This window comes from Clostridia bacterium (assembly GCA_017620395.1).
Classification (GTDB): Bacteria; Bacillota; Clostridia; order Oscillospirales; family RGIG8002; genus RGIG8002.
In genome coordinates this window covers 1-115,343 of record JAFZQJ010000026.1, presented here as the reverse complement: position 1 = coordinate 115,343, position 115,343 = coordinate 1, and the positions used below count along the sequence as shown (strand labels likewise).

The 115,343-nt window shown below is 57.1% G+C and carries 106 protein-coding genes, 4 tRNA genes and 2 rRNA genes (1 of these 112 running past the window's edge); 38 read left to right on the top strand and 74 right to left on the bottom strand.

Annotation, left to right across the window (positions count from 1 at the left end; all coding sequences use genetic code 11):
• From J5441_05625 to J5441_05560, 14 genes are all read right to left on the bottom strand, one after another.
• Window positions 1-376 carry the 5' portion of a hypothetical protein gene (locus J5441_05625; protein MBO4934626.1) on the bottom strand. Its footprint begins 230 nt before the window's first position, so the window shows 376 of its 606 coding nt (coding positions 1-376); it begins with the start codon at window positions 374-376; the stop codon falls past the left edge of the window.
• Window positions 377-480: 104 nt separating this feature from the next.
• Entirely contained in the window at window positions 481-1,167 is a 687-nt protein-coding gene (locus tag J5441_05620; protein MBO4934625.1) for a hypothetical protein, read from the bottom strand.
• Between the two features lie 36 nt (window positions 1,168-1,203).
• Window positions 1,204-1,809: an LPXTG cell wall anchor domain-containing protein gene (locus J5441_05615; GenBank protein MBO4934624.1), complete on the bottom strand. Its 606-nt coding sequence runs from the start codon at window positions 1,807-1,809 to the stop codon at window positions 1,204-1,206.
• Between the two features lie 35 nt (window positions 1,810-1,844).
• Window positions 1,845-2,399 carry a hypothetical protein gene (locus J5441_05610; GenBank protein MBO4934623.1) on the bottom strand — a complete coding sequence of 185 codons (555 nt, stop codon included), beginning with the start codon at window positions 2,397-2,399 and terminating at the stop codon, window positions 1,845-1,847.
• 182 nt (window positions 2,400-2,581) lie between these two features.
• The gene (locus J5441_05605; protein ID MBO4934622.1) at window positions 2,582-3,256 is read right to left on the bottom strand and encodes a hypothetical protein; all 675 of its coding nucleotides are present in this window, start codon (window positions 3,254-3,256) and stop codon (window positions 2,582-2,584) included.
• A gap of 104 nt (window positions 3,257-3,360) precedes the next feature.
• A complete protein-coding gene (locus J5441_05600) occupies window positions 3,361-4,197 on the bottom strand; it encodes a hypothetical protein (GenBank protein MBO4934621.1) in 837 nt (278 codons plus the stop codon).
• 38 nt (window positions 4,198-4,235) lie between these two features.
• On the bottom strand, window positions 4,236-4,895 hold the full coding sequence (locus J5441_05595) for a signal peptidase I (protein ID MBO4934620.1): 660 nt from the start codon (window positions 4,893-4,895) through the stop codon (window positions 4,236-4,238).
• Window positions 4,896-4,914: 19 nt separating this feature from the next.
• Window positions 4,915-6,105 (bottom strand): hypothetical protein, encoded by a 1,191-nt coding sequence (locus tag J5441_05590; GenBank protein MBO4934619.1) that lies wholly within the window; start codon window positions 6,103-6,105, stop codon window positions 4,915-4,917.
• A gap of 76 nt (window positions 6,106-6,181) precedes the next feature.
• Window positions 6,182-7,237, bottom strand: coding sequence for a signal peptidase I (locus J5441_05585; GenBank protein MBO4934618.1), 1,056 nt, complete (start codon window positions 7,235-7,237; stop codon window positions 6,182-6,184).
• 255 nt (window positions 7,238-7,492) lie between these two features.
• Window positions 7,493-8,314 (bottom strand): 1-acyl-sn-glycerol-3-phosphate acyltransferase, encoded by an 822-nt coding sequence (locus tag J5441_05580; GenBank protein ID MBO4934617.1) that lies wholly within the window; start codon window positions 8,312-8,314, stop codon window positions 7,493-7,495.
• A 163-nt stretch (window positions 8,315-8,477) separates the two neighbouring features.
• A complete protein-coding gene (locus J5441_05575; GenBank protein ID MBO4934616.1) occupies window positions 8,478-8,834 on the bottom strand; it encodes a zinc ribbon domain-containing protein in 357 nt (118 codons plus the stop codon).
• A gap of 66 nt (window positions 8,835-8,900) precedes the next feature.
• Window positions 8,901-9,605: a M23 family metallopeptidase gene (locus tag J5441_05570; protein ID MBO4934615.1), complete on the bottom strand. Its 705-nt coding sequence runs from the start codon at window positions 9,603-9,605 to the stop codon at window positions 8,901-8,903.
• Between the two features lie 78 nt (window positions 9,606-9,683).
• Window positions 9,684-9,773, bottom strand: a tRNA-Ser gene (locus J5441_05565).
• 43 nt (window positions 9,774-9,816) lie between these two features.
• A tRNA-Ser gene (locus J5441_05560) sits at window positions 9,817-9,903 on the bottom strand.
• Window positions 9,904-10,087: 184 nt separating this feature from the next.
• On the opposite strand from J5441_05560, the gene J5441_05555 reads away from it, so the two are divergent.
• Window positions 10,088-10,633 (top strand): QueT transporter family protein, encoded by a 546-nt coding sequence (locus tag J5441_05555; GenBank protein MBO4934614.1) that lies wholly within the window; start codon window positions 10,088-10,090, stop codon window positions 10,631-10,633.
• A 111-nt stretch (window positions 10,634-10,744) separates the two neighbouring features.
• Window positions 10,745-11,305, top strand: a complete 561-nt coding sequence (locus tag J5441_05550; protein MBO4934613.1) for a thymidine kinase — start codon at window positions 10,745-10,747, stop codon at window positions 11,303-11,305.
• A 105-nt stretch (window positions 11,306-11,410) separates the two neighbouring features.
• Here the strand turns inward: J5441_05550 and J5441_05545 are convergent, their stop codons facing one another.
• The 10 genes from J5441_05545 to J5441_05500 form a co-directional block, all read right to left on the bottom strand.
• A complete protein-coding gene (locus J5441_05545) occupies window positions 11,411-13,213 on the bottom strand; it encodes a M23 family metallopeptidase (GenBank protein ID MBO4934612.1) in 1,803 nt (600 codons plus the stop codon).
• Between the two features lie 236 nt (window positions 13,214-13,449).
• A complete protein-coding gene (locus J5441_05540; GenBank protein ID MBO4934611.1) occupies window positions 13,450-13,737 on the bottom strand; it encodes a hypothetical protein in 288 nt (95 codons plus the stop codon).
• 23 nt (window positions 13,738-13,760) lie between these two features.
• Entirely contained in the window at window positions 13,761-14,921 is a 1,161-nt protein-coding gene (locus tag J5441_05535; GenBank protein ID MBO4934610.1) for an amidohydrolase, read from the bottom strand.
• Between the two features lies 1 nt (window position 14,922).
• A complete protein-coding gene (locus J5441_05530; protein MBO4934609.1) occupies window positions 14,923-15,378 on the bottom strand; it encodes a S1 RNA-binding domain-containing protein in 456 nt (151 codons plus the stop codon).
• Window positions 15,379-15,403: 25 nt separating this feature from the next.
• Window positions 15,404-15,697, bottom strand: coding sequence for a septum formation initiator family protein (locus tag J5441_05525; GenBank protein ID MBO4934608.1), 294 nt, complete (start codon window positions 15,695-15,697; stop codon window positions 15,404-15,406).
• A 493-nt stretch (window positions 15,698-16,190) separates the two neighbouring features.
• A complete protein-coding gene (locus J5441_05520) occupies window positions 16,191-16,463 on the bottom strand; it encodes a sporulation protein YabP (GenBank protein ID MBO4934607.1) in 273 nt (90 codons plus the stop codon).
• An 87-nt stretch (window positions 16,464-16,550) separates the two neighbouring features.
• Window positions 16,551-16,796 carry an RNA-binding S4 domain-containing protein gene (locus J5441_05515; GenBank protein ID MBO4934606.1) on the bottom strand — a complete coding sequence of 82 codons (246 nt, stop codon included), beginning with the start codon at window positions 16,794-16,796 and terminating at the stop codon, window positions 16,551-16,553.
• A 63-nt stretch (window positions 16,797-16,859) separates the two neighbouring features.
• Window positions 16,860-17,132 carry an HU family DNA-binding protein gene (locus J5441_05510; GenBank protein ID MBO4934605.1) on the bottom strand — a complete coding sequence of 91 codons (273 nt, stop codon included), beginning with the start codon at window positions 17,130-17,132 and terminating at the stop codon, window positions 16,860-16,862.
• A gap of 70 nt (window positions 17,133-17,202) precedes the next feature.
• Window positions 17,203-17,913 carry a nucleoside triphosphate pyrophosphohydrolase gene (gene mazG, locus J5441_05505; protein MBO4934604.1) on the bottom strand — a complete coding sequence of 237 codons (711 nt, stop codon included), beginning with the start codon at window positions 17,911-17,913 and terminating at the stop codon, window positions 17,203-17,205.
• 12 nt (window positions 17,914-17,925) lie between these two features.
• Window positions 17,926-19,203, bottom strand: coding sequence for an amidohydrolase (locus tag J5441_05500; protein ID MBO4934603.1), 1,278 nt, complete (start codon window positions 19,201-19,203; stop codon window positions 17,926-17,928).
• A gap of 268 nt (window positions 19,204-19,471) precedes the next feature.
• On the opposite strand from J5441_05500, the gene asd reads away from it, so the two are divergent.
• From asd to J5441_05485, 3 genes are read left to right on the top strand one after another with little or no spacing between them, the layout of a single operon-like run.
• Window positions 19,472-20,551: an aspartate-semialdehyde dehydrogenase gene (gene asd / locus J5441_05495; GenBank protein ID MBO4934602.1), complete on the top strand. Its 1,080-nt coding sequence runs from the start codon at window positions 19,472-19,474 to the stop codon at window positions 20,549-20,551.
• Window positions 20,552-20,582: 31 nt separating this feature from the next.
• Window positions 20,583-21,482 (top strand): 4-hydroxy-tetrahydrodipicolinate synthase, encoded by a 900-nt coding sequence (locus J5441_05490; GenBank protein MBO4934601.1) that lies wholly within the window; start codon window positions 20,583-20,585, stop codon window positions 21,480-21,482.
• A 25-nt stretch (window positions 21,483-21,507) separates the two neighbouring features.
• Window positions 21,508-22,254 carry a 4-hydroxy-tetrahydrodipicolinate reductase gene (locus tag J5441_05485; protein MBO4934600.1) on the top strand — a complete coding sequence of 249 codons (747 nt, stop codon included), beginning with the start codon at window positions 21,508-21,510 and terminating at the stop codon, window positions 22,252-22,254.
• 135 nt (window positions 22,255-22,389) lie between these two features.
• On the opposite strand, the gene J5441_05480 is transcribed toward J5441_05485, so the two are convergent.
• The 11 genes from J5441_05480 to rplS form a co-directional block, all read right to left on the bottom strand.
• Window positions 22,390-22,893 carry a helix-turn-helix domain-containing protein gene (locus J5441_05480; protein MBO4934599.1) on the bottom strand — a complete coding sequence of 168 codons (504 nt, stop codon included), beginning with the start codon at window positions 22,891-22,893 and terminating at the stop codon, window positions 22,390-22,392.
• 335 nt (window positions 22,894-23,228) lie between these two features.
• On the bottom strand, window positions 23,229-23,687 hold the full coding sequence (nrdR, locus tag J5441_05475) for a transcriptional repressor NrdR (protein ID MBO4934598.1): 459 nt from the start codon (window positions 23,685-23,687) through the stop codon (window positions 23,229-23,231).
• 73 nt (window positions 23,688-23,760) lie between these two features.
• On the bottom strand, window positions 23,761-24,969 hold the full coding sequence (locus tag J5441_05470; GenBank protein MBO4934597.1) for a hypothetical protein: 1,209 nt from the start codon (window positions 24,967-24,969) through the stop codon (window positions 23,761-23,763).
• Entirely contained in the window at window positions 24,962-26,260 is a 1,299-nt protein-coding gene (gene secD, locus J5441_05465; protein MBO4934596.1) for a protein translocase subunit SecD, read from the bottom strand. Before secD ends, J5441_05470 begins: the two co-directional genes overlap by 8 nt.
• Before the next feature lie 150 nt (window positions 26,261-26,410).
• Entirely contained in the window at window positions 26,411-27,097 is a 687-nt protein-coding gene (locus J5441_05460) for a metallophosphoesterase (GenBank protein MBO4934595.1), read from the bottom strand.
• A 4-nt stretch (window positions 27,098-27,101) separates the two neighbouring features.
• On the bottom strand, window positions 27,102-28,577 hold the full coding sequence (locus J5441_05455) for a threonine synthase (GenBank protein ID MBO4934594.1): 1,476 nt from the start codon (window positions 28,575-28,577) through the stop codon (window positions 27,102-27,104).
• A gap of 46 nt (window positions 28,578-28,623) precedes the next feature.
• Window positions 28,624-29,016, bottom strand: a complete 393-nt coding sequence (locus J5441_05450) for a YraN family protein (protein ID MBO4934593.1) — start codon at window positions 29,014-29,016, stop codon at window positions 28,624-28,626.
• A gap of 3 nt (window positions 29,017-29,019) precedes the next feature.
• Window positions 29,020-29,631 (bottom strand): ribonuclease HII, encoded by a 612-nt coding sequence (locus J5441_05445; GenBank protein MBO4934592.1) that lies wholly within the window; start codon window positions 29,629-29,631, stop codon window positions 29,020-29,022.
• Window positions 29,621-30,487: a ribosome biogenesis GTPase YlqF gene (ylqF, locus tag J5441_05440; GenBank protein MBO4934591.1), complete on the bottom strand. Its 867-nt coding sequence runs from the start codon at window positions 30,485-30,487 to the stop codon at window positions 29,621-29,623. The genes J5441_05445 and ylqF overlap by 11 nt, the downstream gene beginning before the upstream one ends.
• Window positions 30,474-31,418, bottom strand: coding sequence for a signal peptidase I (lepB, locus tag J5441_05435; GenBank protein ID MBO4934590.1), 945 nt, complete (start codon window positions 31,416-31,418; stop codon window positions 30,474-30,476). The genes ylqF and lepB overlap by 14 nt, the downstream gene beginning before the upstream one ends.
• 54 nt (window positions 31,419-31,472) lie before the next feature.
• Window positions 31,473-31,817: a 50S ribosomal protein L19 gene (gene rplS / locus J5441_05430; GenBank protein ID MBO4934589.1), complete on the bottom strand. Its 345-nt coding sequence runs from the start codon at window positions 31,815-31,817 to the stop codon at window positions 31,473-31,475.
• 288 nt (window positions 31,818-32,105) lie between these two features.
• Here rplS and J5441_05425 point away from each other — a divergent pair, with 288 nt between their 5' ends.
• The 3 genes from J5441_05425 to J5441_05415 are packed head-to-tail and all read left to right on the top strand — an operon-like array spanning window position 32,106 to window position 35,812.
• Window positions 32,106-33,224 carry a hypothetical protein gene (locus J5441_05425; protein ID MBO4934588.1) on the top strand — a complete coding sequence of 373 codons (1,119 nt, stop codon included), beginning with the start codon at window positions 32,106-32,108 and terminating at the stop codon, window positions 33,222-33,224.
• 12 nt (window positions 33,225-33,236) lie between these two features.
• Entirely contained in the window at window positions 33,237-34,901 is a 1,665-nt protein-coding gene (locus J5441_05420; GenBank protein MBO4934587.1) for a DAK2 domain-containing protein, read from the top strand.
• Between the two features lie 11 nt (window positions 34,902-34,912).
• On the top strand, window positions 34,913-35,812 hold the full coding sequence (locus J5441_05415) for a DegV family protein (GenBank protein MBO4934586.1): 900 nt from the start codon (window positions 34,913-34,915) through the stop codon (window positions 35,810-35,812).
• Window positions 35,813-35,881: 69 nt separating this feature from the next.
• On the opposite strand, the gene J5441_05410 is transcribed toward J5441_05415, so the two are convergent.
• The 22 genes from J5441_05410 to J5441_05305 all read right to left on the bottom strand — a co-directional run bounded on the left by J5441_05410 (window position 35,882) and on the right by J5441_05305 (window position 61,317).
• Complete coding sequence (locus tag J5441_05410) at window positions 35,882-36,601, bottom strand: hypothetical protein (protein ID MBO4934585.1); 720 nt, start codon at window positions 36,599-36,601, stop codon at window positions 35,882-35,884.
• 38 nt (window positions 36,602-36,639) lie between these two features.
• Window positions 36,640-38,076, bottom strand: coding sequence for a M23 family metallopeptidase (locus J5441_05405; protein MBO4934584.1), 1,437 nt, complete (start codon window positions 38,074-38,076; stop codon window positions 36,640-36,642).
• A 405-nt stretch (window positions 38,077-38,481) separates the two neighbouring features.
• On the bottom strand, window positions 38,482-39,735 hold the full coding sequence (locus J5441_05400; GenBank protein MBO4934583.1) for a dockerin type I repeat-containing protein: 1,254 nt from the start codon (window positions 39,733-39,735) through the stop codon (window positions 38,482-38,484).
• Window positions 39,736-39,941: 206 nt separating this feature from the next.
• Window positions 39,942-40,766, bottom strand: a complete 825-nt coding sequence (locus J5441_05395) for a hypothetical protein (GenBank protein MBO4934582.1) — start codon at window positions 40,764-40,766, stop codon at window positions 39,942-39,944.
• A 167-nt stretch (window positions 40,767-40,933) separates the two neighbouring features.
• Window positions 40,934-41,557, bottom strand: a complete 624-nt coding sequence (locus J5441_05390; GenBank protein ID MBO4934581.1) for a DUF2344 domain-containing protein — start codon at window positions 41,555-41,557, stop codon at window positions 40,934-40,936.
• Window positions 41,544-43,388, bottom strand: a complete 1,845-nt coding sequence (locus J5441_05385; GenBank protein ID MBO4934580.1) for a TIGR03960 family B12-binding radical SAM protein — start codon at window positions 43,386-43,388, stop codon at window positions 41,544-41,546. The genes J5441_05390 and J5441_05385 overlap by 14 nt, the downstream gene beginning before the upstream one ends.
• A complete protein-coding gene (locus J5441_05380) occupies window positions 43,378-44,115 on the bottom strand; it encodes a hypothetical protein (protein MBO4934579.1) in 738 nt (245 codons plus the stop codon). Before J5441_05380 ends, J5441_05385 begins: the two co-directional genes overlap by 11 nt.
• Window positions 44,116-44,318: 203 nt before the next feature.
• Window positions 44,319-44,774 (bottom strand): GNAT family N-acetyltransferase, encoded by a 456-nt coding sequence (locus J5441_05375; protein ID MBO4934578.1) that lies wholly within the window; start codon window positions 44,772-44,774, stop codon window positions 44,319-44,321.
• Complete coding sequence (locus J5441_05370; GenBank protein ID MBO4934577.1) at window positions 44,771-45,589, bottom strand: SDR family NAD(P)-dependent oxidoreductase; 819 nt, start codon at window positions 45,587-45,589, stop codon at window positions 44,771-44,773. Before J5441_05370 ends, J5441_05375 begins: the two co-directional genes overlap by 4 nt.
• A gap of 90 nt (window positions 45,590-45,679) precedes the next feature.
• A complete protein-coding gene (locus tag J5441_05365) occupies window positions 45,680-46,846 on the bottom strand; it encodes an iron-containing alcohol dehydrogenase (GenBank protein ID MBO4934576.1) in 1,167 nt (388 codons plus the stop codon).
• Between the two features lie 72 nt (window positions 46,847-46,918).
• The gene (locus J5441_05360) at window positions 46,919-47,302 is read right to left on the bottom strand and encodes an acyl-CoA thioesterase (GenBank protein MBO4934575.1); all 384 of its coding nucleotides are present in this window, start codon (window positions 47,300-47,302) and stop codon (window positions 46,919-46,921) included.
• Window positions 47,303-47,311: 9 nt separating this feature from the next.
• Window positions 47,312-48,142, bottom strand: coding sequence for a 16S rRNA (cytidine(1402)-2'-O)-methyltransferase (gene rsmI, locus J5441_05355; GenBank protein ID MBO4934574.1), 831 nt, complete (start codon window positions 48,140-48,142; stop codon window positions 47,312-47,314).
• A gap of 4 nt (window positions 48,143-48,146) precedes the next feature.
• Window positions 48,147-48,857: a methyltransferase gene (locus tag J5441_05350; protein MBO4934573.1), complete on the bottom strand. Its 711-nt coding sequence runs from the start codon at window positions 48,855-48,857 to the stop codon at window positions 48,147-48,149.
• A gap of 147 nt (window positions 48,858-49,004) precedes the next feature.
• A complete protein-coding gene (locus tag J5441_05345) occupies window positions 49,005-49,175 on the bottom strand; it encodes a 4Fe-4S binding protein (GenBank protein MBO4934572.1) in 171 nt (56 codons plus the stop codon).
• 124 nt (window positions 49,176-49,299) lie between these two features.
• Window positions 49,300-50,160: a stage 0 sporulation family protein gene (locus J5441_05340; protein ID MBO4934571.1), complete on the bottom strand. Its 861-nt coding sequence runs from the start codon at window positions 50,158-50,160 to the stop codon at window positions 49,300-49,302.
• A gap of 29 nt (window positions 50,161-50,189) precedes the next feature.
• Window positions 50,190-51,188, bottom strand: coding sequence for a hypothetical protein (locus J5441_05335; GenBank protein ID MBO4934570.1), 999 nt, complete (start codon window positions 51,186-51,188; stop codon window positions 50,190-50,192).
• Between the two features lie 4 nt (window positions 51,189-51,192).
• Window positions 51,193-52,506, bottom strand: coding sequence for an aminotransferase class I/II-fold pyridoxal phosphate-dependent enzyme (locus J5441_05330; GenBank protein MBO4934569.1), 1,314 nt, complete (start codon window positions 52,504-52,506; stop codon window positions 51,193-51,195).
• Complete coding sequence (locus tag J5441_05325; protein ID MBO4934568.1) at window positions 52,499-53,593, bottom strand: alanine racemase; 1,095 nt, start codon at window positions 53,591-53,593, stop codon at window positions 52,499-52,501. The genes J5441_05330 and J5441_05325 overlap by 8 nt, the downstream gene beginning before the upstream one ends.
• A 20-nt stretch (window positions 53,594-53,613) precedes the next feature.
• Window positions 53,614-54,741, bottom strand: a complete 1,128-nt coding sequence (locus J5441_05320) for a peptidoglycan bridge formation glycyltransferase FemA/FemB family protein (GenBank protein MBO4934567.1) — start codon at window positions 54,739-54,741, stop codon at window positions 53,614-53,616.
• An 18-nt stretch (window positions 54,742-54,759) separates the two neighbouring features.
• Window positions 54,760-57,804: a fibronectin type III domain-containing protein gene (locus J5441_05315; GenBank protein MBO4934566.1), complete on the bottom strand. Its 3,045-nt coding sequence runs from the start codon at window positions 57,802-57,804 to the stop codon at window positions 54,760-54,762.
• A 4-nt stretch (window positions 57,805-57,808) separates the two neighbouring features.
• On the bottom strand, window positions 57,809-60,229 hold the full coding sequence (locus J5441_05310) for an N-acetylmuramoyl-L-alanine amidase (GenBank protein MBO4934565.1): 2,421 nt from the start codon (window positions 60,227-60,229) through the stop codon (window positions 57,809-57,811).
• Between the two features lie 65 nt (window positions 60,230-60,294).
• Window positions 60,295-61,317: a class I mannose-6-phosphate isomerase gene (locus tag J5441_05305; GenBank protein ID MBO4934564.1), complete on the bottom strand. Its 1,023-nt coding sequence runs from the start codon at window positions 61,315-61,317 to the stop codon at window positions 60,295-60,297.
• 119 nt (window positions 61,318-61,436) lie between these two features.
• Between J5441_05305 and J5441_05300 the strand changes: the two genes are divergently transcribed.
• The 11 genes from J5441_05300 (at window position 61,437) to J5441_05250 (ending at window position 72,190) form a co-directional block, all read left to right on the top strand.
• The gene (locus tag J5441_05300) at window positions 61,437-61,862 is read left to right on the top strand and encodes a hypothetical protein (GenBank protein ID MBO4934563.1); all 426 of its coding nucleotides are present in this window, start codon (window positions 61,437-61,439) and stop codon (window positions 61,860-61,862) included.
• 103 nt (window positions 61,863-61,965) lie between these two features.
• Entirely contained in the window at window positions 61,966-64,149 is a 2,184-nt protein-coding gene (locus J5441_05295) for a heavy metal translocating P-type ATPase (protein MBO4934562.1), read from the top strand.
• Window positions 64,150-64,176: 27 nt separating this feature from the next.
• The gene (locus tag J5441_05290; protein ID MBO4934561.1) at window positions 64,177-65,433 is read left to right on the top strand and encodes a histidine--tRNA ligase; all 1,257 of its coding nucleotides are present in this window, start codon (window positions 64,177-64,179) and stop codon (window positions 65,431-65,433) included.
• Window positions 65,434-65,527: 94 nt separating this feature from the next.
• Window positions 65,528-66,523, top strand: coding sequence for an ATP-binding cassette domain-containing protein (locus J5441_05285; protein MBO4934560.1), 996 nt, complete (start codon window positions 65,528-65,530; stop codon window positions 66,521-66,523).
• Window positions 66,523-67,242, top strand: coding sequence for an ABC transporter permease subunit (locus J5441_05280; GenBank protein ID MBO4934559.1), 720 nt, complete (start codon window positions 66,523-66,525; stop codon window positions 67,240-67,242). The genes J5441_05285 and J5441_05280 overlap by 1 nt, the downstream gene beginning before the upstream one ends.
• A 13-nt stretch (window positions 67,243-67,255) precedes the next feature.
• Window positions 67,256-68,872 (top strand): GldG family protein, encoded by a 1,617-nt coding sequence (locus J5441_05275; GenBank protein MBO4934558.1) that lies wholly within the window; start codon window positions 67,256-67,258, stop codon window positions 68,870-68,872.
• Window positions 68,869-70,263, top strand: a complete 1,395-nt coding sequence (locus tag J5441_05270) for a DUF4340 domain-containing protein (protein MBO4934557.1) — start codon at window positions 68,869-68,871, stop codon at window positions 70,261-70,263. The genes J5441_05275 and J5441_05270 overlap by 4 nt, the downstream gene beginning before the upstream one ends.
• Window positions 70,264-70,435: 172 nt before the next feature.
• Window positions 70,436-70,726 (top strand): hypothetical protein, encoded by a 291-nt coding sequence (locus J5441_05265; GenBank protein ID MBO4934556.1) that lies wholly within the window; start codon window positions 70,436-70,438, stop codon window positions 70,724-70,726.
• The gene (locus J5441_05260) at window positions 70,723-71,457 is read left to right on the top strand and encodes a class I SAM-dependent methyltransferase (GenBank protein ID MBO4934555.1); all 735 of its coding nucleotides are present in this window, start codon (window positions 70,723-70,725) and stop codon (window positions 71,455-71,457) included. The genes J5441_05265 and J5441_05260 overlap by 4 nt, the downstream gene beginning before the upstream one ends.
• A 4-nt stretch (window positions 71,458-71,461) precedes the next feature.
• Entirely contained in the window at window positions 71,462-71,926 is a 465-nt protein-coding gene (locus J5441_05255) for a GNAT family N-acetyltransferase (GenBank protein MBO4934554.1), read from the top strand.
• Window positions 71,927-72,040: 114 nt separating this feature from the next.
• The gene (locus J5441_05250) at window positions 72,041-72,190 is read left to right on the top strand and encodes a hypothetical protein (GenBank protein ID MBO4934553.1); all 150 of its coding nucleotides are present in this window, start codon (window positions 72,041-72,043) and stop codon (window positions 72,188-72,190) included.
• 1,738 nt (window positions 72,191-73,928) lie between these two features.
• Here J5441_05250 and J5441_05245 read toward each other — a convergent pair.
• Window positions 73,929-75,149 (bottom strand): patatin family protein, encoded by a 1,221-nt coding sequence (locus tag J5441_05245; GenBank protein MBO4934552.1) that lies wholly within the window; start codon window positions 75,147-75,149, stop codon window positions 73,929-73,931.
• A gap of 51 nt (window positions 75,150-75,200) precedes the next feature.
• Complete coding sequence (locus J5441_05240) at window positions 75,201-76,097, bottom strand: phosphatase PAP2 family protein (GenBank protein MBO4934551.1); 897 nt, start codon at window positions 76,095-76,097, stop codon at window positions 75,201-75,203.
• Between the two features lie 277 nt (window positions 76,098-76,374).
• On the opposite strand from J5441_05240, the gene J5441_05235 reads away from it, so the two are divergent.
• The 8 genes from J5441_05235 (at window position 76,375) to J5441_05200 (ending at window position 87,681) form a co-directional block, all read left to right on the top strand.
• Window positions 76,375-77,049 carry a LexA family transcriptional regulator gene (locus tag J5441_05235; protein MBO4934550.1) on the top strand — a complete coding sequence of 225 codons (675 nt, stop codon included), beginning with the start codon at window positions 76,375-76,377 and terminating at the stop codon, window positions 77,047-77,049.
• Between the two features lie 57 nt (window positions 77,050-77,106).
• Window positions 77,107-78,459, top strand: coding sequence for a glycine--tRNA ligase (locus J5441_05230; protein MBO4934549.1), 1,353 nt, complete (start codon window positions 77,107-77,109; stop codon window positions 78,457-78,459).
• A 127-nt stretch (window positions 78,460-78,586) separates the two neighbouring features.
• Entirely contained in the window at window positions 78,587-79,420 is an 834-nt protein-coding gene (locus J5441_05225; GenBank protein MBO4934548.1) for an ABC transporter permease, read from the top strand.
• A gap of 12 nt (window positions 79,421-79,432) precedes the next feature.
• Window positions 79,433-80,719, top strand: a complete 1,287-nt coding sequence (locus J5441_05220) for an ABC transporter ATP-binding protein (GenBank protein ID MBO4934547.1) — start codon at window positions 79,433-79,435, stop codon at window positions 80,717-80,719.
• Between the two features lie 52 nt (window positions 80,720-80,771).
• The gene (locus J5441_05215; protein MBO4934546.1) at window positions 80,772-84,221 is read left to right on the top strand and encodes a glycosyltransferase; all 3,450 of its coding nucleotides are present in this window, start codon (window positions 80,772-80,774) and stop codon (window positions 84,219-84,221) included.
• A gap of 1 nt (window position 84,222) precedes the next feature.
• Entirely contained in the window at window positions 84,223-85,635 is a 1,413-nt protein-coding gene (locus J5441_05210) for a glycosyltransferase (GenBank protein MBO4934545.1), read from the top strand.
• A gap of 104 nt (window positions 85,636-85,739) precedes the next feature.
• Window positions 85,740-86,423 carry a response regulator transcription factor gene (locus J5441_05205; GenBank protein ID MBO4934544.1) on the top strand — a complete coding sequence of 228 codons (684 nt, stop codon included), beginning with the start codon at window positions 85,740-85,742 and terminating at the stop codon, window positions 86,421-86,423.
• A complete protein-coding gene (locus J5441_05200; protein MBO4934543.1) occupies window positions 86,413-87,681 on the top strand; it encodes a HAMP domain-containing histidine kinase in 1,269 nt (422 codons plus the stop codon). The genes J5441_05205 and J5441_05200 overlap by 11 nt, the downstream gene beginning before the upstream one ends.
• A gap of 66 nt (window positions 87,682-87,747) precedes the next feature.
• On the opposite strand, the gene J5441_05195 is transcribed toward J5441_05200, so the two are convergent.
• From J5441_05195 to J5441_05180, 4 genes are read right to left on the bottom strand one after another with little or no spacing between them, the layout of a single operon-like run.
• The gene (locus tag J5441_05195; protein ID MBO4934542.1) at window positions 87,748-88,197 is read right to left on the bottom strand and encodes a GNAT family N-acetyltransferase; all 450 of its coding nucleotides are present in this window, start codon (window positions 88,195-88,197) and stop codon (window positions 87,748-87,750) included.
• 42 nt (window positions 88,198-88,239) lie between these two features.
• Entirely contained in the window at window positions 88,240-89,013 is a 774-nt protein-coding gene (locus J5441_05190) for a hypothetical protein (GenBank protein MBO4934541.1), read from the bottom strand.
• Complete coding sequence (locus J5441_05185; GenBank protein ID MBO4934540.1) at window positions 89,010-89,702, bottom strand: ABC transporter ATP-binding protein; 693 nt, start codon at window positions 89,700-89,702, stop codon at window positions 89,010-89,012. Before J5441_05185 ends, J5441_05190 begins: the two co-directional genes overlap by 4 nt.
• Window position 89,703: 1 nt before the next feature.
• Entirely contained in the window at window positions 89,704-90,060 is a 357-nt protein-coding gene (locus J5441_05180; protein MBO4934539.1) for a GntR family transcriptional regulator, read from the bottom strand.
• Between the two features lie 302 nt (window positions 90,061-90,362).
• On the opposite strand from J5441_05180, the gene J5441_05175 reads away from it, so the two are divergent.
• Window positions 90,363-92,081, top strand: coding sequence for a carbohydrate-binding domain-containing protein (locus tag J5441_05175; GenBank protein ID MBO4934538.1), 1,719 nt, complete (start codon window positions 90,363-90,365; stop codon window positions 92,079-92,081).
• 219 nt (window positions 92,082-92,300) lie between these two features.
• On the opposite strand, the gene J5441_05170 is transcribed toward J5441_05175, so the two are convergent.
• The 3 genes from J5441_05170 to J5441_05160 all read right to left on the bottom strand — a co-directional run bounded on the left by J5441_05170 (window position 92,301) and on the right by J5441_05160 (window position 95,852).
• Window positions 92,301-93,461, bottom strand: coding sequence for a phosphoglycerate dehydrogenase (locus J5441_05170; protein MBO4934537.1), 1,161 nt, complete (start codon window positions 93,459-93,461; stop codon window positions 92,301-92,303).
• Window positions 93,461-94,537 carry a 3-phosphoserine/phosphohydroxythreonine transaminase gene (gene serC, locus J5441_05165; protein ID MBO4934536.1) on the bottom strand — a complete coding sequence of 359 codons (1,077 nt, stop codon included), beginning with the start codon at window positions 94,535-94,537 and terminating at the stop codon, window positions 93,461-93,463. The genes J5441_05170 and serC overlap by 1 nt, the downstream gene beginning before the upstream one ends.
• Window positions 94,538-94,601: 64 nt before the next feature.
• On the bottom strand, window positions 94,602-95,852 hold the full coding sequence (locus J5441_05160) for a serine hydroxymethyltransferase (GenBank protein ID MBO4934535.1): 1,251 nt from the start codon (window positions 95,850-95,852) through the stop codon (window positions 94,602-94,604).
• Window positions 95,853-95,980: 128 nt separating this feature from the next.
• Here J5441_05160 and nth point away from each other — a divergent pair, with 128 nt between their 5' ends.
• Window positions 95,981-96,607, top strand: a complete 627-nt coding sequence (nth, locus tag J5441_05155) for an endonuclease III (GenBank protein ID MBO4934534.1) — start codon at window positions 95,981-95,983, stop codon at window positions 96,605-96,607.
• Window positions 96,608-96,674: 67 nt separating this feature from the next.
• On the opposite strand, the gene nrdG is transcribed toward nth, so the two are convergent.
• Window positions 96,675-97,187, bottom strand: a complete 513-nt coding sequence (gene nrdG, locus J5441_05150) for an anaerobic ribonucleoside-triphosphate reductase activating protein (protein MBO4934533.1) — start codon at window positions 97,185-97,187, stop codon at window positions 96,675-96,677.
• Window positions 97,188-97,343: 156 nt separating this feature from the next.
• On the opposite strand from nrdG, the gene J5441_05145 reads away from it, so the two are divergent.
• Both J5441_05145 and mgtE read left to right on the top strand, forming a co-directional pair.
• Complete coding sequence (locus tag J5441_05145; protein ID MBO4934532.1) at window positions 97,344-98,222, top strand: peptidylprolyl isomerase; 879 nt, start codon at window positions 97,344-97,346, stop codon at window positions 98,220-98,222.
• A gap of 112 nt (window positions 98,223-98,334) precedes the next feature.
• Window positions 98,335-99,729, top strand: coding sequence for a magnesium transporter (mgtE, locus tag J5441_05140; protein MBO4934531.1), 1,395 nt, complete (start codon window positions 98,335-98,337; stop codon window positions 99,727-99,729).
• A 77-nt stretch (window positions 99,730-99,806) separates the two neighbouring features.
• Here mgtE and J5441_05135 read toward each other — a convergent pair whose 3' ends face one another.
• A complete protein-coding gene (locus J5441_05135) occupies window positions 99,807-100,670 on the bottom strand; it encodes a UTP--glucose-1-phosphate uridylyltransferase (GenBank protein ID MBO4934530.1) in 864 nt (287 codons plus the stop codon).
• Between the two features lie 177 nt (window positions 100,671-100,847).
• Here J5441_05135 and J5441_05130 point away from each other — a divergent pair, with 177 nt between their 5' ends.
• From J5441_05130 to J5441_05100, 7 genes are all read left to right on the top strand, one after another.
• Window positions 100,848-102,362, top strand: coding sequence for a DUF853 family protein (locus tag J5441_05130; protein ID MBO4934529.1), 1,515 nt, complete (start codon window positions 100,848-100,850; stop codon window positions 102,360-102,362).
• 84 nt (window positions 102,363-102,446) lie between these two features.
• Complete coding sequence (locus J5441_05125) at window positions 102,447-103,571, top strand: cysteine desulfurase (GenBank protein MBO4934528.1); 1,125 nt, start codon at window positions 102,447-102,449, stop codon at window positions 103,569-103,571.
• Window positions 103,572-103,589: 18 nt separating this feature from the next.
• Window positions 103,590-104,759 (top strand): tRNA 4-thiouridine(8) synthase ThiI, encoded by a 1,170-nt coding sequence (gene thiI / locus J5441_05120; GenBank protein ID MBO4934527.1) that lies wholly within the window; start codon window positions 103,590-103,592, stop codon window positions 104,757-104,759.
• Window positions 104,760-104,770: 11 nt separating this feature from the next.
• Window positions 104,771-107,008 (top strand): competence/damage-inducible protein A, encoded by a 2,238-nt coding sequence (locus tag J5441_05115; GenBank protein ID MBO4934526.1) that lies wholly within the window; start codon window positions 104,771-104,773, stop codon window positions 107,006-107,008.
• Between the two features lie 33 nt (window positions 107,009-107,041).
• Window positions 107,042-107,416 (top strand): hypothetical protein, encoded by a 375-nt coding sequence (locus tag J5441_05110; GenBank protein ID MBO4934525.1) that lies wholly within the window; start codon window positions 107,042-107,044, stop codon window positions 107,414-107,416.
• 9 nt (window positions 107,417-107,425) lie between these two features.
• Window positions 107,426-108,286, top strand: coding sequence for a class B sortase (locus J5441_05105; protein MBO4934524.1), 861 nt, complete (start codon window positions 107,426-107,428; stop codon window positions 108,284-108,286).
• A 161-nt stretch (window positions 108,287-108,447) separates the two neighbouring features.
• Entirely contained in the window at window positions 108,448-109,854 is a 1,407-nt protein-coding gene (locus J5441_05100; protein MBO4934523.1) for an extracellular solute-binding protein, read from the top strand.
• Window positions 109,855-109,942: 88 nt separating this feature from the next.
• Here the strand turns inward: J5441_05100 and J5441_05095 are convergent, their stop codons facing one another.
• The 6 genes from J5441_05095 to J5441_05070 form a co-directional block, all read right to left on the bottom strand.
• Window positions 109,943-111,043, bottom strand: coding sequence for an SGNH/GDSL hydrolase family protein (locus J5441_05095; GenBank protein MBO4934522.1), 1,101 nt, complete (start codon window positions 111,041-111,043; stop codon window positions 109,943-109,945).
• 36 nt (window positions 111,044-111,079) lie between these two features.
• Complete coding sequence (locus J5441_05090) at window positions 111,080-114,487, bottom strand: alpha-N-acetylglucosaminidase C-terminal domain-containing protein (protein MBO4934521.1); 3,408 nt, start codon at window positions 114,485-114,487, stop codon at window positions 111,080-111,082.
• Between the two features lie 205 nt (window positions 114,488-114,692).
• Window positions 114,693-114,808, bottom strand: a 5S ribosomal RNA gene (gene rrf / locus J5441_05085).
• A 27-nt stretch (window positions 114,809-114,835) separates the two neighbouring features.
• Window positions 114,836-114,910 (bottom strand) — tRNA-Glu (locus J5441_05080).
• Between the two features lie 32 nt (window positions 114,911-114,942).
• Window positions 114,943-115,018: transfer RNA gene (locus tag J5441_05075), tRNA-Lys, on the bottom strand.
• Window positions 115,019-115,101: 83 nt separating this feature from the next.
• Window positions 115,102-115,343: ribosomal RNA gene (locus tag J5441_05070) — 23S ribosomal RNA — on the bottom strand; the annotation flags it as partial.

Below are 115,343 nucleotides of genomic sequence, written 5' to 3'. Positions count from 1 at the left end.
CAAGGACCGTTGTCGGAGCTTCTTTATCCTTGATTACGATTTTACAATATCCGGACGACGTTGCTGTTATTTCGGTTTTAATCTGTAGTCTTACCGAGTAACCCTCATCTTTATCCGCATCAGGAAGTATTGTAAACTCGTAAATATGAGGATCGGCAGCAGTCGCAGTAACGCTTTCCGTCGTTGTCGTCGAGTTTTCAGTCACCTGCTTCGTCGCCGTGATAGTCAGGTCATAAGTGGCGGTCGAGAACGTCTTCGTATTGGACTTCGCCGTATCCGAAAAGAACGCTCCGGCAGATATGGAGATGGCGCACAAGCATAGTAATATCAGGCATATTGACAGTGTCATTTTTTTGGTAAAAACCTTTTCAGACATTATCGCCTTTTCTCCTTTCAAAGCCACTTTTTAACGACGGTGCACGGCAGGCGCTGCGCAAAGAGGCGTTTTATCAAGATTCAAGCGCTCGGCGCTTGCGGTTATCAAAGCTGGTCGATGGTTCCCTTCTGCGAAGCGAGCACGGTCACGCCGAGGTTGACGGTCGGCTGAGTATCGCCGACGTAGTTGGCGACGTTGCCGACGTCCTCGGGCATATAGACGACAATGGCGGCGTACTTCGTTTCGTTGACGTCAAGGGACGCGCTGTTGCTGTTGTAATGATTGAGCTCTTCATAATCGTCCATATCCAGCGCCGCTATGTTGCGCGCATCCGGACGACCGCCGACCGCGTTCACCGCGGCGGTCAGATCGGTAAGGTTGTTGTCGACAAGAACACCGAACTTCAGATACGACGGAAGATGTATCACGTTGCCAAGCGAATTTCTGCCGTCGACCCAGCTGTTGGCCGTGACGGAAAGCTTGAAATCGACCGGGATGCTGCCGAGATTCTCGACTTTTATATAAACGACCTTTGTATATCCGGGCTCGTAAAGCGCCTGATCGTCGAACAAATCCGTAGTCGTCGGCAGGAGCTCTCTGAAATCGTAAGTCGGGTTGGGAACGAGGCTGTAATATGATACTCTGATATCGGCGACGCCGATGATGAACTGATTGCGAACGTCGGTCACGGTGTCCGTGAACCACGCCAGCGAGGCGCCGGCGCCGAGGAGGCTCCACAAAATAAGCAAAGCGATGCTTACGCAAAGAGCTGTCTTTGTCGCTTTCTTCATTCTAAGTTCCTCCCAAAAAATACTGTGTTAAACAAATTACTTCTTACGCTTGAAAACAACAAGCAGGATCGCTATGAGAACAAGCGCAGCGCCGCCCGCGATGAACGGCCACACCGGCAGCCCTTCGTCGCCCGTGTTCGGCTCTTCGACGGGGATCTCTTCGACTTTGAACTCCCAGTCTATGTAGCCGATGGCGCCCCTGAACTCGTTTCCGATAGTCGCCGGAACGTCGAGCTGAACGGTCAGATCGGTTTCGCCGCCGGAATGCAGCGTCCCGAGCAGAACCCAATCCGTGAGTCCGTCGGTCTGATCCGCAGGCGCGTCAAACAACGTCTTGTCGGAGCTCTCGATAACCTTCATGGAAAGCTGGGAAAGGAAGTCTTCGGTTCCCTCCTGCGCTCCGAGCGAACGCATATAGATCTTGACGTCGACCTTTTTATCCGCGGTGTTGCGGACGGTTATCTTCTGCGTGAGACTGTCACCCGGCATTACGTTTTTGAGATCCGGGAAAAGGTCCGTGGGCGAATACTCGCTGCCGGGCGCGAAGACGAACTCCTTAGCGTTGCCGTCGTAAACGACCTCGCCGTTATAGGCGAACGCGGGTACTGCGCCTGCAAGCAGGAGCGCGGCAACTATCAACATTGCAAAAAACTTCGCTGTTCTTTTCATCAGCCGCCTCAACTTTCTTCGGGCCAACCAACGGCCTCAAACGGAGTGTCGGCGTTGTTCTCGCTCTGTACGACGAAGGTCTTAACGGTGACGGTCAGGATGGAGCCTATCTGCTCCTTCGTGATCTTTTCGCCGACGACCTCGACCTCCTTGAACAGAGGCTCGGTCACGCCGTAGCCGGGAACTGCCTTGTTGTAATAGTAATATCCGTCTTCCATATACGTCCAGTTGACGGTGTCGGTCTCGATGGCGAGGCACTCCTCGGGCGTGAGCTCGACGTTGTCGGAGCCCTTGACAAGCTTGACTCTGACGTAGAACGGATGCTCGGATTTGTTAGCAACCTTGACGATCTTGCTTACGATATCGCCGGGCATGACGTATACGCCGCCCTCAGGGAAGTCGTCGCCGGTGGCGGTCGTTTCGATAACTTCCGACGGGATGTCGCCGAAGGTTATGACGTTACGCGCCGTACCCGTTACGGTGTAATACGCGACGGTGTCAAAGGACAGCAGGGACATTATTAACATCAGAAACGCAATAAAGCATAATTTTACTTTTGCCATACGCTTCCTCCTTAAAAACTGGGACAAATCTTTCCTGGCGGACAAAGGGTTTGAGTCTTCAAGCCCTTTGTTCGCCGCTCGAACTTTTGCGGATTCGAGCGGACTGAATCTCGAGATTAATTTTGTGTTTTGCTATTCAAAACGCATGTCATGCTACGTTAAGAAACACGGGGAAAAGTTGGTTACGCGCCCAGACGTGTGAACGCGTCCTTCGCGGCGAGCGCGACGGTGGCGTAATCGTCAGGATTGACGATGTTTCTCGTCTGGACAGCGTCAGCCTTGACCTTCAGGTCAAGAGAGACGACACCGCTGGCGGTGGTCATCTCGACGTCAGGAACGTTGAAGCCCTTGAACACGTCTTCGGTAGCCTCATCGGGAGCCAGAATCTTATTGTAGTAATAAGTGGCGGTAAGGCCGTCGGCGGAAACGCCGTCGAACACGAAGTTGGCGTCAACATCCTGGAGGTAGTCGTTCAGCTTGAAGTCAGGAACCATCGCGGCCCACGCGGCAGCGTCATCGGGAACCAGCGTTACGGTAATTCTGATGTATTCATCATAAGCGCCGGTGTTGACAGCCTTCGGCTCCTTCGACAGGAAGTCGCCGGGAAGTATGCCGTCATACTGGAGTCCGGTGGGATTGCCGTCGGTGTCTGTTATAACGGTCGGCACGACGTCGCTCGTGGTATCGTCAACAGACTCCTGCACTTCAACGGAGAAATCGGGGTCACCGTTCTGATCAGAGGACACGATGAACTTATTGACCTTCTCCTGCGAATCGCTGTACCACGCCAAAGTGCCTACCGACAGAATGGAGATGATAGCAACAATAGCTGCAACGACAAGAACCTTTTTCTTCATACAGTAGTCTTCTCCTTTCTTTGAAAATTATTTCAAAGGAGATTTTGTCGCTCACGTGTTACGACAAACAGGTTCTCCTCTAAAACCCGAATAAGTCCGGAACGTCAGTTCCAGAAGCCGTCAAAGTGCGCGGTCGCGTCGGCTGCGCTCATCGTGGAGAAATCGCCGAACGCGCTGTTGGTGGCGGCGGCGGCGTTCGCAAAGCCGCGGGCCTGTACGCCTTCGGTGGCGACGAGGACGTAGCTCTTGTATTCGGTCGGATTAACGGCGGGATCGGTGCCGGGGGTGCCGATGGCGAAATCATCGACGGGAACCTCGACAACCGCGGTGGCGCCGGGATAAGTCAGATGAGTCAGCTGCGTAACGCCGTTTGCATCAACCGCGGTCTTGCAGTCGGTCTTATAATCGAGATAGACGCCGTTGAGCAGAGCGGGAGTGGTCTCGCCGTCCGGAAGAATGGCGTTGTAGTAGTACGCGTAGACGTTATACTCGATGCCGTCTTTAGTGATGACCGCAACGGGATCCGCGGAAACGGCGGTCCAGTCGGTGCCGGCCTTGATATCGCGCTTAATGATACCCGCGTCGTCAAGCGCCTTCGGAACGGCTATGTAGGTGCGGACGTAAGCGTCTTCGCTGCCGACGTTCTCGACGGTGACGATCTTATCGCGGAAGTTCTCGTCGGTGGGCATTCCGTTGGCGTCTCTCGTGGTCGCGGACTCGCTGTCGGTGCCGAGAGTCGTATCGATGACGGGCATCAGGATGCTGTTGTCAACGAAGTCGTTGCCGTCTCTGTCCTTCTCATGCTGCTCGATGTCGACGCTGCCGAACACAAATACGTTCGCCTTCTCATCAGCGTCGCGGAAGAACGCGAGCGAAGAGCCGACCAGCGCGATGGCAACCAGCGCGACGATTGCGGATACAACGATTATCTTTTTTTTCATAGTTGATGCTCCTTTTCAAGAGAATACTATATTATTATTTATTGAAAGTTATCGTCGCCGTCCGGCTTCTCTTCAGCCGTGGGGACGTCTTCCACAATAACGTTCTGCCCCGTTTTCGCCTTTACCCTCTTCCCTATCATATCGGGCAGGAAGACGAGAATCAACAGCACCGCGCCGACGGTGACCGCTATGTAGGTTCCGGGCGGGTTCTGCACCCAGTCGGCAACATCACCGAGCAACGGAAGCTTGAACACAACTTTGCCGATTACGTTTTTGAAGTGACGCGGCTCAACATCCGGCGATGGGTTGGCATCACCTTTTGTGATAATCCGACTGTTCTCTACATCCATTCGCCAAACTCTATGGGTAGCGACTAACAAGTCGCCGCTCTTTTTCTTGGCTTCGTCTACATCATCTTCGGGTTTGTCCGGATCCATGACGAAACTAATTACATCGCCCTCTTTAATCTCTTGAGGAATATCTTCCACATCCACAGGCCTTACATAAATCAAATCGCCTTTTACATACTTCGGACTCATCGAATTTGATATGACATTATATGTTCTTAGTCCGATAACTTTTGCGCCCATAAGCAGAACAGCCGCGAGCACGACTATCGCCACAAGAACGATGGAGACGATATTCCAGACCTTGCGCCATGTACTGCGCGGGGCATTTGTGCTTTTATCTTTGCTCATATGCTCCTCCGGAAAGGCGTTAAGCGATAACTACCGTGATTATTCCGGTTTCGGGTACGCTGCCGGTATAACTGCCGGCTTTAGGATCGCCGCTGGTGTAAGATATGGTCGCGGCAACGCCGTCAACTTTGAGGTTCTTGACTGTTCCGCCGGTAACGGTACCGCCGTTGATAAGCTTGAAGAGCACAACGTCGTTGGTATCCGTAGCCGAAACACTGAAGTTTTTGATCGTCTTGTTATTGCCGTCGAAAGTTCCGGCAAAATCGCCTGTCAGCGGCCAGGCGGCGCCGTCGAGGTCGATTTCTTCCTCACAAGTCAGTTTGACGGTCTTGCCGGCGAAGTTATTTCCTTTGTTGACAGCGGTTGCGAATCTTGCGAAATCGGCGGCGTCCTTTATTTCATAATACTTGTTGTGATTCTCGTCTTCCTTTTCGTAAAGGAGCGTATCCGGGGCGAGCACGTAGGTAACCTTCGCCTTGTTAACACTCTCGATAGGAACGGCGCTGTTACCGGGAACGGAACCGAAGGAATCCTGAGTCCCGGACGCCTGAGTGGCAGTCAAAGCAAGTTCGATGTCGAACTCGGGCAACGGCATTCCGTCTTTAACGGTAGAGTTTTCGACGCCGGTTTCCGGCATATAAAGCGCGAGGAGAATGTAATTGGATTCGCCGGGTTCGATGAGATCGGAATTGTTGTTTATCAGCTCGAAGCCCGAGAAAGCATTCTTCTGCAAATTCTTGCAGGTCGCTTCAATACTGCCCAAAGCGGTCTGGGCGGCGGTCAGCTCGCTATATTTATACGTCGCCTGATAAGAGACCAGAGAATCGGAAAGCAGAAAACTGTTTCCCTGAGTGTTTATGCTGCCGTATTCGTTCATTACGTTCGCCTTGAACGCAAACTTGACGGGCATATCGCTGTTGTTGTAAATTTGTATAAGGCGGTGCGTTTCGGCACCGGGCTGCCAGGTAACGTCCTCAAAGACGTTGCCTTCGGCCGAAACGAACTCCGTGCCGTTATAGTAGTTCATCTGAATATCCAGACTGCCGGAAACGATCCTGTTCTTACCGCTCGTGACGCTGTCCGTCAGCCACGCGTAGGTCGTGCCGACAAGCATAGAGAAACACATAAAAGTAACGAACGCAGACAACAGCAGCACCTTCAGCGCCGCATTCTTACGCTTTTTCAGTTGTTGCTTTTCATTTCTGAACAAAGCCGTTGCCTCCTATCCATTCAATAACGCATTCGTATTATCGTCACGGATGCGCCGCATATACCGCTTCGGGTGATTATTCCGCTCCTTCGGAGCCGTCTTTCGGTTGATTGAGCTGCGCGTCGAGCTTGGCTTTGAGCTCCATCATTTCGCGCATCATACGCTCGGTCTCCGCCTTCTTCGCCTCAAGTTCCGCCTTTTCCGCCGCGAGCGGATCCTCGGCGGGAGCCTGTTCGGGCTGCGGCGCGGGAGCGGGTTTCGCTTCCGGCGCGGGTATTACCGCGGGCACGGGTTCGGGAGCCGCCGCGGGCTGCGGCGCTTCCTGAACGGGAGAAGCGGCCTGCTGCGGCGTCTGCTGACCGGAAAGCTGAGCCTTGAGCTCAAGCATTTCGCGCATCATCTTTTCGGTCTCCGCCTTCTGCGCGGCGAGTTCCGCCTTCTCGGCGTCGAGCTCGGCGTGCTGCTCCTTCTTGTAAACCCGGAACAGGCGGATGCTCTTAACGCCCTGAATGATTATAAGAATCACGAAGGGCACGAATATGCAGGTTATGTAACCGACGGTGGACTTCTGGAAGCTGAGGAAGGTGCCGAGCTTCGGGATCCTGCCGGCGTATTTGCCGAGGACGAAATCGGGCGTTACGATGGTTTCGTCGTCGGTATTCGTGTTGATACCGTAGGTGACGAAACCGAGGCTGCCCTCAGCGGTCTTGGTGATCCTTCTGATCTTATGGGTGACGACCTCGCCGAAGTTGTCGCCGTTCTGCGACTGGAAGGTGACTACGTCGCCCGGCTGAAGCTGGACGCAGTCCTCGGGGTCGAGATTCTTGCTGAAGATGAGGTCGCCGGCGTTGAAGTGGATGCCCGCTTTATCCTCGGCGGTGGTATCCTGCTCCGAGATGCTCATGGAGTCTGAAAGAACGATGAACATCTTGTATCCGAACAGTCCTCTGTCCCTGCGGTTGAAGGTCGTTGTCGAGATTATGGTGAATATCATCATAAACACGGCAAACACGACGACGATCCACGTGAAAACTCTCTTAACTATGTTAAAAACCTTTTTCACGGTCGATTCCTGCTCGACGGCGGTCTGTTCATCAACAGCGGTATTCACATTTTCTTTTTTCTGCCTCATTTGAACCTCCGAAACCCATCGCGGAAGGGGCTGACCCCATGCTGTATTTCGCCTTAAAACACAAAAAAACAAATGCGAAAATGCGCTTTATGAAGCCTTTTGCCGCATATGCGCACCAAAAGACAGCATAAAACTACATCAAATCATTAAAAGTATAGCTCATATTTTCCCATATGTCAAGAGAAAAATTATATTTTTTTCGCACTTCACGTCTTGTTTTCGCTATCCGGAACATCCTAAAAAGGTCGGAAAAAACTACCCGTCTACCGCTTCGGCACGCACCAGATCCGGTGAATCGACTTTTATATATCTGTAATTTTCATCGAGCGCGGAGCCGTATTCCTCCGCACGCGCGCGCATACACGCCTTGACGCGCGCGCAAAGCTCCGCGCGCGCCTCCCTTTCACCGAGTGAGGCGTCCGCATAAAACGGACCGTCGTATATCACAAAGCCCTTTGTGCGGCCGCCGCGTTTCTTTTTGTACACCGTAGTTTTGACGAAGCACGGCGCACCGAGCTTGACGGGAAATGAAAACGACACGTCGCCGAAGTCGCGGATCGCGTTATACTTCGGCCAGATATGCGCCTCGGGATAAATCACTATCGGACGCCCCTTCTCGTACAGCGTCCCCACGGCGGCGCCGAAGTCGGCGTAATTCCTGCGCGAAGACGGCGTCGGCAGCGCCCCGACGAAGCGGACGAGCGTGCGGATGCCTTTTATCGAGAGCGCGTCGGGGTTACAGACGACGTAGCACTGCCGCGGAAACGTCGCCACCGCGCCGGTGACGGCGTCGGAAAACGACGACGTGTGGTTGCCGTAGATGAAGTATCCCTTAGAGCGGTCTTCCCTGTTCTTCAGCACCTTTTGGTTCTTTCCGCGCATCGCGATCCCCGTCTTTTCACAAAGCGCGCAGATCCCGCGCACGAAAAAGTAGACCGGCGGCTTGAAAAAACGGAAAAGACGGCTCTTCGGCAGATATTCGTAGTCCGCGGGCAGCGGTTTGGTCTCTATTCCGTTGTTTGCGAAATCGTCGTTTCGTTCGTCATAGTAGTAAAAGTTACGTATTTTACGGCTCATTAAGCGGAAGCCCCCATATTGTTTTCGCGTATTTGCCCCGGCGGCATCTTGTGTACAATATTAGGTATTATAGCATATCGGACAAGAAAAATCAATACCGCCGGACGTATGTAAAAAAACGAGCGCCGCCCCGAAGGACGGCGCTCGCGGAAAAAGCGCGGTATCAGTGGTTGAGAGGCTTGCCGCAGCCGACGCAGAACTTCGCGTCGTCGCCGTTCTGTTTGCCGCAGTTCGGGCAGTAGAATCCCGCGCCGACGGCGAGCTCCGGCAGCTTCGCGCCGCAGTTGGTGCAGAACTTCATCTCAAGCGAACAGCCGGTCCCGCAGGAGGGGCAAATCTTCATATTCTTCGCCGCCTCGAGCGCGGCCTGAACGGCGGCGTCGTTTTTCGTCGCCTCGGCGAAGGCTTCCTGCGCGACCTTGTTGGTATAGGCGTCGACCTTCGGTTGCAGCGCCTTGCGTGCGCCGTAGGAAACGCCCTCCTCGACGGCGTCCTTGATGACCCACTTCAGAATGCTCATGTCACAACGTCCTTTCCGTTTAAGTGATACCGGTATTATACCACCTTTTGGCCGCGAGGTCAACGCCTACTTTACGCCGCCGGAGTAGCGGACGAAGCCGCATTTCTGCGCGTTCGTGCCGTTTACGCGGTAGACGACGAGGTAGACGCCGTCGATGATCCCGCGGCACTCGCAGCTTTCGTAAGGCGCGAGCGAGCCGATACGGCCGCGCCGCGCTTTGCAGTCCGCCGTCGTCTGATAAACGTATTCGACGGTGCTGCCGTTTTTCCACACTTTCACGAAGAAGCCCTCTTCCCTGTAGTCGTTGAAATCGATATAGTCGCTCGGGCGGACGCGGCGCGCCTCGAAGGCGGCGTACCAGTCCGCGCGGTCGCATTCGACGCCGCGCATATCCGCGACCTCGATATGCAGGTGACGGCCGGTGACGTTCCCTGTCGCGCCGGCGACGCCGATCAGCTCGCCCGCGGCGAGACGCTCCCCCGCCTTCACACACGGGAGCTTCGCGAGGTGGGCGCAGAGCACCCACAGGCCGTTATCGCATATATAGACGATATAGTTGCCGTAAGCGCCGTAGCCGCCCGCGTAGCCGCCCTTCTGCTTTTTCGCGATATATACCTCGCCGCCGGAAACGGCGTAGATATCCCAGTTCGATTCGGGCGCCTTGTCGACGGGAACGTAGTCCTCCCCGCCGTGGTACGCGCCGCCCGGGTAGTTCGGGTAGTCCGCCGTGCGCCTTACCGCGCAGGCGAACGGACTGCGGAGTTTTTTCATACTATCACCCCTCGCAGTATATGCGCGGGGCGCGGGAAAGGATAAAACAAAAGCACCCCGCGACGCGGGGTGCCATGCTGGCGGAGAAGAAGGGATTTGAACCCTTGCGCCCTGTTACAAGCCTACTCCCTTAGCAGGGGAGCCCCTTCACCACTTGGGTACTTCTCCATGGTGACGATAAACGCCTATGTAATTTCATTATGAGAGAAATTGGCGGAGAGAGAGGGATTCGAACCCTCGGCCCTTTCGGGTCACCGGTTTTCAAGACCGGCTCCTTAAACCGCTCGGACATCTCTCCGTAACGCAACAGATGAATGATAACATACCGCGCCGCCTTTGTCAAGAGATATTTTTTGTATTTCGGGCGGCGAAACTTTCGCTTGCAATTCGCGCGCGCCTGTGTTATAATCGCCCTCGGTGAGTTCGGAACCATCCTCACCCACGCCGCAAGGCCGAAAAAACAAAACTACGGAGTTAAAAAAATGAAAAACAAAAGTGTAAGGTACCTTGTGACCGCGGCGCTGACCGCCGCGCTTTACGCCGCGCTGACGATGGTGCTGTGGGAGATCTCGTCCGCGGGCATCCAGTTCCGCCTTTCCGAAGCGCTCTGCGTGCTGCCCGCGTTCACGCCCGCCGCCATCCCCGGACTGACGATCGGCTGCGCCGTCGCGAACATACTCGGCGGCACGTGGATCGACGTCGTTTTCGGCTCGCTGGCGACGCTGCTCGCCGCGATCGCGAGCTATTTCATCGGACGCGCCTTCAAGGTCGGGCAGACCGAGCGCGTCGCGCTCGGAGCGAAGCTGCTCGTGCCGCTGCCGCCCGTCGTCTTCAACGCGCTGATCATCCCCTTCGTGCTCTACTACGGCTACGGAGTGACCGCCGCCCTCGGCGCGACCTCGAAGTTCGCGGTGCTCGGGCTCCACGCGCTGACCGTCGGCGCCGGCGAAGCCGCCGTCTGCTATATCCTCGGCATCGCGCTCATGGTGCTGCTCAACCGCATCAACCGCAGAACCGAGCTGTTTTAACAGAAGCCCCTCAAAAAGGCGTCCCGACCGGGCGCCTTTTTTATTACGCAAATCCTCTTCCCTTTTCCGCTTCGGTGTGGTATAATGATGCAAAGAAACGGAGGCGCTTTTATGGCAAAGCTGTATTTCCGCTACGGAGCGATGGGCTCGAGCAAGACCGCGAACGCGATCATGGTGCAGTATAACTACGCCGAACGCGGACAGAACGCGCTCATGGTCAAGCCACGCGTGGACGACCGCGACGGCGAACACGTCGTCGTCTCGCGCTCCGGACTGCGCGCGGACTGCGTATATATGGAGGAGCTCGGCGGCGTGGACGTCAAAAAGTACGACGCCGTCATCGTCGACGAGGCGCAGTTTCTGACGAAGGCGCAGGTCGAGGAGCTGGTGCGCATCGTGGACGAGGAAAACGTCCCCGTCGTCGCTTACGGACTTCGCGCCGACTTCAAGGGCAACCTTTTCGAGGGCAGCCAATGGCTGCTCGCGTGGGCGGACTCCATCGAGGAGGTAAAAACGATATGCTGGTGCGGCAGGAAAGCCACCTGCAACGCACGTCTGCTGAACGGCAAGGTCACGAAGACCGGCGAACAGGTCGTCATCGGCGGCAACGAGAGCTATACCAGCCTCTGCCGCAAGCACTGGGCGAAAGGCCAGCTCGGGCCGGAAGACTGATCCCGCACGGCTGCGAAATACGGGGGATCCTTCGGGCTTCGCCCTCGGAATGACAGACATACGAAAACGGCTCCGCAAAACGCGGAGCCGTTTCATAATGCTGAATTATCCTATGCCGGGGTAGACGTGCTTGCCGTTGCGGCGGACCTCGAAGTGGAGGTGGTAGCCGTAGGCGCGTCCGGTCTGGCCGACCGCGGCGATGACCTGGCCCTTGTCGACCTTCTCGCCGACGTGGACGTAGAGCGCGCTGCAGTGACCGTAAAGCGTCTGTTCGCCGTTAGCATGATTTATGATGATATGGTATCCGTAGCCGCTGTTGCCGTAGGTGGCGACCGTGACGGTGCCGCCGTCAGCCGCCATTATCGGAGTGCCCTTCGGGCAGGCGATATCGACGCCGGTGTGGAACTCCCTGCCTCTGTATCCGTATTTGCTGGATACGTAGCCGCCGGATACCGGGCGCATGTAGTTGCCGGTGGATACTCCGCCGCCGCCTCCGGTCGACTTGGTGCCGACGAGGATCTTTTCGTCAACGACCTTCTTGATCGTCTTCTCGGAAACGATGACTTCTTCGGTCAGTTCGCCGTCGATATAAACGAAGTCGGAGACGATCTCCTTCAGTCCGTTCTCGCCCTTCTGCTCGACCTTGGTCGTGCCGGCGGCGAGGGTCTTCGTCCTGGTCTTGACGGTCTTGTATTTGATGGTTTTCTGGTAGGTCCTGCGGACGACGGTTTTGACTGAAAGCTTGCCGTCGTTCTTCGCGACGTTGATATCCGTGCCGACGACGAGCTCCTCGGGAAGGTCGGGGTTGAGTTCCTTCAGCGCGTCGACGGTGGTGTCGTTCATCATCGCGATATTCTCGAGCGTGTCGCCCGTCTGTATGCGGTAGCTCTTGTAGCCTTCGACGTCGCCGAGTATCGATTTCAGATCCTCTTCACTGCAGAGCAGTCCCGCCGGGTAAAGCCCGTAAACGGTCTCGATATCCTGAGTAAACGCGACGGTCGCGCCGGACTCGGTCTGCTTCGCCTGATACGGCGCAAGCACGGAGGCTATCACGTTATCGACCGTTTCCTTATCGCGGCAGACCGCCCACAGCTCGCCGTCAACGTAAAGCCCGTAGGCGTCAACTATGCTCGTGCCGGAGAATCGCAGGATCTTATCTATCATTTCGTAGGTCGTGTATATGTCCGAAGGAGAAGAGGTCGTGAACTCGTATTTGATGTCCAGACCGAGCTTGTATTCGCCGTTCGTGCCGAGCGAGACGCGCTCCTCGACCATGCGGACGGATTCGTCGAACTGATCTATGCTGCTGACCGCGCCGATGTTCTCACCGTTGACTATGACCGCAACGCTGTTCATCGCGTACGCGTTCGCCGCGTATATCGACGTGAACAGAACGATGCTGAATATCATCGCTACGGTTATTATGAAACGCGAATGCAGCTTCACGCTGTTCGCCGCCCACGCGAAGAAACCGCGCTCGGAAACGCGCTCCCCGACCGCCGTGAGCTTCCTTTTGGCAGCGGCGACCGTGCGTTTGCGCGATTCCTTAGAGAACATTCCGAAGAAGGTTTTGAAGTCCCTGCCGATCGCGGCGAAGAACTCGCGAACCTCGTTTTTGAACTTAGTGTCCTTGGTTTTCATCCTCGCGCAAAACGCCTTCACGGCGCCGATATCGTCGCCGAAATGGAGCCTGAACCAGGCGCCGGTCTTTTTGAATCCCCTGCCGCAGGCGGCAAAGAGCGATCCGAGACCGCGGCCGGTCTTCCTGAAAAGTCTCTTGAATCCGCGCTTCAGATTCTTGCCGAACGCGACGATACCGGTCGAGGTCTTTCTCCCAGAGGCGTGCGCAGGCGAATACCTGGCGGTGCGGACACGTTTATTATTATTTGCGTTGTTGTTATCGGGCACGATTATTCCACCTTTGTTTCCCGGCGGCGAACCGCCGTTTCCCGCAAACGGGTTTCGTACAATAATATTATACCCGTTTGTAACTTTTTTGCAATACTTTTGATACTTTTTCGGCAATGTGCACAAGATAACAACTTGATTTTCCCGAATTTATTGTGAATAATAACAATAAAAGTTACAAACCGTTTCCGATTTGTAACTTTTTTGTTACAATTTTGTGTAAGCTCCGGGGCCTGTCAAGCCGCCTCCGGATCGTTTTTCGCGCGGTCGAGCTTTCTGTTGCGGAAGTAGAGCGCTATATCCGCTCCGACCATGAGCAGATTCAGCACGTAGAACGCGAAAACGTAGGTGATGTTGCCTGCGATGATCTTCGCAACGATGCCGCAGACGTAGCCGAAGAAGATAAAGCACAGGAAAAGGAGGCTTTTCCCCTTCGCCGTACGGGCGCGGTAGGATTTGATTATAGACGTCGGCCACGATACGCCGAACAGAATTACCATTGCGGCTTCGAGTATTTCAGCCATTTGTTTTCACTTCCGAATAAAGATTATCTGACGCGTCTGCCGTCGACGCATACCATCACGGGCTTAGCGGCGACGGTCTCAAACGGGTCTTCGGCAAAGACCGACATATCCGCGTCAAGCCCTACGGCAAGCTTGCCGACGCGTGATTCGAGCCCCAGCGCCTTCGCGGGATTGACGGTGACGGCGCGGAACGCGTCGCGCTTGGAAAGACCGGCGCGCATCGCTATCTGCGCGGACGTCAGCAGGTGCTGGATCGGCACGACGTTGTGGTCGGTCGTTATCGAAACTCTGACTCCGGCGGCGGAAAGCTCGGCGGCGGTGGAATCCGACTTCGAGCTGAGCTCCGGCTTGCAGCGGTCGCTTATTATCGGCCCGACAAAAACGTCGATACCGCGTTCGGCAAGGCGCTTCGCTATGCACGCGGCGTCCGTGCCGTGGACTATCTTGAGGTTCAGCCCGAACTCGTCGGCTATGCGTATCGCGGTGAAGATGTCGTCGGCCCGGTGAGCGTGGAAATGCGCCGCGATCTCGCCCTTCAGAAGCGGGATAAGCGCCTCACACTTCATATCGAAGTCCGGCTCGTCCTCGTCGTCGTCGAGCGCAGCCTTCCGCTGCTTTTCCATATACTTCTTCGCCTTAAAAAGCGTTTCTCTGATTATCGAAGCGGTCGCCATACGCGTCATCGGAGCCTGCTTCTGACCGTTGTAGACGGTCTTCGGGTTTTCTCCCAGCGCGAATTTGATCGCGATCGGATTCCTGATGACCATATCGTCGACGCAGCTGCCGAAGGTCTTCATCACGAGCATCTGTCCTCCCACGGGATTCGCGCTGCCCATGCCGGTCACGACGGTCGTAACGCCGTAGTCGAGCGCTTCGGAAAAGCACCTGTCCATGGGGTTGACTCCGTCGATAGCACGGAGCTGCGGCGTGGCCGGATCGGTCTCCTCGTTCCCGTCCGCGCCCTCAAATCCGAGGGAATCCTCCCACATACCGAGGTGGGTGTGCGGATCTATGAATCCGGGCAGTAAAAAACCGCCGGCAGCGTCATAGACCTCACCGTCAAAGTGAGTAAGCGCCTCGGTCATCTTTCCTATCTCGCGGATCTTTCCCTCGCGGGTGGAAAGCCAGGCGTTCTCCATAACGTCGCCGTCGGGCATAAAAATCTTTGCGTTTTTTATAAGCATATTATCTTCTTCTCGAGTAACTCCCGTGCTTGACGTCTCTGCTGCGCTTGAAGTCGCTCATCTTCTCCTCGCTTTGTTTCTTGAACTTCGCCATCATTCCTTCGAAATCGGCGTTGTCGGTGATCTCGGGCGTCCAGCCGTCCCCGAAGACGGGAGGATTTTTCAGAGGCTCGCGCACCGGCGCGGGTTTCTCCTCGCGGCGCTTCGGCTGCTCCGGAGCGGACTCCGCAGCCTGCTTCATGGAAAGGCTGATCTTGCCCTTTTCGTCTATCGCAACAACCTTCACTCTTACGGTCTGCTTGTCCTTGACAAATTCGTTTATGTCCTTGACGTAAACGTTAGCCACCTCGGAAATGTGGACCATACCGGATTTGCCTTCCGGCAGTGCGACGAAAGCGCCGAAATTGGTTATTCCGGTCACTGTACCCTCATAAATGTCACCAACGCTTATTGGCATATAGTTGCTGCGCCCTCCTGCGGCATCACGGCAGATCCGTGTAGATGATCTCGTCCGGATAAACGTAATTGAGAGTCTCGCGCGCTATGCGCTCCACGTTCTCCTTCGTCGCGCCTTCCTGAAGCGTTATCTTCTTTTCCTCAATCTCCATCTCAATCGCGGCGTTTTCCTTTTCGATGTCAGCGAGGCGCGAACGCATCTGCGAGATGCCGATCTGCAGCTTGACTATCGTGTAGCAGACAAAGCACAGGAAAAGAACCACCGCTATTCTGAGCAGCGTCCCCTTGCCTTTTGCGCTTTTTTTCTTTCTCGAAGCCATCTGCGCTTTCTCCTGACAATCCTACGTTCAATTCTCCCGGATTTTATACTATTCGTTGTCATTTTAATACAACGCGCAAAAAATATCAAGGGTTTTGAGAAAAAAATTGCGGTTTTTTTCGAGATGTATAAGCACGGTGCGATGATACGCGAACGAACGAAGCCGCACGCTCTCGCCGCGAAGCGAAAGCAGACGGCAAAAACCCGTCTCGCGCACCTCCCCGACAGACGTCTGAACGTAAAGAATCCGGCCGCGGCGCATGCAAACCAAAGCAGACGCAGACTTCCGTCCGCGTAAGCGAGAAGCAGCATAAAAAAGCTCAAGGCGACGCAGACGCTCCAGGCGAGGTCGGCGGCGAAGAGCGCCTTTTTATTCGGTCTGACAGCGGAGATCCAGCCGTTGATCATCTCGAGCGCAAGCTCGGCCGCAGCTCCGAACGCGGCAATCCTCAGCATATTGAGCAGCACTGCGCCGGTATCGTCAAAAAAACGCATCAGCGGAAAATCTTTCTGAAAAAGCCCTTTTCGCCGACGCCGTCGGTATATTCGAGCGCTCTTACTGTCCCCTCTATCTCGGCGCCGCCGCCCGAAGTGTCGAGTCTGCCGAGCTTGAGACCACTGCCCGCTATAACGAGCCCTCCGAGCGAAGTTTTAAGCGCTATCCGGCCGTCGTCGTAGCTCACCACGTCCTCGACTCCCGTCAGCGTCACCTTTTTTCTGCCGACGACAGAAACATCGTGCCGTCTGTCCGCTGTGTTTTCCGCCATTCGCTCCCACTCCTCCGATGATTATGGGCGAAAAAATCCGCCGTCCCATACTATGAACGGCGGCGGCTCCTTATTCTGTTTTTCGCATCATTCTTCGATTATACGATACATCGACGGCGCGTCCGCCTTCGCGGCGGTCGGAGCGACGGAAAGTATCTCCGCCTTCACCTTGCCGGTGCCGAAGGAGACCTCTATCACGTCCCCGACGTTGACCTCGTGGGACGGCTTTACGCTTTTGCCGTTTATACTGACTCTGCCGCCGTCGCAGGCGGTGTTGGCGACCGTGCGGCGCTTGATGATGCGGCTGACTTTCAAAAACTTATCTACCCTCATACTGCCTCCGTGTGAAAAATGACCGGAGCGTACGCCCCGGTCATTTTCATTAAGAATCACTAATTATTTGACAGCGTCCTTCAGGGCTTTGCCGGCCTTGAAAGCGGGGACCTTGGAGGCCTTGATGGTGATCTCTTTGCCGCTCTGGGGATTTCTGCCCTTTCTGGCGGGGCGCTTCCTGACTTCGAAAGTGCCGAATCCGACAAACTGGACTTTGTCACCCTTCTTGAGGGCCTTCTTGATGCCGTCGAGAGTGGCGGCGAGGGCTTTCTCGGCCTTAGCCTTCGGCAGGTCGGCTTCCTTGGCAATGATTGCGATGAGTTCGGTCTTGGTCATGGTTTATTTCCTCCTTCAAAATTAACCGCTTCTGCGGTTCGTTGACCATATTCAAGGGCTTGTCCGGATATTATTCTCCGGTTCCCTTGTAAGATATGATATACCAATTTATGGCTTTTGTCAAGGTTTCTTCGGGCTCAATTTCAAATTTTTTTGCCAAAATAACAATATTTATCAGCATTTTGCCCATAATTCGCTCTTTTTCGGCCTGTTCCGCCTTCAAAAACCCGTCCAAAAGCGCAGACGTTTCGGCGCTGAGCTCCTCGGGAGTCCCGAGATCCGTTCCCGCCTTTTCCGCGCGCTTGACCACCTTGTAGGAACGCATCAGCGCCGGAAGAGACTTCGGCACGTCCTCAAGACGCTTTTTTCCGTCCGTCTGGCCCTTCGTGCGGATCTTGATGTCCTCCCAGTTTTCAAGCACTTTTTCGGGAGTGTCCGCGGAAACGTCGCCGAAAATATGCGGATGGCGGACGACGAGCTTTTCGCAGACCTCGGTGATGACGTCGTTTATATCGAAGCGGCCGGCCTCGCGCTCCATCTGCGCGTGGAAAAGCACCTGGAGCAGCACGTCACCGAGCTCCTCGCGGAGATTGGCGGTATCGTGATTATCGATCGCCTCGCACGCCTCGTAGGTCTCTTCGATGAAGTTCTTGCGAATGCTCTCGTGAGTCTGTGCGCGATCCCACGGGCAGCCGTTTTCACTGCGCAGCAGCGCCATTATGTCGACGAGATCCCGAAACTCATATCTGTCCTTGACAAGTCTTTTCGCTTCCTCGGTCATTATCGTTTCCTTCTATCTGTAAGTTTTATCGACGAGCTTCTCCATTTCGAAGATCGCCTCCTCGACGTCGAGAGTCTTGAACTCGCCATCTTTGTAAAGCACCTCGCCGTCCACCATCGTCAGCGCGACGTCGGCCGCGCGGGCGGACTGAACGATTGCGACGGTGGCGTTATAGGTCGGATGCATATGCGGCGCGTCCGTTCCGACGAGCGCGATATCGGCGCGCTTGCCGACCTCGAGGACGCCGGTATCCGCCCTGCCCTGCGCCTTCGCGCCGGCAGCGTTCGCGAGCGCGAACGCCTGCGAGGCCGGCAGCGCCTGCGGATCGCGGCGGAAGCCCTTGGCGCACAGCGACGCGAGATGGAGCTCGGTGAACATATCGGTGTTATTATTTGAAGAACAGCCGTCCGTTCCGAGGCAGACGTTTACTCCGGCGGCGAGCATATCGGTAACGCGGGCGACGCCGCTGCCGAGCTTCAGGTTGCTGGAGGGATTATGCGCGGCGGATGCGCCGTTCGCCGCCATGATCGCGATATCCCCGTCCGTCACCCAGACGCAGTGCGCCGCGAGAACCGGCGACCTGAAGCATCCGCACTTCTCGAGGAACGCCGTCGGCGTTAGACCGTGGCGCTCGATACACTCACGGTGCTCGGTTTCGGTCTCGGAAACGTGGACGTGAAGCACCGCGCTCTTTTCAAGCGCGTAATCCGCCATAGCGCGGCAAATCGCTTCGTTGTTGGTGTATTCGCTGTGCAGGCAGGCGTCGATTTTTATCCTGCCTTCACCCGCGCCGTCGAACTTGTCGAAAAGCTCCTCCGTCTCGCGGAAAGAAACGAGCTTCGACGCGTCCGTCTCGGCGAAGGCGGAAACGCCGCGTGAGATATTCGCCTTGATGCCGGTGTCGAGGGCGGCGGAAATGATCTCGTCGCAGAAATAGTACATATCGGAGAAGGACGTGGTTCCGCCCGCAAGCATCTCCGCGATCGCAACGCGGGACGCCCATTTCACGAGCTCGGGAGTCAGCTTGTCCTCCGCGGGAAATATCTTCTCAAAAAGCCACGGCTGGAGCGCCATATCCTCCGCGTATCCGCGGAAAAGCACCATCGGCAGATGCGCGTGAGCATTCACGAAGCCTGGAACCGCTATCGCGTTTCTGCCGTCTATTATCTCGTCGTACCCGGCAGGCTCAGCCGCGCCGATATAGTCGATGATCTTGCCGTCGACGCCGACGCATCCGCGCACCTCTCCGGATGGGGTTATCGCAGTTATGTTTTTGATGAGCTTTTTCATATTATCACCTTTCTCCGCAAACGCGGCAAAGCGGTATTCACGAATTATTATTATATCAAATCAGCGGCGGCTTTTCAAGTGGATTCTTATATTTTTATACAGGTACGCCGCAGCGAATAATTTTGCGGATAAAAGCGTAAAATTTTTCATTTTGCTATTGCCATTTTCTTATATTATGGTATACTACTATGATAGGTGTGGTAGTTTTTGCGCAAGCGGCATACTATGTAACAGCGCAGAACGCCGGCCGCGAAAGGACCTGATACACATGAAAAATTACAAAGTCGGAATAATCGGCGCGACCGGTATGGTCGGTCAGCGTTTCATCACCTTGCTCGACAAGCACCCGAATTTCGATATCGCGCTGCTCGCCGCCAGCTCCCGCTCCGCGGGAAAGCCCTACGGCGAACTGATGGAAGGGCGCTGGAAGCTTGCCTCCGCAATGCCGGAAAGCGTAAAGGATATGGTCGTGCTCGACGCGGAGCAGGATATAGACAAAATAGCCACGTCGGTCGACTTCGTTTTCTGCGCGGTCGATATGCCGAAGGCGGAGATACGCGAGCTCGAGAACAAATACGCCATGCGCGAATGCCCCGTCGTTTCCAACAACTCGGCGCACCGCCTGACGCCCGACGTTCCCATGCTCATCCCGGAGATCAACCCGCAGCACGCGGAGATAATACCCGTCCAGCGCGCGCGGCTCGGCACGAAGCGCGGCTTCGTCGCCGTCAAGCCGAACTGCTCTATCCAGGGCTACGTTCCGGCGCTGTCACCGCTGCGCAGGTTCGGGCTGAAATCCATCGCCGTCTGCACATATCAGGCGATAAGCGGCGCGGGCAAGACGTTCGCCACCTTCCCCGAGATCGCTGACAACGTGATCCCATATATCGGCGGCGAAGAGGAAAAAAGCGAAGTCGAGCCGCTGAAGATCTGGGGCAACATCGACGGCGGCGAGATAAAGCTCGCCTCCTCCCCCGTCATCACCGCGCAGTGCGTGCGCGTGCCCGTTTCAGACGGACACCTCGCGGCGGTCTTCGCTTCGTTTGAGAATCCTCCGTCCTTCGACGAGGTCAAGGAGATATGGAAGAACTTCAAGGGACGTCCGCAGGAGCTGAAGCTCCCCTCAGCTCCCGAGCAGTTCATCACCTATTTCGAAGAAGACAACCGCCCGCAGACCGCGCTCGACCGCGACATCTACGGCGGCATGGGCATAACCGTGGGACGTCTCCGCGAGGATAATCTTTTCGACATGAAGTTCGTTTCCCTCTCCCACAACACACTGAGAGGCGCCGCGGGCGGAGCCGTGCTGATGGCCGAGCTGCTCTGCGCCGAGGGCTACATCGACTGATACTGCAATTTTTACGAAAGGCAGAACAGATATGAAGAAGATCGTTTTTAAGGGCTCCGGCGTAGCCATTATTACCCCGTTCATCGACGGAGGCGCCATTGACTACCCCGCGCTCGAAAGAATACTGAATTACCAGATTGAGAACGGCACCGACGCAGTCATCATCTGCGGCACTACCGGCGAATCCTCGACGCTTACTGACGCCGAACACCGCAACGCCATCAGCTTCGCGGTGAAGACCGTCGCCGGCAGAATACCCGTCATCGCCGGAACCGGAAGCAACGACACGGCGTATTTCCTCGACCTTTCGCGCTACGCCGCGGAAGCCGGAGCGGACGCGCTGCTCGCCGTCACGCCTTACTACAACAAATGCTCGCAGGCCGGACTCGTCAAGCACTTCGAGTGCGTCGCGGACAGAGTGAATATCCCGATGATACTCTACAACGTCCCCTCCCGTACCGGAGTCAACATCCTGCCCGAGACCTGCGCGGAGCTCGCGAAACACCCGAACATCGTCGCGATAAAAGAAGCTTCCGGCAATATTTCGCAAATAATGCGCACCGCTTACCTCTGCGGCGACGACCTGCAGATCTATTCCGGCAACGACGACCAGATTGTGCCGATCCTCTCGCTCGGCGGCATAGGCGTAATTTCCGTCCTCGCCAACTGCCTGCCGCGTGAAACGCACGATATATGCCAATACTGGTTTGACGGCAAGCTGAAGGAATCCCTCGCGCTGCAGCTGAAGTTCCACCCGCTTATCGAAGCGCTCTTCTGCGACGTCAACCCCATCCCCGTCAAAGAAGCGATGAAGCTGCTCGGCTGGTGCGACGGCTCGCTCCGCATGCCGCTGACGAAGATCTCCGGCAAAAACGAGGAGCGCCTGCACAGCGAACTCGCGAGCGCTATGCCGGAGGCGCTTATCGTCTGACGGCAAACCGAAAAGGAAGTTTAAGATGAAGATTCTGATTTGCGGCGCCGCAGGCGCCATGGGCAGGGCGGTCGCCGCCGTCGCCCGCGAATACGGACACGAACCCGCAGCCGGCGTCGACAAGGTCGCTGCCGAGCTCGGTTTCCCCGTCTGCTCCGATATTTCGGAGGTCACTGGCAAGTTCGACTGTGTTATCGACTTCTCCCACCCCTCCCTGCTGAAGGGCATAATCGACTACGCCGTGAAAACGAAAACGCCCGCGGTCATCGCGACGACGGGCATTTCGGACGAGCAGATCGAATATATGCGTAAGGCTTCCGCGCAGGTGCCGGTATTCTTTTCATACAATATGTCCTTCGGCGTCAACCTGCTCGCCGGTCTTGCGAAGAAAGCGGCGTCGATACTCTACGATTCCTTTGATATCGAGATAGTCGAGATGCACCACAACCGCAAGCTCGACGCGCCCAGCGGCACCGCGATAATGCTCGCGGACGCGATCTCCGGCGCGCTGCCCGAAGAGCCCGTCTACGTCTACGACCGCCACTCCCGCAGGCAGAAGCGCGACAAGAAAGAGATAGGCATATCCTCCGTGCGCGGAGGCACGATAGTCGGCGACCACGAAGTCATATTCGCCGGCAAGGACGAGGTCGTCACGCTGAAGCATACGGCGCTTTCGCGCGACATCTTCGCCGTCGGCGCGGTCAAGGCCGCGCAGTTCATCTCCGCGAAGGAAAACGGCATGTATTCGATGGACGATCTGATCGGAGAATAATAATAACCGCGAAAAAACAAGTGTGCAGCAGAAAGCGAAAAACCGTGTTCGTTTTCGACTGCACACTTTTTGTTTATTATCGCCGTTACCGGCGGTTGACCGCGGCTCGCTCCCGCGCCAGCAATGAGTAAGACGTCATTTCGCCGAAGACTTTTCACGCGCTCTTGCACGCATTGATCTGAATACGTCCTGAAGCTCCGGCTTCTGCGCGAATTCATTAACAACTTTTTTCACGTCTTCTATCCCGCCGAAGCATTCCACGCGCAGACCGCCGTTTTTGAAAAAGAAACACACCCGCACGGAATAGCGTTCGTTACAGTCAAGCGCGGCGTCTATCATTTCATGAAGCAAAAGCTCGTCATATGTAGGCAGATAAAAGCTGACGAGCTGCATCGCGAACGGCGAATCGGATTCTATGAACCCGTCGGTAACAGCCGCCCTCTGCCTCTTTCGGGCGACGGATACGACGTCGGGGTGATTGAGCGTTTCCGCAAGCTCTTTGAAATCGAACTCCCTTTTCCCTTTAACGACTTTCCCTTTTATGACGCCGGCGTTCGTCAGCTTGCGCAGCGTGCGCGTCGAAATATTCGTCAGCAGCGCAACGTCGGAAAGCGTATATTTTCTTTCGGATCCTGCCATAACCGGCGCCCCCTTCATCATAATAACCCGCGTCCGTCTGCATTCGCCGCAAACGTTGCTTTCATACGATTATTTTATTATGCTGCCACCCGGTTGTCAACGTGAAATAATTTGTTTTTTTCACAGAACAAAACCGCTCCCGCCGGCTGGTAAGACAAGGCTCCGTGCCGGAGGCGGCATACGTATCCCCGCAAGTGCGCGTCTATACGGTTTCTCCGTAACTATCCATCCCGAAACGGCTTACGGTAAAAAGAACCGGCTTTTACTCACGGACATTACGTTGTAGAAAAAGTTTAACGGAGCAGGTTTCCCTGCTCCGTTTCGCTTGTGAAATATTATTCCTGTTCGCGTTTGAGCTGCTGAAGCTCCGCCATAAAGCTTTCCACGTCGCGGAACTCCTTATAGACCGAAGCGAATCGCACGTACGCTACCTCGTCTATATCACGCAGCTTTTCCAACGCAAGCTCGCCGATGCGTGAGGACTCCACCTCGCGCAGCAGCGAATTCTGCAGCGACGCCTCGATATCGAACACGGCGCGCTCGATGCGTTCGGTCGGCACGGCGCGCTTTCCGCACGCGATGAGCATCTGCCGCAGCAGCTTCTCCGCGCTGAACGGTTCGCGCGAACCGTCCTTTTTGATGACGATCAGCGGTATGCGCTCGATCGCCTCGTAAGTCGTGAAGCGTTCGCCGCATTTCAGGCACTCCCTGCGGCGGCGGATACGCTCGTTGTCATCGGTGGGACGGGAATCTATGACCTTACTTTCCTCATAGGCGCAGAAGGGGCATTTCATACCTTTCATTCAGGTTCCTCCGTCATCTTGATTATATGCAGACGGCTGACCGAAGCCAGCCGTCTGAGCGTTATTATTTCTGGAGCTTTACCCACAGCGGTCCGGAAATGAACAGCGTGGAAAGCGTGCCGGCGATGATGCCGACAAGCATCGGGAACGCGAAGCTGATGATGGATTCGATGTTGAACACGATTGACATTACGGCGACCGTGCCGATGGCGATGGAGGTCGTTATAGTCGTGTTGATCGTTCTCGTCAGCGTTTCGTTCATACTGTCGTTGACCAGCTTGACGTAGTCCACTCTGCCGCGGCCGAGCTTCGCCTTGTTCTCGCGGACGCGGTCATAGATGATTATCGTGTTGTTGATCGCGTAGCCGAGGATGGTCAGCATGACGGCGATGAAATTCTCGCTCAGGGAGCTGCCCATAATCACGAAGGTCGCGAACACGAAGGAGAGGGAAACAAGCAGCGAAACGATCGAGCAGAAACCCGCTCTCCAGCCGCCTATCTTGCGGAAGCGGATCGCTATGTAAATGAGCATCAGACCGACGGCGATGAGTACCGCGATGAGGCTCTTAATGAGGGTTTCTTTACCCATCGAAGCGGAGACGCTGTTGGAGCCCGCGTTGGTGAAGGTGACGTCGGGGTACGCCTTCTGGATGGCTTCTTTCAGCGCGGCTTCTTCTTCGACGTTGACGGCGTAGACGTCCGCCTCGGACTTGGCCGAAGCGGCGGCTTCGGCGGCTTCGGCGGTTTCACCGTCTTCGGCGCCGGTCGTGGTAACTTCGCCGTCTTCTGCACCGGTGGTCGTAACCTCGCCGTCTTCGGCGCCGGTGGTGGTGACTTCACCTTCGGCGGCGTCGAGTTCGTGATTCTCAACCTTTTCTCCGGCGTTGGTATCGCCGACGACCGGAGCATCGGCGATGGGGGTTTCCTCGCTGCTCGCGGCAGCGTCTTCTTCGCCCGCGGCCGCGGGTTCGTCTTTGACCTGCGTGCCGGCTCTGTTGGCAACGCTGATGGTTATCATTTTGTTGCCGGAGGAATCGGTGTTTTCCTGAACGGTAACGTCTCTGCCGAGCGTGCTTTCCGCAATGCTCTCGATGTTCTTGAGATCCACGGTGCCGCCGGTGTAACTGTATTTCAGCAGCGCGCCGCCGGTAAACTTGATGTCAACTCCGATGCCGCTGATGAACGCCATCGCAATAGTCGCAACGTAAACAACAGCTATACAAAGCACGAACCACTTGCTGTTTTTGCAGAAATCATAATATCTCTTACGCATTTTTCGCACCTCCGTAAAGGGTCACCTTGCGGAAGACCTTGAACTTGGAAATGCCTCTCAGCATCTGCCTGGAAGCGAAAACGCCCATCACGAAGTTCAGCAGAACGCCGACTCCGAGGGTGAAACCGAAGGACTTGATCGTGCCGCTGCCCATTATGTAAAGGATGAACGCGACGATGAACGTCGTTACGTTGCCGTCCAGAATGGAGCTCCACGCCTTCTTGTAGCCGGCTTCGATGGCGCCGTCGATGGTCCTGCCGGCGATAACCTCTTCCTTTATCCTCTCGGCGGTGATGACGTTGGCGTCAACGCCCATACCGACGGCGAGGATGATACCGGCAAGACCGGGCAAGGTAAGAGTCTGAGCCGCAAACACCGGAAGCACGAAGATGAATCCGTTGATCGCGAGGATGGTGCAGGAGACCTGACCTACAATCGAAATGATCGCGACGAGTCCGGGCACCTTGTATCTCCAGAGCATAAAGAGCGCGATAAGTCCGAGCGCGATGGCGGCCGAGAGAAGCATAACGTCAAGCGCGTCTTCGCCGAGCGTCGGGCTGATGGTGGAGTAGGTCTCGACCTTCATCGAGAAGGGCAGCGAACCGGCGTTGATCTTGTCCGCCAGCGCCTTGACCTCGGAATACTCCTTGAAGCTGCCGCTGATGGACGCTCTGCCGTTGGTTATCGCCTCGTTGACGACGGGCGAGGAAATCAGCTCGTCGTCGAGATAAATGCTGATCTGTTTGCCGACGTTGGCGCTCGTCGCGGTCGCGAACTTCGTCGAACCCTCGCTGTTAAGATCGAGGGAGACTATGTACTGGGCGTTCTGCTGGTCGTAACCCGCAGTCGCCTGGTTGACGTCCGCTCCGGTCAGAACGGTCTCGCCGCTGGGATCCTTGAAACTGAGCAGCGCGGTCTCGCCTATTTCCTTGATGGCGGTCTCCGGATCAAAGTTGGATTCGTCGGCCTTCCACGGGAAACGGACGATGATGCGGTCGGCGGAATAGTCCCCGATGACTTCGCTGTCGGAGATGCCCTTGTCGTCAAGACGCTGCTGCAATATGGTAATCGCACCGTCGATGTTTTCGTCCGTAACTTCTTCTGTCGTGTCAGGCTGGAAGGTGGCGTCCACGCCGCCGCGGATGTCTATTCCCCACCTGATCTTGCCCGCTCCGGAAATGCCGGACGACATATCACCGTAGTATCTGTACAAGCCGAAAAAGGCTACGTAAGTCAGAAACAGGATAGCCGCAAGCACGATAAAGAAGACGGGCTTTGCTTTTTGTCTCATTTGACTTCCCCTCCGAATAATTCGGTTTTACGCGCTCGGACGGCAATCCGTCGGGCGCGGTTTTTGACAGTATCACTTGATAACAGACTATCAAATATACATTATATAGTAGACGCGGGTGTTTGTCAATCGTTTTTTTGCCGTTTTTATTTATTCCGCCACCTTGACCGGACGAAAGTCCGCGCAGATACTCGAAACGAGCTTGTATTCCACGCCACCGTAAGAGAATCCGTCGCGGAACTCGCTGTCGCGAACGTGGATGTGCCCGAAGTAACAGCGGCGCACGCCGTATTTCGCAAGCAGGTCTGCGACCTCGACGCACGCGGTACCTGAAAAGACCGGCGGATAGTGCAGGAACGCGACGCGTTCCATTCCATCTTCCGCGGAAACGAGCGAAGCTTCGAGCCGCATCAACTCGCGGTTGAAGACTTTCTTATCAAGCTCCGTCGGCTGATTATAAAGCCAACCGCGCGTGCCGCACAGGCTGACGCCGGCTCGAACGTAAGAGTTGTTATGCAGGAACTTTATCGTTGTCAGGCCGTTTTCATCGAGGAATTCGGTCATCTTTTTGACCGTCGTCCACCAGTAGTCGTGGTTGCCCTTGACGAGCAGCTTTTCGCCCGGAAGTTCATCGATAAAGCGGAAGTCGGGCAGCGTCTGCGGCAGATCCATTCCCCAGGAAAAGTCGCCCGCGAGCACTACGGTATCGTCCGGTCCGACGGTCTCGAGCCAGTTCGACTTCAGGCGCTCCTCGTAGTTCTGCCAGCCGTTGAAGACGTTCATCGGCTTGTCGGTGCCGAATGAAAGGTGCAAATCGGCAATGGTGTATACCGCCATCCGTTCACCTCTGCTCAAGCACGACCGCCGCCATATCCCCGGGGCGGCAGACACCGGAAAAGCGCACCGCCTTACCCTTCAGCGCGGAAATGCGGGCGGGCGCGGGAACGCCGGTCTTCGCCTCGAGGCGCTCGATCAGCTCGAATGGCGCGCCTTCTGCGCTCTCCCCTATCGCGCCGAGCACGGCGGCGGGGAACTTATACGGCGAGGCGGTAGAGGCGATGACGCAGGGGCGTTCGTCGCCCGTCGCGGCGCGGTAGTCGCCGCAGACCTTTATGCCGACGGCAGTGTGGGTATCGGGCAGATAGCCGGTTTCCGCGAAGGTCTTTCCGATCGCCGCGGACGTCTCGGAGTCATTCGCGCAGGAGGCAAAGAAGAGTTCCGCCGCGCGTCGTTCCATCTCGTCCGTAACGCCGTAGCTTCCGGTTTCGGCAAGAGATTTCATAAAGCCGCGTACCGCTTCCGCGGAGCCGTCGGCCAGATAGCTGAGCAAGCGCTCGAGGTTCGATGAGATGAGTATATCCATCGACGGCGATTCGGTGGTGTAGAACTCGCGGTTCTTATCGTATTCGCCGGTGGCGAAGAAGTCGGTCAGCACGCGGTTTCTGTTGGAGGCGCAGACGAGTTTGTTTATCGGCGCGCCCATCATCTTCGCGTAGTATGCGGCGAGGATGTTGCCGAAGTTGCCGGTCGGCACGACGACGTTGAAGCCGCCGTCAAGCGCGGCGCCCTGCTTTTTCAGCTGCGCCCACGCGTGGACGTAGTAGACTATCTGCGGCACGAGGCGTCCCCAGTTTATCGAGTTCGCGCTGGAAAGGACTTCGCCGCGCGCGGCGAGTTTTTCCGCGATAGCCGGATCCGCGAAGATGCGCTTGACTCCGGTCTGAGCGTCGTCGAAGTTGCCGGCGATGCCGCTGACGCGGACGTTTTCGCCCTCCTGCGTCGTCATCTGAAGCTTCTGCATATCGCTGACGCCGTCGGCGGGATAGAAGACGGTTATCTTCGTGCCCTCGACGCCGCTGAAGCCCTCCAGAGCCGCCTTGCCGGTGTCGCCGGAAGTCGCAACGAGGATGTGCACGGTCTTGTCGAGCCCCGTCTTTTTCGCGGCGGCGGTGATGAAGTACGGCAGGATCTGCAGCGCGACGTCCTTGAATGCGGAGGTCGGCCCGTGCCAGAGCTCGAGCGCGTAGTCCGCGCCGGAAAGCTTCGTGAGCGGAACGACGTCCGGCGTATCGAAGGAGGCGTAGGCGGCGTTCACCATTTCCGCAAGCTCTGCTTCGGTGAAGTCCGTGAGGTACTTTTTCAGCACCGTCAGCGCGGTCTTCCCGTAATCGCATTCCATTATCGCGGCGACGTCTTCGCCGGTCAGACGCGGGATGCTCTCGGGTATGTAAAGTCCGCCGTCGGGAGCGATGCCGTTGACGATCGCTCTCGCGGAGGAGACGTATTCGCTTTCGTTTCTGGTGCTGCGGTATCTCATATTTTACCTCCGTAGGTACATTAAAAAGCGTAACGCGCCGCTGTAATCAGAATATTTCGTCCTCGCAGCTGAACGCGTTTTCGATGTGGTTGATTTTCAATAGTTTCGGCGGGAGCGACGAGTCGTCCAGCCACACCTCTATTACGTCGAAGCGCGGCTGAAGGCGTCGGCCGTCCCGCGCCAGAAAGAGCTTCGCGGCGGTGATGAGCTTGCGGCGTTTCGACTCAGTCACCCATTCGCGCGGCTCGCCTATCGCGTTTTTACCGCGGGCCTTCACCTCGGCGCAAACAAGCAGCTCCTTGTGTATCGCGATGAGGTCTATCTCGCCTCCGCGGACGCGGTAATCGCAGGCGATCAACTCGTAACCGCCCTTTTCGCGAAGCATACGCGCCGCGTATATTTCGCCCCATTTACCGTTCGACGCGGCTCGGGTGTACATGTGTCACGCCCTGCCCTTCAAAAAGGTTTTTCTGTGTATTTCCAGCACTCCGAAGCGGTCTATCGCGTCGTAATGCTGCTTCGTGCCGTAGCCCTTGTGCTGCGCGAAGCCGTATTCGGGGAACCTCGCGTCGTATTCGTACATCAGCCGGTCACGGCTGACCTTCGCGAGTATCGACGCCGCGGCGATCGACGCGCTGGTCGCGTCGCCCTTTATCACGAAACGCGCCGGTACCGAAAGCTTCGGAACGCGGTTGCCGTCGATAAGCGCGAGCTGCGGCTTTTCGGCGAGGGCTTCAACCGCGCGTTTCATCGCCAGCATCGCGGCGTTGAGTATGTTAATCTCGTCTATCTCTTTCTCGTCCGAAAACGCGACCGCCCACGCGAGCGCGGTTTCGGTTATAACGCCGAACAGCTCCTCGCGCTTCGGCTCTGATATCTTTTTGGAGTCGTTTACGCCCGGTATGCGGACTCCTTCGGGCAGAATGACCGCGGCGGCGCAGACCGGACCCGCGAGGGGGCCTCTTCCCGCTTCGTCGACGCCGCAGAGCAGCTCGACGCCCGCTTCGGCGCGGATCGCGGAATCGTATTCGAAAAGCGAAGAATTATCCTTCATCTGCAATCGTCCGTTCCCCGTCCGGCAGGTCGAGGGTGATCCTGCCGAGCTTTCCGCCCCTGAAATCGTCGAGCACGAGCTCGGACGCGCGGAGCGTGTCTATCTCCCCGCCCTTGACCATACAGCCGCGGCGGCGGCCGACCGCTTCGAGCATTTCGAAGCCGGCGGCGGCTTCCACTCCGTAGCGCGCACCGATGAAATCCGGATAGATGTCGCGCACGAACTCAAGCAGCTGCGCGGCAAGGCCTTCGGTATCGGTTATGCGGTCGGTTATCGCGCCGGTGAAGGCGAGCTTCGGGCCGCTTTCCGCATCGAGCTTCGGCCAGAGGATACCGGGGGTGTCCATGAGTTCGGTACCGTCCGCGAGAGTAATCCAACGGTTTTCGCGCGTTACGCCCGGGCGATCCTCCACCTTCGCCTTGCCGCTGCCGACGAGGCGGTTGATGAGGGAGGATTTTCCGACGTTCGGGATGCCCGCGACAAGGGCTCGAATCGCCATTCCACCCATGCCCTTCGCCGCTCTGGCGCTGATTTTGTCAGCGAGAAGCTCGCGCACGGCGGGCAGTACTTTATTTACCCCGCGTCCGCTTTTGCAGTCGCAGAAAACACACTTATAGCCTTGCTTCTTGTAATGCTCCGCCCACCTCGTCGAGAGGTCGGGGTCGGCAAGGTCGATCTTGTTGAAGACAAGGACGCGCGGCTTCGAGCGCGTTATGCGCTCCATATCCGGATTCTTGCTGCTGCGCGGAATACGCGCGTCAAGTATTTCTATAACTGCGTCGACGAGCGTCAGATCCTTCGCGATCTGCCGCTCGGTCTTGCGCATATGGCCGGGGTACCAGTTAATGTTCTCCATAAGGATCGTCAGTCGTCAGCAGTCCCATTTCGGACAGCGGGAATATCCTGAACAGCGCTCTGCCCACTATCGCGTTTTCGCTTATGCAGCCGAAGGAACGCGAATCAAGACTCTCGCCGCGGTTATCGCCCATAACGAAGACATAGCCGTTCGGCACGGTCAGCTTCGCCTGTCCGCCGCTGTGCGTTAAGGTCTGGAAGTTGATATAATCCTCTTTCAACTCCACGCCGTCGACGAGCACCTTCTGAACGCCGTTCTCGGAGCTTGTAACCTCGACGGTCTGTCCGCCGGTCGCGATAACGCGCTTAATAAGCGGCTTTGAATACTGTCTGCCATTGAAGAAGATAGTATCTTCGCTCGTGTCGAGAACGATGATGTCGCCGGTCTTCGGAGTATAGAAAAGATTGCTTATCACAACCCTGTCTGCGTCCTGCAGCGTCGGGACCATGGATCTGCCGTCAATACCGACTATGCGGAAGATGAAAGTGAACAGCAGAATGACAACCACGACAGCAAAGATTGCGGATTCCACCCACTCGAAAACGCCGGTGACGGTGTCCCTGCGCGGCTTCTTTTTGCCGTCGGACGCCGCGGCGACGGGAGGCAGATATTCCTCCGACTGCTCCGTGTGAGAAGAAACGTAAGCGGCTTCCTCCCGGGACGTTTCCGCGGCTTCCGGAACCGCTTCGCGGCGCACCGGTTCTTCCGGCGCCGTTTCATACGATACCGGCTCCGGCTCCGCGGGCTCCGGCTCCGCGGGCTCCGGCTCGGCGGGAGCGTATGAAGGCGCGGCGGATTCCTCGGCGGGCTTCGCCTGCGGCGCAGCCGGCTTCGCGGCCTCAGCTTCAATGTCGTTGAAGATGGGGTCGGACAGAACCCGTTTCATCGCTTCTTCGTAATCTCCGTATTTTTCTCTGTCGAAATCAGACATACGAAAACCTCTTGAAACATTGCAAAAAGGGGACTTGCGTCCCCTTCCCGTTGCTTATTTGAACGACTGCTTCGTCTTGGCCGCCTTACCGACTCTGTCGCGCAGATAATAAAGCTTGCTTCTGCGAACTTTACCCTTTCTCGTGACCTCGATCTTGGTGACCTTCGGGGAATGGAGAAGGAAGGTTCTCTCGACGCCGACGCCGTAGGTTACGCGTCTGACGGTGAAGGTCTCGGAAATGCCGCCGTTCTTGCGGGCGATCACGATACCCTCGAAAACCTGGATTCTCTCACGCGAGCCCTCTTTGATCAGAACGTGCACTCTGACGGTGTCGCCGATCGAAAACTGAGGGATCTCCTCTTTGAGCTGCTGCTCAGAAAGCATTTTTACATAGTCCATATTCATTCTTTCCCTTCCGGAAACTTCATTCTCCCATACTTCGGCGGCCGCTTTCGGCCGCGGGACAGCGGAAATTCCCTTTTATAACCGAGACATAATAACACACAATTCCGAATAAATCAAGTCTTTTTTTCGTTTTTTTGAAAAAAGTTTTCTCCGCCGTCAACGAATATATTATAACACACTTCCGACCGGAAACGACAAGGTTTTTATTTTGTATTGAATTTTTCATACTTCTGTGATAGAATTGACACATATATAAACTCTTTCAAAAAGGAGTGACTGAACGTGTTGGAAATCCGAGAGGTCAAAACCAAGAAGGAACAAAAGGATTTCGTCCGCTTCCCGCTGAAGCTGTACGAGGGCAACGAATACTTCGTGCCGATGCTTTACGGCGGGGAGTTTGATATTTTCAAGCCGGACTACCCTTTTAACAAGGTCTGCGACACCGTCTGCTATATCGCTTATGAGGACGGAAAGACCGTCGGGCGCATTCAGGGCATCATCCAGCGCGAAGCGAACGAAAAGTGGGATCAGAAGCGCGTCCGCTTCACCCGCTTCGACTCCGTCGACGACGAAAAAGTCTCCGGCGCGCTCTTCGCCGCCGTCGAAAAGTGGGCGAAGGACAAGGGCATGGAGGAGTTCGTCGGCCCGCTCGGCTACTCCGACCTTGAGCGCGAGGGGCTGCTGATCGAGGGCTTCGATCAGTTCCAGACCTTCGAAGAACAGTACAACTACCCCTATTATCAGAAGCTCATAGAGGCCTCCGGCTTCGAGAAGGACACCGACTGGCTCGAATGCCAGCTTTACAGTCCGACGGAAAGCCCGGAAAAGATCATCCGCGTCAGCAACCGCATGCTCGACAAGTACGGACTGCATCTCTATCAGGCCGACTCTATAAAGGAGCTCGTCGACGTGCACATCAACGGCATCTTCGACGTCATCGAAAAGACGTACGCCCGCCTTTACGGCACGATGCCGCTGAATCAGGAAATAGTCGACAACTACATAAAGGATTTCAAGCTTGTCGTCCGTCCGCACGACATAATGATGATAAAGGACAAGGAGAACCGCACAGTCGGCTTCTCGCTCATGTTCCCGTCCATCTCCGACGCGGTCAGGAAGTCGAAGGGGCATATCACTCTCCCCTTCCTCATCCGCTTCCTGCGCTCCAAAAAGCGCCCGAAGGTCATCGACCTCGGGCTTATCGGCATTCTGCCGGAGTATGAGTCAAAAGGCGTCGTCACCGCGATGATAGGTCTGCTTATCGACTTTTTGCAGAAGAGCGACCTGCACCACCTCGAGACGAACCTCATGCTCGAAGACAACCACCATATACTCAACCTCATGAAGCACTTTGACAGAGTGCAGAACAAGCGCAGGCGCTGCTTCAAAAAAACCATATAACGGACTGATTTGATGAACTATTACGACTTCAAGCTCGTTGACGGCTTTATGTTCGAGAAGTTCGCCGTCAGCGGAGCCGCAAAGCTCCAACAGAATATCAAGGAGATAAACGACCTCAACGTCTTCCCCATCCCCGACGGAGACACCGGCGACAATATGTTCCGCACGATCTCCGGCGGCATCAAGGAGATGGAAAAGGAGCCGGCGAACTCCGTCTGCAAAAAAGCGCGCGCTCTCGCGAGCGGTATGCTGCTCTCCGCTCGCGGAAACAGCGGTGTTATCCTTTCGCAGATATTCTACGGGATAAGCACCGGACTCGATGGCGTGGAGACGGCTTCGATAAACGACATCGCGAACGCCTTCATAAGCGGCTCGAAACGCGCTTACGAAACGGTCGTCACTCCCGTTGAAGGCACGATACTCACCGTCGCGCGCGAATCCGTCGACGATATTTTTCCGCTGATCAACGAGGAAACGACGCTCGGCGAATTCACCGATATGCTGGTCAAGCGCATGAACGCTTCGCTCGCCAACACGCCGGAGCTTCTGGACGTGCTGAAGGAGGCGGGCGTCATCGACAGCGGCGGCGCGGGGCTCTACCTCATCGCCGAAGGCGCTTATGAGGCCATCAAGGGCAACGACGTCGCGCTCGGCGAATCCGCGGCGGCCGCCCCCGCGAGCGTGGATATCTCCCTTTTCGGCAAAGACGACAAGTTCGAATTCGGCTACTGCACGGAGTTCATGCTGAGGCTGATGAGCGCGAAGTGCGACGTCGACGCCTTCGACGAGCAGGTTATAATAGACTACCTCTCCGCGATCGGCGACTCCATCGTCGCGTTCAAGGAAGGCTCCGCCGTCAAGGTGCACGTCCACACGATGACTCCGTCGAAGGCGCTGGAGTTCTGCCAGCAGTTCGGCGAATTCCTCACGGTCAAGATCGAGAACATGATGCTCCAGCACAACGAGCAGGAGCGCAGAAAGGCCGCCGAGCTGCCGCAGGCGCAGAAGAAGCGCATGAAATTCGCCACCTGCGTCGTTACGACGGGCAGCGGCATAATAGACATATTCAAGGAGCTCGGCGTCGACTTCATAATAGACGGCGGTCAGGGCAAGAACCCCTCGATAAAGGATTTCATCGACGCCTTCGATAAGATCAACGCCGACAACATCTACGTCTTCCCCAACAACTCCAACATCTTCATGGCCGCCGACCAGGCGGGACGGATCTACGACAAGTCCGCGATACACGTCGTCCCGTCGGTCAACCTCGGGCAGGCCTACGCCGCGCTCTCGATGCTCGACTACAGCTCCGGCGACGCGGAGGCGATAAAGCGGAACTTCATCGAGAATATGGACTACGCGCTGACCGGAATGGTCTGCCGCGCGATACGCAGCGTTGAATACAACGACGTTTCTGTCAAAAACAACGACTACATAGGCTTCACCAACAAAAAGATACTCTCCTCCTCCCCCGACAAGACGGAGGCGCTGATCTCTCTCTGCGACGCGCTCGGCATAGCCGAAAAGGACATCGCCACCGTCATCTACGGCGCCGACGCCGATGAAGCGGACAAGGAAAAGGTGCGCGAAGCGTTCGCGTCGCATTACTCCGGCAAAGAATTCTACGAAATAGACGGTATGCAGGAAGTCTACGACTTCATCATCATTCTTGAATAAGGAGAACGGACATGGAAAAATTTGCGATCTTTACAGACTCGAGCAGCAACCTGAGCAGCGAACAGCTCAAAGAATACGGCATTGCGGAATCGCTGCCTATGCACATCTACATCGACGGCGTCGAGCACGACGTCGACCGCGACTGGACCAACTTCGAGCCGAAAGAGTATTACGACATAGTCAGAAGCGGCGCGAAGTTCTCCTCCTCGCAGGTCTCCGCGGCGGAGTATGAGGCGGCGTTCCGTACGGCGCTCGAAGAAGGGCGCGACGTGCTCTCGCTCTCCTGCTGCAACGCGCTCTCCGGCTCCGTGCTTGAAAGCATCGCCGCGAAGGAAAAGCTGCAGAAGGAGTTCCCCGACAGGAAGATAATCTGCGTGGATACCTACAACTGCTGCTATTCGCTGGCGATGATGGTCATCGAAGCCGCCAAAAAGCGCGACGCGGGAATGAGCATCGAAGACGTGCATCAATGGGTGCTCGACAACAGAGAGCACTTCAACGAAGCCGGCACGGTCGATAACCTCTCCTATCTGCGCCGCGCCGGACGCATCAGCGCCTCCGCCGCCTTCTTCGGCGGGCTGCTGAGCGTCAAGCCGATGATCGTCTACGACGAGACCGGCCACAACGTCGCCGTCGAGAAAGTCAGAGGCAGAAAGGCCTCGCTGATAAGAAGCGCGGAATACGTGCGCGACTACGCCGACCTCGACGCGAACAACAACGTCTGCATCGCTCACGCCGACTGCGAGGAGGACGCGAAGGAGGTCGCGGACGCGATACAGAGCTTCTTCCCCGATAAGAAGATAAACTTCCACTTCGGCGTCGTCAATCAGGGCGTCGGCTCCTCCGTCGGCCCCGGCACGATAATCCTCGGCTTCTACGGCGACCCGAAGATCAGACAACTGAATAAATAAATACAATAAAACGCTAAACAACGCCCCGAGTCAGCTCGGGGCGTTGCCGTTTTATGATCTTTTACGGTATTACGGATAGCCGATACCGTCGCTATGATAGTAAATATAAACGGACTTAACTTTCAGATTGTCGTCGAAGTTGATGCATACCGTCGGCCACCAGCCGCAGCAGAGCAGTAAGGAGTAATTACCCTCGTCTTGAGTGAGCACGTCGTAATCGAGCAACTTCGCAAAGCCGGTCGTAAACTTATCCATCGGATCGCCGTACATAGCTTCTGATCGGTAGTCGCGCTCCTGCGGGAATTTTACTACTACGTCATAGAGCGAATCGCCGAGCTTTATCCCTCCGGGATACGTCAAATCGTCCCTTCTGAACTCCGCTACGTATAAGTCCGGATGGCTAAACGGCTCACCGTAAAGCGCGTCGATGAACGTAAACCGCATACCGTCATAGACGTATATCGTTTTTTCGTATTCACTGACATCGCCCACTTTAGTCACTTCTTTCGGCTCTCCGAATATCCGCACAAGATCCTCACGCATCGTTTTGTCGCTCAGCCCAAACAGATCGACGTCTTCGGATATCATCTTTCTCGCACCGGCGTTCGGCGTGACGGCGTTGAGCTCGGGGTATATTATAATATCGCTCGGACCTGGATCGGTATATTGCGACTCTTCATTCGACGATTCCGGAGGCGCGGAGCTGCTTACCGGCGCCGACGGCTTCCCGCAGGCGCAAAACAAAAACAGCATAACTGGGATAAAAAGAAACGCAACGATTCTTTTCATAAGCGGATTCTCCTTTTCGGGTAGATGAATCAACTGTATCAGGACGGACCCACAATAGTGCCAACGTATCCGCACACCGTACACCTATTACCCGCAGCATTCGGGACATGATAAGCGTATGCATACCCGGAGCATCCCAAAAAACTACAGGCGCCGCGATGATAAATAGGACTCCCATAGTTCGTCCATTGATTATCATTAACAGGCGCAAGGTGTTGTCCGTTATAGGTGTGCATAAACAGATAGGGTGATGCGGACGTAAGAACATCATTACCACATGGTTGCATAGAGGTTGCGATTTCAAAATGCACATGCTTGCCGTTGGCATACCCCACATCACCTTGCTTCCCTATTACGGCGCCTGCAGATACAGTAGCCGTGTTGTTGCCGCTGACAATCCTGTTTGTCATATGAGCGTATATCGCCGAGCCGTAACTGCTATGGGTAACTTTAACTGCACCGTTACTGGCATCGTTCGGAGGTATAGATGCCGTTCCGGGCGTTATCGAGTGGACGTTTGGAGTATTGTTTCCGTTAAAGGAGTACACCATATCGACGCCCTCGTGTGCGCCCTGATGACTTTCAGAGAAAGTGCCGTACAGATTGGTAAAATAATAAGTATCAGGATTAGGGTCTGGTGTGGACGACGCATAGATGGCGTAATAGGCGCTCAACACAGCGACTTCCTGATTCTGTCTGTGTCTGTAGATGTGGGTATAAGTCGTCCTCAAAAAAGAATCGGGGTTAAACTTATATCTTTGGAAGCTTGCGACAGTCTCGTAAAGAGAAGAGTCGTAGCGCGTCGGCTCAGCATCTTCTTTTTCGCTTTGCGGTACAGTTGCGTTCCGGTAATCGCTGTCGTTTGACACCGCTTGGGCGTAATCAAGCTTGAATAAATAGTACTTTTTCAGCGCGGAGCGCAGTACCGCGTCGTTTTCGGCGAGAATGCTTGCATCGTCCTCATAGCACTTGTGAAGGTAAATAAAATCATCAAGCGTTATACCGCGCCGCTCCAGTTCCTCAAGCGTTTTCTCATCAGGGGTAAGAGCCTTATGGGTTTGGGCATAACTATAGTTTTCATAATCCTTATAGGTCATTTCGTCGATCTGCTCTTTCGAGAGTTCGGGGAATAATATGCGCATATTTTCTTTAGACTGTGGCGTGAGCTTTTTTGAGCCGAGGAAGTCGAGCAGTTCGCTGAGCGTCATTTTTTTCGCTTCGTTCCGGCTCGCTCCGAACGTCACGGCCTCCTGAATTTCCACTTCGTCCAACGGTCTGTCGTCGCGAACGGCGAACAGATTTACGTTCGGTATTTCGATGCCGAGCGAAGCGGGAAGCCACTTTTCGTAACTGCGTATGTCCTTGAATTCCGCCTCCTGTGAATCAGGTAAGGCGAATGCGGGCGTTTGCGGTAATACCGCGATCGCTGCTATAAGCACCATAGCAATTGACAGTCTCAACAGTTTCGCTTTCATAGGTATGCCTCCTTTAATAATGTATTGTGGTTTCCCACAAACTTTATGATAAATAAAAATCGTCAATTTGTCAATAGTTTATTGTTATATCTTAATATTTTTGTTGAAAATCATAACACAACGCCGTCACGGACTTTGTTTATGAAACAATAAACTCCGAATAATAATAGGGCTTAACAAGTGATCGCGATAAAAAAGCGCACGCCCGCGGGCGTGCGCTTTTTTACTTGCTATTCATCTGAATACGCTGCCGTCGGCGGCGAAAAGCTGCCTGCGGACGCACCGGAAACCGGATAATTAACAAAAACGGCTCACGAAATTGTGAGCCGTTTTTAATATGTTTTACCACCATGCAGAAAAGGACTGCGCTGTCGGCGTTTTCGCTTAACAGCCCATCACCGCGGTTTATCCGAGCGAGCTTTGATCCGCCAGCTTCGCGGCTACGCGAAGTATCGCCAGCGCGTCGTTTACCTCGATTTTGCCGTTGCCGTCGATATCTCCGATCCGCAGATCTTCTTCAGTCGCCTCAACGAGCTTCGCGGCGATACGCAGCGCTTTCAGCGCGTCCGCGACGGTAATCTCATCGTCGCCGTCCATATCGCCCTTGACTCCGTCGCTCCATACCGCGGCGATGCCGAAGTTATAGTCCATAAACAGAACTTCACCGGGCAGATAGACCCTGCCGCCCATCATCCAGCAGACGAAATGCTTGCCCGAAGGCGCGGTGAAGCCGCATTCCGGGAACGCGAACGGACCTTCGCTGGCACGGTAAACTGATTCCATCGTTCCGCTGCCGCCGTTTGGATCGAACGTCGCGGCGTATTGCGCCTCCGCAACGGTCGGACGGACGACTGCGTCGTAGCCCTCGTAAACGGGTATCCCGGCGATGATCGTATCGCTTGCCGCGATCTCCTCGAAATAATCCGGGTATTCATATCTGTAATAACTCAGCTCGAAGCCGTCGGCAATCGCTTCCCCGACGGTTCTGCCGACCTGGGCAAATCCCACCGTGCCGTTCGTAGTGCTGCGCCTCATATTCTTTATTATGACATTCTCGACGCTCGAGTAATCGAACGCGGTACCATAATTGATAAAGGTCGCGTCCTTGATCACAATGGTTTGATTCTCGCCGTTGTCGCCGTCAACGTAGAAGGCGTCGCCCGCCGTGCCCGCGTTTTCGAACGTCACGCCGTTGACGTCTACCGTGAAGGGCTGGTTGTGCATAACTTCTGTGCTGTGGAAAGTGACCGCGTGGGCGGTCGTATCGGTCAGTATCTTTCCGGTGCCGACGGTGTCTGTCAGATGATACGTCGCGTTGCATGCATAGTTCCAGACCTTCAGAACGCATGAGCCGAGGTCGAGGACGTGGCCGTTCAGGTCGAGGATAAGATTATAATTGTCATACCCGTTCATCCAGACAAGCTGCTCACTGGAATCAAGCTCGACCTTGATATCGTCCTCCATGCGAATGACGACCGTGTAAGTTTCATTATCGTCGGTTTGCCAGAGCGCGTCGTGAAAGTCCTTCGAGCTTCTCACGCGCAGGACGGTGGCGCTCGCGTCGCCCGCGGACGCAGCCGGCGCCGCCGAAAGCGCCGCAAGCAGCATAGCCGCTGCTACCGCCACGGAAATCAGATTTTTGAAAATGTTTCTTTTCATTCTTTTTTCCTCCGTTGTTTTTATCTGCGCGAAATCGCGTCAAGCGGTCAGTATTACATATATATTTTATCACAGAATTGAAAATCGGTCAACCGATTTTTGAAAAACACCCGCCCTTACGCGCGCAAAAACGGCGCCTCCCCCGGATGAGGAAGGCGCACGGTATTTCGAACGGCTTTCGGCTTGCTTCGCACGGAACGGCGGCGTTACACCGTCAGTTCAAGTCCGTCGTATGAGGCGATAAAGCCCTCGCGTTCGGCGATCTTCGACATATCGCGGTAGAGGGTGCGGACGCCGTTATGCGAAAAGTGGTTGAGCACGAAAACGGCGCTTTCGTCCGCAATCCCAAGCGACTTCAGTCTGTCGCGCACCCTTTTGCAGCGACCGACGCACATATGTCCGTCGTATTCGATATCGTCAACGTCGCCGTCGTTGCAGTCGAGCGAAACGAGCGACAGCCGGACGTTCGACCGACCGAGGTAATCCCAGGTTTCCTCAGGGAAGGGGCCGGTGTCGTGCGCGTAGAGGATCGACTTGCCATCCTGCTCGAGCAGGTAGATATACGGATGAGGAATGCCGTGGCTCGCCTTCAGCGCGGTCACGCGCACGCCGCCCGCGTCGAACGGCGCGAACGGCGGCTCGAAACGGCAGACGAGCGCGCCCTTTGCGGCGGCGACGCTCTTTTCAAGCGCTTCGGCGACGTCTTCGCTGCCGTGCACGGTCAGCGGCGGCATTCCGTCGCGGTGTGTAAAGCCGGGGCTGACGTAGAAAAACTCCGGCACGCAGAAGTGGTCGCTGTGGACGTGGGTTATCAGGCAATGGAAAACGCGCGTCATATCCAGCCCGAAGCGTTGCGCGTTCGCGGCGGTGTCGCCGTTGAGATCGATGAGCAGCGTATCGTTGATAAGCGCCTGCGAACGCAGACGCAGTTCGCGGCCGCCCGCCTTCCGCGCTTCGCGGCAGGTCTCGCAGGTGCAGAACAGCGCCGGTATCGCCTCCGCGGCGGCGGTGCCGAGGTATTTGATCTTCATGTGGTTTTCTCCTTTTGAGTTTGAGCGCGGTAATGTCATTCCGAATGAAGTGAGGAATCCCCTGCCGGTTGCTGACGGTGTGAGATCCTTCGGTTCGCGCTTCGCGCTCTCTCAGGATGACACGAACACTATATACTGCGCGGCTGCGCAGGCGATCGAGATCGCCACTACCTGAACACGCTGCCGTCGGCGGCGAAAAGCTGCCTGCGGACGCAGCGGAAGTCTTCGATGCCAAAGCCGCCGTAGGTATTCAGCGCCTCGACGACGTGGCGCGGATTGAGGCAGCTCTCCCCCATCGGAAGCGTTATCTCGAGCGCGCCGTCCGCGCTTTCCGCGCTTATCAGCGCGTCGTGGACGTCGACGGTTATCTGTCCGCGCTTCGTCTTCTTCTCGATGACAAGCCCGCCGCGCGAAAGCGTTTCCGCCGCCTTGTCCGGATCCGCGTCAAAGCGCAGCGAATACTGCACGGAGGCGGCGTCGGAAAGGTCGGTCTCCGGCTCGTAGGCGTCGGTCACACGCAGCAGGTCGGGCAGCACGGCGCGGAGCCGCCGCGCGACCTCCGGGCAGGGCGTTTCGTCCGTCAGGCGCATATCGAACGCTTCGCACAGGCTCTCGTAGCCGAGCGAAAGCGGCGGCAGGAAGTTCATCTTTATATGCGGGTTGAAGCCCTCGGTGTAATACACGTTCAGGTCGGCGCGTCTGACGGCACGGGCGAAGGTGCGCACGAGGTCAAGATGGGAAACGAAACGCGCGTCGCCGGTCTTTTCGTATCTGACTCTAACGTTTCGCACAGTACCTTCCCCCTCCCAGCGACGCGGCGCCGCAGCCGAGGCATTTCTCGGCGCAGTTGGGCGAGGCGGCCGCCTGCTTCGCTTTTTCGTATTCGGATATGAAGAATCTGTCAGTTACGCCTATGTCTATATGCGACCACGGGAGCAGCTCGTCCGTACCGCGTTCGCGGCAGGCGTAGTCGTCGCCGTTTACGCCGCATTCGGCGAAAATCTCTTTCCAGAAATCGAGCGAGAAGTTCTCGCTCCAGCCCTCCAGATAGGCGCCGCGCTCGGCGGCGAGCGCCATCGCGGGAACGAGGCGGCGGTCGCCGCGGGCGAGCACCGCTTCGATATACGACGTATCCGCGTCGTGCGTGGAGAGCTTTATCTTGTTGGAACGGACGTGCTCGCGCAGGAGCTTCTGCTTGCGCGAGTGCTCCTCCGCGGTATCCTGCGGCACATATTGGAACGGAGTGAAGGGCTTGGGCACGAACGCCGCGACGGAGAGCGAAACGGAAACGCTCCTGCCCTTCTGCCTGCCCTCGCTCGCGTAGTAGGCGTCTACGACCTTCTGCGCGGTGTCGGCTATGGCGACGATATCCTCGTCGGTTTCAAACGGCAGGCCGAGCATAAAGTAGAGCTTGACGGAGGTGAAGCCGCCGCCGAACGCCGCGTTCACGGCGCGCATTATGTCCGCTTCGTGCACGTTTTTGTTTATCACGTTGCGCATGCGCTCGCTGCCCGCTTCGGGCGCGAGGGTAAGTCCGCTTTTACGGAGCTTCTGCACGCGCTTCATCAGCTCGATCGAGAAGTTGTCGACGCGCAGAGAAGGCAGCGCGAGGTTTATCCCCTTCGGCTCCGCCCACTCGTTGAGTCCGTCGACGAGGCCGCTCAATTCGGGGTAGTCGCTCGTGGAGAGCGAAAGCAGCGAGAGCTCGTCGTAGCCGGTGTTTTCGCAGAGCGTTTTCGCGGTGAAGTTGAGCGTCGCGGCGCTCTTGGTGCGGAAGGGGCGGTAGATGAACCCCGCCTGGCAGAAGCGGCAGCCGCGTATACAGCCGCGCTGCACCTCGACGGAGGCGCGGTCGTGGACGATCTCGCCGTAGGGCACGACGTAGCTCTCCGGATAGAACGCTTTGTCGAGGTCTTCGATGATGCGCTTTCTGATCCGCGCCGGCGCTTCCGGACGGTTAGGGGTTATCGATCTGATCTTCACGCCGTCGTATTCGACGTCGTAAAATGACGGGACGTATATGCCCTTTATTCCGGCGAAGCGGCGGAGCGTTTCGGCGCGGCCGCAGCCCTCGCGCTTGCAGGCGCGGATGAGCTCGAGCGTTTCGTCGCCGACCTCCTCCCCTTCTCCGAGCACGACGAGGTCGACGAAGTCGGCGATCGGCTCGCTGTTGTAAGAGCACGGGCCTCCGACGATGACGAGCGGGTCGTCTTCGCCGCGGTCGCGGGAGTAAAGCGGAATGCCCGCGAGCTTCAGCATCTGAAGCATCGTGGTGTAGGAAAGCTCGTATTGAAGCGAGAATCCGACGAGGTCGAAGGACGCGACGGGCAGCTTGTTCTCAAGCGAAAAAAGCGACGTATCCGTCTCGCGCATAAGCTCTATCATATCGCGGTCCGGCGCGAAAACGCGCTCGCAGCGAACGAAGTCGAGCCGGTTCGCCGCGGAATAGAGTATCTTCATACCGATATGCGACATGCCGACTTCGTAGAGGTCCGGGAAGCAGAACGCGTAGCTGACCTCGGTAGAAGCCGGATCTTTGATGACGGAATTGACCTCTCCGCCGCAGTAGCGGGAGGGCTTCTTTACTTCCGTCAGTCTTTTTTCGATATCGCTATAAGCCAAACTTCAACACCTCTCGGAACGAAGGTATGAACAGATACGCCAGCAGCAGTCCCAGGCCGAGCGCGGCGAGGGAGATGATGACCGCCGTCTGCTTTTTCGTTATCTTCTCCGTCTTCACCTCCGGCAGTCCGCCGATATGCGGAAGCGCGCGGAGCATCGCGGCGAGGAAGACGCAGAGCAGGAATATTTCAAGCGGCAGCAGGACTATGTTCTTGCCGACGCGGACGGTGACCGCCGCGGCGAACGAGCCCGCGCTTATGAAACCGTAGTGATAGTTCAGATACGTATTCAGCAGGACGTTGTAAAACACCGTGTCCGCCGCCTTCGTCAGCGCGACGCGGCCGACGGAGAGCCCCTTCTGCGGGAGCGTGCGGTGATAAAGCAGCGAGCCGAAAAGCAGCCCGCGGAACGCGAATGAGATCACGTAGCCGAGCAGGAAGCCGTTGCCCTTCATCAGCGTTTCAACGAGAAGCTGATCCATAACGCCGAGCAGCACCGTCGGAACGGGGCCGTACAGCGCGCCGCAGAGCGCGTAGATCAGGAACGAGAACTTGATCTGCAGCGCCTGCCCGAGCAGCGGTATCGTGAGCATTCCGAAGACGTAGCAGCACGCGAGCATGACCGCGAGCACGCAGACGGTCGGCAGCTTCGTCAGCTCCAGCGCCGACGCCTTCAGTACCTTGAACGGATTTACGAGCCGTTCGTTTACGGTTTTTGTTTCATTCATAACAATACCTCCCCCATACATTCTCGCAATGATATCGGGAAGATATTTCAGCCGATATTGACAGCGGGATGCGGCGCGGACACCGCGGAACGTTCCTTCGTCCGCCGGGCAACTCCCCGTCCCGACGGCACTTCACGCGTCCGCGCCTACTCTGTATGACGTGTTTATTCTATCACGGTTTTACCGTTAATGCAAGCGAAATATCAAAAGAGGCGGCATATCATATTAAGCGAATCCGGCGCGTCATCGTCGATATATCCGGAATCGGTGAAGCCGTGTTTTTCATAAAGGCGTATCGCCGCGAGATCGGCTTTTTTCACGCAGACCTCGACGTGATCGTAATGCCCTTCTTTTCGCAGCTCGTCCAGGATCAGCGCGAGCGCGGCGGAGCCGTAGCCCCTGCCCTGAAACTCCGCGCCTATCATGAACTGCTGCAGGTCGTATCCGAGCGGCTCGTCGGCGAACTCCCTGACGAGCGCGACGCCGACGACGGTTCCGTCGTTTTCGACCGCGAAAACCCTCGCGTTGCAGTCGCGGTAGACGTATCCTCTCGCGATAATGCCTATCGCGGGCGCGAGGTATTCCTTCTGGTCGTCTCTGACGGTCAGAGAAGCGACCTCGAGCCAGTTATCTTCGGTAACGCCGGTAAGTTTTATCAATTCGCAGCCCTCCGGGTTTCGATCTGTTCTTTCGTGAATTCCACGAGCGGCTCTATATCCCGCTTCGCTCTGCGGCAGGTGCGGTTCAGCTTCGGGTAGCCCCAGCCGCCGAATATCTTATTCGGCCCGACGACTCCGGCGTCGGGAACGTCGTGCGACAGTATCCACGCCGCCGCGAGCGACGACTTCTCCGCTGAGTTTATCGGCACGATCTTCGACAGCGCGTCCATCCCGCCGAGGAAGTGCGACGCGATCGGCGTCTTCGCGATTCCGGGGTGGACCATATAAACGCGGACGTTCGTATCCTTGTACTTCTCCGCGAGATAGCGCGAATAGCGCGCAAGGCAGAGCTTGGAACGCGCGTACGCGCCGCGGCTGTCGTCGAAGCGCGAAAGCTTCACGCGCGCGACCTTGTGGATGATCGAGATCGTGTTGATATACACGACCTCGCGCCCCGACGCCGCGAGCTTCGGAAGTATCTTTTCGCTCAGGTAATAAACGCCGATATAGTTCGTGCCCATCACCAGATCGAAGCCGTCCTTCGTCTTCTCGCCGCGGCGGTGGAAAAGCCCCGCGTTGTTGATGAAAACGTCAACGTCCGGCAGCTGCTCCGCAAAGGCGTCTATCGAAGCGAAATCCGCCATGTCGAGCCGCGTCACGCGGATATCCGCTTCGGGATAGTCCGCGAGCAGCTTTTCGCGCGCGTCCGACGCTTTTTCAAGATTCCTGCACGCCATAATCACGGACGCGCCGAGGTACGCCATCGTTTCGGCCGTCTTGAAGCCGACACCGCTGTTCGCGCCGGTTATCAGCACGGTCCTGCCCTCAAGGGAGCGGGCGCAGTTCTCTTTTATGTATTTCTTCGTTTTTTCCGAAAGAGCCGTAATTATACTCCCCTTTCAGCGTCAGAGGCACGCTCTGTATATCTCGACAATGTCTTCGTTCGTCAGCGCGACGAAGGCGTTTTTGAGGTAGCCGCCGAAATTCGCGTGCGCCGCCATCTCTTCAAAGTGCTCTTCGTCAATGTTCAGTTCGCGGAGCGTCATCGGGATGCCCGACTCTTTGAAGAAGCTCTCGAGCCTGTCGATTCCCGCGTTCGCGAGAGCAAGCTCATCCTCGCCGTCGAAGCCCCAGACGTTCTTTGCGAATCTGACGAACCTCCACGCGCAGGAGGGGTCCTTTTTCAGTATGAAACGCATCCAGCGCGGAGTCAGTATCGCGAGCCCGACGCCGTGGGTGATGTCGTAGAACGCGGAAAGCTCGTGCTCCATCGAGTGGCACGGCCAGCCGGTATCCTGCTTGCCGTACTCGGGAATGCCCGAGCAGGCGACGGACGCTATCGCCATCAGGTTGGCGCGCGCGGTGTAGTTATCCGGCTCCGCGAGCGCGACGGGAAGGTATTTTATCGCGGTCTTCAGCACGCCCTCCGCGATGCAGTCGGAAAGGTCGCTGTCCTCCGTGCGCGAGAAGTAGCCCTCGAAGATGTGGCTCATTATGTCGGCGGTTCCCGCGGCGGTCTGGTACTTCGACACCGAGAAGGTGTAGGTCGGGTCGCAGATTGACGCGGCGGGATAGGTATACATATTGCCGAGCTTCTCGTTCGTTTTAAGATTCGTGATGACTCCGCCGCCGTCGAACTCCGAGCCGGTGGCGCTGAGCGTGAGGATATCCACGAGCGGGAGCGCCTTCAGCACGCCGTGGCGCGAAGCGACCATCTGCCAGAGGTCGCCCTCGTAAAAGACGCCCGTCGCGATGGCTTTCGAGCAGTCGATAGTGCTGCCGCCGCCGACAGCGAGGATGACGTCGATATCGTTCTCCTTGCAGAGACGGACGCCCTCCTCGACCGATTCGATCCGCGGATTCGGCTCGATGCCGGCAAGCTCGGTCACGGTGAAGCCGCCGTCGCTGAGGATACGCATTACCTCGTCGTAAAGCCCGATCTTCTTGATCGAGCCGCCGCCGTAGGTAAGCAGGACTTTGCTGCCGAACTGACGGAGGATACCGTCGAGGCGGCTGATCTGCCCCTTGCCGAAGTAAAGCTTCGTGGGGATACTGTGGACGTAATTGAGCATGGTTGACCTCCTGTTATTCGCCGCGTCCGGACGCGGCCTCCGTTTGCTGCGCTTCGTAAATCGCGCGAAGCTTCACGACGCTTCCGGCGCCGCCTTTTTCAGCGACGTCACGCGCCCGCCGACGACGAAGCAGTTGCGCGACGTCGCCACGGTGCAGAGGCAGCCGGCCGTCAGGTTGTAAAACTCGTAGCCGAGCTCCATGACCGCGCCGGTGTATTTCAGGATCGTAACGCGGATCTCGACCTCGTCGCCGAACGTGACGGGGCGTTTGTAGTCGACGGAAATATTGACGATGGGCGACAGAATGCCGTTCTCCTCCGCCTCCTTGAAGCTGATCCCGAATTCCGCGACGGCCTCTATGCGCGCCTCTTCCATCCACTTGACGTAGTTGGAGTGGTGGACGACGCCCATTTTGTCGACTTCATGATAGTGCGCTTTACGTTTGTAAACGAGCATATATGTCTCCTATTCGCCGGCGCAGAGCTTGTACGCTTCGCCGCGCGAAAGCCCCGTGCGTTTAGCCGTCTCCTTAGCCGCGGCGCTGCGGCTCATTCCGGAGGCGAGCAGTTCGCGCATTACCGCTTCCGCGTCGGCAGAATCAGGCTCCGCCCGGTCCTTCGCGCCCTCGACGACGAGCACGAACTCGCCGCGCGGCGGGGTTTCTTCAAAGTAAGCGCACGCCTCCGAAAGCGTCGTGCGCACGGTTTCCTCGTGCAGCTTCGTCAGCTCGCGGCAGAGCGCGATACGGCGGTCGCCGAAGACGGCGAGCATATCCGCGAGGGTACGGCGGAGCTTATGCGGCGCCTCGTAAAACACGAGGGTGCGGCGGTCGTTTTTCACCTCGTCCAGATGCTCCCTGCGGCGCTTGGCGTTGACCGAGAGGAAGCCCTCGAAGGCGAACCTGCCCGTTTCAAGCCCGCTGACCGCGAGCGCGGAAATCACGGCGCTCGGCCCGGGGACAACGCGGACGGGAACGTCCTCTTTCACGCAGAGCGCGACGATTTCGCCGCCCGGATCGGAGATGAGCGGCATTCCCGCGTCGCTGACGAGGGCGCATATCTCCCCCGCCTTCAGCCGCTCGACGATCTCGCCTGAGCGGGTCGCTTCGTTGTGTTCGTAATAGCTGACGAGCGGCTTCTTCACGCCGACGCTGTTGAGCAGCTTCATCGTCACGCGGGTGTCCTCCGCCGCGATGAAATCGGCGTTCTCGAAAACCTCGACCGCGCGGGGCGAAAGGTCGGAAAGATTGCCTATCGGCGTTCCGACTATATAGAGCGTGCCTTTTTCAAAAACCATAGCTTCACTCTCCGTAGACGCGCGCCGCTTCCGCGGTGTACGCGCCGTTTTCGTAAAGTATGAACGGGCGCTCCTGCGCTTCGCCGGAGCCGCCCTTTACCGCCTGCGCGAGGAACGTTTTCGCCTTCGCGCCGCGCTCGTGCACGATAGGACGGATCAGCTTCGGGCAGAGGCAGTTTTCGCGCATAAGCGCGAGTATCTCGTCCCTGCGTTCGGCGCGGTGGACGATGAACAGACTGCCGCCGCCGCTAAGCAGAAACGCCGCCGCTTTCACGACGTCCGCGGCGGTGCAGAGCGTCTCGCGAACGGCTATCTCTGTCAGCCTGTCAGACGGCGCTTTGCCGCCGCCCGCCTTCATATACGGCGGGTTGACGGTGACGCAGTCGAAAGCCGCCTTTTCGAGCAGCTTGTCAACCCGTCCGACGTCGCCGTTTATCACGTTTATCCTGCCGCCGAAGCCGTTGACGGAAGCGTTTTTCGCTGCGGTTTCACAGGCGGTTCCGGATATTTCCACGGCGGCGAAGGATACCTCCGGTCTTCGTTTGCATACGAGCACGGGGATCACTCCGCTGCCGGAGCAGAGGTCGCAGAAACGGCTGCCTTCCCCGCGCTCCGCGGCGAAGGCGGCGAGCAGCACCGCGTCGGTGCCGCAGGGATATACCCCCTTCGGCTGAAAGAGCGTGTAACCGCCGCCGAGATCGACCGTTTCCTTCATAAACACCTCAAGGCCGGCCGCGCGGCCGGCAAATACCGTCTATATACAACAATAGGGCGCACGGCACAAAACAGACTCGGATATCTCCGTTTTCCGTTTCAGCCTCGCACCCTGTTGCGTACGATTTTTCAGCTCAAAGCGCGCAGATTACTGCTGCTTCGGGGCATCCACCGGGCACACGGACGCGCAAGCGCCGCACTCGATGCACTGTTCGGCGTCGATCACGTATCTGTCGTCGCCCATAGAAATGCAGGAATTGGGGCATTCAGCCTCGCAGGAACCGCAGGCGATGCACTCTTCACCGATAAAATAAGCCATTCATAACACCTCCGTTTGAGTAACATTTTAGCACATATTCTGAAATATGCAACACTTTTTTTCAAAAAACCGCCGAAAATCGCGGCGCAAAGGCGTCCGCGGCGCGTATTTCGCGCGCAAAAGGCTATTCGAGGTCCTTCAGGTCGTCCATTTCCTTCTTGTCGACCTTGATGTCGCCGTCCTTCAGAAGCTTGACTTCGTCGCGCTTGTAGCTTCTGACGCTCTCGGGCGCTTTCTCGAGCGTGACCTTCAGGTCGCCGCGGAGCAGCGAGACCTCGGTGACGGTGCCCTTCCCGTCCGGAGTTCTGACCTGCGCGCCGACCTTGGGAGTCATTTTCCAAAGCGAGCGGTATGCCTCCTCCTCGTATTTCAAGCAGCACATAAGGCGGCCGCAGGTGCCGGAGATCTTGCCGGGGTTGAGGCTCATGTTCTGCTCCTTCGCCATCTTGACGGAAACCGGCTTGAAATCGTCCAGGAACGCGCAGCAGCAGAAGGGTCTGCCGCAGATGCCGAGCCCGCCGATCATCTTCGCCTCGTCGCGCACGCCGATCTGGCGCAGCTCGATCCTCGTGCGGAAGGTCGCCGCGAGGTCTTTTACGAGCTCGCGGAAGTCGACTCTGCCGTCCGCGGTGAAGTAGAACAGTATCTTGCCGCGGTCGAAGGTGTATTCGACGTCGACAAGCTGCATTTCGAGCCCGTGCTCCGCGACCTTCTTCTCGCAGATACGGAGCGCTTCTTTTTCTTTTTCCTTGTTTTTCTCGTAGACCTCGTCGTCCGACTTCGTCGCCTTGCGTACGACGTTTTTCAGCGGAGAAACGATCTCGGAGTCGTCCAGCATCTTGTTGGCGAGGACGACGGAACCGTATTCAAGTCCGCGAGCGGTCTCGACGACGGCGTTTTCGCCCAGAGAAAGTTTAAGTCCGTTGGGGGCGAAATAGTACATATTTCCGCCTTCCTTGAACTTTATGCCTACTACTTCTGTCATAATATCACCTCTCGCTCACCGAGCGTTATTCATTTATTCTCACGGCGCGCCGCGGCGACCTTTACGGTCAGCTCGGTCACGGCCGCGTTGACGTTGACGAAGGCGGAAATATCGTTTTCCGCCGCCGTAACGTATTCGTACACGTTGATCAGCGTCTGATACCCCACCGCGGAAGCGGCCTTGCGCTCCGCCGCTTCGATAGGCAGCTTCGACGCGTCCGGCACGCCCGCCTTGACGCGCACCGTTTCCGCGACCGCCGCCGCGATCGCCGTCAGCAGACTGCGCGCTTTGTCGCGGCTGTCGGGAAGCGATGAGAAGGTCATCATCAGCGCGTATTCGTCGCCCGCGGCGAGCGCGCCCAGGAACTTCTCCGCCGCGGTTATGCCGGCGGCGAGTGTTTCGCCCTTCAGAAAGCTTTTCGCGGCTCCGACGAAGCCGCCGGAAAGGCGGATCGCCGTCTCTATCTTTGCGTCGTCGGCGCCCCTCACCTTGCCCAGCGCCGCCCTCGCGTCCGCTTCCGAAAGCGGCTCCATCGAGTAGCAGACGGCGCGGGAAACGAGCGTAGGCAGCAGGCCGTGGCGGTTATGCGTCAGCAGGAGGAAGTACACCCCCTCGGGCGGCTCCTCGGCAAGCTTCAGCAGGGCGTTCTGTCCCTGCGGAGTCACCGCCTCGGCGTCCTCGACGATATACACCTTGCATCTCGCGCTCGTGGGGTTGATATACACCTCTTCGCGAAGTGCGCGGATCTCGCTGACGCCGACGGTCTTGTTTTCGCTTTTCAGCGGAACGATGTAATGCACATCGACGTGTCCCGCCGCGGCGCGTTTGCAGTTGCCGCAGACGCCGCATGGGCGCGTTTCGCCATCGCACATCATCACGCGGCAGAAAAGCGACGCGAAGGTATGTCTGCCGGAGCCGTCCGGCCCCTCGATTATCCACGTGTGCGGCACGGCTCCCGCCGTCACCGCGGATGAAAACGCGGAAAGCAGCGCCTTATTCCCTTTCAGTTCAGTCAGATCAAACTGCATACCGCTATTCCTTTACCACGAGGATTCGTTTCATATTCAGCCCCTCCGGGAGCGTTTCGATATATTCGCCGGTTATCACCGCGGGAAGTCCGGGCGGGTAGACGCCGATGCATTCGGCGGCGATCCTGCCGGCGCTTTCTGCGGCGGGAACGCACTCGCATTCAGCTCGGAACGCGTCCGCGACGCTCATCGCCCTGCGGGGTATTATATCACGCCGCGCCGGCTTTGGCAATACCGCGTTTTTCCTTTCCGCGCCGATGAAAACTCCGGTCAGCCGCGAAAGCTCCTCCTCCGTGTTCATCGGGGAGAACATAAGCAGCGCGCCGCTTTCGTCAGCGAACTCCGGCACGCAGCCAAACTTATTCAGGCGGGCGGATATTTCCGCGCCGGAAAGGCCAGTGCTTCCGCCGGTCACGTAAAGGCGGCACGGCTCGCCGCGCGTTACGGAGTAACCGTAGTCTTCAATATCCTTTTTCAGCCGCCCGAGCCGCTCCGCGAGCGTGTTATACGCCTTTTCGCCCTCGTCCTTCGCCCAGCCGAGCGCCGCGGCGATCGAGAGCATTATCGGGTATGACGGACTTGACGAGCAGAAGCGCTTCATCAGTTTTTTGCCCTCCGCGGCGAGCGCGTGATCGGCAAAATGCAGCAGCGCGGAGCCGGTCATCGCCGGCATCGTTTTATGTATAGAATCGGTGACGATATCCGCGCCGCATTCAAGCGGGTGCCTGAACCCTTCGACGAAGCGAAGGTGCGCGCCGTGGGAATTGTCGACCAGCAAAAGCTTGTTATATTTGCGGCATATTTCCGCGAACGCAGCGACGTCCGCGACGTATCCGTAATAATCGACCGAGGTCAGGAACATGGCGGAAATGCCGCCGTCCGCCTTGAACGCCGCTTCGGCCGCTTCGGGAGAAACGACGCCCGCCGGCGTCGCGACACTCGGCTCGGGCGTGAGCAGCACCGCTTCCGCGCCGCAGAGTCCGACGGCGTTGAAAACGGAATAGTGACTGTTTCTCGGGATAAGCAGCTTGCCCTTCGCGGCTGCGATCGCGGTCATAACCTGTATGCAGGAGGTCGCGCCGAAGGGCGAGATCATCGTCGCGCCGCTGCCGAAAAGGCGCGAGGCGTCCGCTTCGAGCCGCGAGATCGCGCCGTCCGCCTCGAAAAGCTCGTCGGAAAACGGCAGCTCGGTCACGTCGAAGCCGTAAAGCTCGTACGGCAGAACGCCGTCCGGCCTTCTGCCCTTGTGACCGGGCATATGGAACGAGGCGAACGAGCCCTCCGCGTGTTCTCTTATCGCGCGTTCAAGCTCAGACATACGTTCTCTCCACGCCGGCGGGAACGAACAGCGGGTTCGCGCTGAAGCGCACTACGTCGCCGACCTCGCATTCAACGTCTGTCACGTCGAGCGCGAGGCAGTGCTGCGAGATCTTGCCAACGACGGGGACCTTTTTGCCGTTCACCCGGCCGAAGATCCTGTCGTCGTCAAACGCTCTGAAAAGCCCTTTTACGGCGTCCTTCAGCTTTGAAATGCGCTTCCTGCCGTAAGGCAGTTTGCCCTCGGCGAGCCCGTCGGACATACCGATATGCAGCAGCGCGAGCTTGGTCTTGCGCTTTGTCTTGAACTGCCGGCTGTAACCGACGTATTGACCTTTTTCGATGAGTTTCACCTCGGCGACGTCGCATTCGAGGCTGCCGATCTTCGTCAGACCCGCGTCGAAGCCGGCGGGCATCCTGCCGATCAGGCCGGAGCCGATGCGCACCGCGTCGTAGCGCGTTTCGGGGTATTTCACCGCCGCGCAGGAATTCGCAGCGTGGACGAGCAGCTTCGTGCCGATATTCTTTGAGAAAAACTTAACGGCGTTCTCGAAGCGTTCGTTTTGAAGCTCCGTGAAAAGCGGCTTTTGTGCGTGGCTCTCGGTGAACTGCGTGAAAATTCCGGTAACGTTGACGTAGCGCAGCGATGGAAGCATATTCGCGGCGCGCTCGTATTCGAAGTCGCGCAGACCGGAATGGCTGAATCCGGTGTCTATGAGCAGATGCACCTTCACCTTTTTGCCGGCTTTGTCGCCCGCCTCGTTGATGAGCTTGAGCGAAAGCATACTGCCGGCGGCAAGCGTCGCGCCGGTGGCGACCGCGCGTTCGATATCCGAGCGCAGATCGCTGGACGAAAGCAGGATAAGCTCCGCTTCGCATCCGTAGTTGGAAAGCAGCTCCGCCTCCCCCACTCTGCTGACGGCGATGCGCTTCGCGCCGAGCTCGACGTATATGCCCGCCGCCTGAAGCAGACCGAGCCCGTAGGCGTTCGACTTCAGCACGGGTATGACCTCAACGCCGCACGTTTCGCGCAGTTTGAGGTAGTTTCTTATAAGGGCGTCCTTTTCGACGATAAGTCTCGCTCCCATTTCTGCTCCTTCCGGCGGGATCACTCCGCCTTTTCGGCTTCGCCGTCCGTCTTTGCTTCTTTATGCTGCGGCGCGGGCACGTGGTGGCGCTTATCCTTCGTCTTCGCGAGGAAGCGGCGCTTGCGCATATGCTTGAATGTGCGCGTACCGAACTCGGTAAAGGTGTATCCGAAGCGCTTGAACACCGCGTCGATCTCGCCTACAAACTCGACCAGCTCGCCGTTGAAGCCACGCTTGAATCTGTAAAGTCCGTAAAGCGGGTTGCTCTCGTCCATATCGCCAGAGACGCCTCGGAAATCGTAGACGGAAACGCCGCTCTCGATCGCCCAGCGGATCATATCCCACTGCAGCAGGTAGTTCGGCATCCTGTTGCGTTCCTTGTTGGAGGAGGCGCCGTAGAGATACCAGACCTTGTCAGCGTATCTTATCGCGAGCGTGCCGGCGATCATTTCGCCGTTGTAGTAGGCGGCGTAAAGGCGGGCGTCTTCGCCGAGCGACTTAAGCAGCCGCTCGAAGTATTCCTTTGAGCGGCAGATGAAGCCGTCGCGCTCGCCGGTCACCGTCATCAGCGCGTGGAACTGCGCAATCGCTTCGGGATCGCCGTTGACAACGCGCGTTTCCACTCCGTTTTTGATGGCGACGCGCACGTTATAGCGCGTTTTTGAGGTGAAGTTCGCCATGACCTCGTCTTCCGTCTTGCCTTTGATATCCATGCGGTAGACGAAGCGCGGCTGGGTGGTCTCGAAGTTCTTGCCGCCCTTGACCTTCAGCTTCATTGATTCGAGCGCCTTTTTGAAGGGCTCGTAATCGGCGCGAATGTCGGGGTCCATACGCAGGCAGACGCTGCGATGCCGCTTCGCGAGGCTGCGCGCACCGTTGACTATATCGGCGAATGCTGCGGAATCGTCTTCGTCGAAGATCGGACCGCGCGGCGCGTACATAAGCGTATACGGCGTCATGGGTATCTTGCGCACGAGGATGGATATCCCTCCGCGTATGCTTCCGTCGCCATTGCGTGTGACGACGACCTCGCGCTTCCAGTCGTTTTTCAGCGCAGCCCATTCGGCGGACTGCATAAAGTGTCCGCGCGGGTGGTTTCTGTTGAACTGCTCGAATTCAGCGTAATTCTCCGGTTTGAGTATTTCCATTACGTTTATCTCCCTTTGTCAGTCGCTCAGGCCGATAGCCGCGCGGAGTATCTGAAGCGCGTCGGCGACCGTTATTTCGCCGTCGCCGTCCGCGTCGCCCGCCGCAATATCCAGCGTGTCTGCGGTAACGAGATTCGCCGCTATGCGAAGGGCCATGAGCGCGTCGCCGACGGTCACGTTTCCGTCGTTGTTCATATCAAAGCGCGTGTATTCGCGCACGGTTATCGGGTAAGAAACGCTCGTTTCGTTTCCGTCCGAGTCAACAGCAGTGTAAAGCACGGTGTAGACGCCGTATTTATCGAAAGCCACCGAGCCGCCGACAAGGACGTCGAGGCCGTCCGGATCGATAACGCCGACCGTGACGGCGATCGCCCCGTCCGGTTCGTCGTTCGCCGTTGCGGAAGGAGGCGTGAGAACGCTTCCGAAAAGCGCTTTCTTCGGCAGACTGCCGTTTACCGTAAGCACCGGCGGAATCGCTGCTATTAGAGCGGCGATTGCCGCTTCAGCGGCTTCAAGCGTCGCGAGATGCGAGGCGAGACGATCGCGAAGCTCAGGGGCGAGCGCGTCGTATTCCTCCCTGACAGCGCCGATTTCGCCGGCATCCGCGAGCGTTATATTCTCGACCGCGGGAAGCGCGGTTATGCGCGCGATGATGCGCTCAATGCACGCGCCCGAGAAAAGATCGAGCGACGTTCCGCAGTAATTCAGCCGCAGCTTGCTGCCGGATATGCTTACCGTCGCCATCCCCTGAGCAGCGGATGCGAGGTTGATATAAGCCGGTTCCGCGCCGGTGAAGTATCCGACGCCGTCGAGCGTCAGCGTCTCGCTCCCGGTTTCACAAGAAACGGCGGCTGAGCCGGAGCTGAACACCGCGTTTACGCCGTACTGCTCCGCTATCGGGCAGAGCTGCGCGGCAAGCGGCGAAGCCGACGCGTCGCCGGTGAGCGGCGCGTTAAGCAGCATGAATTTCCAGTCGTATTCGTCCGCACCAAGCGTTCTTGTCAGCCACGAGAGCTGCCTGGAATTCAGCTTACCCTCCGCATCGACGTCGTTTGAATTGAGCACGACGAACAGCGCGTTTTTATAAACGAATGAATAGTAGACGCCGGTTGCATGACCGGCTCCGGACTGCTCGGATAGATTGTATTTCGTCCACCAGACGCCGCTGTCCGACGGACCGGCAGCCGGTACGGTACGAACGTTTTCGAACACGCAGGACATCGCGGAGAAATAGCTCTTCCACGCCGCTTCGCCCGCGGCTTCGGAACCGGTCGTCATCACGAACGCCGGCGCAACGCTCCAATACGCCGCGTTCCATGCGGAACGCACGTCGCTTTCACTGCCTCCGGGCGCGACCGCCGCGAAGGCGAAGGTATCGTCCGCGGCCGCGGTCTCAAAAACACAGGGGTGCGACCAGACGCCCTGATTCTTGTCGCCGTACCGCATCCAGTATTTCGTACCGGGCTTCAGGCTGCTTATACGCAGCTTGTGTATATACTTGCCGGTCTCTTCGCTGAAGGTCGTGCTGCCGGTGTAATTCTTTGTTTCGTTCGAGCTGAAGTCGGGGTAAATGTTCCCGTACGGCAAGAGCTGCACGTGTGTTTTCATATCCCCCGCAGACTGCCACGTCAGCGAAACGCGGGTAGCGGTATCGCCTCCGAACGCCGCGTTGAACTGTTCAAGCAGCGATGAGTTATCGACGGAAACGCTGAACGAGCGCGTGGGCGAATATGAGTTGTAAAGGTCGGCGGTGCCGAGAATATACCAGCCGAGCGACGAAGTTATGTTGCCGGTGTAAACGACCGCGGCGGTGCTGTTTTTCAGGCCCGTCTGCGTTTCGCCTATCTGAGAATTGAAGCGAACGCTCGGCACGAACGACGTCGTTTTCAGATACTTCACGGCGCTGTCGGAAATAACGCGGAAGCGAAGCTTCAGCACGCCTTCGGAAGCGTAATCCGCAATGTTCACGCCGTTCTTACCGAGGTTGAAGTTCACTTCTCCGTTGAAGCTCGTTTTCGTTTTGAAATGCTCCCACTCTCCGGAAACGCCGTTGTAAATGCTCATTTCTATCCTGTTGCCGACAGCGGTCTCGCCGGTATAATCGGCGCAGACCTTGCCGGTCTTGCCGGAAACGTCGATGGCGAAGGTTTGATACAGTTCCCCTCCGGCCGCCGTCTCGGTCAGGAAGCCGCCGTCGCGCTCGGCTCCGACCGGACGTTCGCCCGCGGGCGTTTCGGCTGAAATGTCGCCGTGCGTCACGTTTTCACTCGCCGACGCTTTCAGTATCTCTGCGAGACAGAACTTCGCGCTGTAACGCGTGAACGAACCGGTCAGCTTCGCGGAAATGCGCATGCCGCCGTCTGTTTCCGCTACTCTGATATCCGAATATGAAGGCGCAGGCTTGCGCACCTCAAAGCGCAGACTGCTCGTCGCGCTGTTGCCGGCGTTATCCGTCAGCGTGTAACTCATATTGTGGTAGCCGCCGGTGATGAAGTCGTATTCGACCTCGTAAGGCGGCGTAATGCTCCGCCCGTCGAGCACGGCGGTAACGGATGCGACTCCGCAGCCGTCGTCGGTCGGGTTGAATGTTATATCGAAGGTCTGTCCGTCGCTCAGAACGATGATGTCGTCGGGGTAAACCTCCATATCGTACGCGGTGTATTTGCGGCCGAGCGCGTCGATCGCCTGCCAGCTTCTGATATAAGGCGCGGTGTTGTCGAAAAGCACTGCCTTCTCCGCAATCTGAACGCCTCCGACGGAGAAAGCAAGCGTCTTTGCCCCGTCCGCAAAGGCGGTCGTATCGACGGTAAAAGAGCGGCGGTAGTATCCGCCGGACTGTGTTACCGCGCCGCCGGCGACGGCGGATCCGTCAAGCGAAAGCGCCATTTCTCCCGCCGAACGCGACCACGTCTCGACAGTCAGCGTTCCGCCTGCGTAGTCGGTTTCCGCGATGCTCCAGCCGTTCTCCTCCCCTTCCGCTGCGGCGGGCAGCGTGAAGCACCCGGCGCACAGCAGCAGGGATATAATCAGAGATAGTGCTTTTTTGAAGACAGAGCTTTTCATATCATCACCTGAAATACTCGACAACTGCGTTCGCTACTGCGTTCGCCAATTTGTCGGTGTTGCCGGACGCCTTGAGCCACGCGGCGTCGCCGCTGTTTGAAAGGAATCCGCACTCAAGCAGTATCGACATAAAGTCGTGATTGCGGTAGACGAAGACGTTATGATACTTGCCGCCGCGGTTTTTCATCCCGCTGACGTCGTGCATCGCGTCGCTCACCTTCTGCGCCAGCGCCTGGTTGAAGCCGTAGAAATACAGCGCCTCGGTGCCGTTGGCGGAGGTGTTTTCGTAGTAGTTATGATGTACGCTTATGAGCAAATCGGGATCGTAGGAAGAGATCAGCTCGAGACGGTGCACGCGCTCGGTGTCTTTGTTCACACGCACTCCGTCCGAGAAATAAAACTGTTCCGCACGGGTTATATATACCGTCGCGCCGAGCGCCTGAAGCTTCGTGCGCAGCGCGAGAGCGACCTTGACGTTTTCCTCGGCCTCGCTCAGTCCGTTGCCGCTCGCGCCGGTGTCGTAACCGCCGTGTCCCGCGTCGAGGCATATGACCGCGCCGTCAAGGCGACCGTTCGACGTGTTCAGCGGGTTATGGAAGCGCAGAACGAGGTTGCCGCTCGCGTCATAGTAAGAGTTGAAGCCGCAGAACATACCTTTGCGCCTCAGCGTGAAGGTGTACGTCACCGCCCCGTCCGCCTCCGTAACCGAAGCGGCGGAGAAAAGCGGATTCGCGTCCGTACTTACGGCGGGAGCGCCCGCGGCGTCGGTAAATGTCACACTGACTGAGGCGAAGTTCGAGCAGTAGGCGTCTGTCGCGGCAGTGTCTCCGGAGTAGAGCCCGTGAACGACGAACTTGAACGGGGTCTTCTGAGTCGCCCCGACCGTGAAATATGTGAATCTGCCGTCGGATTTCAACTCGGCGGCGAGAAGCTCGTTCGTGAGGATGCTGACGCCGTTCTTTACTTGCGAATCCTTCTGATATACGCGGTGTCCCCCGCGCAGAGTGAAATAACTCAGCGAATTGTCGCTCGCGCATATAGATTCGCCGGTTATGTAATCAGTCGTTCCCTTCGGCAGCCAGAAGAATTGCGGATAGCTCGTGTCGCTGTCGTTCGGAACAGGCTTGAAGGTCTCGTTCCTCACGTTTATCAGCGTCGCCGCTCTGCCGGTCGGATAGCCGATCTGCGGAACAATGTCAAGTTTAGCGGCTTCACGAAGGACTGTAAGAGCGTCTGAAACCGTGACTCTGCAGTCTCGATCGACGTCCGAAAGGACGAATTGCGCCCCGAACACCTCTGTGAGTCCGGCAGCCCTGCGAAGCACGGCCAACGCGTCGTTTACGGTGATCTTGCCGTCGCAGTCGATATCTCCGTACCTAACCTGCGGAAGCGCCGCGACCGCACGGGTTTCGCGCTTCATGCAATGCAGGCAGACACGGGTTTCTTCGCCGGCGGCAGTGTACGTCGCCGGAACGGTCATGCGCCATTCGGTCCATATATGCTGCGTCGTCGGCGGGATCTCAACGGTTTCCTTCCCTCCGCAGGTCGCGCAGACGCGTTCCTTGCTGCCGGGGGTTTCCTCGCCGGCGGGAACGGTCACCGTCCACTCTCCCCAGTCGTGTCCGAGCGCGGGGAGGATCTCATGCTTGGTTTCGCCGCAGTCTTCGCCGTGCGCGGTCTTCGTGAGCGCCTTGGTGTACGCCGTAACGATCGAACCGCCGTAGTCGGGATCGCTCGTCCAGTCGTTCGTTCCGAGTTCCTTCCACGAAGGCTTGCTGCCGTGCTCCATATAGTAGAAGCGCGGATCGACGATCACTTCCCCTTCCGGAAGCGCGTCGGCGGTCGCGTAAGCGTAAATGTGCTGGATATGCGCGGTAACGCCCAGCTCCGCGGTCGCGAAACGGCAGAGGCTGGCTTCGTCGCCGAGCTTGCCGGTAATGCCGAGTCCGCAGAAGTTGTTATCCGTCGGCACGGCGTAAAGTCCCTCAGGACGCGGCTCGTATACGCGCACCCAGCCGCCTTCGCCGTCCGGCGCGAGGTAGCTCTGCGGGCGGTTGAACTTGAACCAGCCGGTTTCCTTTATCGCCTGCAGGTACGCAAGGTCGCCGCGAAGGTGATACTTCGCGCCGATAGTCAGGTAGTAGTTTATGAGCTCCTCTATCGTGCAGGTCAGGCGCATATTCGGGATCTGCGGCTCGGAATAGGCGTAAAGGTCCTCCGCGGTCAACACGATGTCGCCCAGGATCATAAGCGGGTCCTCGACGACGAAGCCGCCGGCGCAGACGTAGTCGACGTAGCCGTCCTCGGTGCAGGTCGGATCGACGCGCGCGGTTTCGACGAAGTTATGATACGCCGAAACCGTCGCCGCCGGTATCAGCGCCGCAGCGAACGCGAATATCAAAACGAACGATACAAGCTTTTTCATACGCTTTCCTTTACTTTTCTGCATTTCGCCCGCTTGCGCGGGGTTCGCGGCCGGACAGCCGGCCGTTATTTAATGACTCCGTCGATCTGTTCCGAGGTGAAGCCGGCGGCTTCGAGCCGCGCGCGCTCCTCCGCGAGATCGGGAACGTATGATCTGATGTAGGTTATTTCGCCGGTGACTGCGTATCCGCCGAAGCCCGCCGGCATAATGAAGCTGTCGCCCGCCTTCGCGGCGCTGCCGGCGATCCCGCCTTCGCCCTCGAGGACGGTAAAGATGTTGAAGCTTCCGCCGCCGCATTCAAACTTCGCTTTTCCGCTGACGCTCACGCGTTCGGCGGCGAAGTAGCGGCACATCGCGAGCACGGAGATCTCCGCGTCCCCGGCCGCGTATTCAAGCGGAGTCGTGTACTCCTTCCCCTTGCTGGAGGCAACGTCGGATACCTTCACGCCCTTCTCTATGTGAAGCTGGCGCGGGTTGCCGTTTTTGTCGACTCTGTTCCAGTCGAAAAGTCTGTAAGTCGTATCGGAGTTCTGCTGTATCTCCGCGATGAGCAGGCCGTCGCATATCGCGTGGACTCTGCCGGCGGGGATGAAGAAGACGTCGCCCTTGCGCGCGTCGACGAAGTTGAGCAGCTCGTTGAGGCGGCCTTCCTTTATCGCTTCCGCGTACTCCTCGCGGGTAACGTCGCGGTCGAAGCCGTAGATGAGCTTAGCGCCGGGCGCGGCGTCGAGTATGTACCACATCTCCGTTTTGCCCAGCTCGCCCTGCTCGAGCTCCGCGGCGTAGGCGTCGTCGGGATGCACCTGCACGGAGAGCTTGTCGTTGGCGTCGATGAACTTTATAAGCAGCGGGAACTTTTCCGCACCCGCGTTGAGCGAGCCCATTCCGTCCATATCGGAAAGAGCCTCGGTTATTTTCATTCCGTCGTATTTGCCGCCGTCGACGAGGGAGCAGCCGTTCTTATGCTCGGCGGCCTCCCAGCTTTCGCCGGTGCGGTCTGAGGGGATGGGCTTGCCGTAGATCGTTCCGAGCTTGCCGCCGCCCCATATCATTTCCTTGAAAACGGGTTTGAGTTTAAGAAGTTCCATTTAATCATTCCTTTCTGATTTTATATTATACTACATAATATCGGTTTCGTCAACGATTGTTTTAATCTTTTGCGCTTCCGCATAGTATTTTTTATAAAGTCCGAAAGGTGTGGTTTTTTATGGCAAAAAGGTTAAACGGAACCGTCAAATACGCGGCGCTTTTCATCGTCGTGTTTCTCATCGCGCTGCTGTTTTTCGCGCTGATTTTCGGGATAATCTTCCCAACGAAAGCGCTCGCGGAGGGGCCGGTTTCCCCCTACTATTCGGCAAGACGCGAAGAGGGCGGAAAAGCCGCCGTTTCGGCGGATGAGCCGGAGTTTTCTCAAATAATCGCCGTCTGTTCGAAGATGACCGCCGCCGAAAAAATGCGGCTCTATTCCCTCTTCTCTTCAAAGGTAACGGATGCAGAGCTTGAGGAGCTTATCGCGATGGCGTCCGACGGAGTCAGCGACGAGGAGCGCGCGTACTTCAACTCGCTCGCGGCGGAACGGCTGACCGCCGAAGAGATCGGCGAGCTCCGTTCGGTTTACGAGAAGTACGCATAATGGCAGAATTTTCATAATTACAGTTGAAATTTGCGTTTTTTCGGTTATAATATATGTGTAAAAAACTGCGGCTTCGGCCGATTTCCCCGGAGGACAAACGCATATGACCGAAAAATTCAACGTTACCGGAATGCACTGCGCGGCATGTCAGGCCGCAGTAGAACGCGCGGTCAAACGGCTTGACGGCGTTTCCTCCGCCGACGTCAACCTGCTCGGCGCATCGATGGTCGTCGAATACGACGAAAACGCGCTCTCGGAAAAGGATATCCGCGCCGCCGTCAAAGCCGCCGGATACAAAGCCGAAAAGGCGGACGGCAAGCCGCGCCCGAAAAACGACGAGGCGAAAACGCTCGGCAGGTGCTTCCTGCTCTCGCTGGCGTTCCTCGTTCCGCTGATGGCACTTATGATACTGCACATGGCGGGCGTAAAGTTGCCCGACTTCATGACGCACAAGGTCGTCGGGTGGGTCCAGCTCGCGCTGACAGTTCCCATAATGATCGTCAACCGCAGGTTTTTCATCGGCGGCGGCAAGTCGCTCTTCCGCGGCGCGCCGAATATGGACACGCTTATCGCGGTCGGTTCCGCAGCGTCGTTCCTTTACAGCTTGTATTCCCTGCTGACCGGCGGAGAGCATTTCTACTTTGACTCCGCCGCGATGATACTTACGCTTATAACGCTCGGCAAATATCTGGAGGCACGTTCCAAGCGCGTCACCGGCGACGCGCTCGACGCGCTCGAGGATATGGCTCCGAAAACGGCGATCGTCGTACGCGACGGAGCAGAAACCGAGATACCCGCGGACGAACTGCGCGTCGGAGACGTTGTAGCGCTGAAGCCGGGGATGTCCGCGCCCGTCGACGGAACGGTCGTCGAAGGGAGCTCGTATCTCGATCAGTCGGCGGTCACGGGCGAAAGCGAATACGTATTCAAGCAGGCGGGCGACGCGATAATCTCCGCCTCCGTCAACCACGGCGGATACCTGCGCTTCCGCGCCGACAAGGTCGGCGAGGACACGTCGTTTTCCCGCATAGTCAGGCTCGTTTCCGAAGCCGCGGCGTCAAAGGCGCCGATACAGCGGCTCGCAGATAAGATCGCCGGCGTTTTCGTGCCCGTGGTGATGGGCGTCGCCGCGCTCACCTTCGCGATATGGATGCTCGTCGGCGGCGGATTTGAATCCGCGCTGCTTCACGCGGTATCCGTGCTCGTCATTTCCTGCCCCTGCGCGCTCGGGCTCGCCGCCCCCGTCGCCGTTATGGTCGGCACCGGCAGAGGCGCGCAGCTCTCGATACTCTACGGCTCCGCCGAAATCCTCGAACGCACCGGCAAGATAACCGCCGTCGCGCTGGACAAGACCGGCACCGTCACCGGCGGCAGACCGGAGGTCACGGACGTGGTCTCCTTCACGGACGTCGACCCGCTCCCCGCGGCCGCCGCGCTCGAGAAGCTTTCGGAGCATCCGATCGCTTCCGCTGTCTGCGCTTACGCCGAAGGGCTCGAGCTGCCGGAGGTATCCGACTTCGAGAGCTTCACCGGCAGGGGCGTTTCCGGCGTAGTCGAAGGCGCGCGCTGCCTCGCCGGCAACGCCGCGCTGATGGAGGAAAACGGAGTAGATATTTCCCACGCCGCCGAAAAAGCGGAGGCGCTGAAAGCCGAAGGCAAGACGGTCATCTACTTCGCCGCGGACGGCGCGCTCGCCGCGCTGATCGCCGCCGCCGATTCGATACGCCCCACCTCCGCGGACGCGGTGGCGGAGCTGAAGAGCGAAGGTATAAAAGTGCTTATGCTCACGGGGGACAACCCCAACACCGCCGCCGTCATCGCCGCGAAAGCGGGAATCGACGACGTGCGCGCCGGACTGATGCCGGAGGACAAGGAGGCGGCGCTGACCGCCCTGCGCGAAAGCGGAGAAATCACAGCGATGGCCGGCGACGGCATCAATGACGCGCCCGCACTCGCGAAGGCGGATATAGGCATTTCGATGGGCGCGGGAACGGATATCGCGCTGCGCTCCTCCGATATAGTGCTGCTCCGCGACGACCTCGCGGACCTGCCGACCGCGATACGCCTCAGCCGCGCGGTACTCCGCAACATCAAGCAGAACTTCTTCTGGGCGCTCTTCTACAACGCCCTGTGCATACCGCTCGCCGCCGGAGCATTCTCCTCTCTGCTCGGCTGGGAGCTTTCCCCCGTCTGGGCCGCCGCCGCGATGAGCGTAAGCTCGCTCTTCGTCGTCGGCAACTCGCTCCGACTGCGCTTTTTCAAGCCGAACGCGAAAAAAGAAAAATAACTTTTACATAAAGAAAGGTGAAACACGATGGCGCTTATCACCACCGCTCCCAGAGGGACGCAGGACCTGCTTCCCGAAAACAGCTTCAAAAATCAATGGCTCGAAAGCACGCTCGCGAAGACGGCGGCTGATTTCGGCTTCTCCGAGATACGCTTCCCCACCTTCGAGCACACCGAGCTTTTCAACCGCTCCGTCGGCGACACGACGGACATCGTTCAGAAGGAGATGTATACCTTCGAGGACAAGGGCGGCAGAAGCATCACGCTGCGCCCGGAGGGTACCGCCAGCGCGGTGCGCCTCCTGCTCGAAAACGGCCTCGACAAGGGACTTCTGCCCGTCAAGGCGTATTACCTCATCCCCTGCTTCCGTTATGAGAAGCCGCAGGCCGGCCGTCTGCGCGAGTTCCACCAGTTCGGCGTCGAGTTCTTCGGCGCGGCGACCCCGAAGGCGGACTGCGAGATAATCACGCTCGCCGACGAGTGCATCCGCCGCCTCGGCGTGAAGGGCGTTTCGCTTTTCATCAACTCCATCGGCTGCCCGGAATGCCGCGCCGAATACAGAAAAGCGCTCGTCGAATACTTCAAAAAGCGCGAGGACAAGCTCTGCAAGCTCTGCCGCGAACGCCTGAACGTCAACCCGCTCCGCGTGCTCGACTGCAAGGATCCCGACTGCGACGGCGACGTTGAGAACGCGCCGAAGATCACCGACTACCTCTGCGGCGACTGCCGCGAGCACTTCGAGCAGGTCAAGACGCTGCTGACCGAAAGCGGCGTAGACTTCACCGTAAATCCCCGCATCGTGCGCGGGCTCGACTATTACAACGGCATCGTCTTCGAGTTCATTTCAAGCGACATCGGCGCGCAGGGCACCGTCTGCGGCGGAGGCCGCTACGACGGGCTCGCCGCGCAAATGGGCGGCTCCCCGATATGCGGACTCGGCTTCGGCATGGGGCTGGAGCGCATGATGCTCCTGCTCGAGAAGCAGGGGCTCTTCCCCGAAGCCGCCGAGGGCTGCCGCGTCTTCATCGGCTCGATGGGCGAAAAGGCGGAGAAGGAAGCCTTCCGCATCGCGCTCGCGCTGCGCCGCGAGGGCGTCGCCGCCGAATACGACTCCGTCGGCAGAAGCGTCAAGGCGCAGATGAAATACGCCGACAAGATACGCGCCGGATACACCGTCGTGCTCGGCGACTCCGAGCTCGAAAGCGGCGTCTGCCGCGTCAAGCGCATGAGCGACGGCGAAACGCGGGAAATCAAAATCTCCGACCTCGTCGGGTTTTTTCGCTGATCTCTCACCCGGTATTAACGGATATTTCACCATTACGCGATAAGATAATTCAAGAAGCGGCTTGCCGCATTCTTCCGAAAGGACTGAAGTCCGCTTGATCACGGTAACCAATCTGACAAAGAAATACGGCAAAAAAGCCGCCGTGGACAACATCTCGTTCACGGTCAACGAAGGCGAGATCGTCGGCTTCCTCGGCCCGAACGGCGCGGGAAAGACCACGACGATGAACATTCTGACGGGGTATCTTTCGATGTCCTCCGGCAGCGCCTCCGTCGGCGGCTTCGACATACTCGAGAATCCCAACGAGGTCAAAAAGCTCGTCGGGTATCTCCCCGAGCATCCGCCGCTCTACTCCGATATGACGGTGGACGCTTATTTGAAGTTCGTCTTCAAGCTCAAGAAATGCAAGGACCTCGATATGAAGTCCCACGTCGCCGAGATATGCGACGTCGTGAAGCTCTCCGACGTCCGCGGCCGCATAATCGGGCATCTCTCGAAGGGGTATCAGCAGCGCGTCGGACTGGCGCAGGCGCTCATCGGCAATCCGCCGGTGCTCATCCTCGACGAGCCGACCGTCGGGCTCGACCCGCGGCAGATAATCGAAATACGCGACCTCATCAAAGACCTCGGCAAACAGCGCACCGTCATACTCAGCTCGCACATTCTCCCCGAAGTGCAGGCGGTATGCGGACGCATAATCGTCATCAACCGCGGGCGGCTCGTCGCCGACGACTCCGCCGAAAACCTCACCCGCAACGCCGGCGGCAAGCCCGCCTACTCCGTCACTATCGACGGCGCTGAGGGACAGGTCATCGCCGCGCTGCGCGGCATCGCCGGAGTCACCTCCGTCAAGCGCGTCGCGGAGAAGGAAAAGGGCACCTTCGAGTACCTCGTGGAAGCGGAAAAGGATACCGATATCCGCAAGGCGATATTCAACGTCTGTGTTTCGCTCGGCACTCCGCTTATCGAAACCCACCCCGTCGCTTCGTCGCTCGAGGACGTATTCATAAGCCTCACCGGAGGCTCCCGCAGAGCGCCGGGCGGAAAGGCGAAGCGCTCCGTCAAAAAGAGAGAGGAGGCCGATCTCTGATGCTTACGATTTTCAAGCGTGAGTTCAAGACCTATTTCACCTCCGTCATCGGCTACGTTTTCTTCACGCTCTTCATGATCTTCTACGGCGTGTTCTTTTACGTCTCCATCATGGGCGGCGAGAAAAGCGGAGTCGTCTCGAGCGGTATGTCGAACTTTTTCGGCTTCATCTACTTCGTGCTCGTGCTGCTCGTTCCGGTGCTGACCATGCGCCTTTTGAGCGAGGAACGCAAGCAGAAGACCGATCAGCTGCTGCTCACCTCCCCCGTCGGACTCGGGCAGATAGTCATGGGCAAGTTCTTCTCCGCCTTCGCGATATATTCCATCGCCGTCGGAACGACCGCGTTTTTCGCTATAGTCATCGCGGCGTTTGGCAGGCTCAACTTCGTCGAGTATATCGGAATGGTGGTCGGGATACTCCTTATCGGCGCGGCACTCATCGCCGTCGGCGAATTCATCTCCGCTCTGACGGAAAGCCAGGTGGTCGCGGCGTTCGCGACCTTCGGCGCGATAGTGCTGACCTTCGTGCCGGTGCTGCTTTCCTCGATAGTTTCGAGCCCCGTGCTGAAAACGCTGCTGGGGCTTGTTTCGCTGCACACGCGCTACGTCGATTTCACAAGCGGCATTTTCGACATAAGCAACATTCTGTTTTATATAAGCTTCACCGCCGTTTTCCTTTTCCTCACCGTGAGGGTGATGGAACGGCGCAGATGGTCTTAAGGGAGGCGCGGATATGAACGGCAATCTCAACGGCGCCCCCAAGGGCGGCATTCAGGAAACGCCGAAGAAGCGTTTCTTCTCCAACCCGCGCTTCAAGCACGGCTCGCTCGCGACGGCGATAACCGCGGTCGTCATAATCGTGATAGTCCTGTTCAACGTCGCGGTAACTCTCATCGGCGAACGCGTAGACCTGCGCTTCGATATCACGGCGAACCGCCTCTTCTCGCTTACCGACGAGGCGAAGGCGTACTTCGACTCCGTGGAAGGCGACGTAACGATAACGGTGCTTTCGTCGGAAAACAAGATGCGTGACTTTTCACTCTTTTCGGACGCCGGCGCAAACGCCGCCGCATTCTACGAGGCGCCCATACGCCGCCTGCCGGAGATACTCTCCGAGATAGCGAAAAACGAACATATCACAGTCAAATACGTCGATATGGACGCCAACCCCAACTACCTCAACAAATACGATATGATCTCGCAGCCTTCGCCGCCCGAGATGTATATGCTTGTTGAAAGCTCCAAACGGCATAAGCTCGTCGATCTGACCGAATTCATCAACACGGATTTCAACGAAACGACGAGCTATAAGACCGACTCGGAATCGTTCACCTACTACTACTTCACCGAGCAGCCGCTCATCAACGCCGTCGGATACGTTCTGCGCGACGAGGTCGTCTCCGTCGCCGTCGTGAACGGACACGGCGAGCGCACCGAGGACGAGAGCAACCTCGCCTCCATCAGCGGCATATTTGAGAATAACGGCTTAAACGTTGAGGTCATCGACTTCGCGAAGGACGCGATTCCGCAGAGCGCGAAATTCCTCGCCGTCGTCGCTCCGCAGCGCGACTTCTCGCAGGCGGAAATAACCAAGCTCGACGAGTTCCTGCAGAACGGCAAGGACTACGGCCGCAACCTGCTCTATTTCGACGGCGGCACCGCCGACCTGCCGAATCTTTACGAATACCTCGAGCTCAACTGGGGTGTGAGGATTGATCCGAACTCCCGCGTTTACGATCAGGATAACTGCATTAGTGGTCTTCCGTTCTGTGTCATAACAGAATACGACTCCGACAGCGATATAACTAAAGAACTCAATAATGCGAGAGTTAAAACGATAATTCAGAGTCCGGAGCCGATCGAGGTGCTCTGGGAGGAGCGCGATATCCGTACGGTGACGACGCTGATGAGCACCTACGACACGTCCTTTAAGCGCGCCGCCTCCGAAACGCCTGATACCGAATCCGCGGCGGCGATAAAGAAGGGTGACGACGACATCACCGACAAATTCGCAGTTATGACGCTGACGCGCAAGCGCAACACCAACCTCCCGATAGAAGAATCCTCCGGCGTACTCGTAACGAGTGATGGTTTTATCGACTTCTACTTTAATTCCATCAAGGCTGGCGTATCCAACACCTACGGCAACGGCACGCTGATCACCGCGATCCTCGAATCGATGCAGGAAAAATCCGATCCCGTTACGATAGTCAAAAAGGATCTCGCCACCGAGGTAATCGATCTGACTAACAATCAGGTCAGGATCTTCGCGCTGGTATTCTCCATACTCTTCCCCGCCGTTATCATCGGCGTGGGTACGTTCGTTTTCGTCAAGAGGAAGAACCTGTGAGCAAGAACAAACGTCTGCTTTTAATACTGCTTGCGATCGCCGCGGTCCTCGCCGCGGGCGTCGCCGTCATACTCCTCACCGCGCCGGCGGAAACCGTTTCCTCCGACGAGCCGAGCGAGACGGCGCTCATCTACTCCGTCACCCGCGACGAATTCGTAAGCGCATCCGTGAGCAACGAAGCCGGCGGCTTCACTCTTGTGAAAACCGCGGACGGCTACACCGTTAAGGAGGACGAGGGCTTCGAAACGAACGCGTACTCGACAAGCTGGGTCGGCGACAAGCTGCTCGCGCCGAACGCTTCGCGCACGGTCGCTTCGCCCGGGGCGCTCTCGGAATACGGGCTCGACTCCCCCGCCGCGACCTGCCGCGTGGAGCTCGCGGACGGCACGGCGAAGACGCTGCTGCTCGGCAACGAAGCTCCCTCCGGCGGACGCTATATGTCCCTTCAGGGCGAGGACGGCGTTTATATCGTCACCCACAACCTGCCGCTTTATCTGACGCGCTCGGCGGCATCCTACGTCGAGACCGACGTTATCCCCTCCAAAGACGACTTCCCCGAAGGAACGGATACAAACGTCAAATACGTCTTCATCGGCGGCAAAAAACGCGCCGAGAACATCGAGATAATCATGGATCCTAACTACGTCAGCGACGAAACGGCGTCGACGCCTTACGTCATGACGCAGCCGATAGATTACCCCGTCAACTCCACGACGACGGGCGACCTTGTGACCTACGCTTCGGGAATGAGTTTCACGGAATGCGTCGAGATACGCCCGACTCCCGAACGCGTCGCGTTTTACGGCCTCGACGATCCCGATTACACGCTCGTTTTCCGCTTCGCTGACAAGGAAGTGCGTATCGGCTTCGCCGACGCGGGCGAGTTCTGCTACGCGAAGATGGACGGATTCGACGCGGTATTCACCGCCTATCCGACCTACACCTCATTCCTCTCCAACCCCGCGGACACGTATATGTCGCGCCTGACCTTCACAAAGCCGCTCTCCGCGCTCTCCGGACTCACCGTGAACTACGCGGGCGGCGCCCACGTTTTCAAAGTCGACCGCGACGGCGGCGGAATAATCCCCTCCTGCGGCGGTCTGAAGCTCGACGCGGATAACTTCAAGCTCTTCTACGAGAACCTGATAATGACGCTCTCAGAGGGACGCCTGGATTCCGTTCCGGCCGCGCCCGCGGCGCTGACGCTCACCTATTCCTTCAACGACGGAAGCGCAGACGTCAAGGTCGAGTTCGTACCGGTCGACAATATGCGATACGCCTACCTCATCGACGGCGAAGGCGTCTTCTTCGTGCTCAAGTCGCAGGTCGACGCGATAATCTCAGACGCCGCGCTCGTCGCGCAGAACAAGCCGATCAAGAGCACCATTTGACAATGCTTTTTTAAGTATTTTTCGTCTTTCGTTAAGGTTTGAAAAATATCGCAAAAAAGTGTTTACTTTTATGCTTTTTAGTGTTAAAATGCGTATGTGAGAGCGTACGCATTTTTTCGTGCGCTCCGCTATTATATAGAAAGGACGCGCGGATAATCCGCGCCGCAACGAAATGGTTAACAAGACCGCAGATTCCCAGGCGGACAGCCTGTTTGACGCAATACTCTCTCTGAAAACCCGCGAGGAATGCTACGTATTTTTCGACGACGTATGCACCGAAAACGAGATCAACACGATGGCGCAGCGCTTCGCCGTCGCGCGGCTGCTGCTCAAGGGCGGCGTCTACGCCGACATAGTCGAGAAGACGAGGGCTTCGACCGCCACCGTCAGCCGCGTCAAGCGCTGTCTGAAATACGGCAGCGGCGGCTACAAGCTCGGCGCCGACAGATTGGAGCAAAAATGAGCGGATACGGCAGCTTTTCCGCCGTCTACGACCGGCTGATGAGCGACTTCGACTACGCCGGCGCGGCGGGATACCTCGTTAAGCTCGCGAAAAAGCACGGCAGTCCGATGCTCAAGCCGCTCGACCTCGCCTGCGGAAGCGGGCGGCTCGCGGCGGAGCTCGTTAAGCTCGGCTTCGATCCCGTCTGCGCGGACGGCTCGCCCGAGATGCTTTCGCTCGCGAAGGAGCGCCTGCCCGCCGATACGCTCCTGCTCTGCCAGGACATGACCGAGCTCGACCTGAACGACACCGTCGACGTCTGCTTCAGCACGATGGACAGCGTCAACTATATCACGACGAAAACCGCGCTGAAGGCGGCGTTCAAGCGGCTCGCAATCTTCACCGACAAGGGCGGCGTTTTCATCTTCGACGCCGACGGCGAACGCAAGTTCACCGACGAGCTCGCAGACGGGACGTACACCTACGACCTCGACGACCTCTACCTCGTCTGGAACACCGGGTATTCGCCCCGCACGCGCAAGGCGAGGTACGAGCTGACCTGGTTCGAGCGCGACGGCGGCGCGTGGCGCCGCTTCGACGAGGAGCAGGAGCAGCGCTGCTGGACGCGCGAGGAGCTCGTTTCAACGCTCGAGGAGTGCGGTTTCGCGCCCGAGGCGGAGTACGACGCCTACACCCTTTCGCCGCCGAAGGCGGACAGCCGACGCATCCACTACGTTTTCAAAAAGGTTTAACGCAATGCTTATCAGACCCGTTGAAAAACGCGATATACCGCGCATACACGAGCTGCTCGGGCAGATACTGCGCCTGCACGCGGAGCTGCGTCCGGACGTCTTCCGCGCCGACCGCGAGAAGTTCGACGCGGCCGAGCTGGAGGCGCTGCTGACGCGCCCCGACCGCCCCTCCTTCGCCGCCGAAGAGGACGGCGTCTGCGTCGGCTACGCGCTCTGCGAGATACGGCAGCCCGCCGCGCCGCAGATGCTTCCGCGCAAAGCGCTCTACCTCGACGACCTCTGCGTCGATTCCGCCTTCCGCGGACGCGGGATCGGCGGCGCGCTGATCGCCTTCGTACGCGAATACGCGGCCGAGATCGGCGCTGATTCGCTCGAGCTGAACGTCTGGGAGGCCAACGCCGACGCGAAGGCGTTTTATGAAAAACTCGGCTTCAAAACGCAGTGCAGACACATGGAGCTGAAGCTGTAACGGCAATTTCAAAAAAGAATAAAAAACGCGGTCGCTGTCCTGTTTATCGGACAGCGGCCGTTTTATAATACGGTCGTAAAGCGGAAGAAAACTCCGCGGAAAGAGGTGGTGAAAATGGAGGAGGATATTGACGAACTGTTTGACGACAGCGGCCTCGGCGACGTCGATTTCAGCGAAATGCTGCTCGCGCTGCTCGCCGCGGAAGAGCAGGATTTTACCGATCCCGAGCCCGATTACGACTACGAAGGAGGAGAAGACGAATGAGCGTCTGGCTGGCGGCTATCGTTTTGTGTCCGGTATTCATTTCCGTCGCAAAACTGATGGAATACCAAAACAGAGCGTGATACCACGCTCTGTTTTTTTCATGCACTTTTTCCGTCGTTTCTTCGGCAGATTTCCGCACTTTTTCTAAATCCGCCGTATTTTCTTTAGAAAACCCTTGACTTTTCGCGCCTTTTCTGGTATTGTTTCCGTAGAAAGTCTGATCAACCATCGCTTCGGGCGTCGTGACGGCTGTGTTCTCAGCTGTCGTCGCTGCGGCGGAAGCAGCAGCAATGGCGGAAGACTTTCTTTTTATATACATTGTTTGCAGTGAAAGCCGGCCGCGCGCGAAGAGTTCAAGTTTTTTTCGTTTTCGGTGTTGACTTTCCCGTCGGTATCGGTTATACTTTTTACATAAGAGATACCGTTTCCATTTAGGGAGTAAGTCGGAGTGACGCTCCCAACACCGTTAGATCGGTGTGCGGTAGCTCTTATTCTTTTTGTTATGTCGTAAATATGGTAGGTACCGTCATTTTGCGCCCGTTCGGGTATATTCCGCGCTTTTTCCGGCGTATTGTCGGCAGATTTCCGCACTTTTTCTAAATCCGCCGTATTTACTTTGGAAAGCCCTTGACTTTTCGTGCCTTTTGTGGTACGATTCTCATAGAAAGTCTGACTTACCTGCGTCTTGGACGTAGAGGGTGCTATATTATTAGTGCTCGAGGCTGTGGCATTCGCAACAGCAGGGGTTGTAGCGGACTTTCTTTTTATATACATTGTTTGCAGTGAAAGCCGGCCGCACGCGAAGATTTCAAGCTTTTTTCGCTTTCGGTATTGACTTTTCTACCTTTATCGGTTATACTATCGACCGTAGAGGCACTGTTTCTCCGGCGGTCAGTCGTAACGACCCCGTCGTCAGCTATATGCTGCGCAGTGTCTCTTTTACTTTTGCCCGCGTTTCTTTCGGTATTGACTTTCCTGCCGCTGTCGGTTATAATAATACCTGTAGAGGCATTCTCCGTTGGCGACAAGCCTGGGTTGCTCGCAACCCCGCCCGCCCTTTCAGAGATGTCTCTATTACTTTCTCCGCGTTTTTTCTTTCGGTATTGACTTTTTCCGCTGGTATCGGTTATAATAATACCCGTAGAGGTACTCACTGTTGGCGACAAGTGTGAGTTGTTTTCAACCACGCCCGCCCTTTCAGGAGTATCTCTATAACTTTTCCCGCGTTTTTTTCTTTCGGTATTGACTTTTCCGCCTTTTTCGGTTATACTATCAACCGTAGAGATACCGTTCTTCAGGCGGCCAGTCGTAATGACCCCGTCTGCGGCGTAAGGCCGCGCGGTGTCTCTTATACTTTTACCCGCGTTTTTTCGGTATTGACTTTTCCGACGTTATCGGTTATACTATCAACCGTAGAGATACCGTTCTTCAGGGAGTAAGTCGGGTTGACGCTCCCGCCGGCGTAAGGCCGGGCGGTGTCTCTTTTACTTTTACCCGCGTTTCTTTGGTATTGACTTTCCCTGCGGTATCGGTTATAATAATACCCGTAGAGGCATTCTCCGTTGGCGACAAGCCCAGGTCATTTCGGACCAAGCCCGCCGTTTCAGAGGTGTCTCTATTGTCAAGAATCCTGATCGGTACTGCTTAACGGGGATTATACCTTATTAACGGACAGCCGATAGGGTTCTTTTTTACGCACAAAACGCCCGCACAAGCGGGCGTTTTATGTTAAACGTTATTATTCCATAAAGTATTCACTGTCTTTCGGCCAATTATACGAGGTTATGCATTGGCTGACTTCCCATGTTGTCCTACTCGGCGCGCTCTCTATATACGAAGCGTTGACCTCCGTCAGATCTATCTCAAACTCATTGTCGCACATAACGAAACCCCAAGTCTTTATATTGCTCAGCTCTACTCTGTACGGGTAAACGTCCATATCGACCTTCATATTCTCCGATACAGGTGACTTATCAGTGATCGGACACACTCGTTTGATCGGAGAAGACGGAGCTTCAAATTCGTCTCCGGTTATCATAACCGTTAAATAATCGCCGTTGATATTGATTTCAAGAATATCCCCTTCCCTGCAAAACCTCAAATCGTTCAGAAACGCTTTCAGCTCCGTAAGCCGGCGGAGCGCTTCCGCCCTGCCGATTTGATAAACGCGCTCAAGCTCGTCCGGGTCCTTCTCCGTGCGGCCTATCTTCAGCGGCTCGGGAGGGCGGATAACGAGGGCGGCGCCGGCTCGTTCGCGTTCGTCGATCTCGTCCATCTGTCCGTTATACATCAGGTGGCGGTCCGCCATCGCCTCGACGAGCTTCGGGTATTTGCGGAGCTTGCGTCTGACGAGCGGCAGCGCCCTGCTTTTCTTTTTGCGGTAGCCCTTCGGCTGAGTCAGAATTATGACGTTCCGGTTATAGCCGAGCGACTCCATGAAGCGATACGGCACGGCGTCGACGATACCGCCGTCGAGCAGCTCGCGGCCGTCGATCTCCACGACGCGTGAAACGAGCGGCATCGACGCGGAGGCGCGCATCCACTCGAAATCGGCTTCGCCGCCGTCCGAGCACTTGTGATATACCGCTTCGCCGGTGTTTATATCCGTCGCGCCGACGTAAAAGTCCATCGGGTCCGCGGCGAAGGTCTCGCGGTCGAAAACGTCAAGCTCCAGCGGGAGCTCGCGGTAGCAGAAGTCCACGCCGTAAAGGTCGCCCGTTTTGCGCAGCGAACGCAGACTGCAGTAGCGCGGATCTTTGCAGTACGCTTTGTTATACCTTATCGCCCTGCCGATCTGGCGCGACTTGTAGTTGCAGCCGAACGCCGCACCCGCGGAAATGCCCGCGGCGGCTTCGAAGTCTATTCCGTTTTCCATCATCACGTCGATGACGCCGCAGGTGAACATCCCGCGCATCGCGCCGCCCTCCATGACGAGAGCGGTCTTCGCTTTTTCTTCCATAGCCGTTCCCTTTGCTTAAATCCCCGCGCACAAGACGCGGGGATCGTTTCATTATATCAGTCTGAACATTTTGAAGGCCAGCGGCGCGGCGGTCGCCATCGCGAATCCGCCGACAAGCGCTACCGGTATCAGCATAAGGTATTTGTCCGCTCCGAGCAGCCACAGCGGCAGGAAGACCACGCCCGCGCAGAGCCCGACGGCGATAAGTCCCACCGGCAGGCGCAGAACGCGCATCCACCACTTTATGTCCCCGGTGGAGAACTCGATATATTTATTTTCCGTCAGCATCCCGAGACAGCCGCCCCAGAGCAGCGCGAGCAGCGCGGCGGTGATAAGCAGCTGCTTTCTCTCCACTCCGAAAAAGTTCAAAAACATAAGCGCGGAGGCGACTATCGGGATCGCGATGAAAGTCTTTTTCTTATTGATCTTCACGCAGATATGCACGACCGCACTGACGCAGAATCCGACGGCGAGCCCGGCGAGTACGTCCGTCGGCCAGTGCATTCCGAAGTACAGACGCGACACGCCGACCAGCACGGGGATCAGCAGAAGCGGCCAGTATTTTTTAAGACCTTTCCTGTAAGCGATACCGGAAATAAGCGAGGCAGACGCCTGCGAGTGTCCGCTCGGGAAGGATTCGGCGAGATATTCGCCGTCGTGCAGCTGCGAGTCGTAAATGTAATCGTATTTACCCCTGCGCAGCTCGTTCTCGTGAGTCGCGACCGGACGCGCTCTCGCGATTATTCCCTTCAGCAGAGAATTAACGTAGCAGCCGGAGAAAACGTCGAGCGCAATTTCCTCACCCGTCGCCTTGTCAAAGCACCAATAAATAATCGGAACAAAAGCCGCGACCACGGCAGTTCCGCCTATTGTTGAGAAAACTCCGAAGAAGAAGTCGAAAAAATCGCTGCCTATCTTCTGAATAAACTGCAGAATATCAAGCTCCATCACATACCTCCGGTATAAAAAGCCGCAAACGGCGCGTATTTCTTATAAAATAACCGATTGTTTGTCAAACAGACGCTTTTACGTTGACAATTCGACGGTTTTTTCCTCTTTCTCCCCGATTATAACACATCAAACCCCGCTTTTGGTATGAATTTCATTCATATTATGAATTATTTTCAGAAAAACCCTTTACAAATATGAAATAAACTCATATAATGGGTATAATAATGATTATTAGTGTCAATATGTGTAATTGTCCTTAAACGGGAGGCGAACGATGAACAGAATATGCGAACTGCGCAAGCAGAATAAGCTGACGCAGAAAGCGCTTGCCGAAAAACTGATGGTCGACCAGTCCGCGGTTTCCTACTGGGAATGCGGAAGGGCTCTTCCCGATACGGCAAAGCAGATCCTGCTCGCCGATCTTTTCGGCGTCAGCATAGATTACGTGCTCGGAAGAGACGTTCCGAAGGGCACTCCGCCGGGAGTGCTGCCCGAAGCGGGCGCACAGCTCGTTTTCGTCCAGCCGCCGGTGCAGGCGCCGCCTCCGCCGGAGCCGACGAGATATATCAAGGTCTATTCCTCGCTGAACGCCGCGCAGTTTGCCTCCGGCAACGCGGAGGTCATACAGACGCTTGATATTCCCGAGGACTGGAACGGAGAATATTACGGCATCCTCATGCGCGGAGATTCCATGGCGCCCCGCTATCTCGACGGCGACGTCGTTATCATCCGCCGTCAGACCGTCTGCAGCAACGGGCAGGACGCCTTCGTCTTCATCGGTCAGCAGGAAGGCACTCTGAAAAAGGTCTTCCTCGACTTCAACCGCTCGGTAACGCTGAAGCCGAACAACCAGGCGTACCGCACGCTCTATTTTTCCGAGCGCGAGATAGCCGCCCTTCCGCTCGTTATAGGCGGGATCGCGGTCGAGCTGCGCCGCAAGATAGTATAATCCCGAACAGATAATAATTATAAAGGAGATATTACCGTGAACAACACCGAAAAAACGATGGAAAAAATAGTCGCCCTCTGCAAAAACAGAGGATTCGTATACCCCGGCTCCGAAATCTACGGCGGCCTGGCTAACGCCTGGGACTACGGCCCGCTCGGCGTCGAGCTGAAGAACAACATCAAACGCGCGTGGTGGAAGAAGTTCGTCACCGAATCCGAGACGAACGTCGGCCTCGACAGCGCGATACTTATGAATCCTCAGGTCTGGGTCGCCTCCGGTCACGTCGGCGGCTTCTCCGACCCGCTTACCGACTGCAAGAGCTGCAAGGCGCGCCACCGCGCGGATCAGCTCATCGAGGCCGCCGGCGGAAACCCGAACGGCATGAGCTTTGAGGAAATGATGGCCTACATCCGCGACAACGGCATCACCTGCCCCGCCTGCGGCGGCAAGGAGTTCACCGATATCCGCAAGTTCAACCTCATGTTCAAGACCTTCCAGGGCGTTACCGAGGACAGCAAGAGCGAGCTCTTCCTCCGCCCCGAGACCGCGCAGGGCATCTTCGTCAACTTCAAGAACATCCAGCGCACGACACGCCGCAAGATCCCCTTCGGCGTCGGTCAGATAGGCAAGTCCTTCCGCAACGAGATAACTCCCGGCAACTTCATCTTCCGCATCCGCGAGTTCGAGCAGATGGAGCTTGAGTTCTTCTGCAAGCCCGGCACCGACCTTGAATGGTTCGACTACTGGGAGGGTTACTGCCGCGACTTCCTCTACTCCCTCGGCATGAAGCCGGAGAACCTCAAGCTCCGCCAGCACGAGCAGAAGGAACTGTCGCACTACTCCAAGGCGACCACCGACTTCGAGTACCTCTTCCCCTTCGGCTGGGGCGAGCTCTGGGGCATCGCCGACCGCACCGACTTCGACCTGCGGCAGCACAGCGAGCATTCCGGCGAGCCGCTTGAATACTTCGACCCCGAAACGAACGAGAAATATATGCCCTACGTCATCGAGCCTTCGCTCGGCGCGGACAGAGTCACCCTCGCGCTGATGATCGAAGCCTACGACGAGGAGACCGTAGGCGAAGGCGACGTCCGCGTCGTGCTCCGCCTGCATCCGGCGATCGCGCCCTTCAAGGCGGCGGTGCTGCCCCTCTCCAAGAAGCTCAACGAAGGCGCCCTCGCCTTCTACCGCACGCTGAAGAGCGAATACAACGTCGACTTCGACGACGCCGGCTCCATCGGCAAGCGCTATCGCCGCGAGGACGAGATCGGCACGCCCGTCTGCTTCACCTACGACTTCGAGAGCGAGCAGGACGGCTGCGTTACCGCCCGCGACCGCGATACCATGGAGCAGGTTCGTATCCCGATGAGCGAGGCTGCAAAGTATATCGCCGAAAAGCTCCGCTTCTGATAACGCAAAAACAAACGGGCAAGGCGTTCCGCCCTGTCCGTTTGAAGCGCTTGACTTTTTCTTTCATTAGTAATATAATGGCGTGACGCTTGCAACGGCGTCGGGAATAACGGAACGGGAATGTAAAATGGATTTTATAAAAAACATTATCAAAAACCGCAGACTCATATGGCAGATGAGCCGCAACGACTTCCGCAACAAGTTCTCCAGCATGTCGCTCGGAACGGTGTGGGGCTTCGCTGTACCTCTCGTTTTTATGACGATATACTACGTCATATTCAATTACGTGCTCAAAAGCGGCGATATCGTCACCCCGTCCGGACTGCAGATACCCTTTATCGTCTGGTTTTTAAGCGGTTTCTCGATGTGGCTTTTCATCAGCGACGGCCTAACGAGCGCCACGACCTCAATACGCACCTATTCATATCTCGTTAAAAAGACGGTATTCAACGTCGACGTTATCCCGGTGTTCACCCTGCTTTCAAACGGGATAGTCGCACTCGTGGTCTTCGGCATCGCCGGGACGATATGCGCGGTCTACGGGATCGTACTCGGTATACCGCTTTTCCCGAATGTGCTCCTCGCGTTTTATATCATCATCGCGGCGTTCATATTCCTCACGGCGCTGACGCGGCTGACCTCCGCGCTTGCGACGAAGGTCGCGGACGTGATGGCGGTCATCAACATCTTCATCCAGATTATATTCTGGTTTTCCGCGATACTCTGGGATATCAAGATCCTCGACGCGCAGGTTCCGATACTCGGGCAAATACTGCGCTTCTCGCCGTTCACATATCTCGTCTACGGCTTCCGCCAGGCCTTCACGGCGGATTATTTGCCCATAATCACAGCTAAATACGGGCTTTATACCCTCGGCTTCTGGGTAATAACCATACTCGTTTTCCTTTACGGCAACTACGTCTTCAACAAAAACAAAAAAGACTTTGCCGACGTGCTTTAAGGGGGTGCGGATATGGAACCTATAATCAGCATAAAGAACCTCAGCAAGCGTTACAAGGTCTTCGCCCGCAAGAAGGATATCATCGTTGAGGCAATGTTCCCGAAGAAGAACAGACATACGCTTTTCACCGCCGTCAACGATATAAGCTTCGACGTTTATGCGGGCGAATCGGTGGGTATCCTCGGATGCAACGGCGCGGGTAAGTCAACCCTGCTCAAAATGATAACCGGCGTCGTTTCCCCGACCGAAGGCAGCATAAAGATCAACGGCCGCGTCAGCTCCCTGCTTGAGCTCGGCACAGCGTTCAACCCGGAACTTACCGGTTACGAAAATATATACCAGCACGGTCAGATCTTCGGCCTGACGAACGCCGAGATCAAGGCGCGTGAGCAGGAAATAATCGACTTTGCCGATATCGGCGACCACCTTTCCCAACCGGTGAAGACGTATTCGAGCGGTATGTTCGCCCGCCTCGCCTTCGCCTGCGCGATAAACGTCGACCCCGATATACTCATCGTCGACGAGGTGCTTTCAGTCGGCGATATGGCGTTCCAGATGAAGTGCTTCAAGAAGTTCGAGCAGTTCAAGGAGCGCAAAAAGACGATACTGTTTGTTTCGCACAACGTCAACGACATCCTCACCAACTGCTCCCGCGTAATGATACTGCAGCAGGGAAAGTGCATCTTCGACGGCGACGCGAAGGAAGGCGTCGAGCGCTATAAGAAGCTGATGAGCGGCATCGATATGGACGAGAATCGCGGCGGAGCGGCAAGCGAAGAAAAGCCCGTCTCCGCGGCATCCGGCGCCGTCGCCGTTGAAGGCGAAATGAAAAAGAACCACGAGCTCAACAGCGATATTCTGATTTACGGAAATCAAAAGGCCGAGATAGTCGATTACGGACTTTTCGGCGCGGACGGCAAGCAGACCAACTCCATCAAAAGCCACGAACAGGTCACTATCAGGATGAAGGTAAAGTTCAACGAACCGCTGCAGGAGCCCATCTTCGCCGTCGGCTTCAAGAACGCGCAGGGGCTCGAACTCTGCGGCGTGAACACCTTCGCCTATAAGACTCCTACAGGGGACTACAAGCCCGGAGACGTCGCAAATATCGAGTTCAAGCTTACCGTGCCGCTCGCAACGAACAAGTATTCCGTCTCGTTCGGATGCACGAAATTCGATAACGACGGTAATCTCGAGATATTCTGCCGCCATTACGACGCGTTTTTCATAGACATATCCGCGCGGCCGTTCGCCATAGGACTGTTCGATCTGGAAAGCAGCATAACAGTCACCAGATAACTTCAAAGCTATACCGGAGGATAAATCAATGCAGGATAAGCGTTCAGAAGATATGAATGCCAATTATGTCACAGACGGCAAAAACGGCTCCGCCGCCGTTTTTCAGGAATACCCCTGTGACTACGATACCGCATACGATTATTCGCCTTTACGCGGGAACGTCGTCGTCTGGTGCGATATAAGCGGAAGGATACTCGAAATAGGCGGCGAACGCGGCGCGATTACCGGCGCGCTCCTGAAAAAAGGCAGCGTCGTTTCGGTAGAGTCAGACACCGAAAAAGCCTCCGCGCTCCGCGAAAGATATCCGGAAGCAAAGGTCGTCGCTTCAATCGACGACGCCGGAAGCGGCTTTGACTGCGCCGTACTTATAGGTACACTCGAGGAATACGCGGACGGCGATGAACCCGGCTTTCTCCGGCGCGTCTGCGAACACCTCAAGCCCGAAGGCAAACTGATAATCGCAGTCGATAACTCGCTCGCGGTCGGAAAGCTTTCCGGCAGGGCCGCAGAAACGTACACGCGCAAGGGCTATACCCTCGCGGAGTTCCGCTCAATGCTTGAAAAAGCCGGACTTAATTACTCCTCCCTGCTTTATCCCGCTCCGGATTACCGTTTCACCAACGTCATATTCAGCGACAGGCAGCTTCCGGATACGGAAAGCATCAAGCGCCGGCTTGTATACTACCCCTCGCAGCCGACGGCGACCTTCAGCGAAAACACATATTTTCGCCGCTTGATCGAAGCCGACCCGCAGACCTATCCTCTCATCGCGGACGCGTTCCTCGTCGAAGCTTCGCGTGCGAACGCTCCGAAAACGCCAAAGCTCGTCTGTTTTTCTCTCTACCGCAAACCGGAATACGCAATCTATACCGTAGTCGACGACGAATACGCGCACAAGTACCCCTCAAACGACAAGGCGATCGCGCATATCGAAACCATCGGAAAAAACATCGCCGAGCTGAAAGAAAGCGGCGTCGCAACGCCCGATTCTTACGCCGACCGCGTCGTTACAAGCCGCATCTGCAGCGGAAAGACCTTTGACAAGCTTCTGCTTGAAGCCTATCGAAGCGGCGGAATAAAACGCTTCAAAGCCATGGCCGATGGCTTTTTCCTCGCGGTTTGCAACGCGTTGGGAAAAGGGAGTAGCACCGATACCATCTTCGACAGATTCTCCGTGGAGCTGACCGACGAACAGCGTGCAGACCTGCGCTTTCTCAAGCGCGGATATATGGATATGATCTTCCAGAACTGCTTCGTCGAGGACGGGCGCTATATGTTCTACGACCAGGAGTGGCGCTTTGAAAACACGCCGCTTGAATATATTATTTTCAGAGCGCTGACCAACAGCGAAGTCATTACGGAAACGGTACGCGAAAACCTCTTCAATCTGTTTGGAATATCCGAATACGTCGAACTGTTCAACGAGCTGAACCGCGCGTTTTCAGACGAGGTATACAGCGATTTCTACAAAAAATGGTACGCGATAGAATACGCGACCCCCGATGAACGCGCGTCTGCGTTTGCGTGCGAGATCGAAGATCTCAACTTAAAGCTCAAGGAAGTTTCGGATGAAAAAAGCGCACAAATAAACAAACTTAAAGCGTCCGACGAAAAAGTCCTCGCTCTGCAAGGGGAAATCGAAAGAATGGAAAACCGCCGCTTCGGCAGACGGTGCGTTAATTTTATGCACGCGCACCCGGCGCTCCATAAATCCGTGAAAATCGTACTCTCGCCGTATAATTATTTGAGATGCCGCATTAAGGCAAAACGCGAAGCGCGTTTCAGCACACCGAACGGCGTCGCTGACGCGTATTCTCTTTGGATAAAACACAACTGTCCGGACAAGTCGGAGCTCGAGAAACAAAGAGAGCGCGAATTCGCCGCCAAACCCGTTTTCAGCATTCTCACTCCGCTTTATAACACGGACCGTAAAATGCTTGAGGAAATGATATGCTCCGTAACGGCGCAAACCTACGCCGGCTGGGAGCTTTGCCTCGCCGATGCGAGCGACGACAAACACGGCTATGTCCGCGAGGTCGCGGAAAAGTACGCCGCCGAAGACTCGCGCGTCATATACCGCCGGCTCGATAAGAACCTCGGCATCGCCGGCAATACCAACGCCGCGGCGGAATTTGCCTCCGGCGACTATATCGCGCTGCTCGACCACGACGACGCCCTTGCGCCGGACGCGCTTTATGAAATGGCTTGCGTCGTGAACGCGGAGCCGGAAACCGATTTCATTTACACCGATGAGGATAAGTTCTCCGATAACATCGAGCGGCGATTCGAACCCCATTTCAAACCGGATTTTTCAATCTATACGCTGCGCTCCTTCAACTACATATGCCATTTTACCGCGTTGAAAAAATCGCTGTTCGACGAAATAGGCGGTTTCAGCTCCGGATATGACGGAGCACAGGATTACGACCTTTTCCTCAAGGCCTCTGAGAAGGCAAAGCTTATAAAGCATATTTCTAAACCGCTTTATCACTGGCGCGTCCACCCGGGTTCGACAGCCGCTTCCGCAGGAAGCAAAAACTACGCCGAGGAAGCCGGGCGAAAGGCCGTCGAAGCTCATCTTCGACGCGTCGGCGTTGAAGGCGAAGCGCTGACTACCGATCTCCCCTTCCGCTACCGTGTCAAGTACTCGCTGAAAAGCAAACCCCTTGTTTCGGTGCTGATCCCGAACAAAGATTCCGCCGATGATCTGAAAAAATGCGTTGATTCGGTTCTCGCCGCGGATTACGACAACGTTGAAATAATCATAATTGAAAACAACAGTGAAACCGATGAGATATTCGCGCTTTACGATGAGCTGTCGAAAGACAGCCGTATCCGCATCGTGCGTTACACTGACAAGGGATTCAACTATTCAAAAATAAACAACTTCGGCGCCTCCTACGCGCACGGCGAACTTCTGTTGCTTTTGAACAACGACATCGAAGGCATCGGAAACGAATGGCTGTCAGAGATGGTTTCCGTCGTGTTGCAGAACGGCATTACCGCTGTCGGCGCACGCCTGCTCTATCCCGATGATACGGTTCAGCACTCGGGAGTCATAATAGGACTCGGCGGCGTTGCCGGCCATATAGAGAAGATGTTTGACGACAATGACTGCGGTTACTTCGGTTACGGCAAAAGCACGCGCGAGGTCGGGGCGGTCACCGCCGCGTGCATGCTTATGCGCCGCGACGCCTTCGACGCCGCAGGCGGACTCGATGAGAAGTTCGTCGTCGCCTTCAACGACATCGATCTTTGTATGAAGCTCCGTGCGAACGGAGGGAGGATTATTTACACTCCGCACGCGCGGCTTTACCATTACGAATCCAAATCCCGCGGCCGCGACGACGATACTCCGGAAAAGATCAAACGTTTCAAGTCGGAAATCGACAGATTCCAATCAAAATGGAAGACCGAGCTTTCCGCCGGCGATCCTTTCTTCAACAAAAACCTGCGGCTCGACAGCAACGAGTACCTCCCGAGAACGGAAAAGGTCATCTGAAATGACAAAAAAGCCGAGTGAGAAAAAAGCAAACGAATTACGCATAGCGCAGGAACGCGCGTTCAGTTTTGACGCGCCCTGCCGCTTCTGCGTATCGGTATACGGCACAGAACGCGGTCCAAAGGTTCTCCGCGAGCTTATTGCGTCTTTGAAGGCGCAAACCTACCCCTTTGAGCGGCTGCTGATCCTCTGCGGCAGCGACGCTTCCGAGCGCGCGGCGCGGCGTGAGTCGGCAAAGGACGGCAGGATAACCTGCTTCCGCGACGCCGCTTCGCTTTACGCCGCGGAAAAGGAAAGCGGATGCGACTGCACGGTGCGGATCTCCTCGCCGATTCCGGACGGCTGTCTGTTCGGTATAAGACAGGCGATCATGATGCGCCCGGAAAAGCAGGCGTTTGAGGACAAAGCAAACGGCGTCCGCGCGTTAAGAGGATCCGCGTTTTCAGAAAGCGCTGACCTCGTCGACTGTTATCAGATCGGGGTCCGCCCACGCAATACCGCTCTGACCGACCCCGGAAACGACGCCCTTATCAGCGCCGGAATGGTCGTCTTCAACGGCGACCTCGAAAAGGTTGCCGCAAACGTTGAAAACATACTGCCCTCCGTCAGCCGGTTCTTCATCGTAGATAACGGCTCTGACGATATATCGTCTCTTGAGGCGCGTTTCCCCGCAGGCGGCAAGGTGCGTTTTATCAGAAACGGCGAGAACAAAGGCATCGCCTTCGCACTCAACCGTGCGCTCGACGCCGCAGCGGAGGAAGGCTTTGACTGGATTCTCACGCTTGATCAGGACACATTGTGCGACAGCGGTATTCTGAACATCTATAAAAGATATATCCGTATGCCGAATATCGGGATAATCTCACCCTTTATCATCCACCGCGGGAAAATGTCCGTTGAAGAGTTCGCCGCCGGTAGTGCGCCCGAGATCGAATTCATTTATGACTTCGGCAGCTGCATCACCTCCGCCGCGCTGACGAACGTCAAGGCGGCAAAGGAGATCGGCGGCTGGAACGAGGAGCTTTTTATCGACGCGGTCGACTTCGATTTCAACTACAGGCTCATGAAGGCCGGCTACCGCATACTGCGCGCGAACGACACGTATATCGTGCAGGAGATCGGCGAGCGCGTACCGGTTAAGCTCTATAACCTCGTATACCGTTTCGTCGGCGATCACAAATACCACGGGCCGAAGTATTTCTCCGTACACTCAGACTTCCGCCTCTATTATATCGCGCGGAATTACAAGTGGTTTTTGAAGAAGTACAGGGCGAAGTCCCCCACCGTCAACAGGTGGGCGAACTTCAAGGATATGCTGCTGCGGTTTATGCTCTATCCGAAAGGGCGCAGCAGGATAAAGATGCTCCGCGCCGTCCGCAGGGGCCGCCGCGACGCAAAGAAAATGAACTATTGACGCAAAACGGCGTAAACTGCGCCGTTTTCGTTATATAACCGCGTTTTTTCAATCTTTCTTCAATCCTCGCCCGCTATTATTACGGTGAAACGGAGGGACAAAGCATGAAGCTTCTGCTTGCCGAAGACGAAAAAAGAATGAACCGCGCGCTCTGCGAGATACTTCGCCAGGAGGGATACGACGTCACCTCCGTCGAAAACGGCGAGGACGCGCTTTACGAAATCGAGGGCGGCCTTTACGACCTTATCGTGCTCGACGTCATGATGCCGGGGATGAACGGCTTCGACGTGGCGAAAAGCGCGCGCAGGGCGGGTATCCGCACGCCCATCCTCATGCTGACCGCCAAAAGCGAGCTCGACGACAAGGTCGAGGGGCTCGACAGCGGCGCGGACGACTATCTGACGAAGCCGTTTTTGACGAAGGAGCTGCTCGCGCGGCTCCGCGCGCTCGGCAGACGCAACGTTCCGACGGACGACGGAAGCCTTAAGTTCGAAGATATAACCCTCGATACGAAAAACGCGGAGCTCCGCTGCGAAAACGGCAAGAGCGTGCGCCTCGGCGAAAAGGAAATGCGCATTCTCGAATATCTTATTTCAAATCAGGGACGCGTCCTGACGCGCGATCAGATCGCGCTCAAGGTGTGGGGATACGAAAGCGACGCCGAATACAACAACGTCGAGGTCTACACCTCCTTCGCGCGCAAGAAGCTGGCCTTTGTCGGCTCGCGCTGCGAGATAAAGGCGATACGCGGGATAGGCTACGAATTGAGGTGCCGTGATGTTCAATAAAACGAGAAGAAAGATAGTTTTCACCGTCGTTCTGTCCCTGCTGGCGCTGATGGCGGTAACCCTCGGGACGATATACTTTTCCAACCGCGCCGCGCTCCGGCGCGAGAGCGAGAACATACTGAGCGCCTACGTCGAACGCTTCACGCTCGACGGGCAGCCGGCTTTCCCGAACGAAAGCGACAAGCCCGACGACAAACACGACTTCGCTCCGCCGGAGCCGCGCGACAACGAAAACTTCCGGGGGATCGAGCCGGCGTTCCGACTCTCAACCTTCTATTCGGTAGCGTACTCCGGAAGCGGCGAAGTGCTCGCGATAAACAACGGCAACAGGAATATGCAGAGCGACGAATCGCTGCTCGAGCTCGCGTCGTCGGTTCTTGAAAAAGGAAAGCGCAGCGGCGCGGTCGGCAGTATGACGTATATACTCGATGAGCGCGAGGACTACACCCTCGTCGCCATGCTCGACGGCACGATAAACGACAACAACCAGAAAACTCTGATAAAGCTGATGCTGATAATCGGCGCTTCGGCGCTGGCGGCGCTCTTCGTCATCTCGATCTTCATAGCGCGGCGCATCGTCCGTCCGCTTGAGGAGAACGACAAGCGGCAGAAGCGTTTCGTCTCCGACGCGGGTCACGAGCTGAAAACGCCCATCGCCGTCATCTCCGCCAACAGCGAGCTGCTCCGCAGGCAGGGCGGAGAAAGCGAATGGCTCGACAACATCGACTACGAAAACGGGCGAATGAGCGAGCTCGTCAAGCAGCTGCTCGCGCTCTCCCACGCGGAAAACGGCGACCTGCCGACCGAAACGCTGGACTTCTCGCAGCTCGTCAGCGGAGAGGTGCTCCCCTTCGAGCCGCTCGCGTTTGAAAAAGGCGTGAGGATTGAATCCGACGTCGAGGACGGCGTCACGGTCGAAGGCAACCCGAACCAGCTGCGGCAGCTCGTTTCGATACTGCTCGACAACGCGCTTTCGCACGGGACCGGCGATGAGATCGCCGTTTCGCTCAAGCGCGATAAGCATTCCGCGGTCCTCGCGGTCGCCAACGACGCGGCGGGGCTCGACGCGGAAAAGGCCTCCCGCCTTTTCGACCGCTTCTACCGCGGCGACGAGGCGCGCGGCGACGCCGGCTCGCACTACGGGCTCGGGCTTTCCATCGCCAAGGCGGTCGCCGAAGCCCACAAGGGCGAGATCCGCGCCGACTTCAAGGACGGCAGAGCCGTCTTCACCGTAACGCTGCCGGTAAAGAAAGCGTAAACGCGCGATGTATCATTAATAATATAAAGAAGCCGCCCTTAGGGCGGCTTCTTTATACGTATTCTATTACAGTTTCTTTTCAAAGCAGACGGCGTCGGCTTCGCTGTCATAAGGCGGGTATTTTTCCCGCAGAGCGTATCCGTTCCTCAGGTAGAAGCCGATGGCGTGAGAGTTTCCCTCGCGGCATTCCAGAATAAGCCGGGCGTAACCGAGTTCGCGCGCGCGTTCCTCCACCGCGCGCATAAGCGCCGCGCCGGCGCCGACGTGATTGTTCCGCGCGTAAACGCGCTGGACTTCGCCGGTATCGCCGTCGAACCTGCGGACGCCCGCGCAGCAGACGGGCGTTTCGCCATCGTAGCCGACGAGGAAAAACGCTTTTTCGCGTCTGAAATCGTCGAGGCGGATATGCGCCGTTCCGTTATGCCCGAGTATGCTCATCAGCGTGCCGTTCAACTCGTTCAAAAGCATACGGGCGTCAGGCGAATCGGCGTCGGTCTTTACAAAAGAAAAACTCATGCGGGTCCCTTTCTCTGCAGCCGTTCGGCTCGCGCGCCGCGTTCAGTCGACGTTGATCTTTTTGAGATAGAGTTTTTTGCCTATCCACGCGAGCAGCGCGCTGAGCGCGACGTAATAAGCGGTCAGCGCCGCGCCGAGCTTCCAGAACGAATCCGGCAGCGTAACGGCGCCGGCGGTGAAGAGCGACTTCACCGCGGGATCGGCAAGCCCCCAGAGCAGAACGAGCAGCAGGGCGACGATCCCGCCGCCGATATAGATCGCGACGGTGAACAGAACGGATTTAAGCGTGCGCGAGCCGTCGAACGAATAGCCGATAATCGTGCCGACGATTCCCGCGATCAGCAGGAAAAGCGTTTCAAGAAGTATCAGCGCCGCGGCGAAAATAACGTTTTTCAGCCCGGCCGAAGTACCGATCACAGTCTTTATCGCATCCATCGCCCCGGTGCCGAGTAGCAGGAAATACACGCACAGCACCGCAAATACCACGCTCGCCGCAACCGCGATAAGCGCGGAAACCAGATGCGAGCGGTAAAGCTTCGCGCGCGGCAGAGGCAGGGTGTGATACAGATACGATTCGTCCTTATACGACGTGTGAGTGAAGCGGATCCAGCAGCGGATAAGCATATTTATCACGGTCGAAACCGCCATCGAGATCGCGATCCCGAAAAAGAGCCGGTTGATAAAAAGTCCTACCGTCGAATCCGTGACCGGATCGGTCAGGCGGCATATGATAACGGATACGGCCGCGAACGCCGCGTAGTACGCGGGGAGCTTTACGTCCCAGAGAAGATGGCGCTTTATCAGATTTTTCATCATTTTACCGTCCTCCTGAAAATCTCGTCTATCGAGGCGTTTTCCCTCTCGCGCAGCTCGTCCGCGGCGCCGGAGAGCGCGACGACGCCGTCCCGGATAATCACGACCTCGTCGAGGATGCGCTCGACCTCAGCGATCATGTGAGTGGAAATTATCAAGCTCGCGCCGTCGCGGAAATTCGACAGGATCGTGTCGAGGATCGTTTCGCGCGTCGCGGGATCGACGCCGCCGAGCGGCTCGTCAAGAATATAGAGGTCGGCTTCCCTGCTCATCACCAGGATGAGCTGCAGCTTTTCCTGCATACCCTTGCTCATTTTGCGTATGCGCATTTCCTCTTTCAGATCGAGCTCACGCAGAAGCTGACGCGCGCGGTCCGCGTTGAAGTCGGCGTAGAACTCGCCGAAAAAGCGCAGCGCGCCGGATATCTTCATATCGCGGTCGAGGTAGGTGCGCTCGGGCAGATACGATATGCGCGCCTTGCTCTTCTCCCCAATCGGCTCGCCGCAGAAGAGTATCCTGCCCTCGTCCGGCGTGAGCAGATCGTTCATCAGCTTGAAAAGCGTCGATTTACCGGCGCCGTTCTTCCCGAGCAGCCCGACGATGCGGTCGGGACGGATCGAGAGATCCACTCCCTTCAGCACCTCGTTTGTTCCGTAGCGTTTCTTTACGCCTTCGCAGGTTATCCAATCCATATTATCTGTTCTCCTCCCAGAACTGTCGTATTTCTTCGTCGGTCATTCCGATACCCTTCAGCTCGCGCCGCAGACGCTCGAGACTTTCGCGCGCAAGTTTTTCCTTTTCGCGGCGGATATGCGTCTCGTCGAGTGCGACGAATTTGCCGTTGGTGCGCTCCGTGAAAAGCAGGCCGTCTTCCTCCAGCTCGCCGAGCGCGCGCTGAACGGTGTTCGGATTGACCTTCGCCCGCACCGCGAGCTCGCGCACCGACGGCAGACGGCTGCCCGGCGGCAGTTCGCCCGAAACTATCCCGACGCGAAGCCGCTGCACAAGCTGCATATATATCGGACGTTCGTTGTCGAATTCAAACTCCACGCGCTCACTTCCCTTCAGTCTTTGTTCGGGCGGCCGGCCCGCGCTTCACTGTATTACTTAACTAACACAATGATACAACCGTATTCCCGATTTGTCAAGCGTTTTTTTCAAATCCGTTCCACTCGCAAAAACTTTTTTAATAAAAAAGAAGCTTCAAGGTTCATTCAATCTTCGCGGGTAAAATCATAATCAGAAAACAGGAGAGCGGTACGCCGCTTCCCGTTTATAAAAGACCGGCGAACGGTTCAAAAGCGCTTGCGGCGATACGATCCGCGCCGCCGTATCACAAGGAGGTAATAAATATGAAAAACAACAAACGCACGGGTAATCTTTTCAAGAGGATCGCGGCGCTGCTGCTCATCCTCGCCATGACGGCCGCTTTCGCGCTCGTTTCGGGCTGCGGCTCGGAATCCGAAACGGCGGCCGACGGAAACGCGGCGGCGGAATTCACGCTTCCGGACGTTGAAGCGCCCGCCGCGTCGCTCGCCGAGGCGACGGTATACGACGTTTCCGACGCGACGGGCTTCGTATTCTCCGATTCGGAGATAACGGTGACTGACGGCGCTTACGACGGATATAAGATCGAAGGCACGTCGCTGTCGATAACCGCCGCCGGCACCTACGTCGTTTCCGGCTCCTGCTCCAACGGCACGATAGTAGTCAAGAAGAACGTCACCGGAGTCACGCTCGTGCTGAGCGGGCTCGACCTCTCCGCCTCCGCGACCGCGCCCATCACCTGCAACAAGGGCAGCGAGGCGCGCATCATCGCCGCGGAAGGCACGGTCAACAACCTTGCGGACGACGAATTCAACAACGACGACGTCTACACCGACGAAACGCTCTATCCCGACATAGAGAACGCCGTCATCAAATGCAAGGACGGCTCGAACGTCACCATATGCGGCGCCGGAACGATAAACGTCACCGCGAACGGCAAAAACGGCGTCAAGGGCGGCTACGATCTCTACGAAGAAGACGAAAACGGCAACGCTACCGACAAGCTGCTTTCGGAAGCTTCGCTGACCGTTAAAGAGGTAACGCTCAACATCACCGCAATGGCGGGCGACGGACTGAAATCCGACAAACTGCTTAATATCCTCTCCGGCAATATCACAGTCGCCGCGGCCTCCGACGGAGTCAAATCCGACTACGTCATGAACATCGGCACGAAGGGCGTCGACGGCCCGACGATAACCGTCACGAAGGCGGAGGAAGGCGTCGAAGCGGCAACGATCAACGTCTGGTCCGGCAGCGTAAACGTCAGCGCGTCCGAAGACGGCATCAACGCCGCGAATTCCGATCTTGAAAACTACGCCTACAGTTACAACCAGTTCGGCGGCAGCGTCGTCGTCGACGTGACGGGCGGCGACGGCATCGACTCCAACGGCACGACCTACCTGCTGGGCGGCACGCTCGAGGTGTACGCGCCCTCGCAGGGCGACGGCGACCCGCTCGATTCCGACAGCGGCACCTATTTCGGCGGCGCGACCGTTCTCGCGGTCGGGCATACCGGGATGGCGCAGAGATACAACGCCGCGACTCCCTACGCTGAATTCAGCGGCAGCGGACTCGTCTCCGCAGGCGGCGAGATCAGGATAACCGCCGCGGACGGCAGCGTCCTCTATACCGCGAAAGCGGTGCGCGACGCAAGCAGCGTGCTCTTCTCAAGTCCGGATCTGACATCCGGCGAGACCTGTACGCTCAACGGCGGCGCGACCGCGACGGCGGGATACTCCTCTAACGGCGGAGGTCGCGGCGGCTTCGGCGGCGGACAGCGCCCCGACGGAAACAAAGGCGAACGCCCCGACGGCGGACAAACCTCCGACGGAGAAAAACGCGAGCATCCGGACGGCGGACGGCGCCCCGACGGAAGCGGAACGGACTTCCGCGGCAGCGGCGAGACGCCTCCCGAACTGCCCGACGGTGAAACCCCGACTGCTCCTCCCGACGGCGAAACGCCCCCCAGCCCTCCCGACGGCGAAGCGATGCCGGACTTCCCCGATGAAGGAACACACGCTTGACGATAGTTTTCCCTCCACGCTTCGGCGCGGTATCAGCCGAAGCAAAATAAATATCCCCCCCCGTTTTACGGGGGGGATATTTATTTACAGTCTTGCGTCAGATACAACCCCGCCGTCTTTTTGCCGCGCAAAAAAAGGACGCCTCCCTCATTTGAGAGAGGCGTCCTGTTGTTTCCGCTTTGCCCGGGGGATCCCTCGGGATGACGGCGGTTGCGGCGCTTATTTGATCACTCTTACTCTCACGATCTGCGGGATGGCTTTGATCGCTTCGACTACGGAGTCGTCAACGTCGGAGACGATGTCAAGGATCGTGTAGGCGATATCGCCGCGCGACATATTCGACATATGCTCGATGTTGATGCCCTTCGCCGCGAAGGTGGAGGATATCTGCGAGATGATATTCGGCACGTTGGCGTGGATGACGCAGACGCGGGTGCCGCCGGCTCTCGGGACGTTCACCGTCGGGAAGTTGACGGAGTTCTTGATGTTGCCGTCCTCGAGGTAGTCGCGGAGCTCCGCCGCCGCCATGACGGCGCAGTTCTCCTCGCTCTCCGGAGTGGAGGCGCCGAGGTGCGGGATCGCGACGACGTTCTTGACGCCGATGAGGCCCGCCGGAAAGTCGGTCACGTAGGAGGCGACCTTGCCGCTCTCCAGCGCCGCCTTCATATCCGCGCTGTTGACCAGTCCGCCGCGGGCGAAGTTAAGGATGCGAACGCCGTCCTTCATCTTCGCGATGCTCTCGGCGTTGATCATGCCCTTGGTGCTGTCGTTCTGCGGAACGTGGATGGTGATATAGTCGCAGGTGGCGAAGATCTCGTCGTTGCTCGCCGCCTTCTCGATCTTGCGGGAAAGTCCCCACGCGGCGTTGACAGAAAGATAGGGGTCGTAGCCGCAGACCTGCATGCCGAGGTCGTGGGCGACGTTCGCGACCATGACGCCGATCGCGCCGAGGCCTATGACGCCGAGCTTTTTGCCGTATATCTCGGGGCCGACGAAGTTGCTCTTGCCCTTCTCGATGACGGCTTCGGTCTCGTCGTTGTTCTCAAGCGTGTTCGCCCAGGCGATGCTGTCGGAGATCTTTCTGGAGGCGAGCAGCAGGCCGGCGACGACCAGCTCCTTGACGGCGTTCGCGTTCGCGCCGGGGGTGTTGAAGACGACTATGCCCTGCTTCGTGCAGCGGTCGATCGGGATGTTGTTGACGCCGGCGCCCGCGCGGGCGATGCACTTGCAGTCCGCCGGGAACTCCGTTTCGTGCAGCTTCGCGGAGCGCACGAGGACGGCGTCGTAGTTCTCGAGCTCTTCGCCGAGGACGTACTTATCGGGAGTCAGGCTCGCGACGCCCGTTTTGGATATTTTGTTGAAAAGCTTGACGTTGAACATTATTTGTTTTCCTCCTCAAACTTCTTCATGTAGGCGGCGAGCTTCTCGCAGCCCTCGACGGGCATCGCGTTGTAGATCGAAGCGCGCATACCGCCTACGAGGCGGTGGCCCTTGAGATTCACGAGGCCTTCGGCCGCCGCGCCCGCGACGAACTTCGCGTCGAGGTCAGCGTCGCCGGTGGCGAAGGTGACGTTCATGATGGAGCGGTCTTCCTTCGCGGCCTTCGGGATGAATATCTCGGAGTGATCAAGCACGTCGTAGATCATCGCGGCCTTCTTCTCGTTGATCTTCTTCATCTCGGCAAGTCCGCCCTTGGACTTGATCCATTCGAGCACGAGCTTGCACATATAGATGGAGTAGCACGGCGGGGTGTTATACATCGAGCCGGCGTCGACGTGGGTCTTGTAGTTCAGCATCGTCGGGACGGAGTCGGGCGCGTTGCCGACGAGGTCCTCGCGCACGATGACGACGGTCAGGCCCGCGGGCGCCATGTTCTTCTGCGCGCCGGCGTAGATAAGGCCGTATTTGCTGACGTCGGTCGGTTCGCTCAGGATGCAGGAGGACATATCCGCGACCAGCGGGATATCGCCCGTCTCGGGCAGCTTCTTGTAGTGGGTGCCGAAGATGGTGTTGTTCTGGCAGATGTGCAGGTAGTCGGCGTCGGGGCGGATGCTGAACTCCTTCGGGATGTAGGAGAAGTTATCCGCTTCGCTGGAGGAGGCGGCGACGGCGTCGCCGAACTTCTGCGCTTCTTTGAACGCCTTTTTCGCAAAGCTGCCGGTGACGCAGTAGTCGGCCTTGCCGTTCTTCGTCATCAGGTTCATCGGCACCATCGCGAACTGCGTGGACGCGCCGCCCTGCAGGAAGAGAACCTTGTAGTTCTCCGGGATGGCCATAACTTCGCGGAGGAGCGCTTCGCACTCGTCGAAGATGGAAATATAGACCTTTGAGCGGTGGGACATTTCGGCGACGGACATTCCGCTGCCCTTATAGTCAAGCATCTCCGCCGCGGCGGTCTTCAGGACTTCCTCCGGAAGCATGGACGGTCCTGCCGAAAAGTTGAATACTCTGCTCATTGTGATCGCTTCTTTCTGAAATTATATTTTGCGCACGCGGTGCGCGTTTTGACTGTTTCGCCGCTTATTCGTAAAGCGGATACTTCGCCGTCAGTGCGGCGACGCGGCTTCTGATCTCGTCCGCCTTCGTTTCGTATTCGGAGGCGGTCAGGTAGATAAGCTCCGCGATCTCGCGCATATCGTCTTCCTTGAAGCCGCGCGAGGTGACCGCCGGAGTGCCGACGCGGATGCCGCTTGTAACGAAGTGGGATTCGGGATCGTTCGGGATCGCGTTTTTGTTCGCGGTGATGTGTACGCTGTCGAGGCGCTTTTCCATATCCCTGCCGGTGATGCGGAACGGGCGCAGGTCGATGAGCATAAGGTGGTTATCCGTTCCGCCGCTGACGAGGTCGAAGCCCTTTTCGATAAGGGCGGCGGCGAGCGCCTTCGCGTTCAGGATTATCTGGTGCTGGTACGCCTTGAACTCCGGCGTGAGCGCTTCTCCGAGGCAGACGGCCTTCGCCGCGATTATGTGCATGAGCGGGCCGCCCTGGGTGCCGGGGAATATCGCCTTGTCGATCGCTTTCGCGAGCTCTTCCCTGCACATTATCATGCCGCCGCGGGGTCCGCGGAGCGTCTTGTGAGTGGTGGTGGTGACGACGTCGCAGTACGGAACGGGGCTCTCGTGTTCGCCCGCCGCGACGAGTCCGGCGATGTGCGCGATATCCGCCATAAGATACGCGCCGACTTCGTCCGCGATGCGTCTGAATTCCGCGAAGTCTATCTTCCGCGGATACGCGGAGGCGCCGCAGACGATGAGCTTCGGCTTGTGCTCGTGCGCGAGGCGGCGTACCTCGCCGTAGTCTATGTAATGCGTGACGGGGTCGACGCCGTAGGAAACTACGTTATAATACTTGCCGCTGATGTTGACGGGCGAACCGTGCGAAAGGTGTCCGCCGTGGTCGAGGCTCATGCCGAGTATGGTGTCGCCCGGCTCGAGCAGCGCGAAGTAGACGGTGGTGTTCGCCGTCGCGCCGCAGTGCGGCTGGACGTTGACGTGGTCGCAGCCGAAAACCTTTTTGGCGCGCTCGATCGCGAGATTCTCGACGACGTCGACCTTCTCGCAGCCGCCGTAGTAGCGCTTCGCGGGATAGCCCTCCGCGTACTTGTTGGTGAGTTCCGTGCCCATCGCGGCAAGGACCGCTTCCGAAACGAAGTTTTCCGAAGCGATAAGCTCGATGTTTTCTCTCTGTCTGTCGAGCTCGGCGGCCATCGCGGCGCCGACCTCGGGGTCGTATTTCTCAACAAATCCGATGGAGTCAAACTTCCTGCTCATTTCACTTTCCCGCTTTCATCCGCTAAAATTTATGCTATTATAATTATACCGCCGTCCAATTCGAATTTCAAGAAAAAAATATTTGCCTTTTATGCCGAATTTTATTATTATATAGACGGGTGGTTTGTATGAATAAACGAAACGGCAAAAAAATAACCGAGCTGCTCAAGGCGGAATACCCCGACGCGGAGTGCTCCCTCGAGTACGAAAAGGACTACGAGCTGCTGATCTCCACGCGGCTCGCGGCGCAGTGCACCGACGCGCGCGTGAACATGGTCACGCCCGCGCTTTTCGCGCGGTACACGTCGCCGCAGGCGTTCGCGGAGGCGGACGTTCACGAGCTTGAGGGGTATATCGAGTCCTGCGGGCTTTACAAGACGAAGGCGACGGATATAATCGAGATGTGCCGCCGGCTCGTCGAGGTCTACGGCGGGAAGGTGCCGGATAATATGGACGACCTGCTCACCCTCCGCGGCGTCGGCAGGAAGACCGCCAACCTCATCCTCGGCGACGTCTACGGCAAGCCCGCCGTCGTCACGGACACGCACTGCATACGCATCTCCAACCGCCTCGGACTCGCGGACTCCAAGGATCCGCGCAAGGTCGAGGACGCGCTTCGCGAAGCGATCGCGCCCGAAGAGCAGAACAACTTCTGCCACCGGCTCGTGATGCACGGCCGCGCCGTCTGCACCGCGAGAAGCCCGAAGTGCGAAGCGTGCGTCCTCTCCGGCGTCTGCGCGAAAAAAGGCGTGTGAACGCGAAAAAGAACGGAAAAGCGCCTCCCAAAAAAATTTTGGGAGGCGCCCTTTTTTCGCAATTCCGTCAGTCTCTGTATTCCTCCGCCCAGACGGCCTTGCCTTCCGCGAGGGATTTTTTCATGTCGAGGATGCGCTGGTTCGCGCTGCCGCGGTAGAGAAGCTCGAGCGAGCGTTCCGCGAGGATGAACGGGCCGTCGACGAGGAAGTCGCATTCGCGCAGCAGCGCGGCGACGTCCGCGTCGGTCTCCGCGACCTTCATTATCTCCTCGAAGGTGTAACCGGTGAAAGCGAAGACGTCCAGCCCCTTCGCGTGCGCCGCCTTCGCGAGCTCGAGGCAGGGTTTCGGCTGATAGAACGGGTCGCCGCCGGAAAGGGTTATCCCCTTCAAGAGCGGGTTTTTATCCCACGTCGCGATTATGTCCGCGGTGTCGTACTCCGTGCCGCCGTCCATCGCCCAGCTCTCCGGATTGTGACAGCCCTTGCAGTGATGCAGGCATCCCTGGGTAAATATGCCGCAGCGGAAGCCCGGCCCGTCGGTTATAGAGTCCGGCACTATGCCGAATATCCTGATTTTCATACTATCACCCCGCTCGTTTGTGATTCTATTTTACCACCCTCCGCGCGGGGTGTCAATACGGCGCAAAATTATTGTAATTTTGTGTTGAATTATTCGGCGAAGCGTGCTATAATTCTTTCATAAAAAATCACTCTGAACGGAGTTGGTGTCTGCCCGATGGGTAAAAGCGAAGACAAAATCAAGTATAAGCAAAACAAAAAAGGTACCGCGCTGATGATAATCGGGATCGCGGTCGTCGTGCTTCTCATAGTGTTCATTTTCTTCGGCACGGCGATCTCCGACTTCGTCAGAAACATATTCGCCAAGGACTCCGGCGCCGGCAGCGGAGACGATATCTCCTCCAGCGCCGTCGACAGCGGCGAAACGAACGATTCCGGCGACGAAACCGACGGCGGAGACCGCACCGGCTATCCGGAGAGTGAAACGCAGCTTTCGCCCGACTATCAGCTCGCCGCGCCTCAGACCGGCGACGATATCGCGATAATCAACACCTCGCTCGGCACGATGAAGTTCAAGCTTTTCCCCGAGAACGCGCCCAAGGCGGTCGCGAACTTCTCCGCGAAGGCGAAGGACGGCTACTATAACGGAAAGTCCTTCATCTGTCTTTATGAGGACGTGCTGCAGTCCGACGGCGATATGGACACCATCTACGGCGAAGACGGCTTCGAAAAAGAGCTGTCGATAAACCTGCACAACTACCTCGGTGCGCTCGGCGCCTGCGTCAACAGCGGCGTCGACACCGATAAGAACTCCAATCAGTTCTATATAGTAACGGTCAACAACGTTCCGAGCGACATACTCGAAGCTATGAGCGGTGAAACGGCGCAGTCGCTCGGCCTCGGTTTCTCCGAGGAAGTCATCGCGAAATACGCTTCTATCGGCGGCGATCCGACGCTCGACGGAAAATTCACCGTCTTCGGCCAGATATACGAAGGCGCCGAAGTCATCGACGCTATAAACGCCGTTCAGGTAGACGAGAATTACAAGCCGCTTCAGGATATAACCATCACGTCCGTCGAAATCGGCAAATATTGATACCGTAATCAACGGCCCCACCGCGCCCGAAGGGTTTTCTACCCTCCGCCGACACGGCGGGGGGATTTTTGTCCTCTTAAATAACGGACCGGTATAATAACTTCAGGGAGGTATGACCATGGAAGAGCTGGAACTCGAAAAAGTGACGGAAGAAATAACCGCGCTGCTTGAAGAAAAGAATATATCCAAGCTCAAACAGGTGCTTACTCCCATGAACCCGGCGGATATCGCAGTCATCTTTCAGGATATCGACGAGGAGAAGCTCCCCTTCCTCTACCGCATACTGCCGAAGGAGCTCGCCGCGGAGGTCTTCGTCGAGATGGACGGCGATCAGCAGGAGTTGCTGATACGCGCCTTCTCCGACCGCGAGCTTCACGATATGCTCGACGAGCTCTATATGGACGATACCGTCGACCTTATCGAAGAGATGCCCGCGAACGTCGTCACGAGGATACTCAAAAACTGCGACGCCAAGACGCGCCAGACGATAAACGAGATACTGAAATACCCGAAGGACAGCGCGGGCGCGCTGATGACCATCGAGTTCGTCTCGCTCATCGAGGGAATGACCGTCGAACAGGCGTTCGAGCGCATAAAGCGCACCGGCATAGACAAGGAAACGATTTACACCTGCTACGTTACCGACCGCGCGCGCAAGCTGAAGGGCGTCGTCACCGCGAAGGACCTGATGCTTGCGGACAGCGGCACGATCGTAGACGACATTATGGAGACGAACGTCATATCCGTCGACACCGTCGAGGATAAGGAAGTCGTCGCCAAGCAGTTCCAGAAATACGACCTGCTCGCGCTTCCCGTAGTCGACGGCGAACAGCGGCTCGTCGGCATAATCACAGTCGACGACGCCATGGACGTCATGGAAGAAGAGGCCACCGAGGATATATCCAAGATGGCGGCAGTCAACCCGCTTGAAGACACCTATTTCAAGACCTCCGTCTTCAAGCACGCACGCAACCGCTTCCTCTGGCTCTTCGTCCTCATGCTTTCCGCGACGGTGACCGGACTGATAATCCAGCATTACGAAGCGGCGATCGCCGCGATACCCGCGCTCGTCGCCTTCATCCCGACGCTGATGGACACCGGCGGCAACTGCGGTTCGCAGGCCAGCGCGATGATAATCCGCGGCCTCGCGGTCGGAGAGATCAAAACGAGCGACTACTTCAGAGCCGTGTGGAAGGAGCTGCGCATAGCGCTGCTCGTCGGGCTTTCGCTCTCGGCCGTGAACACGGTCAGAGTCTTCATTATGTACGGAGCGAGCATCGGCGAACAGAACATCCCGACCTATATGTTCGCGATAGTCACCGCCTGCGCGATGCTCGTCACGATAACGACGGCAAAGTTCCTCGGCTGCTCGATGCCGATACTCGCCAGCAAGATTAAGATAGACCCCGCGCTGATGGCTTCGCCGATGATAACGACGATAGTCGACGCCGTCTCCGTCCTCGCCTACTTCATGATCGTGACGACCATTCTCAGCGCGTACTTCTGATAACGGCGTAATAACGGATATTGAAATAAGAGTCCGCCTTCCGAATCGGAAGGCGGACTCGTTTTTATCCGCTGTTTTCAGTTCACTTTATCTTCAAGAAATCTTCTGAAGTCCGCGCCTATCTCGGGATGCGCGAGCGCGGCTTCGACTACCGCTTCGGCGTAGGATAGCTTGCTGCCGACGTCGTAGCGCCTGCCCTCATACTCGACGGCGACCATGCCTTCGCTCCGCGCGAGCGTCCCCATAGCGTCGGTGAGCTGGCGCTCGCCGTTGACTCCGGGAGGAGTCTGCGCAAGTATGCCGAATACCTCCGGCGGCAGCACGCACCTGCCGAGGACGGCGAATTCGGAAAGTATCTGCTCCGGCCGCGGCTTCTCTATCATATCGCTGACGGCGTATTCCCTCTCGCCGGTCTGTTCGACGGCGAGTGTGCAGTATTTGACTATGTCTTCGCGCGGGACCCTGCCGACTCCGACGACGCCTTTGCCATACCGCTCAAACGCCGCGATAAGCTGCGCGGTGACGGGCGTTTCGCTGACTATCACGTCGTCGCCGTAAAGGACGGCGACCGGTTCGCCCGCGGCGAATTCCTCCGCGCAAAGCACGGCGCTGCCGAGTCCGCGCACGCCCTCCGGCTGCTTGACGAAGCTTATCTTCGCGAGCCGCGAAAGCTTCCTTATCTGCTCCGCGAGGTCGGGGTGCTTTTTCTCTATAGCGTCCGCGAGTTCAGGCGCGGGCGAAAAATGGTCCATTATCGAATACTTGTGTTCGCCGATTACGATCAGTATCTCCTCGACGCCGGAGGCTGCGGCTTCCTCAACTATGAACTGTATCGCGGGCTTGTCCACCAGCGGAAGCATTTCCTTGGGCATCGCCTTCGTCGCGGGAAGCATACGCGTTCCGTAGCCGGCGGCGGGTATGACGGCTTTTCTGACTTTCAACTGCACTACTTCCTTTCAATCGTTCGTTTATATTCTACCACATATTCCCTTTGATTTCAAACATTACTTGAAAATTACGCATTTATGTCGCTGACGTATTGAAAAATGCGCAAACCTGTGCTATTATATATTTGTATTATTATGAATAGCTATATGCGGGAGGAACCATCCATGTATATGAACGACAACGAAAAGATCTGGCTCGCCACCGGAGGCGAACGCGTTTATCTCGAGCCGTCCATGGCGAACCGCCACGGACTCATCGCCGGCGCGACCGGCACCGGCAAGACGGTCACCCTCAAGGTCATCGCGGAATCCTTCTCCGAGATGGGCGTGCCGACCTTCATCGCCGACATCAAGGGCGACGTTTCCGGCATGTGCAACGAGGGATGCGAAAACAAGCACATCCGCCGCAGTATAGACACGATGGGTATAGAGAACTTCACCTACACCCCCTTCCCCGTCAGATTCTTCGACGTCTACGCTCAGCAGGGCCATCCCGTGCGCACCACGATAACCGATATGGGTCCCGTGCTTCTCGCCCGTCTGCTCGGACTGAACGAGACCCAGACCGGCGTTCTGCGCATCATATTCCGAATCGCGGACGACAAGCAGCTGCTCTTGCTCGACCTTAAGGACCTGCGCAGTATGGCTCAGCACGTCGGCGACCACGCGAACGAATACAAGCTGCAGTACGGCAACGTTTCCGCGCAGACGATCGGCACGATCCAGCGCGCGCTGCTCGCGCTTGAGGACGAGGGCGGCAACATCTTCTTCGGCGAGCCGGCGCTCGATCTCGCCGACTGGTTCGACTGGGACGAGGACGGCCGCGGCGTTATGAATATTCTTGAATGCCAGACGCTGTTCCAGCATCCGCTGCTCTACGGCACGTTCCTGCTCTGGATGCTTTCCGAGCTTTACGAAATGCTCCCCGAGGCGGGCGACCTCGACAAGCCGAAGATCGCATTCTTCTTCGACGAGGCGCACCTGCTCTTCAACGACGCGCCGAAGGCGCTGCTCGAAAAGGTCGAGCAGGTCGTCAGACTCATCCGCTCTAAGGGCGTCAGCGTATGGTTCATCACTCAGAACCCCTCCGATATCCCCGAGAGCGTCCTCTCGCAGATAGGCAACCGCGTTCAGCACGCGCTGCGCGCCTACACCCCCAACGAGCAGAAGGCGCTGCGCTACGCCGCGAAGTCCTTCCGCGTCAACCCCGAATTCGATACCGAAACGGTGCTTCAGGAACTCGCCACCGGCGAAGCGCTCGTGTCCGTGCTCGACCCGAAGGGCGTGCCCGGCATAGTCCAGCGCGCGAACATACTGCCTCCGCGCAGCTCGATGAGCGCCGCTTCCGACGAGGAAATACAACACGCGATATTCGTCAGCCCGCTTCGCGATAAATACAGCGAAGCCGTCGACCGCGAATCCGCTTACGAGCTGATCGAGGAGCAGCGCGAAGAGGAGGAAGCCGCGCGCGCGGAAGCCGAAGCGAAGGAGCAGGCCGAAAAAGAAGCCGCCGCGAAAGCGAAAGAAAAAGAAAAGAAGGCCAAGGAAGCCGCCAAGAAAACCTCGAAGGCAGCGAGAAAAACCACCGCCATCCTCTCGAAGACCGCAAGCTCCACCGCCAACACCATCGGGCGCGAGCTCGGCAAGAGCATCATCCGCGGCCTTTTCGGAACCTGGAAGAAATAATCACGCGTCCTTTTCGCTTGAATATTGCCGCCGCGTACGCGCGATAATACGTATTGAAAGCGCAACGGATGATTACGGAGTTATATGATCTATCTTGACTACACCGCGTCGACGCCCGTCACCGCCGACGTTGAGGAAATCTATATAAAGGCGCTGCGCGAATGCTACGCGAACCCGTCGAGCGTACACTCCGCCGGAGTCGCCGCCGCGAAACGCCTCGCGGAGGCGCGCGAACTGCTCGCCAAGAGCGTCGGCTGTTCCGCGGAGGAGGTATACTTCACCTCCGGCGGGAGCGAAAGCAACAACGCCGCCATCTTCGGCGCCGCCCGCGCTCTGAAACGGCGCGGCAGTCACATCGTTTCGTCGCTCGCGGAGCACGACTCCGTAAAGGCGCCGCTTCGAGCGCTTGAAAAAGAGGGCTTCGAGGTCACATTAGTCGCGCCCGAGCGCGACGGCTCGACCGACATAGCGAAGATACGCGCCGCGGTGCGTCCTGAAACGATACTCGTTTCGCTCGCTGCGGTCAACAACGAGACCGGCGCAGTCAACGACATTCCCGCGCTGCGCGCCGCGCTTTCCGCGACTCCCGCGCTGCTGCACTCCGACTGCGTCCAGCTCATCGGCAAGGCGCGGCACACGCAGACGGTGCGCGCCGCCGATCTCGTTTCGCTCTGCAGTCACAAGCTTTTCGCGCCCAAAGGCTCGGGCGCGCTGATAATCCGCGGCCACGCGAGACCGGAACCGCTGATACTCGGCGGCGGTCAGGAGCGCGGGATGCGCTCCGGCACCGAAAACCTGCCCGCGATAATCGCCTTCGCGGACGCGGCGGCGCGGCTTGTCGCCTCAATGCCGGATTCTCTGCCGAAGGTCGCGGCGCTGAACGCACGTCTGCGCGAAGGGCTCTCCGCTCTCGGCGGAGTCGAGTTCATCTCCGGCGAAAGCGCCGTGCCGCACATACTCTCCTTCGCTGTCGTCGGCATCCCGTCCGAGACGCTGGTCAACTACCTTTCCGGCGAGGGCATCTTCATCTCCGCCGGAAGCGCCTGCAAGAAGGGGCGCAAGAGCGAGGCGCTCGCCTCGACCGGACTTCCGGAAAAGGTGCTCGCCTCCGCGGTGCGCGTTTCGCTTTCGTTTTTGACGACGGAGCGCGAGGTCGACGCGCTGATAAAAGCGATCGCGGCGGCGAAACAGAATATACTTCACAAATAACACGAACGAAGTGAAACTATGAAAGAACTGATCATCTTAAAAATGGGCGAGGTCGTGCTCAAAGGGCTCAACAGAGACAGCTTTGAGAACACCCTGCTGAAAAATATGCGCCGCCGGCTTGAAGGCCTCGGCGAATTCGAGGTCTACCGCTCTCAGTCGACCGCGTACTGCGAACCGATGAGCGACGACTGCGACGTCGACGAAGCGTTCGAGCGACTGAAAAAGGTCTTCGGCATCGTGACGCTCGCGCGCTGCGCCGTCGTCGAGAAGGATATGGCGAAGATACTCGAGGCGTCCGCCGGCTACCTCGCGCCGCAGCTGAACGCCGCGCGCACATTCAAGGTCAACGCCAAGCGCTCGGACAAGGGCTTCCCGAAGAAGTCTCCCGAGATATGCGCCGACGTAGGCGAATACTTGCTTGAGAAGTTCCCGCATCTGAAGGTCGACGTGCTTCAGCCGCAGGTGACCGTCACCGTCGAGATACGCGATTTCGGCGCGTACATACACGCCGACGCCGTAAAGGGCGCGGGCGGACTCCCCGTCGGCACGAGCAAGAAGGCGATGCTGCTGCTCAGCGGCGGCATAGACAGCCCCGTCGCGGGGCATATGATTGCCAAGCGCGGAGTTTTCCTCTCCGCCGTTTACTTCGAGACGCCGCCCTACACAGGCGCGGCCGCGAAGGAAAAGGTCGTTTCGCTCGCGAAGATACTGAAACCGTGGTGCGGCGCGATAAACCTTTTCACCGTTTCGCTCACTAAGGTTCAGGAGGCGCTCTACGCAAACTGCCGCGAGGAATATTTCACACTGCTGCTCCGCCGCTTCATGATGCGCTGCGCCGCCGCGCTCGCGAAGCGCGAAGACTGCCTCGCCCTCGTCACCGGCGAAAGCGTCGGGCAGGTCGCGAGTCAGACGATCCCCGCGCTCGCCGTCACCAACGACGCGGCGGGAGAGCTTCCCGTCCTGCGTCCGCTGATCGGGCTTGACAAAGAAGAGATCATCACGCGTTCGCGGCAGATAGGCGCTTTCGAGACCTCCATCCTCCCCTACGAGGACTGCTGTGCGATGTTCACGCCGAAGCACCCTAAGACCAACCCGTCCCTCGCGGACGTGCTTGAAGAAGAAAAGAAGATCGACGTCGCCGCCCTGACCGAAGAGGCGATGGCGACGCTCGAAAAGATACCGCTCTGAGAGGTGATACCATGAAATGTGAAATAATTACCGTCGGCACCGAGCTCCTTTACGGAGAGATTGTGAATACCAACGCGTCATATCTCGCCAAGCGCCTCAAACGCCTCGGCGTCGAAGTCTCGCGCCAAACGAGCATCAGCGACGACGTTACAAGGCTCAAGAACTGTCTGCGCGCCGCGCTCGAGCGCTCCGACCTCGTTATTACTACCGGCGGACTCGGCGGTACTGACGACGACGTTACCCGCGAAGCCGTTTCGGAGCTGCTCGGACTACCGATGCAGCGCGACCCGGAGCTGCTTGAATCGATAAGAGAATACTTCGCCGCCAAGGGCGACGATGTCCCCGCGAGCGCCGAAAAGGAAGCCGACGTCATCTCCGGCGCTAAGGTGCTTTCAAACGGCAGAGGGCTTGCCCCCGGTCAGTACATCGTCTCCGGCGAAAAGGCCATTCTGCTTCTCCCCGGCCCGCCCGCAGAGCTGCGCGACGTCTTTGAAAGCGGCGCCGAGCGCATAATCGGCGGCGGCGGTAAGCATATCGTGACCGAAACCGTCAACGTGTTCGGCATACCCGAATCCGCGATGAACGACGTCATCAAGACTGTCGACTGCGGGAACGCCGGCGTCGGCACCTACGCCAGAAACGGCGAGCTGACCGCGGAGATAACCGTCAGCGCCGATTCCGCTGAAGAGGCGGAGACCTCCGCAAAAGAGATCGCGGACCGCGTTCAGGAAGCTCTCGGGGAATATGCCTACGGAAGGAACGCCGCTTCCCTCGCCGAAGAGGTCGTGCGACTGCTGAAGGAAAAGAAGCTGCGCGTGACGACCGCCGAATCCTGCACCGGCGGACTCATCGCCAAACGCATCACCGATATCAACGGCTCCTCCGCCGTCTTCGAACAGGGCGTCACCGCATATTCCAACGACATCAAGCGCTCCGCGCTGAGCGTGCGCGGCAAGACGCTGAAAAAGTACGGCGCCGTCAGTCCGCAGACCGCCGCCGACATGGCCGCCGGCGCGCTTTTCACCTCCAAAGCCGACTACGCGCTCTCCGTCACCGGCTGCGCCGGCGACGACGATCCGAACAAGGGTATAGTATATATCTGCTTATACGACGGAAGCGACTGCTTCGTCCGCAAGCTCTCGCTGACCGATCCGCGCTACACGCGTTCGCGCATACGCGAGATCGCGGCGCTGCACGCTTTCGATATGCTCCGCCGCAGGCTGACCGGACTGCCGGTCGTTACCGAGCGCTGGCTCGCGGAGGGCGACTCGCTGATGCCGGACATCAAGGTCGGCCCCTTCTACGTCAAACAAAAGGATAACGGCAAGGACGCCAAAAAAGGATTCTTCCCCCGCCGCTACAAATTCGATCCGCGCCGCAGCGGAGGTTTCAACTGGCTGAACCTCGTACGCGTCATAGCGTTCTGTATGGCGTTCGTCGTGCTGGTCGTCAGCTCTGCGTACATCCTCAACGATTTCATGGAACGCCGCCGCAACATCCAAGCCTCCGAAAAAGCGCAGGATATGTACAATGACACGCAGAAGTATATCGAGGAAAACGATCCGTCCTTCATTTACACCGGACCGGAGGACGTCCTCGAGAACTTCCACGTGCTGTATATGCAGAACTCCGATATAGTCGGATGGATCTCCATCAAGAAGAACAACGGCGCGGCCTTCATCGACTACCCCGTCGTGCAGTCCTCCGATAACGATCACTACCTGCGCCGCTCCTTCTTCGGAGACTACGCCACCGGCGGCACGATATTCCTTGATTACCGCTGCAACGCCTCTATCTTTTCGAAGAACACGGTCGTCTACGGCCACAACATGAAGGACAACAGTATGTTCGCGCAGCTGCTCAAATACGGCAGCGCATCCTTCTATAACTCCGCGCCGATAATCGACTATTCAACGCTCTATCAGGGATACAAGTTCAAGATATTCGCCGCGTTCTATACGACGACCGACTTCAACTACATCCAGGTCTCCTTCTCTGACAGAAAGGAATTCCTCGCCATAGTCTCCGAGGCAAAGGCACGCTCCGTCATCAACACCAACGTCGACGTCGGAGTCGACGACACGATAATTACTCTCTCGACCTGCGCGTACATTGACGGTATTGAAGACGCACGCTTTGTCGTTATGGGCAGGCTGCTGCGCGACGGCGAATCCGCCGGCGGCTGCTGGGCGAGTGAGAATCCGAACGCGCTCGACATCAGGCAGGAATACGTTCCGGCGGGAGCGTAATCCGGTAATTCGGCAGGAAGCAGGTTTAACAGTATGAAAAGCATTTGGCGTTTCGGAGCCGCAGGAAACATCGTGAAGCAGCACATTGACGACGAAGGCGTCACCCGCTTCGGCACTAAAGCGTTCACCGGCGGAACAAAAGTATATATCAACGGATTGCGTTGGGACACTGACTCGGATGCGGTTTACGTTATAGGGCGCAACCGGTTCGGGAGATACGTTACGGATTGGATACCGGTATCTTTTGTTGAAAATGTCAGGTTTCAGCAGATATATAAGACGACTGTTCTGGAAATAATCGATTATCTCGAACATTTCGAAGGCATAACGTGGTGGGGCAAAACCGCTTCCGACCGCGACGAAGCGAAAGCGTTTGTTGATATGTGGAACAAGTGTAATGCTTTGTGAGGGCAGTTAATGAAAAACAGACCGTTAAGAACCGCCGCGCTGCTGCTCGCGCTCGCAACGCTCCTCACGGCGGCGGCGTGCAAAAGCGGCGGCGGAGCCTCCTCCGCAGCACCGGAAAGCGTCTCCCACGTCACCTCGGAAGACGACGGTTCGCCGCGCTCGGTCGAGCTCAAATCGATTGTTGACGACGGTCTGCCGGCAGTCTCTTACGACGGACCGGACGGCGTGCTCGATAATCTGCGCCTCCCCTATTCGATCAACAGCGACGTCGTCGGATGGCTTACTCTGACGAACGCCGGCGGTGTGGCCTTTATGGATTACCCCGTCGTACAGTCTTACGACAACAACTTCTATCTTCGCCGCACCCTTTACGGCGGTTACGCATCCGGCGGTACGGTTTTTATGCACTATCGCTGCGATCCGGTCAATCTGTCCGAGAACACGACGATCTTCGGGCACAACCTGAAGGATCACACGCTCTTCGCGCAGCTGCTGAAATACCGCAGCGCCTCCTTTTACAACTCCGCGCCGATAATCGACTATTCCACACTCTATAAAAAATACAGGTTCAAGATTTTCGCCGCGTTTTACACGACTGTTCGGTTTGACTACATAAGACCGTCGTATTCCGCGAGCGGCTTTTCCGCAGTCGTGAACGAAGCTCTCGCGCGTTCGAGTATAAAAACGAACGTCGACGTCGCGCCCGACGATTCGATAATAACTCTCTCCACCTGCGCCTACGTCGACGGCGTCGAAGGCGCGCGCTTCGTCGTTATGGGCAGACTGCTGCGCGAAGGCGAATCCGCCGGCGGATGCGCCGCGAGCGAAAACCCGAACGCGCTTGACATTAGGCAACCGTACCGCCCGTAACGCCGATCCGCCGAAACCGCACGATGAAAAAACGGCTCGCCAGCTGACGCTGAGAGCCGTTTTTTTCATATCTTTACCGTGTTTTATCTATTGACTTTGCTCCGTTCAGGTGTTATTATAATAATCGTGGAGAAGTCATTTTCCCGCAAGGAGGGCAGATTATGAAAAACAAACTATTGAAAATCATCGCGCTGCTTCTCGCCGTCGGTATGGTATTCGCCATGGCGGCCTGCAAAAAGCAGGGCGACGGAAACGGAGCGTCTTCTTCCGGCAGCGGCGTCGCCGACGACAACGGCGGCAAGACTGACGAAGCCGGACACATCGTCTGGTCGTCCTCAGTCGACCTCGGCTCCGTTGAGACGATCGTCGACAATTCCGGCGAGCCCTATATCACGCCGACTTACCACTACCGCGATAAGACCGTCTCGTTCCTCAGCCACTGGAGCGCCGAGACTCCCGACTCTGTCCATATGATAGCTTATATGGAGAAGTACGGCGGACCGAACATCAAGTTCCTCACCTACAACTACGGCGATTGCGGAATGAAGCTTCAGGCGATGGTCCTTGCGGAAAACGCCCCCGACGTTTATAAGCTTCGCGACCGCGACCTCATCACGCTGATGTTCTCGAACGTCTGGTCCGACATCACCGATAAGTTCGACTGGAAAAACCGCAACTGGCGCGATCTGTCGCAGTTCATGCAGTACGTCACCGTTGACGGCAAGATCCTCGCAGCTCCCGAAGTCAACGCCAACACGATGATCTGGTTCAACAGGACCATTTTTGAAGAGTACGGCCTTGAAGATCCGCTCCAGCTCTGGGAAAAGAAACAGTGGACGAAGGACAACTTCGACAATATCTGCCGCAAGCTCACGATTAAAGAAGGCGGCAACACCACGATATACGGCTTCGCCTTCGGACACACCTGGCTGCGTGAAGTCTTCGCTATGTTCGATACGAACTTTGCGAAATTCGACAACGGCAAGTACGTCAGCAACCTCGACGATCCCAAGATCGCCGACGCAATCAGCTACATCTCACAGATGGGATCCGTCGAAAAGCTCTATTGCGATATGAGCAAGGCCAGCGCCTACTTCGCCTCCGGTAAGGCGGCGATGTACCTCTTCGGCAACTGGCTGACTATGTCCGAGCCCTTCCGCTCGATGGCCGCAAACGGCAAGATCGACTTCGTGCCGATCCCCGAAAACACCGCCACCGGCCTCGGCCCGAGACAGGACTACGTCATCGGCGGCCACGCGATCCCCGTCGGCGCGAAGAACGTCAACGAGGCGAGAGCCTTTATCGAGATCTTCAACTTCTACAAACAGACTCCGGAGCTCGATATGACCTCCACCCTCGCGCAGTGCGAGATCAACGGTTGGACCTACGATCAGTTCATCCGCATGCGCGCCCCGCGTTATTACGAGCACCAGTACACATATAACGAGCTGCTCGAATGGGAGGAAGTCCTCAACGGAGCGCTCAGAGGCGAAAACTGGTACACTATCCGCGAATCCTTCGGACCGAAACAGAACCTCGTTATAGACTCTCTCTTCGGCGGAAAGTAAAACGAAATCATATGAAATAAAATCAGCCCGCGGAGTTCCGCGGGCTGATTTTATTACGTTATTTCTTTTTTTAGCGGTTTCAGCCGTTTCAGCTGACGAGCAGCCCCTTCATATCGAAGACGCCTTCGTCGCAGCGTACGGCAATCTCGTGCTCTCCTTCCGCGCCGTCGAAAACGCGGTAGAGCGCGGCAGATCCGGCGTCGAGAGTCGTTTGCACAACGGGCGTTATTTCACCGCCGTCAACGCTGTAGGAGATCTTGTGCTTGTCGGTCGTGCCGCCATCGTACATCAGGAAAACGCGGCTGCCTGTTACCTTGAATCTTATCGGTTCGCCAGCGCCCTCGCAGTGCCAGTATTTCCTGTATGCGAGCCAGAAGCGTTCCTCTTCGAACTTGAACGTGAAGCTGCCGAGCGATTCCGGCGTTATATCGTCGTAGGTGTAGAGGCGTGCGTTCGCGTAGCGGTCACTGATAAAGATCTCAGGGAGCGGTTTTTCCTCATCCGTTATGCCGTCAAGGCTATCGAACACGCTTTGCAGGCGGTCGCATACAAGCGCCGCGATTATAGCGTGGCCGCGGTCGTTGGGATGCACCCAATCCTTCGCAATATCCGTCCAGACGATACGTCCGGCTTCGATCTCCGGCTTGAGCGCGTCGCGCTGGCTGACCATCGGCAGTCCGTAATGCTCGCCGACGGTGATCTCCGTCTCCTGCGTATTGATGTAGGCGTGATCCATCGTGAAGAGCAGCAGCACCGCGGGGTTCGTGCGCCACGAAAGGATACGGCGGCAGAGATTCGAATACGCCTCGGTCTCCCAGTTGTCCGGATGGTCGTTGACGGCGAACTCCACGATAACGAAGTCGGGGTCGTACCGGAGCACGTCGCGTTCGACCCGGTGGACGCCGAGGATGCTCTGCGTTCCGCCGATGCCGGCGTTATGGAATTCAATTTGCGCCTTCGGGAAGGTATCGCGCCACCAGTCGCCGACAAGCGCGGCGTAGCTGGTCTTTTCATAGTCCGAAGCGTAAGCGCCCTGGGTTATCGAGCCGCCGATGCAGGCGACGCATATCCTGCCGCCTTCACGCGCCTTGCGCATAACACGCGAGAGCCGCGCGGGATCGCCCGCGGAAACGAGCGAACGGTCGACCGCTTCACGCGGTAGCCCTAATTCGGAAATGTCGATTTTCATATTATCACGTCCTTGCGGTATTTTGAACCGGTTAAATTATATTACTCCGACAGCGGAGCGAAGCAGAATGAGAGCGTCGCAGATGTTGACGTGGCCGTCGCCGTTAGCGTCGCCGTTAAGGTCGACGGGATCGAACCCGACGACCATACGCATAACAAGCAGCACGTCGGAGACCGTTATCGCGCCGTCGCCGTCAACATCCTGCGGCTGCGGCGACTGCGTCGAGAACTCCGTTACGGTCGAGAGCACGCCTCTGTAGCAGGCGCGCAGCTCTTCTATCTTCTTCTGCTGCGCTTCGAGCTGCTTTATCAGCACCCTCCTCTGCGCCGCGGAAATGTTCGGATTATCGCCCCACGCTTCAACTTCGACTATATGGGCGCCGGTATTTCTGGAATTATACGTCATCGTCACCTTTACATAGCGCGCGGGCGTCGGCTCTATCTCATAAGTGTCTCCCGCTGCGGTCGGCGGATCGGAGTTGACCTTTTCCGCTACTTTTACATAGTCGCGATTGTTCGTAGAGAGGTATATTTCATAATGATAGTAGCGGTCCGTGCTGTAAAAATTGACGATGTTGAATTTTTCGATCTCATAAACGTCTTTGAGGTCTATCGTCAAGGAGCAGGGATACTGCGCGCCCCAGTATTTGCTTTCTATCGTGCGCAGTCCGTTTACCGCGTATTCCGGTTCGCTGTCGTATTCATAGCTCGTCGCCCAGACGTTCTTTTTGAGCGCGAGGTTGAAAAGCAGGTGGTTGGTGTCTATATCCTTTATCGACGGCACGAATGAATAGTACTGCAAGACGTCCGACGCCGCCGCGGCGACGCCCGCCTTATCGTTGTTTAGCTCTCTGCCGTATTCTTTATCCTCAAGCACGTAAATCCAGCCGGAATCGTCGAATTGCGCAGACGATGGGAACGGCGTGTTTATGCCGTTCAGGCGGTCGTCCCACGCTTTGACGCGCTTTTCCCAACGCGGTTTGTAATAATCCGTGATCAGCCCCGAATACGCGCGGTAGGCGTAATCCATGAGCGAACCCATCGCGTGCCAGACGGTTATAAGCGCCTTCGCGCTCTTTTCGAAGATGCGGCGCGAGAAGTCGTCATAACTCGCCGCGGCGTCCGTCGCGAGCCCCAGCCATTCACCCAGCGTGCAGTTCACGCGCGTCTGCTGGATCTGATCGAGCAGGTCGAAGCTTTTCAGGAACTTCGCGGATTTTTCGCGGAACAAGGCGAGGTCGCCGTCATCGTACGCCTTCATAAACTCGTTATACATGATCGCCTGATACCCGCTCAAATACTGCCTCAACACGTCGGATACGTCGTAAAGATAACACTCGCTCTCGGAAAGAACGGCGTAGTCGTCAAGAAGATAGATCATCCCCTTTTCGAGCTCTTCTAGGTTGTAAGTCGGCTCGGAAGGCGTCCATATCGTCGCGAAAGCGGAGGAGTTGCTCGTGTCGACGTGCCAGTAATCCAGGTCCTTATAAACAGTTTCGAGCAGGATCAGCCAGCCTTCGTGCGCGGATTTCGATTCGGCTCCGTAGCGCCGCGTTATATATGAACGTATCCATGTCGACAGTTTTATGTCGCTTTTTTCCCAGCACGCCTCCATCATAAGCTCGTAAAGGACCGGATTGACCTCGGTGCCTTCGGTAACAAAGCCGATGCCTACCGCGTGCTCACGCTCCTTTATGAAGGAAGGAAGCTTTGAGAAGGTCGTGAGGCAGCCGTGCATGTCCTTGTGGCCGCCCAGAAGTTCAATCGTGCTGTATATCCACGGGGTGCCGCTGAATTCATCGGTCGTTGCCCATTTGGGATCGGTGTTTGTGGAAAGATCGAGCACGAGCGCGTGGCCGGGGTATTTTCTGAAAGTGCTGAGCGTCCCGCCGGTGGGATTGTTCTGCCAGCTCTGTATCACCCAGACCGCGTCCCCGTCCGCCTTCAACAGCTGCTGCATTATCTGCTCGGAAATCACAGCGTCGCTCAGATCCGCGGGCCTCGTGCCGCCTTCGTGGAAGATATCTCCGCCGTAATAATCGGTGATGTCCCCGAATGCGTCGCGCTGCGCCTGATAGAATATTTCAGCGTATGAGTTATAGGTTTCGTTGTCGGTGCGCAGCATCGCCGGGCGGTACATGTCCGCCCAACGCGCCTGAGACATGACCAGGTTCGCGTCTATGTCTACGCCGTGATCAAGTATCTCGTTGGGAAGGATCCCGGTATACACCTCGAAAAGCGGCTGTATGCCGAGCGCGAGCATCCGCCTGTGATTGCGGCGCGCAAGCTCCACGCGGTCGGTGAACCACTGATTGTGCAGCGGCGCTTCTTTGCCTTCGATGTTGCCCATGTACTGCCAGGCGTAGTACGCCGAGCCGCATATGATGTCTTTCGCGTCAAGGAAGGAATACCCGATGCCCGTCAGGTATTTGAGCCATACGTATTCGTATCCCGTGACGTCGAGCATAAGATTGACGCCCGATAACGCGAGCCAGTCCAACTCGTCCTGCCACTTGCTCTCGCCCCAGAACGCCATCGTATAGGAAAAGGTGCAGTAGTTATAGGCGTATCTGTATTTAACCTGACTGTCCTTTCGCACAATCGCGTTTATCGGGACGACGCTCGCCGGCATTTTCGTCTGCCGCGTTTCCTGCGAAATGTGGACGTTGCAGTAGTATTTATAGTAGTAGTTCAGGCCCGCGGCGAGCGAAACTCCGTTGTTCGCGCGGATGCGGATCTTCCCTTCCGGGGTATCCTCGAGGACATAGTAGTCATTTCCCGCCGAGGCGTCCTGCCGGATCTCAAACTCGAACCAGTCGAGATAGTCCGCGCCGACGGTGCGTTCGACTATTCCGCGCACCTCCGCTATCGTGTCGTCGACCGTTATCGGAGCGGCGTATTCGGTTTCGTCATAGTCCGGTATGACCAGATCGTCGCTGTTGTCGATTACGGGCGCGTCTGATTTCTCGCCGTACGCGAGGATCTCGCCCAAATATACGTTGCTGCCGTCGGAGGTATATTCCAGATAAACCCTGATCACGCGGACGAGCGGCTTTTCGGCGAAAATATATGTGTCGCCGGCGCGCGAAACGGGGTTGTCGTCGGATTTCTGCGCTATCTGATTGTAGTTCACGCCGTCGACGCTGCCGTAGACCGTGTATCTGTAAACGGATCTCACGGAAGACGGGTGCTTGATCACGAGTTTTTCCAACTCGTAATTGTCGACGAGATCGACGTCGACGTACGAAGGGTATTCGCGGCCCTTCCAGTAGGTTTCGCTGTTGCCGTCGGTCACGAGATGCGCGTCCGCGCGGTTGAGGTTGCTTCGCGCGGGCTTGTTGAGTGCGACGTTCTCTTCCGTGGCGGCTCCGATGCTGACAAAACTCGCTAACGGCAGTGACAGAAGCATGGCGAACACCAAAAGAACCGTTATCGTTTTTTTCACATCTACCCACTCCTTTTTTTTGAAATGAGCGCCTGCTTATTGAGGAAGTTTCGCCATGGGTGCGAGAATCGCTGAATTGCTCTGTAATTATTATAGCATACAAACGAAAAAAAGCAATAAAAAAACCTGTTGCCCGCCGCACGAGTCATGGAACGGCAACTATTCGGGCATAGCAAAAAACCACCTCGCGAAAGGTGGTTTTTCGTGTCGGCATTGACCTATTTTCCCGGGCCGTCGCCAGCCAAGTATTTTCGGCACTGATGAGCTTAACTTCCGTGTTCGGGATGGGAACGGGTGAACCTCAACGTCATAAACACCGACTATTCACTTTTCCCGCGTCAAAGCGGGTGGTGACCCGTGGGAGAATCGAACTCCCGTTTCAGGCGTGAGAGGCCTGCGTCTTAGCCGCTTGACCAACGGGCCGTATATGGAAAGCGCGTGAAGCGCGATCCGTCTGGTACACCATCAGGGACTCGAACCCTGGACACCCTGATTAAGAGTCAGGTGCTCTACCAGCTGAGCTAATGGTGCATATCACACTCGCACCCTGAAAACCGAATGACAAGGTAATGTGAAGGAGAAAAGGGAGGACGGGCAACGGTCCTTGACTAGCAAAGGACAAGCCCTCGACCTATTAGTATCGGTCAGCTGAACGTGTTACCACGCTTACACCTCCGACCTATCAACCTCGTGGTCTACAAGGGGTCTTACCAGCTTAAGCTGTGGGATATCTAATCTTGAGGGCGGCTTCACGCTTAGATGCCTTCAGCGTTTATCCGTTCCGCACTTAGCTACCCTGCTGTGCCGTTGGCACGACAACAGGTGCACCATAGGTGCGTCCATCCCGGTCCTCTCG

Excerpts from the sequence above, each read along its gene's own strand:
- J5441_05620 (MBO4934625.1), bottom strand. The coding sequence starts at position 1,167 with ATGAAGAAAGCGACAAAGACAGCTCTTTGCGTAAGCATCGCTTTGCTT.
- J5441_05615 (MBO4934624.1), bottom strand. The coding sequence starts at position 1,809 with ATGTTGATAGTTGCCGCGCTCCTGCTTGCAGGCGCAGTACCCGCGTTC.
- J5441_05610 (MBO4934623.1), bottom strand. The coding sequence starts at position 2,399 with ATGGCAAAAGTAAAATTATGCTTTATTGCGTTTCTGATGTTAATAATG.
- J5441_05605 (MBO4934622.1), bottom strand. The coding sequence starts at position 3,256 with ATGAAGAAAAAGGTTCTTGTCGTTGCAGCTATTGTTGCTATCATCTCC.
- J5441_05600 (MBO4934621.1), bottom strand. The coding sequence starts at position 4,197 with ATGAAAAAAAAGATAATCGTTGTATCCGCAATCGTCGCGCTGGTTGCC.
- J5441_05595 (MBO4934620.1), bottom strand. The coding sequence starts at position 4,895 with ATGAGCAAAGATAAAAGCACAAATGCCCCGCGCAGTACATGGCGCAAG.
- J5441_05585 (MBO4934618.1), bottom strand. The coding sequence starts at position 7,237 with ATGAGGCAGAAAAAAGAAAATGTGAATACCGCTGTTGATGAACAGACC.
- J5441_05580 (MBO4934617.1), bottom strand. The coding sequence starts at position 8,314 with ATGAGCCGTAAAATACGTAACTTTTACTACTATGACGAACGAAACGAC.
- J5441_05575 (MBO4934616.1), bottom strand. The coding sequence starts at position 8,834 with ATGAGCATTCTGAAGTGGGTCATCAAGGACGCCGTCGAGGAGGGCGTT.
- J5441_05570 (MBO4934615.1), bottom strand. The coding sequence starts at position 9,605 with ATGAAAAAACTCCGCAGTCCGTTCGCCTGCGCGGTAAGGCGCACGGCG.
- J5441_05555 (MBO4934614.1), top strand. The coding sequence starts at position 10,088 with ATGAAAAACAAAAGTGTAAGGTACCTTGTGACCGCGGCGCTGACCGCC.
- J5441_05550 (MBO4934613.1), top strand. The coding sequence starts at position 10,745 with ATGGCAAAGCTGTATTTCCGCTACGGAGCGATGGGCTCGAGCAAGACC.
- J5441_05540 (MBO4934611.1), bottom strand. The coding sequence starts at position 13,737 with ATGGCTGAAATACTCGAAGCCGCAATGGTAATTCTGTTCGGCGTATCG.
- J5441_05535 (MBO4934610.1), bottom strand. The coding sequence starts at position 14,921 with ATGCTTATAAAAAACGCAAAGATTTTTATGCCCGACGGCGACGTTATG.
- J5441_05530 (MBO4934609.1), bottom strand. The coding sequence starts at position 15,378 with ATGCCAATAAGCGTTGGTGACATTTATGAGGGTACAGTGACCGGAATA.
- J5441_05525 (MBO4934608.1), bottom strand. The coding sequence starts at position 15,697 with ATGGCTTCGAGAAAGAAAAAAAGCGCAAAAGGCAAGGGGACGCTGCTC.
- J5441_05520 (MBO4934607.1), bottom strand. The coding sequence starts at position 16,463 with ATGGCGGAAAACACAGCGGACAGACGGCACGATGTTTCTGTCGTCGGC.
- J5441_05515 (MBO4934606.1), bottom strand. The coding sequence starts at position 16,796 with ATGAGGGTAGATAAGTTTTTGAAAGTCAGCCGCATCATCAAGCGCCGC.
- J5441_05510 (MBO4934605.1), bottom strand. The coding sequence starts at position 17,132 with ATGACCAAGACCGAACTCATCGCAATCATTGCCAAGGAAGCCGACCTG.
- mazG (MBO4934604.1), bottom strand. The coding sequence starts at position 17,913 with ATGACCGAGGAAGCGAAAAGACTTGTCAAGGACAGATATGAGTTTCGG.
- J5441_05500 (MBO4934603.1), bottom strand. The coding sequence starts at position 19,203 with ATGAAAAAGCTCATCAAAAACATAACTGCGATAACCCCATCCGGAGAG.
- asd (MBO4934602.1), top strand. The coding sequence starts at position 19,472 with ATGAAAAATTACAAAGTCGGAATAATCGGCGCGACCGGTATGGTCGGT.
- J5441_05490 (MBO4934601.1), top strand. The coding sequence starts at position 20,583 with ATGAAGAAGATCGTTTTTAAGGGCTCCGGCGTAGCCATTATTACCCCG.
- J5441_05485 (MBO4934600.1), top strand. The coding sequence starts at position 21,508 with ATGAAGATTCTGATTTGCGGCGCCGCAGGCGCCATGGGCAGGGCGGTC.
- J5441_05480 (MBO4934599.1), bottom strand. The coding sequence starts at position 22,893 with ATGGCAGGATCCGAAAGAAAATATACGCTTTCCGACGTTGCGCTGCTG.
- nrdR (MBO4934598.1), bottom strand. The coding sequence starts at position 23,687 with ATGAAATGCCCCTTCTGCGCCTATGAGGAAAGTAAGGTCATAGATTCC.
- J5441_05470 (MBO4934597.1), bottom strand. The coding sequence starts at position 24,969 with ATGCGTAAGAGATATTATGATTTCTGCAAAAACAGCAAGTGGTTCGTG.
- secD (MBO4934596.1), bottom strand. The coding sequence starts at position 26,260 with ATGAGACAAAAAGCAAAGCCCGTCTTCTTTATCGTGCTTGCGGCTATC.
- J5441_05460 (MBO4934595.1), bottom strand. The coding sequence starts at position 27,097 with ATGGCGGTATACACCATTGCCGATTTGCACCTTTCATTCGGCACCGAC.
- J5441_05455 (MBO4934594.1), bottom strand. The coding sequence starts at position 28,577 with ATGAGATACCGCAGCACCAGAAACGAAAGCGAATACGTCTCCTCCGCG.
- J5441_05450 (MBO4934593.1), bottom strand. The coding sequence starts at position 29,016 with ATGTACACCCGAGCCGCGTCGAACGGTAAATGGGGCGAAATATACGCG.
- J5441_05445 (MBO4934592.1), bottom strand. The coding sequence starts at position 29,631 with ATGAAGGATAATTCTTCGCTTTTCGAATACGATTCCGCGATCCGCGCC.
- ylqF (MBO4934591.1), bottom strand. The coding sequence starts at position 30,487 with ATGGAGAACATTAACTGGTACCCCGGCCATATGCGCAAGACCGAGCGG.
- lepB (MBO4934590.1), bottom strand. The coding sequence starts at position 31,418 with ATGTCTGATTTCGACAGAGAAAAATACGGAGATTACGAAGAAGCGATG.
- rplS (MBO4934589.1), bottom strand. The coding sequence starts at position 31,817 with ATGGACTATGTAAAAATGCTTTCTGAGCAGCAGCTCAAAGAGGAGATC.
- J5441_05420 (MBO4934587.1), top strand. The coding sequence starts at position 33,237 with ATGAACTATTACGACTTCAAGCTCGTTGACGGCTTTATGTTCGAGAAG.
- J5441_05415 (MBO4934586.1), top strand. The coding sequence starts at position 34,913 with ATGGAAAAATTTGCGATCTTTACAGACTCGAGCAGCAACCTGAGCAGC.
- J5441_05410 (MBO4934585.1), bottom strand. The coding sequence starts at position 36,601 with ATGAAAAGAATCGTTGCGTTTCTTTTTATCCCAGTTATGCTGTTTTTG.
- J5441_05405 (MBO4934584.1), bottom strand. The coding sequence starts at position 38,076 with ATGAAAGCGAAACTGTTGAGACTGTCAATTGCTATGGTGCTTATAGCA.
- J5441_05400 (MBO4934583.1), bottom strand. The coding sequence starts at position 39,735 with ATGAAAAGAAACATTTTCAAAAATCTGATTTCCGTGGCGGTAGCAGCG.
- J5441_05395 (MBO4934582.1), bottom strand. The coding sequence starts at position 40,766 with ATGAAGATCAAATACCTCGGCACCGCCGCCGCGGAGGCGATACCGGCG.
- J5441_05380 (MBO4934579.1), bottom strand. The coding sequence starts at position 44,115 with ATGAATGAAACAAAAACCGTAAACGAACGGCTCGTAAATCCGTTCAAG.
- J5441_05365 (MBO4934576.1), bottom strand. The coding sequence starts at position 46,846 with ATGCTCAATTACGTCCACAGTATCCCCACGAAGCTTTACTTCGGCAAG.
- J5441_05360 (MBO4934575.1), bottom strand. The coding sequence starts at position 47,302 with ATGCTCGTTTACAAACGTAAAGCGCACTATCATGAAGTCGACAAAATG.
- rsmI (MBO4934574.1), bottom strand. The coding sequence starts at position 48,142 with ATGGTTTTTGAAAAAGGCACGCTCTATATAGTCGGAACGCCGATAGGC.
- J5441_05350 (MBO4934573.1), bottom strand. The coding sequence starts at position 48,857 with ATGAAGGAAACGGTCGATCTCGGCGGCGGTTACACGCTCTTTCAGCCG.
- J5441_05345 (MBO4934572.1), bottom strand. The coding sequence starts at position 49,175 with ATGGCTTATTTTATCGGTGAAGAGTGCATCGCCTGCGGTTCCTGCGAG.
- J5441_05340 (MBO4934571.1), bottom strand. The coding sequence starts at position 50,160 with ATGACAGAAGTAGTAGGCATAAAGTTCAAGGAAGGCGGAAATATGTAC.
- J5441_05335 (MBO4934570.1), bottom strand. The coding sequence starts at position 51,188 with ATGCAGTTTGATCTGACTGAACTGAAAGGGAATAAGGCGCTGCTTTCC.
- J5441_05330 (MBO4934569.1), bottom strand. The coding sequence starts at position 52,506 with ATGTCTGAGCTTGAACGCGCGATAAGAGAACACGCGGAGGGCTCGTTC.
- J5441_05325 (MBO4934568.1), bottom strand. The coding sequence starts at position 53,593 with ATGGGAGCGAGACTTATCGTCGAAAAGGACGCCCTTATAAGAAACTAC.
- J5441_05320 (MBO4934567.1), bottom strand. The coding sequence starts at position 54,741 with ATGGAAATACTCAAACCGGAGAATTACGCTGAATTCGAGCAGTTCAAC.
- J5441_05315 (MBO4934566.1), bottom strand. The coding sequence starts at position 57,804 with ATGAAAAGCTCTGTCTTCAAAAAAGCACTATCTCTGATTATATCCCTG.
- J5441_05310 (MBO4934565.1), bottom strand. The coding sequence starts at position 60,229 with ATGAAAAAGCTTGTATCGTTCGTTTTGATATTCGCGTTCGCTGCGGCG.
- J5441_05305 (MBO4934564.1), bottom strand. The coding sequence starts at position 61,317 with ATGGAACTTCTTAAACTCAAACCCGTTTTCAAGGAAATGATATGGGGC.
- J5441_05300 (MBO4934563.1), top strand. The coding sequence starts at position 61,437 with ATGGCAAAAAGGTTAAACGGAACCGTCAAATACGCGGCGCTTTTCATC.
- J5441_05295 (MBO4934562.1), top strand. The coding sequence starts at position 61,966 with ATGACCGAAAAATTCAACGTTACCGGAATGCACTGCGCGGCATGTCAG.
- J5441_05290 (MBO4934561.1), top strand. The coding sequence starts at position 64,177 with ATGGCGCTTATCACCACCGCTCCCAGAGGGACGCAGGACCTGCTTCCC.
- J5441_05280 (MBO4934559.1), top strand. The coding sequence starts at position 66,523 with ATGCTTACGATTTTCAAGCGTGAGTTCAAGACCTATTTCACCTCCGTC.
- J5441_05275 (MBO4934558.1), top strand. The coding sequence starts at position 67,256 with ATGAACGGCAATCTCAACGGCGCCCCCAAGGGCGGCATTCAGGAAACG.
- J5441_05265 (MBO4934556.1), top strand. The coding sequence starts at position 70,436 with ATGGTTAACAAGACCGCAGATTCCCAGGCGGACAGCCTGTTTGACGCA.
- J5441_05260 (MBO4934555.1), top strand. The coding sequence starts at position 70,723 with ATGAGCGGATACGGCAGCTTTTCCGCCGTCTACGACCGGCTGATGAGC.
- J5441_05255 (MBO4934554.1), top strand. The coding sequence starts at position 71,462 with ATGCTTATCAGACCCGTTGAAAAACGCGATATACCGCGCATACACGAG.
- J5441_05250 (MBO4934553.1), top strand. The coding sequence starts at position 72,041 with ATGGAGGAGGATATTGACGAACTGTTTGACGACAGCGGCCTCGGCGAC.
- J5441_05245 (MBO4934552.1), bottom strand. The coding sequence starts at position 75,149 with ATGGAAGAAAAAGCGAAGACCGCTCTCGTCATGGAGGGCGGCGCGATG.
- J5441_05240 (MBO4934551.1), bottom strand. The coding sequence starts at position 76,097 with ATGGAGCTTGATATTCTGCAGTTTATTCAGAAGATAGGCAGCGATTTT.
- J5441_05235 (MBO4934550.1), top strand. The coding sequence starts at position 76,375 with ATGAACAGAATATGCGAACTGCGCAAGCAGAATAAGCTGACGCAGAAA.
- J5441_05230 (MBO4934549.1), top strand. The coding sequence starts at position 77,107 with ATGGAAAAAATAGTCGCCCTCTGCAAAAACAGAGGATTCGTATACCCC.
- J5441_05225 (MBO4934548.1), top strand. The coding sequence starts at position 78,587 with ATGGATTTTATAAAAAACATTATCAAAAACCGCAGACTCATATGGCAG.
- J5441_05220 (MBO4934547.1), top strand. The coding sequence starts at position 79,433 with ATGGAACCTATAATCAGCATAAAGAACCTCAGCAAGCGTTACAAGGTC.
- J5441_05215 (MBO4934546.1), top strand. The coding sequence starts at position 80,772 with ATGAATGCCAATTATGTCACAGACGGCAAAAACGGCTCCGCCGCCGTT.
- J5441_05210 (MBO4934545.1), top strand. The coding sequence starts at position 84,223 with ATGACAAAAAAGCCGAGTGAGAAAAAAGCAAACGAATTACGCATAGCG.
- J5441_05205 (MBO4934544.1), top strand. The coding sequence starts at position 85,740 with ATGAAGCTTCTGCTTGCCGAAGACGAAAAAAGAATGAACCGCGCGCTC.
- J5441_05200 (MBO4934543.1), top strand. The coding sequence starts at position 86,413 with ATGTTCAATAAAACGAGAAGAAAGATAGTTTTCACCGTCGTTCTGTCC.
- J5441_05195 (MBO4934542.1), bottom strand. The coding sequence starts at position 88,197 with ATGAGTTTTTCTTTTGTAAAGACCGACGCCGATTCGCCTGACGCCCGT.
- J5441_05190 (MBO4934541.1), bottom strand. The coding sequence starts at position 89,013 with ATGATGAAAAATCTGATAAAGCGCCATCTTCTCTGGGACGTAAAGCTC.
- J5441_05185 (MBO4934540.1), bottom strand. The coding sequence starts at position 89,702 with ATGGATTGGATAACCTGCGAAGGCGTAAAGAAACGCTACGGAACAAAC.
- J5441_05175 (MBO4934538.1), top strand. The coding sequence starts at position 90,363 with ATGAAAAACAACAAACGCACGGGTAATCTTTTCAAGAGGATCGCGGCG.
- J5441_05170 (MBO4934537.1), bottom strand. The coding sequence starts at position 93,461 with ATGTTCAACGTCAAGCTTTTCAACAAAATATCCAAAACGGGCGTCGCG.
- serC (MBO4934536.1), bottom strand. The coding sequence starts at position 94,537 with ATGAGCAGAGTATTCAACTTTTCGGCAGGACCGTCCATGCTTCCGGAG.
- J5441_05160 (MBO4934535.1), bottom strand. The coding sequence starts at position 95,852 with ATGAGCAGGAAGTTTGACTCCATCGGATTTGTTGAGAAATACGACCCC.
- nth (MBO4934534.1), top strand. The coding sequence starts at position 95,981 with ATGAATAAACGAAACGGCAAAAAAATAACCGAGCTGCTCAAGGCGGAA.
- nrdG (MBO4934533.1), bottom strand. The coding sequence starts at position 97,187 with ATGAAAATCAGGATATTCGGCATAGTGCCGGACTCTATAACCGACGGG.
- J5441_05145 (MBO4934532.1), top strand. The coding sequence starts at position 97,344 with ATGGGTAAAAGCGAAGACAAAATCAAGTATAAGCAAAACAAAAAAGGT.
- mgtE (MBO4934531.1), top strand. The coding sequence starts at position 98,335 with ATGACCATGGAAGAGCTGGAACTCGAAAAAGTGACGGAAGAAATAACC.
- J5441_05130 (MBO4934529.1), top strand. The coding sequence starts at position 100,848 with ATGAACGACAACGAAAAGATCTGGCTCGCCACCGGAGGCGAACGCGTT.
- J5441_05125 (MBO4934528.1), top strand. The coding sequence starts at position 102,447 with ATGATCTATCTTGACTACACCGCGTCGACGCCCGTCACCGCCGACGTT.
- thiI (MBO4934527.1), top strand. The coding sequence starts at position 103,590 with ATGAAAGAACTGATCATCTTAAAAATGGGCGAGGTCGTGCTCAAAGGG.
- J5441_05115 (MBO4934526.1), top strand. The coding sequence starts at position 104,771 with ATGAAATGTGAAATAATTACCGTCGGCACCGAGCTCCTTTACGGAGAG.
- J5441_05110 (MBO4934525.1), top strand. The coding sequence starts at position 107,042 with ATGAAAAGCATTTGGCGTTTCGGAGCCGCAGGAAACATCGTGAAGCAG.
- J5441_05105 (MBO4934524.1), top strand. The coding sequence starts at position 107,426 with ATGAAAAACAGACCGTTAAGAACCGCCGCGCTGCTGCTCGCGCTCGCA.
- J5441_05100 (MBO4934523.1), top strand. The coding sequence starts at position 108,448 with ATGAAAAACAAACTATTGAAAATCATCGCGCTGCTTCTCGCCGTCGGT.
- J5441_05095 (MBO4934522.1), bottom strand. The coding sequence starts at position 111,043 with ATGAAAATCGACATTTCCGAATTAGGGCTACCGCGTGAAGCGGTCGAC.